100 protein-coding genes (2 of these 100 only partly in view) are annotated in these 115,090 nt (G+C 63.8%); 48 read left to right on the top strand and 52 right to left on the bottom strand.

Features of this window, described 5'->3' with window-relative positions:
* From ASF04_RS26160 to ASF04_RS26145, 4 genes are all read right to left on the bottom strand, one after another.
* Window positions 1-343 carry the 5' portion of a hypothetical protein gene (locus ASF04_RS26160; RefSeq protein WP_019920665.1) on the bottom strand. 98 nt of this gene lie to the left of the window's left edge, so 343 of the gene's 441 nt are visible here — the first part of the coding sequence; its start codon is at window positions 341-343; the stop codon falls past the left edge of the window.
* A gap of 173 nt (window positions 344-516) precedes the next feature.
* Window positions 517-987, bottom strand: coding sequence for a response regulator (locus ASF04_RS26155; protein ID WP_019920666.1), 471 nt, complete (start codon window positions 985-987; stop codon window positions 517-519).
* Window positions 984-2,861 (bottom strand): ATP-binding protein, encoded by a 1,878-nt coding sequence (locus ASF04_RS26150; RefSeq protein WP_056148498.1) that lies wholly within the window; start codon window positions 2,859-2,861, stop codon window positions 984-986. The genes ASF04_RS26155 and ASF04_RS26150 overlap by 4 nt, the downstream gene beginning before the upstream one ends.
* The gene (locus ASF04_RS26145; RefSeq protein WP_056148495.1) at window positions 2,858-3,622 is read right to left on the bottom strand and encodes a LuxR C-terminal-related transcriptional regulator; all 765 of its coding nucleotides are present in this window, start codon (window positions 3,620-3,622) and stop codon (window positions 2,858-2,860) included. The genes ASF04_RS26150 and ASF04_RS26145 overlap by 4 nt, the downstream gene beginning before the upstream one ends.
* A 158-nt stretch (window positions 3,623-3,780) precedes the next feature.
* Here ASF04_RS26145 and ASF04_RS26140 point away from each other — a divergent pair, with 158 nt between their 5' ends.
* From ASF04_RS26140 to ASF04_RS26115, 6 genes are all read left to right on the top strand, one after another.
* On the top strand, window positions 3,781-4,278 hold the full coding sequence (locus ASF04_RS26140; protein ID WP_056148493.1) for an SgcJ/EcaC family oxidoreductase: 498 nt from the start codon (window positions 3,781-3,783) through the stop codon (window positions 4,276-4,278).
* Window positions 4,279-4,526: 248 nt separating this feature from the next.
* Window positions 4,527-5,363, top strand: coding sequence for a hypothetical protein (locus tag ASF04_RS26135; protein WP_019920670.1), 837 nt, complete (start codon window positions 4,527-4,529; stop codon window positions 5,361-5,363).
* 34 nt (window positions 5,364-5,397) lie between these two features.
* The gene (locus ASF04_RS26130; RefSeq protein WP_056148490.1) at window positions 5,398-7,611 is read left to right on the top strand and encodes an acylase; all 2,214 of its coding nucleotides are present in this window, start codon (window positions 5,398-5,400) and stop codon (window positions 7,609-7,611) included.
* Between the two features lie 325 nt (window positions 7,612-7,936).
* Window positions 7,937-9,628 carry a methyl-accepting chemotaxis protein gene (locus tag ASF04_RS26125; RefSeq protein WP_056148486.1) on the top strand — a complete coding sequence of 564 codons (1,692 nt, stop codon included), beginning with the start codon at window positions 7,937-7,939 and terminating at the stop codon, window positions 9,626-9,628.
* 95 nt (window positions 9,629-9,723) lie between these two features.
* Window positions 9,724-10,083: a hypothetical protein gene (locus ASF04_RS27725; RefSeq protein WP_156368779.1), complete on the top strand. Its 360-nt coding sequence runs from the start codon at window positions 9,724-9,726 to the stop codon at window positions 10,081-10,083.
* 15 nt (window positions 10,084-10,098) lie between these two features.
* Window positions 10,099-10,389 carry a hypothetical protein gene (locus ASF04_RS26115; RefSeq protein WP_056148480.1) on the top strand — a complete coding sequence of 97 codons (291 nt, stop codon included), beginning with the start codon at window positions 10,099-10,101 and terminating at the stop codon, window positions 10,387-10,389.
* 19 nt (window positions 10,390-10,408) lie between these two features.
* Here the strand turns inward: ASF04_RS26115 and ASF04_RS26110 are convergent, their stop codons facing one another.
* Genes ASF04_RS26110 through ASF04_RS26100 form a run of 3 tightly spaced genes read right to left on the bottom strand, consistent with a single transcriptional unit; the run spans window position 10,409 to window position 13,393 of the window.
* Window positions 10,409-10,813: an HNH endonuclease gene (locus ASF04_RS26110; protein ID WP_056148478.1), complete on the bottom strand. Its 405-nt coding sequence runs from the start codon at window positions 10,811-10,813 to the stop codon at window positions 10,409-10,411.
* Between the two features lie 40 nt (window positions 10,814-10,853).
* On the bottom strand, window positions 10,854-12,029 hold the full coding sequence (locus tag ASF04_RS26105; RefSeq protein WP_056148477.1) for a PLP-dependent aspartate aminotransferase family protein: 1,176 nt from the start codon (window positions 12,027-12,029) through the stop codon (window positions 10,854-10,856).
* Window positions 12,026-13,393, bottom strand: coding sequence for a pyridoxal-phosphate dependent enzyme (locus ASF04_RS26100; RefSeq protein ID WP_056148475.1), 1,368 nt, complete (start codon window positions 13,391-13,393; stop codon window positions 12,026-12,028). The genes ASF04_RS26105 and ASF04_RS26100 overlap by 4 nt, the downstream gene beginning before the upstream one ends.
* 131 nt (window positions 13,394-13,524) lie before the next feature.
* Between ASF04_RS26100 and ASF04_RS26095 the strand changes: the two genes are divergently transcribed.
* Complete coding sequence (locus tag ASF04_RS26095; protein ID WP_019920678.1) at window positions 13,525-14,085, top strand: thymidine kinase; 561 nt, start codon at window positions 13,525-13,527, stop codon at window positions 14,083-14,085.
* Window positions 14,086-14,092: 7 nt separating this feature from the next.
* Here the strand turns inward: ASF04_RS26095 and ASF04_RS26090 are convergent, their stop codons facing one another.
* Both ASF04_RS26090 and ASF04_RS26085 read right to left on the bottom strand, forming a co-directional pair.
* A complete protein-coding gene (locus ASF04_RS26090; protein ID WP_056148473.1) occupies window positions 14,093-14,857 on the bottom strand; it encodes a LytTR family DNA-binding domain-containing protein in 765 nt (254 codons plus the stop codon).
* Window positions 14,854-15,918 (bottom strand): sensor histidine kinase, encoded by a 1,065-nt coding sequence (locus tag ASF04_RS26085; RefSeq protein WP_056148472.1) that lies wholly within the window; start codon window positions 15,916-15,918, stop codon window positions 14,854-14,856. Before ASF04_RS26085 ends, ASF04_RS26090 begins: the two co-directional genes overlap by 4 nt.
* A 152-nt stretch (window positions 15,919-16,070) precedes the next feature.
* On the opposite strand from ASF04_RS26085, the gene ASF04_RS26080 reads away from it, so the two are divergent.
* Both ASF04_RS26080 and ASF04_RS26075 read left to right on the top strand, forming a co-directional pair.
* The gene (locus ASF04_RS26080; RefSeq protein ID WP_056148469.1) at window positions 16,071-16,886 is read left to right on the top strand and encodes a DUF2306 domain-containing protein; all 816 of its coding nucleotides are present in this window, start codon (window positions 16,071-16,073) and stop codon (window positions 16,884-16,886) included.
* 277 nt (window positions 16,887-17,163) lie between these two features.
* On the top strand, window positions 17,164-17,997 hold the full coding sequence (locus ASF04_RS26075; protein ID WP_200931151.1) for an alpha/beta fold hydrolase: 834 nt from the start codon (window positions 17,164-17,166) through the stop codon (window positions 17,995-17,997).
* Here the strand turns inward: ASF04_RS26075 and ASF04_RS26070 are convergent, their stop codons facing one another.
* A complete protein-coding gene (locus tag ASF04_RS26070) occupies window positions 17,998-20,490 on the bottom strand; it encodes a glycosyl hydrolase 115 family protein (protein WP_056148463.1) in 2,493 nt (830 codons plus the stop codon).
* Between the two features lie 192 nt (window positions 20,491-20,682).
* Between ASF04_RS26070 and ASF04_RS26065 the strand changes: the two genes are divergently transcribed.
* The 4 genes from ASF04_RS26065 (at window position 20,683) to ASF04_RS26050 (ending at window position 24,833) form a co-directional block, all read left to right on the top strand.
* The gene (locus tag ASF04_RS26065) at window positions 20,683-22,803 is read left to right on the top strand and encodes a TonB-dependent siderophore receptor (protein ID WP_056148460.1); all 2,121 of its coding nucleotides are present in this window, start codon (window positions 20,683-20,685) and stop codon (window positions 22,801-22,803) included.
* Window positions 22,804-22,812: 9 nt separating this feature from the next.
* Window positions 22,813-23,958, top strand: a complete 1,146-nt coding sequence (locus ASF04_RS26060) for a DUF1624 domain-containing protein (RefSeq protein ID WP_056148457.1) — start codon at window positions 22,813-22,815, stop codon at window positions 23,956-23,958.
* 123 nt (window positions 23,959-24,081) lie between these two features.
* Window positions 24,082-24,426: a type II toxin-antitoxin system RelE/ParE family toxin gene (locus tag ASF04_RS26055; protein ID WP_056148454.1), complete on the top strand. Its 345-nt coding sequence runs from the start codon at window positions 24,082-24,084 to the stop codon at window positions 24,424-24,426.
* A gap of 50 nt (window positions 24,427-24,476) precedes the next feature.
* Window positions 24,477-24,833, top strand: coding sequence for an addiction module antidote protein (locus ASF04_RS26050; protein WP_056148451.1), 357 nt, complete (start codon window positions 24,477-24,479; stop codon window positions 24,831-24,833).
* 71 nt (window positions 24,834-24,904) lie between these two features.
* On the opposite strand, the gene ASF04_RS26045 is transcribed toward ASF04_RS26050, so the two are convergent.
* From ASF04_RS26045 to ASF04_RS26025, 5 genes are all read right to left on the bottom strand, one after another.
* Entirely contained in the window at window positions 24,905-26,242 is a 1,338-nt protein-coding gene (locus tag ASF04_RS26045; RefSeq protein WP_056148448.1) for an MFS transporter, read from the bottom strand.
* Window positions 26,243-26,506: 264 nt separating this feature from the next.
* Complete coding sequence (locus ASF04_RS26040; RefSeq protein ID WP_056148444.1) at window positions 26,507-26,959, bottom strand: copper chaperone PCu(A)C; 453 nt, start codon at window positions 26,957-26,959, stop codon at window positions 26,507-26,509.
* Window positions 26,956-27,570: an SCO family protein gene (locus ASF04_RS26035; protein ID WP_056148442.1), complete on the bottom strand. Its 615-nt coding sequence runs from the start codon at window positions 27,568-27,570 to the stop codon at window positions 26,956-26,958. The genes ASF04_RS26040 and ASF04_RS26035 overlap by 4 nt, the downstream gene beginning before the upstream one ends.
* A 57-nt stretch (window positions 27,571-27,627) precedes the next feature.
* On the bottom strand, window positions 27,628-28,008 hold the full coding sequence (locus ASF04_RS26030; RefSeq protein ID WP_056148439.1) for a DUF2946 family protein: 381 nt from the start codon (window positions 28,006-28,008) through the stop codon (window positions 27,628-27,630).
* A gap of 69 nt (window positions 28,009-28,077) precedes the next feature.
* Window positions 28,078-30,105, bottom strand: a complete 2,028-nt coding sequence (locus ASF04_RS26025) for a methyl-accepting chemotaxis protein (protein ID WP_056148437.1) — start codon at window positions 30,103-30,105, stop codon at window positions 28,078-28,080.
* A gap of 430 nt (window positions 30,106-30,535) precedes the next feature.
* Here ASF04_RS26025 and ASF04_RS26020 point away from each other — a divergent pair, with 430 nt between their 5' ends.
* The gene (locus tag ASF04_RS26020; RefSeq protein ID WP_056148434.1) at window positions 30,536-32,797 is read left to right on the top strand and encodes a carboxy terminal-processing peptidase; all 2,262 of its coding nucleotides are present in this window, start codon (window positions 30,536-30,538) and stop codon (window positions 32,795-32,797) included.
* A 160-nt stretch (window positions 32,798-32,957) separates the two neighbouring features.
* On the opposite strand, the gene ASF04_RS27970 is transcribed toward ASF04_RS26020, so the two are convergent.
* Both ASF04_RS27970 and ASF04_RS26010 read right to left on the bottom strand, forming a co-directional pair.
* Window positions 32,958-33,581 carry a PEP-CTERM sorting domain-containing protein gene (locus ASF04_RS27970; RefSeq protein ID WP_056148431.1) on the bottom strand — a complete coding sequence of 208 codons (624 nt, stop codon included), beginning with the start codon at window positions 33,579-33,581 and terminating at the stop codon, window positions 32,958-32,960.
* A 122-nt stretch (window positions 33,582-33,703) separates the two neighbouring features.
* Window positions 33,704-34,897: an MFS transporter gene (locus ASF04_RS26010; protein ID WP_056148428.1), complete on the bottom strand. Its 1,194-nt coding sequence runs from the start codon at window positions 34,895-34,897 to the stop codon at window positions 33,704-33,706.
* An 85-nt stretch (window positions 34,898-34,982) separates the two neighbouring features.
* On the opposite strand from ASF04_RS26010, the gene ASF04_RS26005 reads away from it, so the two are divergent.
* Genes ASF04_RS26005 through ASF04_RS25995 form a run of 3 tightly spaced genes read left to right on the top strand, consistent with a single transcriptional unit; the run spans window position 34,983 to window position 37,786 of the window.
* Entirely contained in the window at window positions 34,983-35,438 is a 456-nt protein-coding gene (locus ASF04_RS26005; protein ID WP_056148426.1) for a helix-turn-helix domain-containing protein, read from the top strand.
* A gap of 14 nt (window positions 35,439-35,452) precedes the next feature.
* Complete coding sequence (locus ASF04_RS26000; RefSeq protein WP_056148423.1) at window positions 35,453-36,643, top strand: acyl-CoA dehydrogenase family protein; 1,191 nt, start codon at window positions 35,453-35,455, stop codon at window positions 36,641-36,643.
* Window positions 36,644-36,652: 9 nt separating this feature from the next.
* Complete coding sequence (locus ASF04_RS25995) at window positions 36,653-37,786, top strand: acyl-CoA dehydrogenase family protein (RefSeq protein ID WP_056148420.1); 1,134 nt, start codon at window positions 36,653-36,655, stop codon at window positions 37,784-37,786.
* Window positions 37,787-37,788: 2 nt separating this feature from the next.
* Here the strand turns inward: ASF04_RS25995 and ASF04_RS25990 are convergent, their stop codons facing one another.
* The 14 genes from ASF04_RS25990 to ASF04_RS27710 form a co-directional block, all read right to left on the bottom strand.
* The gene (locus tag ASF04_RS25990; protein WP_056148417.1) at window positions 37,789-38,706 is read right to left on the bottom strand and encodes a diguanylate cyclase domain-containing protein; all 918 of its coding nucleotides are present in this window, start codon (window positions 38,704-38,706) and stop codon (window positions 37,789-37,791) included.
* Window positions 38,703-43,277, bottom strand: a complete 4,575-nt coding sequence (locus ASF04_RS25985; RefSeq protein ID WP_056148414.1) for a PAS domain-containing protein — start codon at window positions 43,275-43,277, stop codon at window positions 38,703-38,705. Before ASF04_RS25985 ends, ASF04_RS25990 begins: the two co-directional genes overlap by 4 nt.
* 33 nt (window positions 43,278-43,310) lie before the next feature.
* Window positions 43,311-43,892, bottom strand: coding sequence for a prepilin-type N-terminal cleavage/methylation domain-containing protein (locus tag ASF04_RS25980; RefSeq protein WP_019920699.1), 582 nt, complete (start codon window positions 43,890-43,892; stop codon window positions 43,311-43,313).
* 53 nt (window positions 43,893-43,945) lie between these two features.
* Window positions 43,946-44,674 carry a hypothetical protein gene (locus ASF04_RS25975; RefSeq protein WP_056148412.1) on the bottom strand — a complete coding sequence of 243 codons (729 nt, stop codon included), beginning with the start codon at window positions 44,672-44,674 and terminating at the stop codon, window positions 43,946-43,948.
* A complete protein-coding gene (locus ASF04_RS25970) occupies window positions 44,674-45,465 on the bottom strand; it encodes an ABC transporter permease (RefSeq protein WP_229205211.1) in 792 nt (263 codons plus the stop codon). Before ASF04_RS25970 ends, ASF04_RS25975 begins: the two co-directional genes overlap by 1 nt.
* Entirely contained in the window at window positions 45,462-46,172 is a 711-nt protein-coding gene (locus ASF04_RS25965) for a type II secretion system protein (RefSeq protein WP_056148409.1), read from the bottom strand. The genes ASF04_RS25970 and ASF04_RS25965 overlap by 4 nt, the downstream gene beginning before the upstream one ends.
* Before the next feature lie 10 nt (window positions 46,173-46,182).
* Window positions 46,183-46,914, bottom strand: a complete 732-nt coding sequence (locus ASF04_RS25960; RefSeq protein ID WP_056148406.1) for a hypothetical protein — start codon at window positions 46,912-46,914, stop codon at window positions 46,183-46,185.
* 71 nt (window positions 46,915-46,985) lie between these two features.
* Window positions 46,986-47,684, bottom strand: coding sequence for a hypothetical protein (locus ASF04_RS27715; RefSeq protein ID WP_156368778.1), 699 nt, complete (start codon window positions 47,682-47,684; stop codon window positions 46,986-46,988).
* A 110-nt stretch (window positions 47,685-47,794) separates the two neighbouring features.
* Window positions 47,795-48,550, bottom strand: a complete 756-nt coding sequence (locus ASF04_RS25950; RefSeq protein WP_229205210.1) for a hypothetical protein — start codon at window positions 48,548-48,550, stop codon at window positions 47,795-47,797.
* Window positions 48,547-50,142: a hypothetical protein gene (locus ASF04_RS25945; RefSeq protein ID WP_056148398.1), complete on the bottom strand. Its 1,596-nt coding sequence runs from the start codon at window positions 50,140-50,142 to the stop codon at window positions 48,547-48,549. Before ASF04_RS25945 ends, ASF04_RS25950 begins: the two co-directional genes overlap by 4 nt.
* A 7-nt stretch (window positions 50,143-50,149) precedes the next feature.
* A complete protein-coding gene (locus ASF04_RS25940; protein WP_056148395.1) occupies window positions 50,150-51,352 on the bottom strand; it encodes a type II secretion system F family protein in 1,203 nt (400 codons plus the stop codon).
* Window positions 51,352-53,064, bottom strand: coding sequence for a GspE/PulE family protein (locus ASF04_RS25935; protein WP_056148392.1), 1,713 nt, complete (start codon window positions 53,062-53,064; stop codon window positions 51,352-51,354). Before ASF04_RS25935 ends, ASF04_RS25940 begins: the two co-directional genes overlap by 1 nt.
* A 7-nt stretch (window positions 53,065-53,071) precedes the next feature.
* The gene (locus tag ASF04_RS25930; protein ID WP_229205209.1) at window positions 53,072-54,940 is read right to left on the bottom strand and encodes a lipopolysaccharide assembly protein LapB; all 1,869 of its coding nucleotides are present in this window, start codon (window positions 54,938-54,940) and stop codon (window positions 53,072-53,074) included.
* Entirely contained in the window at window positions 54,937-55,101 is a 165-nt protein-coding gene (locus tag ASF04_RS27710) for a hypothetical protein (RefSeq protein WP_156368777.1), read from the bottom strand. Before ASF04_RS27710 ends, ASF04_RS25930 begins: the two co-directional genes overlap by 4 nt.
* Here ASF04_RS27710 and ASF04_RS27705 point away from each other — a divergent pair.
* Window positions 55,100-55,258, top strand: coding sequence for a hypothetical protein (locus tag ASF04_RS27705; protein WP_156368776.1), 159 nt, complete (start codon window positions 55,100-55,102; stop codon window positions 55,256-55,258). The genes ASF04_RS27710 and ASF04_RS27705 overlap by 2 nt on opposite strands.
* 5 nt (window positions 55,259-55,263) lie before the next feature.
* Here the strand turns inward: ASF04_RS27705 and ASF04_RS25920 are convergent, their stop codons facing one another.
* From ASF04_RS25920 to ASF04_RS25910, 3 genes are all read right to left on the bottom strand, one after another.
* Complete coding sequence (locus ASF04_RS25920; RefSeq protein ID WP_056148384.1) at window positions 55,264-57,114, bottom strand: type II secretion system protein GspD; 1,851 nt, start codon at window positions 57,112-57,114, stop codon at window positions 55,264-55,266.
* 64 nt (window positions 57,115-57,178) lie between these two features.
* Window positions 57,179-58,126, bottom strand: a complete 948-nt coding sequence (locus tag ASF04_RS25915; RefSeq protein WP_229205208.1) for an ExeA family protein — start codon at window positions 58,124-58,126, stop codon at window positions 57,179-57,181.
* Complete coding sequence (locus ASF04_RS25910) at window positions 58,126-58,842, bottom strand: ABC transporter ATP-binding protein (RefSeq protein ID WP_056148381.1); 717 nt, start codon at window positions 58,840-58,842, stop codon at window positions 58,126-58,128. The genes ASF04_RS25915 and ASF04_RS25910 overlap by 1 nt, the downstream gene beginning before the upstream one ends.
* A gap of 176 nt (window positions 58,843-59,018) precedes the next feature.
* Between ASF04_RS25910 and ASF04_RS25905 the strand changes: the two genes are divergently transcribed.
* The 16 genes from ASF04_RS25905 (at window position 59,019) to ASF04_RS25830 (ending at window position 75,801) form a co-directional block, all read left to right on the top strand.
* The gene (locus tag ASF04_RS25905; RefSeq protein WP_056148378.1) at window positions 59,019-60,722 is read left to right on the top strand and encodes a GspE/PulE family protein; all 1,704 of its coding nucleotides are present in this window, start codon (window positions 59,019-59,021) and stop codon (window positions 60,720-60,722) included.
* A gap of 1 nt (window position 60,723) precedes the next feature.
* Entirely contained in the window at window positions 60,724-61,953 is a 1,230-nt protein-coding gene (locus ASF04_RS25900) for a type II secretion system F family protein (protein WP_056148376.1), read from the top strand.
* Window positions 61,954-61,963: 10 nt separating this feature from the next.
* Window positions 61,964-62,485: a prepilin-type N-terminal cleavage/methylation domain-containing protein gene (locus tag ASF04_RS25895; RefSeq protein ID WP_056148373.1), complete on the top strand. Its 522-nt coding sequence runs from the start codon at window positions 61,964-61,966 to the stop codon at window positions 62,483-62,485.
* A gap of 51 nt (window positions 62,486-62,536) precedes the next feature.
* Window positions 62,537-63,076 (top strand): type II secretion system protein, encoded by a 540-nt coding sequence (locus ASF04_RS28610; RefSeq protein WP_056148369.1) that lies wholly within the window; start codon window positions 62,537-62,539, stop codon window positions 63,074-63,076.
* Window positions 63,077-63,121: 45 nt separating this feature from the next.
* Window positions 63,122-63,721, top strand: coding sequence for a Tfp pilus assembly protein FimT/FimU (locus ASF04_RS25885; RefSeq protein ID WP_056148368.1), 600 nt, complete (start codon window positions 63,122-63,124; stop codon window positions 63,719-63,721).
* A complete protein-coding gene (locus ASF04_RS25880) occupies window positions 63,711-64,352 on the top strand; it encodes a type II secretion system protein (RefSeq protein WP_056148365.1) in 642 nt (213 codons plus the stop codon). Before ASF04_RS25885 ends, ASF04_RS25880 begins: the two co-directional genes overlap by 11 nt.
* The gene (locus ASF04_RS25875) at window positions 64,352-65,332 is read left to right on the top strand and encodes a type II secretion system protein J (protein WP_056148362.1); all 981 of its coding nucleotides are present in this window, start codon (window positions 64,352-64,354) and stop codon (window positions 65,330-65,332) included. Before ASF04_RS25880 ends, ASF04_RS25875 begins: the two co-directional genes overlap by 1 nt.
* Window positions 65,329-65,811, top strand: coding sequence for a hypothetical protein (locus tag ASF04_RS25870; RefSeq protein WP_056148360.1), 483 nt, complete (start codon window positions 65,329-65,331; stop codon window positions 65,809-65,811). Before ASF04_RS25875 ends, ASF04_RS25870 begins: the two co-directional genes overlap by 4 nt.
* 139 nt (window positions 65,812-65,950) lie before the next feature.
* Complete coding sequence (locus ASF04_RS25865; protein ID WP_056148357.1) at window positions 65,951-66,895, top strand: hypothetical protein; 945 nt, start codon at window positions 65,951-65,953, stop codon at window positions 66,893-66,895.
* The gene (locus ASF04_RS25860; protein ID WP_056148354.1) at window positions 66,892-67,575 is read left to right on the top strand and encodes a hypothetical protein; all 684 of its coding nucleotides are present in this window, start codon (window positions 66,892-66,894) and stop codon (window positions 67,573-67,575) included. Before ASF04_RS25865 ends, ASF04_RS25860 begins: the two co-directional genes overlap by 4 nt.
* Window positions 67,572-68,456: a type II secretion system protein M gene (locus ASF04_RS25855; RefSeq protein ID WP_056148351.1), complete on the top strand. Its 885-nt coding sequence runs from the start codon at window positions 67,572-67,574 to the stop codon at window positions 68,454-68,456. The genes ASF04_RS25860 and ASF04_RS25855 overlap by 4 nt, the downstream gene beginning before the upstream one ends.
* A 158-nt stretch (window positions 68,457-68,614) precedes the next feature.
* Window positions 68,615-68,983 (top strand): hypothetical protein, encoded by a 369-nt coding sequence (locus ASF04_RS25850; protein WP_200931148.1) that lies wholly within the window; start codon window positions 68,615-68,617, stop codon window positions 68,981-68,983.
* Window positions 68,984-68,990: 7 nt separating this feature from the next.
* Window positions 68,991-70,775, top strand: coding sequence for a pilus (MSHA type) biogenesis protein MshL (gene mshL, locus ASF04_RS25845; RefSeq protein ID WP_056148345.1), 1,785 nt, complete (start codon window positions 68,991-68,993; stop codon window positions 70,773-70,775).
* Window positions 70,776-70,777: 2 nt separating this feature from the next.
* Window positions 70,778-71,671 (top strand): ExeA family protein, encoded by an 894-nt coding sequence (locus ASF04_RS25840; protein ID WP_056148342.1) that lies wholly within the window; start codon window positions 70,778-70,780, stop codon window positions 71,669-71,671.
* Window positions 71,668-72,927 (top strand): M48 family metallopeptidase, encoded by a 1,260-nt coding sequence (locus ASF04_RS25835; protein ID WP_056148340.1) that lies wholly within the window; start codon window positions 71,668-71,670, stop codon window positions 72,925-72,927. The genes ASF04_RS25840 and ASF04_RS25835 overlap by 4 nt, the downstream gene beginning before the upstream one ends.
* A 156-nt stretch (window positions 72,928-73,083) precedes the next feature.
* On the top strand, window positions 73,084-75,801 hold the full coding sequence (locus ASF04_RS25830; RefSeq protein WP_156368775.1) for a PEP-CTERM sorting domain-containing protein: 2,718 nt from the start codon (window positions 73,084-73,086) through the stop codon (window positions 75,799-75,801).
* A 2-nt stretch (window positions 75,802-75,803) separates the two neighbouring features.
* Here the strand turns inward: ASF04_RS25830 and ASF04_RS25825 are convergent, their stop codons facing one another.
* From ASF04_RS25825 to ASF04_RS25810, 4 genes are read right to left on the bottom strand one after another with little or no spacing between them, the layout of a single operon-like run.
* Window positions 75,804-76,739, bottom strand: a complete 936-nt coding sequence (locus ASF04_RS25825) for an AraC family transcriptional regulator (protein ID WP_056148334.1) — start codon at window positions 76,737-76,739, stop codon at window positions 75,804-75,806.
* A gap of 42 nt (window positions 76,740-76,781) precedes the next feature.
* Window positions 76,782-77,723: an HD-GYP domain-containing protein gene (locus ASF04_RS25820; protein ID WP_056148332.1), complete on the bottom strand. Its 942-nt coding sequence runs from the start codon at window positions 77,721-77,723 to the stop codon at window positions 76,782-76,784.
* Between the two features lie 9 nt (window positions 77,724-77,732).
* Complete coding sequence (locus ASF04_RS25815; RefSeq protein WP_200931147.1) at window positions 77,733-78,917, bottom strand: pyridoxal phosphate-dependent aminotransferase; 1,185 nt, start codon at window positions 78,915-78,917, stop codon at window positions 77,733-77,735.
* A gap of 54 nt (window positions 78,918-78,971) precedes the next feature.
* Window positions 78,972-79,403 (bottom strand): putative toxin-antitoxin system toxin component, PIN family, encoded by a 432-nt coding sequence (locus ASF04_RS25810; protein ID WP_056148329.1) that lies wholly within the window; start codon window positions 79,401-79,403, stop codon window positions 78,972-78,974.
* Between the two features lie 32 nt (window positions 79,404-79,435).
* On the opposite strand from ASF04_RS25810, the gene yaaA reads away from it, so the two are divergent.
* On the top strand, window positions 79,436-80,206 hold the full coding sequence (gene yaaA, locus ASF04_RS25805; RefSeq protein ID WP_056148327.1) for a peroxide stress protein YaaA: 771 nt from the start codon (window positions 79,436-79,438) through the stop codon (window positions 80,204-80,206).
* Window positions 80,207-80,256: 50 nt separating this feature from the next.
* On the opposite strand, the gene ASF04_RS25800 is transcribed toward yaaA, so the two are convergent.
* Window positions 80,257-81,063: an outer membrane protein assembly factor BamD gene (locus ASF04_RS25800; protein WP_026637084.1), complete on the bottom strand. Its 807-nt coding sequence runs from the start codon at window positions 81,061-81,063 to the stop codon at window positions 80,257-80,259.
* Window positions 81,064-81,129: 66 nt separating this feature from the next.
* On the opposite strand from ASF04_RS25800, the gene ASF04_RS25795 reads away from it, so the two are divergent.
* Window positions 81,130-82,182: an RluA family pseudouridine synthase gene (locus ASF04_RS25795; RefSeq protein ID WP_056148323.1), complete on the top strand. Its 1,053-nt coding sequence runs from the start codon at window positions 81,130-81,132 to the stop codon at window positions 82,180-82,182.
* A 2-nt stretch (window positions 82,183-82,184) separates the two neighbouring features.
* Window positions 82,185-82,973: a peptidoglycan editing factor PgeF gene (gene pgeF, locus ASF04_RS25790; protein ID WP_056148322.1), complete on the top strand. Its 789-nt coding sequence runs from the start codon at window positions 82,185-82,187 to the stop codon at window positions 82,971-82,973.
* A gap of 3 nt (window positions 82,974-82,976) precedes the next feature.
* Here the strand turns inward: pgeF and ASF04_RS25785 are convergent, their stop codons facing one another.
* Window positions 82,977-83,186: a hypothetical protein gene (locus ASF04_RS25785; RefSeq protein WP_019920738.1), complete on the bottom strand. Its 210-nt coding sequence runs from the start codon at window positions 83,184-83,186 to the stop codon at window positions 82,977-82,979.
* A 49-nt stretch (window positions 83,187-83,235) separates the two neighbouring features.
* On the opposite strand from ASF04_RS25785, the gene phaC reads away from it, so the two are divergent.
* Window positions 83,236-84,951, top strand: a complete 1,716-nt coding sequence (gene phaC, locus ASF04_RS25780) for a class I poly(R)-hydroxyalkanoic acid synthase (RefSeq protein ID WP_056148318.1) — start codon at window positions 83,236-83,238, stop codon at window positions 84,949-84,951.
* A gap of 197 nt (window positions 84,952-85,148) precedes the next feature.
* Complete coding sequence (gene phaR / locus ASF04_RS25775; RefSeq protein WP_019920740.1) at window positions 85,149-85,712, top strand: polyhydroxyalkanoate synthesis repressor PhaR; 564 nt, start codon at window positions 85,149-85,151, stop codon at window positions 85,710-85,712.
* An 82-nt stretch (window positions 85,713-85,794) separates the two neighbouring features.
* On the opposite strand, the gene motA is transcribed toward phaR, so the two are convergent.
* Window positions 85,795-86,652: a flagellar motor stator protein MotA gene (motA, locus tag ASF04_RS25770; RefSeq protein WP_056148316.1), complete on the bottom strand. Its 858-nt coding sequence runs from the start codon at window positions 86,650-86,652 to the stop codon at window positions 85,795-85,797.
* A 176-nt stretch (window positions 86,653-86,828) separates the two neighbouring features.
* Between motA and rimO the strand changes: the two genes are divergently transcribed.
* The 5 genes from rimO (at window position 86,829) to ASF04_RS25745 (ending at window position 93,257) form a co-directional block, all read left to right on the top strand.
* Window positions 86,829-88,232: a 30S ribosomal protein S12 methylthiotransferase RimO gene (gene rimO / locus ASF04_RS25765; RefSeq protein ID WP_152882135.1), complete on the top strand. Its 1,404-nt coding sequence runs from the start codon at window positions 86,829-86,831 to the stop codon at window positions 88,230-88,232.
* Between the two features lie 80 nt (window positions 88,233-88,312).
* Complete coding sequence (locus tag ASF04_RS25760) at window positions 88,313-89,482, top strand: cystathionine beta-lyase (protein WP_056148312.1); 1,170 nt, start codon at window positions 88,313-88,315, stop codon at window positions 89,480-89,482.
* Window positions 89,479-90,537: a histidinol-phosphate transaminase gene (gene hisC / locus ASF04_RS25755; RefSeq protein WP_056148309.1), complete on the top strand. Its 1,059-nt coding sequence runs from the start codon at window positions 89,479-89,481 to the stop codon at window positions 90,535-90,537. The genes ASF04_RS25760 and hisC overlap by 4 nt, the downstream gene beginning before the upstream one ends.
* A 51-nt stretch (window positions 90,538-90,588) precedes the next feature.
* Entirely contained in the window at window positions 90,589-91,818 is a 1,230-nt protein-coding gene (locus ASF04_RS25750) for a putative DNA modification/repair radical SAM protein (protein ID WP_056148655.1), read from the top strand.
* On the top strand, window positions 91,815-93,257 hold the full coding sequence (locus ASF04_RS25745) for a UdgX family uracil-DNA binding protein (RefSeq protein WP_056148306.1): 1,443 nt from the start codon (window positions 91,815-91,817) through the stop codon (window positions 93,255-93,257). Before ASF04_RS25750 ends, ASF04_RS25745 begins: the two co-directional genes overlap by 4 nt.
* Here the strand turns inward: ASF04_RS25745 and ASF04_RS25740 are convergent.
* The 6 genes from ASF04_RS25740 to ASF04_RS25715 all read right to left on the bottom strand — a co-directional run bounded on the left by ASF04_RS25740 (window position 93,254) and on the right by ASF04_RS25715 (window position 102,114).
* Window positions 93,254-93,616 (bottom strand): hypothetical protein, encoded by a 363-nt coding sequence (locus tag ASF04_RS25740; RefSeq protein WP_056148303.1) that lies wholly within the window; start codon window positions 93,614-93,616, stop codon window positions 93,254-93,256. The genes ASF04_RS25745 and ASF04_RS25740 overlap by 4 nt on opposite strands.
* Window positions 93,617-93,671: 55 nt before the next feature.
* The gene (locus tag ASF04_RS25735) at window positions 93,672-94,562 is read right to left on the bottom strand and encodes an alpha/beta fold hydrolase (RefSeq protein ID WP_056148301.1); all 891 of its coding nucleotides are present in this window, start codon (window positions 94,560-94,562) and stop codon (window positions 93,672-93,674) included.
* Entirely contained in the window at window positions 94,563-95,405 is an 843-nt protein-coding gene (serB, locus tag ASF04_RS25730; protein WP_056148298.1) for a phosphoserine phosphatase SerB, read from the bottom strand.
* A 102-nt stretch (window positions 95,406-95,507) separates the two neighbouring features.
* On the bottom strand, window positions 95,508-98,954 hold the full coding sequence (gene mfd / locus ASF04_RS25725) for a transcription-repair coupling factor (RefSeq protein WP_056148294.1): 3,447 nt from the start codon (window positions 98,952-98,954) through the stop codon (window positions 95,508-95,510).
* A gap of 83 nt (window positions 98,955-99,037) precedes the next feature.
* Entirely contained in the window at window positions 99,038-99,991 is a 954-nt protein-coding gene (locus ASF04_RS25720; RefSeq protein WP_056148291.1) for a 5'-nucleotidase, read from the bottom strand.
* A gap of 242 nt (window positions 99,992-100,233) precedes the next feature.
* A complete protein-coding gene (locus tag ASF04_RS25715) occupies window positions 100,234-102,114 on the bottom strand; it encodes a diguanylate cyclase (protein ID WP_229205207.1) in 1,881 nt (626 codons plus the stop codon).
* A 79-nt stretch (window positions 102,115-102,193) separates the two neighbouring features.
* Here ASF04_RS25715 and ASF04_RS25710 point away from each other — a divergent pair, with 79 nt between their 5' ends.
* Window positions 102,194-102,874, top strand: coding sequence for a TetR/AcrR family transcriptional regulator (locus ASF04_RS25710; protein ID WP_229205206.1), 681 nt, complete (start codon window positions 102,194-102,196; stop codon window positions 102,872-102,874).
* A gap of 178 nt (window positions 102,875-103,052) precedes the next feature.
* Window positions 103,053-104,669 (top strand): methyl-accepting chemotaxis protein, encoded by a 1,617-nt coding sequence (locus ASF04_RS25705; protein ID WP_056148288.1) that lies wholly within the window; start codon window positions 103,053-103,055, stop codon window positions 104,667-104,669.
* Here ASF04_RS25705 and ASF04_RS25700 read toward each other — a convergent pair.
* The gene (locus tag ASF04_RS25700; RefSeq protein ID WP_056148285.1) at window positions 104,663-107,026 is read right to left on the bottom strand and encodes a penicillin-binding protein 1A; all 2,364 of its coding nucleotides are present in this window, start codon (window positions 107,024-107,026) and stop codon (window positions 104,663-104,665) included. The two genes, ASF04_RS25705 and ASF04_RS25700, sit on opposite strands and share 7 nt — an antisense overlap.
* A 270-nt stretch (window positions 107,027-107,296) precedes the next feature.
* Between ASF04_RS25700 and glpD the strand changes: the two genes are divergently transcribed.
* Window positions 107,297-108,832, top strand: a complete 1,536-nt coding sequence (gene glpD, locus ASF04_RS25695) for a glycerol-3-phosphate dehydrogenase (RefSeq protein ID WP_056148283.1) — start codon at window positions 107,297-107,299, stop codon at window positions 108,830-108,832.
* 46 nt (window positions 108,833-108,878) lie between these two features.
* On the opposite strand, the gene ASF04_RS25690 is transcribed toward glpD, so the two are convergent.
* Window positions 108,879-110,378, bottom strand: a complete 1,500-nt coding sequence (locus ASF04_RS25690; RefSeq protein WP_056148279.1) for a peptide MFS transporter — start codon at window positions 110,376-110,378, stop codon at window positions 108,879-108,881.
* Between the two features lie 222 nt (window positions 110,379-110,600).
* Between ASF04_RS25690 and ppnN the strand changes: the two genes are divergently transcribed.
* On the top strand, window positions 110,601-111,971 hold the full coding sequence (gene ppnN, locus ASF04_RS25685) for a nucleotide 5'-monophosphate nucleosidase PpnN (protein WP_056148276.1): 1,371 nt from the start codon (window positions 110,601-110,603) through the stop codon (window positions 111,969-111,971).
* A gap of 103 nt (window positions 111,972-112,074) precedes the next feature.
* Here the strand turns inward: ppnN and ASF04_RS25680 are convergent, their stop codons facing one another.
* The 3 genes from ASF04_RS25680 to lysS all read right to left on the bottom strand — a co-directional run.
* Entirely contained in the window at window positions 112,075-113,943 is a 1,869-nt protein-coding gene (locus ASF04_RS25680) for a glycoside hydrolase family 15 protein (RefSeq protein WP_229205205.1), read from the bottom strand.
* A complete protein-coding gene (locus ASF04_RS25675; protein WP_056148274.1) occupies window positions 113,943-114,740 on the bottom strand; it encodes an SDR family oxidoreductase in 798 nt (265 codons plus the stop codon). Before ASF04_RS25675 ends, ASF04_RS25680 begins: the two co-directional genes overlap by 1 nt.
* A gap of 182 nt (window positions 114,741-114,922) precedes the next feature.
* Window positions 114,923-115,090 carry the final stretch of a lysine--tRNA ligase gene (lysS, locus tag ASF04_RS25670; RefSeq protein ID WP_056148265.1) on the bottom strand. It continues 1,362 nt past the right edge of the window, so the window shows 168 of its 1,530 coding nt (coding positions 1,363-1,530); its start codon lies beyond the right edge, outside the window; its stop codon occupies window positions 114,923-114,925.

The following is a 115,090-nucleotide window of genomic DNA, read 5'->3' as shown; positions in this document are numbered from 1 at the left end:
CCATCAGGTTGCCGTCGCAATACACGCGGGCGTTCCAGTCGGCGCCGTGGCCCACGCTGTACGTGCCCAGGTAGCTGATGGCGCGGCCGTCGCGCTTGCGGGTAAAGGAGCCCTTGATCGGCCACTGGTCGAGCCAGTACGACGCCATTTCGGCCGCGTAGCGGTTGGCGCCGTCCACGGTGCCGAATTCCGCCAGTGGATACGATTGTTCATAGACCACGTCGCCGGCGGAGGACGCGCCGCGATAGATGCGGAAACAGGCGTAATAGCCGTTGTCCGCCGTGCGTTTGGGCGTGCAGACGATGTAGTGGCCTGCGTATGAGTAACTATGTGATTGCGCCATATAACCTCGCTAAGTGAACTGTTTGGCGCATCGCACCAAACCACCCGTAAGCTGCCTGGGCGATGTTTATAGAGCAAGAATAGCACAGGATTTCCTAGCAAGCCGGTTCAAACGTGCGCAATGGCAAAAATAATATTGCGACGCAGCATGATGCAGCTCTGCCAGGGATGCGCTCAGGGCAGGCGGCCCCGGTAGCTTTGCGGCGCCAGTTCCTGCTGTGGCGCCAGCGCTTGCAGGCGCTTGTACAGGACCCGGGTTTCCAGCAAATTCCACACGCGCAACATCGCCTCCAGCGTATCGAACGGCTTGGTAAGAAAGTCCTTGGCGCCCAGTGACAGGGCGCGGCGCTTGGCTTCGGCAGTGGCGTCGGCGGTGATCACCAGCACCGGGCGGAAATCGTAGGGATCGCCGCGGCGCTTGAGGCGTTCGAGCACGGCATAGCCATCGAGGTCCGGCATCATCAGGTCGAGCACGATCAGGTCGGGATCGAAGGCGGTGTACAGGTCGAGCGCGGTGCGGGCGTCGGTGGTGCCGACCACGTGGGTCAGGCCTTCGGCGATGAACATGTCTTCCAGCAGCCGCAAATTGGCGGGCTGGTCGTCGATGATCAGGATGCGTGAAGCGAGTACTTGATTTTCCATCATGTAGATTTTCCGTGAGAATCGAGCAGGGCGAAGAACGCCGGGATATCGAGTGGTTTGGCCAGGTGTGCAAAGTGTGCAATGTCATGATTGGCGTCGCTGCCCAATAGCACCACGGTGCCTGGCAGGGCCAGCCACTTGGCGTCGGCCAGGTTGGCTGCCAGCAGCACCAGGTCGGGCTGTTCGGCCTGCGCCACGGCCAGGCCTGCTGCGGCGTCGGCCACGGTGGTCACGCGCCAGTGCGGCCGGCGCTGGGCCAGCGTGGCCACCAAGGTGCGCGTGGCGGGGTCCGCTTCCACGCACAGCAGGTGGTGGGTGCTGGCGCTGGTGGCCGGTACGGCGGCAGCGGGCGCTGGCTGGTCTGCCGGTTCCTGTTGGTCGGCCTCGTCGGTGGCCCCGGCGTTGGTCGCCAGCGGCAAGGTCAGGGTGAAGCGGCTGCCGGGCCCCGGTCTGTCGTGCAGGATGACGTCGCCACCCATGGCCTGCATCAGCGCTTTCGAGACCGCCAGGCCCAGGCCGGCGCCCTCGGTCTTGCCGCGTTCGGCGCCGAGGCGGTCGAACGGTGCAAACAGGCGCGTGCGCAGTGACGGCGTGATGCCGGGGCCATTGTCGTCGATGTGGATGGCGGCCAGCTCGTCGCCGGGCGCCAGGTGCAGCGCCACGATGCCGTCGCGCGGGCCGTACTTGATGGCGTTCGACAGCAGGTTGAGCAGCGCCTGCAGCAGCCGCTGGCGGTCGGCCAGCACGGCCACCTCGATGCCGGCGTGGTCGTGGCGCAGCAGCACGCCGCGCTGGCGCGCCAGCGGCGCCATCAGCATCATCGCCTCGTCGAGCAGCGGCGCCAGCGCCACCGGCACGCATGCCAGGGTGAGCTTGCCGGCCTCGATGCGGCCGATGTCGAGCACCTCGTTGATCAAGGACAGCAGGTGCTGGCCGGCCTGGCGGATGTGTTCCGCATGTTCGCGTTCGCGCGGTTCGCGCAGGCCCGCTTCCAGCAGTTGCGCATAGCCGAGGATGGCGTTGAGCGGGGTGCGCAGCTCGTGGCTGGTGCGCGCCAAAAACTCGGTCTTGGCGCGGCTGGCCGCTTGCGCGGCCGAGGCGCGGCCGGCCAGCAGCACGCTGGCCTGGTGCAGGCGGTCGGCCAGCTGGCCCAGCTCGTCGGTGGTGGACGGCGTGGGCTTGAGCGGCAGATCGTTCGACAGGCGCTCGGCGTTTTCGGCGGCCAGGCGCACGCGCCGCACCAGCCCCAGGGTAAACGTGAGCGTTGCCATCGCGCCGGCCATGCCGGCGCCGATCACGATCATGGCCATCCACAGGTTGCGGTTCGATGCCTGTTGCAAGGTCAATGTGCGCTGCTCGACCAGCGCGGCCTCGCGCAGGTTCATCACGCCGATTTCGGTGCGTAACTGGTCGAGGATCTGCTTGCTGCTGAGCAGGTGTTCCTGCAACTCCGCCGTGCTGGCGTTGCGCTGCCCGCGCATCAGGTTCAGGCTGGCGAGCTTCTTGCGCAGCAGCGGCGTGATGCGCGCCAGGCTGGCCAGCTGTTCGGGATCGACGGCGCGCGCCTGCAGGCTGGCCAAGGTGGCCGGCAATTGTTCGGCAGCGATGTGGTATGGCACCAGGAAATCGTCGCGGCCGGTGAGCAGGTAGCCGCGCACGCCGGTGGCGGCTTCGGCGATCTGGGTGTGCAGGCGCTGGATATCGGCCTGGGCCTGCATGGTGCGCAGCATGTCGGCGGTGGCGGCAGCGGTATTGCGCTCGAGCGTGTAGCTGGTGGCGGCCGAGCCCACCAGCAGGGCCAGCGAAGCGACAATGATCGCCCCGCCCTTGAAGCCAAGCGACCAGTGACGCGGGTTCAGCCTTGCGAGCGCGCTCATGATCCGAGCCCGAGGTCGGCTGCACGCACGGCAGCCTGGGTGCGGTCGTTCAGGTCCAGCTTGTGCAGGATGCGTTCCACGTGCACCTTGACGGTGCCGGCGGCAATGCCCAGGTGTTCGCCCATGGCGGCGTTGGTCCAGCCTTGCGGCAGCAGGGCGAGGATTTGCAATTCGCGCGGGGTCAGCGACTTGAGGATGGCGGCCGCCTCGGTGGCACCCACGCGCGGCGCCGCCCGGCTGTTGGCCAGCGCCGCGCCCAGCAGCGTCGCCACCGCTTGCAGCGTGAGCAAATCGTCGGGGTGGGGCGGCGGCGCGGCCGTGGCGCAGAGCAGGGCCAGCATGCCGCGATGCTTGCCGTCCAAGCAGAGCGGCACCAGCACTTCGAGGCCGGTGCGCTGCTCGCGGCCGATGCGCAGCCCGCTGGGGACGTCTTGCCGCACCAGCGGCGCCACCGGCCCCGGCTGCAAGACCGTGTGCAGGGCCATGGCATGCGCCACGCGCGCCCCCACCGGCGGCACATTGCCGTGGCTGGCCGCCACGTGCAGGGCATCGTCCTTGAGTACCAGCAGCAAGCCATCGTCGAGCGAGAGGAAGGCCAGGGTCTTGGCCAGCACCGTGGCGAGCGCGGCGGGGCGCACGCCATCCCGGGCCAGCGCGCCGGCGGCGTCGGTGAGCAGGCGCCAGCGTGCAGCGCTGCTTTCGCTCTGGCGATAACGGGTGCGGACGGTGTGGGCGCTATCGGCAGGGGAAGGAGAGCTCATTGCATACAACCAGTTTCATGTGTGGAATGGCGGATTATATGCCACCCGGCATATGCCGCAACCCCCGGCCGGCAGATTTTTCAACGGCTCCGGTCCGCGATACTGACTTCATTGGCAGTCACTTGCTGCCGATGATCCTCAACTACATGGAGCACATAATGAAAAGAGTCCTGATCGCCCTCGCCCTCGCCGCCTCGACCACCTTCGCAGTCGCCGACATCGCGCCGAAGTTCTACAGCGGCGTCGTCACCGCCCCGGTCAACGCCCAGGAAGCGGAAATTGCCGCCCTGTTCGACAAATGGAATGCGACCCTGGCCACCGGCAACCCGGCCAAGGTAGCGAGCCTGTACGCCAGCGACGCGGTGCTCGAGCCCACCGTGTCGAACGAGGTGCGCACCACCCCGGCCGCGATCGAGGACTATTTCGTCAAATTCCTCAAGATGAAGCCGGTCGGCACCATCAACATGCGCCAGATCCGCATGCTGGGCAACGATTCGGCACTGGATACCGGTGTGTACACGTTCCGGGTGACGGTCGATGGCAAGCCGCGTGATGTGCAGGCGCGTTACACCTATGTGTACAAGAAGGTCGGCGGCGAATGGAAAATCCTGAACCACCACTCCTCGGCGATGCCGGAAGTGATCGCGGCCAAGTAACAAAAACGGAAAAAGCCCCGCAGTAGCAGCAACTACCCGGGGCTTTTGGTCAATAGCTGGAGAAAGCATGTTTGACTGCTGACGATGATAAATAGCGATTCTTAAGCCAATCTTAGCTGCACTGCACCATTTGTAAATTTTCAATCTTGAAGCCACTTTTTGTTGCGCCGTCCGGATGGTGTAGCATGTCGGGTGGCGCAGCGGGTGGGCGCATTTTGCCTGCCGCCGCCGGTACTTCAAGGAAAACCATGCAAATCAAAATTAACGACGTGTTGCGGGCCTACATCGAGCCGCTGACCGAGGCCGAGTACATGGCGCTCGAGCGCAGCGTGCTGGCCGAAGGCTGCCGCGACGCGCTGGTCCTGTGGCAGGACACCCTGGTGGACGGCCATAACCGTTATCAAATCTGCCAGGAACACGGCATCCCGTTCAAGGCCGTGGAAAACACCAGCTTCCGCGACCTCGACGACGTCAAACTGTGGATGATCGACAATAACCTGGGGCGCCGCAGCATTTCCGACTACCAGCGCGGCGTGCTCGCCCTGCGCAAGAAGGAAATCGTCCGCGCCCGCGCGCTGGAACTGGCTGCTGAGGCCGCTGCAGAAGACGCGGCCATCGCACCACCGGACGGCGAAGCCAAGCCCAAGCCTGCCGCCATGCCGCTGACCTCGCGCGAAGACATTGCCCGCGCCGCGCGCCTGTCGAGCGCCACCATCAGCCAGATCGAAAAAATCCAGAAGACCGCCACGCCGGAACTGGTGGAAGCCGTGCGTTCGGGCACGATTTCCATCAATGCTGCCGCCACCGTGGCGTCGCTGCCGGAAGATGCGCAGATTGCCGCTGTTGCCGGCGGCAAGAAGGAACTGCAAAAGGCCGCCAAGGAAGTGCGCGAACTGCGCACGGCCGGCAAGCCACCGAAGGAAGCCAAGGGTGCGCGCGAGGACGGTGAGCGCGATTACAATCGCAATCCCACCGAAGCGGACGAGCTGCGCCGTGAAAACGCGGCGCTGCGCGAAAAGAACGCGGCGCTGCTCGAGGAAATTACCGCGTTGCAGCGGCGCATTTCCGAACTCGCATCGAGCTGATCCCTAGGTTGAACTGTTAATCCGGAGTTTGTCGATGCAACGATGGCGCGCCACGCTGGCCTTGCTTTGTTTTGTTCCCCTCAATGCAGCGCTGGCGGCCACGGCGGCGCCGGTTCCCTTGGCCGGCGCCGAACTGGCCCGCATGCAGGCCCAGGCCAAGCGCGTGACCATCGTGCGCGACAAGTGGGGCATCCCCCACGTGTATGGCAACAACGACGCCGACGCCGTCTTTGGCCTGCTGTACGCCCAGGCCGAGGACGATTTCCGCCGCGTCGAACGCAATTACATCAACGCCCTGGGCCGCCTGGCCGAAGTCGAAGGCGAGGCCGAGCTGTACCGCGACCTGCGGATGAAGCTGTTCATCAACCCGGACTTTCTCAAGGCCCAGTACCGGCAAAGTCCCGCCTGGCTCAAAAAGCTGATGGTGGCCTTTGCCGACGGCCTGAATTACTACCTGGCCACGCATCCCGAGGTCAAACCCGACCTGATCACCCGTTTCGAGCCGTGGATGGCGCTGGCCTTCAGCGAGGGCAGCATCGGCGGCGACATCGAAACCATCGATATCAAGCAACTCGAAGCCTTGTATGCGCATGGCGCCCACCCGTTGATGGCGCCGATTTTGATGGCGGAGCAGGGGAGCGACCTCGATCACGAGCCGGGCGGCTCCAACGGCTTTGCCATTGCGCCGGCGATCACCAAAAACGGTCACGCGCTGTTGATGATCAACCCGCACACGTCGTTCTACTTCCGCCCCGAAGTGCAGGTGCACAGCCGCCAGGGGCTCAATGCCTACGGCGCCGTGACCTGGGGCCAGTTCTTCGTGTACCAGGGTTTTAACGACCGGGTGGGCTGGATGCACACGTCGGGCGGCGGCGATGTCATCGACGAATACCTGGAAACCATCATCGACCGCGATGGACAATATTTCTACCAGTACGGCAACGAGCAGCGGCCATTGCGTGCGGTCGATATCGCCCTGCCTTACAAGACCGCCAGCGGCATGGCCAGCAAGACGGTCAAGGTGTACTACAGCCACCACGGGCCCATCGTGCGCGCCAAAGACGGCAAGTGGGTTGCGGTCAAGCTGATGAACGAGCCGCTGAAGGCGCTGACGCAATCGTTCCTGCGCACCAAGGCGCGCAACTACAAGGAATTCTATCAATCGATGGAATTGCGTACCAATTCCTCGAACAACACCGTGTATGCGGATGCGGATGGCAATATCGCCTATTTCCACGGCAATTTCATCCCGCGCCGCAACCCGAAAATCGACTTCAGGCACCCGGTCGATGGCAGCGATCCGGCCACCGAATGGCAGGGTTTGCACGCGGTGAAGGAAACCATCACGTTGTTCAACCCGAAAAACGGCTGGATCTATAACACCAACAACTGGCCCTACACGGCGGCCGGCCCGTACAGCCCCAAGGCCAGCGACTATCCGGCGTACATGTCGATGAATCCGGAAAATCCGCGCGGCATCCACGCCGTGCGAGTGATGGAAAACCGCAAGGACTTCACCATCGACAGCCTGATCGCGGCCGCCTACGACAACCAGTTGCCGGCGTTCGAGCCGCTGCTGCCCCAACTGTTCGCGGCGTACGATGCGTTGCCGGCCGGCGACCCGCTGATCGCGTCATTGGCGCCGCAAATCGCCGCGCTGCGCGGCTGGGATATGCGCTACACACTGGAGTCGGTCCCGACCTCGCTGGCGATTTACTGGGCGCAGGATCTGACAGCCGCTTTCGGTCCGGCCGCCAAGGCCCGGGACGTGCTGGTGCTCGATTACATCGAGGCCGCGCTGACGCCGCGCCAGCGCCTGGAGGGGCTGGTGCGGGCGTCGGACAAGCTGACGGCCGACTTCGGCACCTGGCAAACCGCGTGGGGCGAGATCAACCGCTTCCAGCGCCGCACCGGCGACCTGGTGCAGCCGTTCGACGACAGCAAGCCCAGCCTGCCGATTCCGTACGCGTCGGCCAACTGGGGCGCGCTGGCGGCCTACGGCATGACCTCTAGACAAACCACCAAGCGCATCTACGGCGAACGCGGCAACAGCTTTGTCGCCGTGGTGGAGTTCGGCCCGCGCCTGAAGGCGCGCAGCATCCTGGTGGGCGGCCAGAGCGGCGATCCCGCGTCGCCGCATTTTGCCGATCAGGCCGGGATGTTTGCCAGGGGAGAGTTCAAGGAAGTGCTGTTTTATCGCGAAGACGTGGAGCGCAACGCCGAGCGCCGGTATCACCCTGGCCAGTAATAATTGTTGGTCATATGCAACGTTGTTAAATATTTTTTTGCGATGAATTCCAATATTGATATCGTAATCAATATGTCTTCATGGAAATATAGCCTCATCACTGCTGACAGCCGCTAAAGCCTTATCCTGCTTGGGTGCGTGGTTTTTAGATAACTGTTCGAGCTTGCGTGGCGCCACCTCGGATTGTGTCACAGCCGAATTTTGCCTGTTTATCAGCATTAATATTCTATATAAGAAATATTAATTTCCGCTGATATAGTGATATCTATAGGAATGCTCAAGGGCAATTCCACTGGCTTTCACTCACTTTGGCAAGGCACACTCCATGAAAAATCTTAATATCGGCGTCCGCCTGGGCATCGGTTTCGGCATCGTATTGCTGCTCCTGGCGGTCACTACCGCGATCGCGGTCCTGCGCATGCAGGAAGGCACGGCGCTCACGGACCGGCTCATCAACACCAGTTACAAGAACCAGCGCCTGGTGGCGGAGTGGGCCAAGGTCATCGAAATCAATGCGGTCCGTTCTTCCGCCGCCTGGCAGGCCAGTGACGCGGAAGATCAAAAAAACTACGAGGCCGGCATTGCCGCCGCGTCCGCCCGCGCGGGCGAGGTACAGGAAGAGATCAACAAGAGCATCCGCAACCCCGGCGTACGGGCCCAGTTCGACCAGGTGCTGCTCGCGCGCACCGCTTATATCGAAGCGCGCAAGCTGGTCTTTCAACTCAAGACCGCCGGCGACCTGGCGCAGGGCAAGATTGCCTACGATACCGGCCTGGTTCCCAAGGCTGCCGCCTACCTGGCCGAAGTGAACAAGCTGCAAACGCTGCAAGTGGCTGCTGCCAACGGCATTGCCAGCAACGTGCTGGACCTGTCGGTCTCCACCCGCAACGTCATCATCGTGCTGGGCCTGCTTGCGCTGGCGCTGGGCGTGGGCTTTGCACTTTACATCACGCGCTCGATCACCGGTCCGATCAACCGCGCACTGCAAGTGGCCGAGACCGTGTCCGCCGGCGACCTCACCAGCGTGATCGTGGTCGATAGCCGCGACGAGACCGGCCGCCTGATGCAGGCGTTGAAGACGATGAACGACAACCTGGTCACCATCGTGGCCCAGGTGTGCAGCGGCACCGACACCATGGCTACTGCCTCGGCCGAAATCGCGGCCGGCAACCAGGACTTGTCGAGCCGCACCGAGCAGCAAGCCAGTTCGCTGGAAGAAACTGCCTCATCGATGGAAGAGCTGACCGCCACGGTGCGCCAGAATGCCGACAACGCGCGCGAAGCCAACCGCCTGGCGCAGGACGCTGCCGGCGTTGCCAACCGGGGCGGCGCGGTGGTGGCCGACGTGGTCGATACCATGGGTTCGATCAACGAATCGTCGCGCGAGATCGTCGATATCATCTCGGTCATCGACGGCATTGCGTTCCAGACCAATATCCTGGCGCTGAACGCGGCCGTGGAAGCGGCCCGCGCGGGCGAGCAGGGCCGTGGCTTCGCGGTCGTGGCGTCGGAAGTGCGCAACCTGGCCCAGCGCTCGGCGGCTGCGGCCAAGGAAATCAAGGTCTTGATCGACGACTCGGTGCACAAGGTGGAAGCCGGCTCGGCGCTGGTGGACCAGGCCGGTCACACCATGAACGAAATCGTCCAGGGCATCGGCCAGGTGACCAGCATCATGGCCGAGATCACCAGCGCCAGTGCCGAGCAGAGCGCCGGCATCGAGCAGGTCAACCAGGCCATCACCGAGATGGACCAGGTCACCCAGCAAAATGCCGCGCTGGTGGAAGAAGCCTCGGCCGCCGCCGAAGCGATGCAGGACCAGGCGGCCGGACTGTCGCAGGTGGTGAGCGTGTTCAAGCTTGACGGCATGGCTCAGGCCGCCCCGGCACGCACCACCGCCAAGCCGGCGGCAGCACCTGCGCGTTTGCCGGCAGCAGCCAAGCCTGCCGCATCAGCATCAGCACCGGTCCGCAAGCCGGCGCCAGCCAAGGAAGAAGCGAACGAGTGGGAAGAGTTTTAAACAACGCCATTTAACAGCGATTCGTTTGCGCTGACTACATATCGAACTGGCCACCGCTACTACCGTGACTCCTGAGAGTTCTTTCAGGAGGTCACGTGCCCAGATATCTTGATGCCATTGCGGACAGTCTTGTCAGCGCGTTCTTGCGCTGGCAGCAAGATGTAGACAATTGGTTTGAAGTCGATCTTGAACTGCCATACGGCGTCGTACAACTTGCTGCCGAACTTGTGCTTGATCCACAGTCCGGCACGCTGGCACTGTTCGACGTTGCGATCTACCCGCTGGACGACATGATTTACCCGGTAGGCTCCTCGACCGTTGCATTTCTGGAAGCGATGCGCGACTTGCGGTATTTGGCGCGACAATACGGCTACGCCCATGTGCAAATTATGGGGGAACGCGTATCCAATAGTTCGTCCGCACGCCCTGGCCACAAAATTTGTGTTAGGTTGTGATGATAAGGAGGCCATATGAACACTCCCACCTATGAATATTTGCTTGCGGATATCAAACGCATGGCGTTTGCCACGCCGGAAGAGGCGCAGCGCTACCTGTGCCAATCGCGTGCGTCTGTCATTTTGGCTATCAGGGTAACCCGCGCTGCCTTCGGGCTGTCGCTGGGACAAGCCAAGAAAGTCGTTGACCGGCATCCTGTGTGGCATCAGAAAGCCGTATTGGGCGGCCGTATGCAAAACGTCGCGATGAAGGTCGCATTGCGCTATGGCGAACAATGCGAGCAGAGAGATCTGCTGCAGCGCTAAGTTATCTTTGCTGCTCGTATCAGGTCTGGATCAGATTCTCCGACTCTTCTCTCGTCAATAGCGGCGGCTCCACCTCCGGCACGCCGGCCACCAGCTCCAGGTTGTCGATATTGTTGTTGCGTACGTTGCCGTCCTTGTGGCGCACGCTGGTGTAACGCTTGGGGTTGGGCAGGTACACTTCGGCCACCAGTTCGTGCACGTAGAACTCGCCGGTTCGGTTGCCGCCGCGCAGCTTGACGCGCAAGCCGTCCGGGTACAGGGTGGGGCGTACCGCGCTCACCTTGGGCCCGGCGCACATCAGCACCCGGCCGTCGCGCGAGATCTTGTACATGCCACTGCCGGGGATGGGCTTGGCGCTGGCCACGGTGATCGAGTACAGCACCCCGAGGGCCAGGACGCCGGCGATAATGAAGACGATTTCCATCTTGGTGGGTGTGGTTGTGGTGATGGGGCGATACTAGCAGCTATATCGCATCGAGCGAGCGCCGAATATCGGCCTTTAAATCCCCTATATCTTCGATTCCAACCGACAACCGTATCAGACCGTCGCCGATGCCGAGCTGCGCGCGCTGTTCGGGCGGGATGCTGGCGTGGGTCATCAGCGCCGGATGCTCGATCAGGCTCTCCACGCCGCCCAGGCTTTCGGCCAGCGCAAATACCTGGCAATGCTCGAGAAAACGCCGCGCACCGGCCAGGTCGGTGTCCAGGTCGATCGAGATGATGCCGCCGTAACCGTCCATTTGTCGCTGCGCCAGCGCGTGCTGCGGGTGCGAAGTCAGGCCCGGATAGAATACGCGCCGCACTTCGGGCTGCTGTTCGAGCCAGGTGGCCAGTTCCAGCGCGCTGCGGCAATGGCGCTCCATGCGGATTGCCAGCGTTTTGACCCCGCGCAGTATCAAAAAGCTGTCGAACGGTCCGGCGATCGCCCCGACCGAGTTTTGCAGGAAGCCGAGTTGCTCGCGCCAGCCTTGCTGGTGCGGCGCGCCGCCGACGATGGCGATGCCGCCGATTACGTCGGAGTGGCCGTTCAGGTACTTGGTGGCGGAGTGGACCACGATGTCGAAGCCGTGTTCGAGCGGGCGCTGCACCAGCGGGCTGGCGAAAGTGTTGTCGGCCACGGCAATGATGCCGCGCTCGCGGCAAATGGCCGCAATCGCTCCGAGGTCGACCAGCTTGAGCATCGGATTGGTCGGGGTTTCGACCCATACCATTCTGGTTTCCGGGCGCAGCGCGGCCAGCAGGTTGGCCGGGTCGGTGAGGTCCACGTAGGTAAAATCGTGGCCGCTGCTGCGCCGGCGCACCCGTTCGAACAGCCGGTACGTGCCGCCGTACATATCGTCGCCGGCAACGATGTGAGACCCGGCGTCGAGCAGTTCGAGCACGGTGGAAATCGCTGCCAGGCCCGAGGCAAACGCGTACGCCTGGGCGCCGCCTTCGAGGTCGGCCACGCAGCGTTCGAGCGCCCAGCGCGTGGGGTTGTGCGAGCGGCCGTAGTCGAGACCCTTGTGCACGCCCGGGCTTTCCTGGACGTACGTGGAGGTGGCGTAAATCGGCGGCATGATGGCGCCGGTGGAAGGGTCGGGCGCCTGGCCGGCGTGGATCACGCGGGTGGCCAGCGCCTGCTTGAGATGGTCGTTCAAGAGAGCTTCCTTCGCAGGTGGTTGAGCAGGTCGAAGCGCGTGATCAGGCCGTAAAAAATATCGCCATCGGCCACGACGGCGGTGAGGCCGCTGTCGAGCACGGCGCGTAGTGCGTGCAGGTCGGCCTGCGGGTGAAGGATGTCGAGCCGGCGCGTCATGGTGTCGCCCACGGTGCGGGCAAAGCGTTCGGGGTGCGTATCGACCGCCAGCAGCAGGTCCGATTCGTCGATGATGCCGGCCAGCTTGCCGCCGGCAATCACCGGCAACTGCGCCAGGTCGGCGGCGCGCATGCGGTTGAAGGCGATCAGCAGCGAGTCATCGGGGGTCACGCTGACGACCTGGCCGGCGTCGTAGCGGCGCCCGATCAGGTCGCGCAAGTCGCGCTCGGGCGCATGTTCGATCAGGCCCTGGTCCTGCATCCAGCCGTCGTTATAGACCTTGGACAGGTAGCGGGTGCCGGTGTCGCAGACGAAACTGACCACGCGTTTCGGCACCGTTTGCGCGCGGCAGTATTGCAGGGCTGCCGCGAGCAGGGTGCCGGTGGACGAGCCGCCAGCGATGCCTTCCTCGCGCAACAGGGTGCGCGCGGTGTCGAAACTTTGCTGGTCGGTGATCGTATAAGCCTGCCTGACGCCGCCGAAGTCGGCAATGGCCGGAATGAAATCCTCGCCGATGCCTTCCACGGCCCACGAGCCCGACGTCTCCCTGACGTGGCCGGTGGCGATGTACTCGGCCAGGATGGAGCCGGCCGGATCGGCCAGGATGAAGTCCACCTGCGGCGCCACGCGGCGGAAGTACCGGGTGAGACCGGTGAGCGTGCCCGAGGAACCCACGCCGACCACGATGGCGTCGATGTCATGGCCCATCTGCTCCCAGATTTCGGGGGCGGTGGTGGTTTCGTGGGCGAGCGGATTGACGGGATTGTTGAACTGGTCGGCAAACCACGCGCCCGGCAATTCGGTGGCGAGGCGAGCGGCGAAATCCTGGTAGTACTCGGGGTGGCCCTTGCCCACGTCCGAGCGCGTGGTGCGCACTTCGGCGCCCAGCGCTTTCAGGTGCAATACTTTTTCGGCGGACATTTTGTCGGGCACGACCAGCAGCACGCGGTAGCCTTTCAGGCGTCCGACCAGCGCCAGGCCGAGGCCGGTGTTGCCGGCCGTGGCTTCGATGATGGTGCCGCCCGGCTGCAGGCGGCCATCGGCCTCGGCCGCTTCGATCATGGCCATGCCGATGCGGTCCTTGATGGAGCCGCCGGGGTTTTGCGATTCGAGCTTGAGGAACAATTGGCAGGGGCCGGTGTCGAGACGGGTAATCTCGACCAGTGGCGTGTTGCCGATCAGGGAAAACAGTGCGGGTGCGGACATCCGGGTCTCCTTGGCGTAAGAGAACGGCAAGTATGCCCTTTTTTTGTATGGCACGGTTGATGGCGTCTATAATCGCGCTCATTCTTTTTTGCGCGCCCCCGCGCTGCAGATTCACCCTATTTTGGAACGTTATGGCTAGTCTTCACTTCAGGTATTCGGCGATGAACGCAGGCAAGAGTACCTACCTGCTGCAAGTCGCGCACAATTACAAGGAAAACGGCATGGAGGTACTGCTGCTGACCTCCGCGCTTGATGGCCGCGACGGCTTTGGCGTGATCGCCTCGCGCATCGGCCTCAAGAGTGAGGCCACCACCTACAGTGCCGACACCGACTTTGCCGCGCTGCTGCAGGATGTAAAAGTTGCGTGTGTGCTGATCGACGAGGCGCAATTCCTCACCGTCGCGCAGGTTCATCAATTGCACTGGTGGGTCCACACGACCAACACGCCGGTGATGTGCTTTGGCCTGCGGTCCGATTTTCAGGGCAATCCGTTCCCCGGCTCGGCAGCCTTGCTGGCGCTGGCCGACAGCCTCGAAGAAATCAAGACCATCTGCAAGTGCGGCAAGAAGGCGACCATGAATATCCGCACCGACGAGCACGGCGTACGGGTGCGCGAAGGCGATCAGGTTCTCATTGGCGGCAACAGCGCGTACCGCCAGGTGTGCGCGCGTTGCTTCTATACCGTGGCCTGATGGCCGGCTACATTTGCCGAAAATGGTGCAGGTAGTTGCGGCTGACCGGCAGCACGGCCGGATGCGCCTTCAGATGCAGTTCGGCAGTCTCGTTGACGCCGCGCACCACTTCACGCACGCTGCCCAGGTTGACGATGACCGAGCGATGCGTCTGCACGAAGCGGGCGGGATCGAGTTCCTCGCTCAGTTCGCGTATGCTCTTGCGAATCAGCGCTTCGCCGTCCGTCCAGGCCACCAGCGTGTATTTCTCGTCGGCGCGCAGGAACAGCACCTGGTCCACCGGGATTAGCCGCACGCTGTTGCCCACCGACGCCTTGATCCAATGCAGCCATGACGTGGCCGGGCTTGGCGCGCGCTGCGCGTAGCGCTCGGCCAACTGGTCGAGCACGATATCGAGCGCCACGCTGGCCTGCTTGCGCGCACGCAGCCGCGCCACGGTGTCGGCCAGCCGGGCTTGGTCCACCGGTTTGACCAGGTAATCGATGGCGCCTTGTTCGAATGCTTGCACTGCGTATTGTTCATAGGCGGTCACGAACACCAGGTGGGCGCGCCGGCCCAGCGCGCGCGCCGTCTCGATCCCGTTCAGGCCGGGCATGTGAATGTCGAGGAAGACGATGTCGGGGCGGTGCACGGCGGCGAGCTCCAGCGTTTCCGGGCCGTTGCGGGCATCGGGCGCCAGATGTAGCTCTGGCCATAGCCGCGCCAGCATGCCGCGCAGGCGTTCGCGCAGCAGCGGTTCGTCGTCCGCGATCAGGGCAGTGGTGCGGGTCATGGTGATCCTGGTTGAAAATGCAGTTCCACGCGCACGCCATGCGGCGCTTGTTCGTGGATGTCGAGCCGGGCGCTGGCGCCATACAATGCTTGCAGCCGCGCTTGCAGGTTGGAGAGGCCGGTGCCAGGCTGCGCCGTTTCCGCCATGCCCACGCCGGTATCGGCCACCCACAGCACGACCTTGCCGGTGGTGGTATCGGCCTCGCCGCCGACGTCGATGCGGCCGCCCGCCATGCCGGGATCGATGCCGTGGCGCACGGCGTTTTCCACCAGCGTGAGCAGCGCCATGGCGGGGAAGCGCAGCGGTTCGAGCGCCGGCAGGCTGGCGACCGTGAAGTGCAGCCGGTCCGGCATGCGCATATGCATCAGTTCCAGGTAGGTGCGCACCAGTTGCAGCTCGCTGCCCAGGGTGGCGTCGGCGGCGTTCAGGCGCGGCATGGCGGCGCGCAGGTAGGCGATCAGGTGGCGCAGCACGGGGCCGGCATTGGGCGAGCCGGCGTCCACCAGCGCTTCCACGTTGGCCAGCGTGTTGAACAGGAAGTGCGGTTCGATCTGCGCTTGCAACAGGCGCAGGCGTGCATCCGACAGTTCACGCTCCAGGGTGTTTTTTTCCAGCTCCACTTGCAAACGGTCGGCGCGCTCTCGGGCCAGCCGCTCGCCGCGCATGGCCAGCAGGGACACGGTCAGCCCGAAGAGCAGCGCCAGGCCCATCATCATGATGTGACCGGTGAGTATTTGGACGTCGTTGAAATACGTGAGCACGCCCCAGCCTTGCGTGAGCACCGCCGAACCAAGCGAGGCGAACGGCGCCATGACGATAATCGCCAGCAACCGCGCCGCGCGCAGCGACAGCCAGCGCGGCTGCAGCGCACCGGCCGCGCTATACGCCAGCAACAAGCTGGCACCGACAAAACCGATCCGTGCCAGCACTGCCAGGAACGCGGTGCCGGATGCCTTGTGCAGCAGCCACGACAGCGGCAGCACGATGGCGGCCACCACCAGCGCCTGGCGCCGGGTGGGCAGCAGGGCGGGAGCGGGGCGGGTAATCGCAGGGGCAGTCATCGACCCACAATAACCGCAATGGCGCCGCCATTCAAGCCCCCGTCGTTCAACCCTGATTTTCCGTCGTTCGTCGCACCGATGCCGGCATGGACTTGCAGGCCGTGGCTACGGCTGGCTATCGTGGACGCAACACAACAACGATGGAGCACGGCATGACCAGGATGCGAATCCCCCTGTTTGCACTCGACACCGCCGCCCGGCTGTGGTTCTTGGTCACGCTGGCCGGGCAACTGATCTTTGGCGCCTATATTGTGGCGCTGTATGGTGGCGCCATCGCGCGCGGCGACCCGGCGCGCTGGAATGCCGTGATGACGCACGGCCATGTCGTGGGGGCGACCGCAGACAATGCCGCCGTGGCCGTGCATCTGCTGCTGGCGGCGGTGATCATGCTGGGCGGTGCATTGCAACTGGTGCCCGGATTGCGCACAGCCTTGCCGCGCCTGCATCGGTACAATGGCAGGATGTATTTGCTCGGCGCCGTGCTGGCTGCCATTAGCGGCCTGTACATGATGTGGTGGCGCGGTGCTGTGGGCGACCTCATTCAGCACATCGGCACCAGCATCAATGCGCTGCTGGTACTGCTGTGTGCTTACCAGGCCTTGCGTCACGCACTGGCGCGGCGCATCGACGTGCACCGGCGCTGGGCGCTGAGGCTGTTCCTGTGCGTGAGCGGCGTCTGGTTTTTCCGGGTGGGGCTGATGTGCTGGATCGCCCTGAACGGCGGCCTCGCCGGGTTCGATCCGGCCACTTTTACCGGGCCGGCGCTGAGTGTGCTGGCGTACGCCCAGTACCTGGCGCCGCTGCTGGTGCTGGAAGCATACCTGCGTGCGCGCCGCAGTGCGCAGCCAGCTTGGCAGGTGGCGGCTGCGGCGTTGGTGATGTGTTCGACCGGTCTGATCGCCGTGGGCGTTGCGGTGGCGACTGTCGGGATGTGGTTGCCGCAGTTGGTTGGCGGCGCCAACAACTGAACTTAATGGCAGTGGTGGCCCTATCCAAAGACAGAATACAAGGTGGTATGCGATGGTGTCCAATGGTGGTATCAGCTCACGCACAGCGCGAGCAGTACCAACCACCCGAACGACAACCTGCCAGGAGCACCACGTGAAATCCGATCATACCCCAAGCGACACCGTTACCTCGCGCCGTACCGCCATCGTCGGCAGCCTCGGCGTTGCTGCCGCAGCAGTCGCGGCCACTTTGCCGGCGGCATCGTCGGCCGCCACGCCAGCAGGCCGCAGCGCTACCATGGACAGCGGCTTTGTCACCGTCAAGGACGGTGCCCAGATCTTCTATAAGGACTGGGGCCCGAGGGACGCACCAGTGGTGTGGTTCCACCACGGCTGGCCGTTGACGTCCGACGACTGGGATGCCCAGATGATGTTCTTCCTGCAGAACGGCTACCGCGTGATTGCCCACGACCGTCGCGGCCATGGCCGCTCCACCCAGACCGACAAGGGTAACGATATGGACACCTACAGCTCGGATACCGCCGAGCTGGTCGCTGCGCTGAAAGTCAAGAAGGCCATCCACGTGGGCCACTCCACTGGCGGCGGCGAAGTGGCGCGCTACACGCGCCAGCATGGCAAGGGCCTGGTTACCAAGGCTGTCCTGATCAGCGCGGTACCACCAATCATGGTCAAGTCCGCCACCAATCCGGACGGCGTGCCGCTGTCGGTGTTTGACGATATCCGCAAGGGCACTGCGTTCAACCGCTCGCAGTTCTACATGGACTTGACGATCCCGTTCTACGGCTTCAACCGTCCGGGCGCGAAAGTGTCGGAAGCGGTGCGTAACAACTGGTGGCGCCAGGGCATGATGGGCGGCGTCAAGGCCGCCTACGATTGCGTGTTCCAGTTTGCGCAAGTGGACTTTACCGACGACCTGCGCGCGATGGACATGCCGGTGCTGGTGTTGCACGGTGAAGACGACCAGATCGTGCCATTCGCCAATAGCGGCGCCAAGTCGGTCAAGCTGGTCAAGAATGGCAAGCTGATTTCGTACCCAGGCTTCCCGCACGGCATGCCCACCACGCACGCCGACGTGATCAACGCCGACCTGCTGAAGTTCTTCAAGTCGTAATTACCGTCCTGCTGTTGGCGGCGCGCCGTAGTAGTCGGGCGCGCCGTCGGCGCTGATGTCGATGCGGTCCAGGATGAAACCGGGATCGAGCGCCACCACCTGGATGCGGTGCGCGCCTTTGGCCAGCTGCGGCCGCTCCAGGGTGCGCACCGCCGTGTTACTCAGCACATTCTGTTTCCATTCATCGCTGCGGCCGAAGGTGCGGAAGTCCAGCACTTCCCATGGACCGTCGTCGATGCGCACGCCGATCCGCAGGCTGTTGGCCGATGTCAACGGATGCACGGGTACTGCCACCAGCTTGATCTTCGCGCTGGCCGTATTCTTTTGCTCGAAGCGGTAGTCGAGCGGGGCAAGCTTGGCCGCTTCCTCCACCGTCATCGAGGCCATGTCGAGCCGGCTGCGCAAGGCATCGCCGTTGCTGCCCAGTCCCGGGACCATTTCCCACGCTGCATTTTTGCCGCTTGACGCCGCCGCCAGCGAAATCACCGGCACCTTGCTGACGGGTAGAGCAATCGCCTTGGCCGGCGCCGGGTAGGTCGGAAATACCGGCGCGTGGAACACCGGCAGCCGGCGTGGCGCCAGGTCCATCATGTGTTGCCATTTGCCGCCGGCCAGCGCGTTATATCGGGCGGTGTCGGCCACCAGCGCCGTGTGCGCGGCCCTGGCTTGCTCCACCTGCTCCTGGGCGCCGGCCTGGCTTTGGCGCGCCATGGCTGCCGCCAGTTCCAGCTTGAGGATGCGGGCATTGAGGTTGGCGCTGGCGCGGATCGGGTATAGCACCAGTTCGAAGTAGGCGTCCTGGCGATCGGCCGGCAGGGCGGCGCCCAGCTGTTCCGCTTGTTTGGTCAGTGCTTCGTAGCGGGCCAGGCGGCGGCGCGCCTCGTCGCCACCGGTGCGCAGGTAGGCGTTGACGCCGTTCGGCGTGGTCGGCTCGGTCTGACCGAAACCCATGAACTCGGGCCGGCGTTCCCAGGCCAGGTCGTAGTACTCGCGCTTGAGCGCGGCCAATGCGTCGGCCTGCTGGCTGCCGAACTGCGCTGCGAACCAGGCGCGCTGGTGCTGGTCGGGCGATTGCGCAATCTGCGTGTGGTCGAAGGCGAGGTCGAGGAAATACTGGGTCAGGTATTCGAGCGGCTTGATGTCGCCCACGTTGACGATCCACATATTGCGGGCGCCGGTCTGCCAGGCGCGGTCGAGCTGTTCGCGCACCAGCGCCGGCCGGGTGGTGCCGAGCCACAGGTAGTCGTGCGGCCGGCCCCAGTACGACAGGTGGTAATAAATGCCGGCGCCGCCCTGGCGGGCGCGTTCCTGCGGCGTGTTCAGTTGGGCCAGGTAGCCGTAGTTGTCGTCGGGCCAGACGATGGTGGCGTCGCCCGGCACCTTGAGTCCGGCCTTGTACAGGTCCAGCACTTCCTTGTACAGCGTGAGCGCCTGCGGTATCTCGGCGACCGCTTTGCCGGTCGATTTGGCCAGCATCTGGCGTTGCAGGCCGACCACTTCGGCCACCGCGTCGCGCGCCTGCTCGGTGCTGCCAGCACCTTCCATCGGCGAATCGTGGATGCCGCGCACGCCGAGGCTGTAGATATTCTCGTAGTCTTTGACTTCATCGACGCGGCGCTGCCAGTAATCGAGCATCTTGTCGCGGTTGGTGAAGAAATTGAATTCGCCGTCTTCCTTCTTGCGCCACTCGCGTACGTTGTTGCGCATCATCGGCTCGGCATGCGAGGTACCGACCACGATCGCGTAGTCGCGCGCCATCTCCGGGTTGCCGGCAATCTGGTAGAACGGCTTTGTACTGTCGTGCATGGCTGGCCAGATGGTGTTGGCTTTCAGTCGCCACAGCAGCTCGTAGATGCGCGCATAGGTGGCCGGGCCGATGTCCTTGGCTGCTTTATCGTAGGTCTTGGCGGCCCACGGTTGCAAACCCCAGTCCTCGTCGTTGAGGAAAATGCCGCGATATTTCACGGACGGCGGTGCCGACAGCACGGCGCGGTCATCGACCGTGATGCTGGCCTGCTTGCGCGGCGCTACATCGGCCCACCACTCCCAGCTCGATACGCCCAGCTCGCGGGTCAGGTCCACCACGCCCCAGGTGGCCCCGCGCGCGTCCGATCCGGCAATCAGCAGGTAGGTGGTGGCGCCGGCTGGCACCACTGCGCGCCGGTAGCGTTCCCACTGGCCGCGCAGGTCGCTTAGTGCCAGTTTGGCGTCGGCCGCGATCTTTGCCACCTGCGGTGCGTCGTGCCGGCCGAGCACGATGCATACCCGGCCGCAGTCGGCCAGGCTGGTGCCGACCTTCGGCATCACGCCGCTGACCGCTTGCAGGTCGCGCGCCAGCAGGCGGGCGGCCAGGGCGGCGGTGGGCGTGTCTTCATGGACCACGGTGGCGACCTGTTTGCCGTCGTACAGCGTGAGGGCGCTGGCGGGGAGGGCGGCCATCAAGGCCAGCACAACGGGAATGATCCGCAGCGCGATAATGGTGGGAGTGCTCATCTGTTCCTGCTAGGTGGGTGACGCGACGAAAGAGATGGCAGATAGTACAAGAAGCCCAATTGCTGTACTAATGTTTTACCAAAGTGCTCAATTGAGTGATTAAATACATGCTTCTTGGCTCATATCCTTAATGCAATTTAGTTGCGTTGCATGTAGAATGCAAGTCTGTTGCGTTTAATTTGTGGAGCATTCATGTCTGTCGTTCGTCCTTCGCGTCTTGCCGTTTGCCTGGCTGCCGCCTATCCGTGGTTTGCAGTGGCTGGTCCGGCCGAGGATACCTCCAATGCCGCCGAAGTGACCGATGTGGTCAATGTGGTGGCCGCGCGCCAGCCGTATCGCAGCCTGTCTGCCACCGGCGCCACCAAGACCGAGACCGACCTGAAGGACTTGCCGCAGTCGGCGCGCGTGCTCACCGCCGACATGCTGGGCGACGCTGGCGTCACCCGCCTCGCGGACGCACTGGACATGGGCAGCAGCATCGCCCGCCAGAACAACTTCGGCGGCGTGTGGGACAGCTACTCGGTGCGCGGTTTTACCGGCGACCCCAACTACGGTTCCGACTTTCTGGTCAACGGCTTCAGTTCCAGCCGTGGTTACAACGGCCTGCGCGATATCGCCAACGTGAACAGTATCGAAATTCTCAAGGGCCCGGCTGCCGCACTGTACGGCCGCGGCGAGCCAGGCGGCATCATCAATATCGCCACCAAGAAGCCGCTGTTCCAGCCGTCTTACGCGCTCGAGCAATCGGTCGGCAGCCATGATACGTACCGCACGGCGGTGGACCTGACCGGCCCGCTGGGCGAGAACGTGGCCTACCGCCTGAACGGCTCGTACGAAAAAGGCCACAGCTTCCGCGACTTCGTCACTAGCGAGCGCCATTTGTTGTCGCCGTCGGTGATCTGGCGCATTTCCGACGCCACCACGCTGTCGTACGAACTCGAGCAAGTCGAGCAGAAAGGCAATTTCGACCGTGGCGTGGTGGCGGTGAAGGGCGTGCTGGGCCTGATCCCGAATTCGCGCTTCCTCGGCGACCCGGCCGACGGTCCCACCACCATCAAGTCCACCGGTCACCAGGTGTTCTTGCAGCACGACTTCCAGGAAGGCTGGTCGCTGCAAAGCGGACTGTCGTACCGCAGCAGCGAAATGAAAGGGTTTTCCAGCGACGCCACGGTGTTGCAGGCCGACGGCCGCACCCTGTGGCGCCAGCGCCGTTTCCGCGATTTCTCGGGCCAGGACTGGTCCGGCCGGGTGGAGCTGCTCGGCAAGCTCAGTACCGGTGCGATGCGCCACAACGTGCTGTTCGGTGTCGATGGCTACCGTTTCGTCGATGATCGCCTGCAACTGCGGCGCAACCCGAGCGCGGCCGCGCCGTACAGCATCGACATCTACAATCCGGTCTATGGCGGCGCGCAGCCAACCAACCTGGCGCGCTCGATCGATACCCGCGAGCAGCAATGGTCTACCGGCGTGTACGTGCAGGATCAGATCGATTTAAGCAAGCAATGGAAAGCGCTGCTGGGCGTGCGGCGCGACGCCTATCGCCAGCGCATCACCAACGCGCTGCTGGCCGGACGCGTCAACGAACAGCGGATCGAAGCGACCAGCCCGCGCGCCGGCCTGGTGTACCAGCCGACCAGGCAGGTGTCGCTGTACGTATCGGCGGCCAAGTCGTTCCGGCCCAACAGCGGCATCAGCATTGCCAACGAATCGTTCCCGGCCGAGAGCAGCCGCGCCTACGAGGCGGGCGTCAAGTTCGACACGCCTGACGGCAAACTGAGCAGCACGCTGGCCGTGTACTCGATCAGGAAGGAGAACGTATTGACCGTCAACCCGGTCGATAACAACTTCTCGCTGGCCGCTGGCGAAGTGGGCAGCAAGGGCGTGGAGCTCGACGTGGCGGGCGAGGTTGCGCGCAAGTTGCAGCTGTCGTTCTCGTACGCGTACACGGATGCGACGATCTTGCGCGACAACGTGCTGGCGGTGGGCGGCACGGTGGCCAATGTGCCGAAGCAGAGCGCCAACCTGCTGCTGGTGCGCGAATTCAATGTGCTGGGCAAGCGCGCGTCGCTCGGTGGCGGGCTCAATTACGTGGGCGAGCGCAATGGCGACGTGGCGATCAGCCGCAGCTTTGTTTTGCCGGCGTACACCACGGCCAAGCTGGTATCGTCGTTCGACGCCACGCGCCAGTTGCGCCTCTCGCTCGATATCGACAACCTGTTCGACAAAGTTTATTATCCGAGCGCCTATCAGCAAACCTGGGTGGCGCCGGGCGACGAGCGCCGCGTGACCTTGAAAGCGCACTATAAATTTTAACGGGTGGATATGAATGTAGTGAAGAATGCGCGCGTGGCGTCGATCGACGTCATGCGCGGGCTGGTCATGATGATCATGATGCTCGACCATGTACGTGAAACGTTTTTCCTGCGCTGGCAGGTGACCGATCCGATGGACGTGGCGCAGACCGAGCCGGCGCTGTTCTTCAGCCGTTTTGCCGCCCATTTTTGTGCGCCGATGTTCGTGTTTCTCACCGGCTTGTCGGCGTGGTTGTACGCCCATCCGTCGGCCGGACCGCGCCCGGCCACCGGCTTTTTACTCAAGCGCGGCTTGTTCCTGGTCGTGCTCGAAGTGCTGGTGGTGAGCGTGGCATGGACCGGCATCTTTCCGGCCCCCACGATTTACTTGCAGGTGATCTGGGTGATCGGCCTGGCGATGATCGCACTGGCCTTGCTGCACCGGTTGCCGCGCGCGGTGCTGGCCGTGATCGGACTGGTCATCGTGGGTGGTCACAACCTGCTCACACCGGTGACGTTCGCGCCCGGCGACTGGGGCTATATTCCATGGACCATCCTGCATGACCGCGGTTTCCTGGTGGCGGAGGGCGCCTTGAAAATCAAGGTCAGCTATCCGCTGCTGCCGTGGATCGGCGTGATCGTGCTCGGCTACGTGGCCGGGCCCTGGTATGCGCGCACGGTGGATTCTGCGCGCCGCCGCAGCCTGCTGGTAACTGCGGGCGTGACCGCACTGGCCGGGCTGCTGGTGCTGCGCGGCTTGAATATCTACGGCGAAACGCTGGACTGGACGACGGGCGAGACCGCGCTGCGCACCGTGATGTCGTTCCTCAACGTGACCAAGTACCCGCCGTCGCTGGCGTTCCTGCTGCTGACCCTGGGTGTCGGCCTGGTGGTGCTGGGCTGGCTGGAGCAGCGCGATAACCTGTTCCTGCGCGTGTGCGCCTCGTTCGGCGGCGCGCCGATGTTCTATTACCTGCTGCACCTGTTCCTGCTGCTGGGCTTGCAGAAGCTGGCCGTGGCCATGTTCGGCGCCAATTATGGCAGCCGCTACGAGTTTGATCACCTGTGGCAGGTGTGGCTGTTGTCGGCGGCGCTGATCCCGTTGCTGTACTGGCCGTGCAAGGCGTTCGCCGCGTTCAAGCGGCGCACCAGCATGGGGTGGGTGCGGTATTTGTAATGACGTTAGGCATCGACCACGATTCGATACAGCCGAGTAATTGAACTTCACTCAACGTTGGTATAACGTTAATCACACAACTTGATCGTCGCGCGGTTTGACATTTGAGAACAGGTGATTACAATGAGTGGAGACATTCACAAAAAGACGGCGAAACAAACGGCGGCTTATCGCTGCTGGTTCAACGCCATGCTCGACCGCGTTGCCAAATCTATCGTCGCCAGCCGGGTGGAGCGCCTGCAGATGGGCCTTTACGGCGACGTGAAGTCGTGTGGCGAGGGCGTTTCTGAAATACGCATCGACTTCGGGCCCGGGTACCGCGTGTACTACACCGAGGCCCTGGACAACACCATCCTCTTGCTGTTGATGGGAGGAGACAAGTCCACGCAAAAAAGAGACATCAAGGATGCGAAGAAGATGTTGGCAGACATGAAGCGGCTGCTTGCCGAGAATAAGCGCAAAACATGATGGCAACGTCAGCCTGCGCTACTGATCCAGACGAAGCAAAGGAAATAGCCATGACCAACGATGACAGCAAATACCTGCTCGACAGCCTCGATGGTATCGAGGGACTGACCGACTTCAATGTCGTTGACTACCTTACCAGTCCTGAGGCCATCGCGGCCTACATCAATGATGTGATCTCATCCGGAAATTCGGACCTGATGAAGGAGGCCATCAAAAATGTCCTGCAAGCGAAAGGCGTGGCGAAAATCGCCGAGCAATCGGGGCTCACGCGCGAGGGGGTATATAAAGCGCTGCGGCCGTCAAGCAAACCGCAGTGGGATACGATCCGCAGCTTGCTGACCGGCCTGGGGCTCGAAGTGCGCGTGGTTGCGATCGGCGAGAGCAAAGGACCGGCACTGGCCGCCTGAGGTATGAATATCGCATGAAAAATGGCCGCCAGAGCGATCTGGCGGCCATTTTTATAGTGCGAGCAGCTCGATCAGGCGCGGGTTACCGGCGTCTTGAATTCGAAGCGCTTGATGTCGCCTACCATGAACACGTAGCACAGGATGGCCACCGCAGCGTTGGCGCCGACGAATACCAGGGCGCCGGCGAACGAACCGGTTGCTTCCAGGATGTAGCCGATCACGATCGGAGTGGTGATGCCAGCGGTGTTGCCGAAGCTGTTGAACAGTGCGCCGCTCAGGCCGCCTGCTTCTTTCGGCGACGTATCCGCCACCACCGCCCAGCCCAGCGCACCGATGCCTTTGCCGAAGAAGGCCAGCGCCATCACGGTAATGACCAGCCAGTCCGCATCCACGTAGTTACAGATAACCATGGTCATGGCCAGCAGCATGCCGCTCACGATCGGTATCTTGCGCGCCTTCGACTGCGAATAGCCACGCTTGATCAGGCGGTCGGAAATCACGCCGCCCAGCACGCCGCCGAGGAAGCCTGCCAGCGCTGGCAGTGCGGCCACGAAGCCCACTTTCAGGATCGTCATATGACGTTCTTTCACCAGGTAGATCGGGAACCAGGTCAGGAAGAAATAGGTCAGCGTATTGATGCTGTACTGGGCGATGTACACACCCAGCAGCATGCGGCTGCCCAGCAACTGACGGATTGCCGACCAGGTATCGATCTTGGCGCTGGGTGCGTTCTTGTCCTTGGTCTCGAGGTCGATCAGCGCGCCGCCGGCGGAGATGTACTCGAGTTCGGCCTTGTTGATGTTCGGATGGTCTTTCGGACCATACACCAGCTTGAGCCAGAAGAACGACATCACCACGCCCAGGCCGCCCATCACGTAGAACACGCTTTCCCAGCCGTGGGCGTGGACCAGCCAACCCATCAACGGGCCGAACAGGACGGTAGCGAAGTACTGCGCCGAGTTGAAGATCGCTGCCGCCGTGCCGCGTTCGGCGGTCGGGAACCACGAGGAGGCCAGGCGGCTGTTGCCGGGGAAGGAAGGGGCTTCCGCTGCGCCAATTGCCAGTCGCAGGCAGAACAGGGTGGTGAGGGCGGCGGCGCCGGTCAGGAAGCCGACAGTGCCCATCAGCATGGTGAACACGGACCACAGAAAAATACTGAAGAAATACACGATCTTGGTGCCGAAGCGGTCGAGCATCCAGCCGCCCGGCAGTTGCGCCACCACGTAAGACCACGAGAAGGCCGAGAACACATAGCCCATTTGTACCGGCGTCAAGCCGAGGACGCGCGTCAGTTCAGGTCCGGCGATACCGATGGTGGAGCGATCGGCGTAATTAATGGTGGTAACCGCGAACAGGATGGCCAGAATCAGCCAGCGTACCCGCGTTGCTTTTTGTTGCTGCGTTGCCATGCGTGGATCTCCTTCTTATCAATATGCGCCGATCATAACGCACATATCAGACATCATACAACTGGATATATGAAATATTCATACCCGTCATACAAACCCGACGCGAGGCTGACTTAATTCTTACAAATCAACAAGTTAAACGTTTTCCTATTTGCTTTAAGTTGTACGATGACGTATGAGAGTGAAAGGGGGCGAAGGGAAGGGGCGGTGGCAATGCGGCGGGAAACGGGCCGGCTACCGGGGGCGGTAGCCGGCCCGCAGGCATCAGTGGCCGGCGTGAGCGGGGGCGTTGAGCGGTTTGACGACAGCCTCGACCTTGATGCTGCTGCGCACCTTGGCCGCATCCTCGATTTCCAGCACCAGCGGCACCTTGTCGCCGTCCTTGAGCTGCTGCTTGAGCTGGAACAGCATCAGGTGGTAGCCGCCTGGCGTCAGCGCCACAGGTTTGCCGGCCGGCAGCTCCAGCACCGGGATCTGGCGCATGCGCATCACGTCGTCCACCATCTTCATTTCGTGCACTTCGACCGTGCCGGCGACCGGCGAGCTGACGGCTACCAGGCGGCTGTTCTTGGCGGCGGTCAGCGTCATGAAGGCGCCCGTGACTTTTTGCGCGGCCACGGTGCCGCGTACCCACGGTTGATCGACGGTCACTTGCGACCAGGCGGGTGCGGCAGCCAGCAGGGTGGCCCCCAACATTACGGAAACGATGGTTTTCATTGGAACAGTCCTTGTAAGAAGCCCGGTTTTCTCGGGTTGATCAATTGGCGCAGGTCGTCGGCGCATTGCTGAGCGGTCTGGTCGTGCTTGAGGCCCAGGCGTATCTTGCCGTTGGCGTCAAACACATACGTGATGGCCGTGTGGTCCATGGTGTACGACCCACCGCTAGGCACTTTTCGATACATGATCTTGAAGTCTTTTGCGGTCCTGGCAGTTTGCTCGTCGGTGCCGCGCACGGCAATAAAGGTTGGATCGAACGCCGCCATGTATTCGCGCAGCAGCGGCCCGGTGTCGCGCTCGGGGTCGATGGTGGCGAACACGATCTGCAGCTTGTTGCCGTCGGCGCCCAGCAGGCGCTTGATTTCCACCGCGCGCGACAGCGCCGTCGGGCACACGTCCGGGCACTGGGTGAAACCGAAGAACAGCAGCACGAACTTGCCGCGAAAATCGCGCAGCGTGGCCGGTTTGCCGTCCGGGTAAGACAGCAAATAATCGGGGCCGATGGCGGCGCCGGTAAGGTCGATCGCGGTAAAGCCGCGTGCCTGCGCCGCCAATGGCAGGGCGGCCAGCGGCAGCGCAGCTACGGTCGAGAGAAAGGAACGTCGTCGCATAAAACTCCTGGTAATGTCTGGATGACGCCGGTGCGGGCACCGGCGCAAGGGCAGGGTTCAGGCGAACGAGGGCGGGGCGCGGGGACGGGCATCGGGCCAGGCGCAGCAGGGCGCTGGCGCCGTATAACCTGGCGCGGAGAAAACTGCTGAGGCGGCAATGGGTGCGCGCAAGGCCACGGGCGCGGGCGGCGGCGCGCCAGCCAGGCTGGCGCACAGCGCGCAGTGTTTCAGTTGGTGCCCAGCGATGGGAACCTGTTGCTGGCCGTTGCGGGCAGGGGTGCTGTACACATTGCCGCTGGCGCTGCATACCTCGCCGGCAATCGCGTCGATACCCGGCGCCACCATTGCCTGGCCCAACGCGGGCCACAGCAAATTGAGCATGAGCGCCAGGCAAACGATCAGGCTGATGTTGCGACGCTGGGAAAGAAACTGGGGCATGGCGCGATTATAAAGTAAAAAAAGCCGCCACCGCTGGTGCGGGGGCGGCCTGTATCGGGGCAGTACCGGTTACTTCAGCGCCAGTCGCGACGGCGTAGCTGCTGGCGCCCTGGCGGCGCCGGCATTGCTGCCGAGGTTGAAGATGCGCACCACTTCCACCAGGTCGTGGGCCTGGTCCTGCAGCGCAGCGGCGGCAGCGGCGGCCTGTTCCACCAGCGCGGCGTTTTGCTGGGTTACTTCGTCCATCTGGTGGATGGCGTCGTGCACCTGGCCGATGCCGGCGCGCTGCTCGTCGCTGGCGCTGCTGATCTCGGCCATGATGTCGGTTACGCGGCGCACGCTTTCTACTACTTCCTGGATGGTGCTGCCGGCTTCGGCCACCTGGCGGCTACCGACGTCCACCTTGCTGACCGAGTCGTCGATCAATTCCTTGATTTCCTTGGCGGCCGTGGCCGAGCGTTGCGCCAGGTTGCGCACTTCGGTGGCGACCACGGCGAAACCGCGCCCCTGTTCTCCGGCGCGGGCCGCTTCCACTGCGGCGTTCAGCGCCAGTATGTTGGTCTGGAACGCGATGCCATCGATGACGGAAATGATGTCGACAATCTTGCGCGACGATGCGTTGATCGAGCCCATGGTATCGACCACCTGCGCCACCACCGCGCCACCCTTGGCGGCGATGCCGGAGGCGGCCATCGCCATCTGGTTGGCTTGCGCCGCATTGTCGGCATTCTGGCGCACGGCGCCGCTCAGTTCTTCCATCGAGGCAGCGGTTTCTTCCAGGCTCGACGCCTGTTCTTCGGTACGGCTCGACAGGTCGAGGTTGCCGTTGGCGATCTCGGTGGCGGCGGTGGTGATCTGCTCGGCGCCGGCGCGCACCTGGCCCACCACGCTCGACAGGTTGCTGCTGATGCCGTTCAGGGCGCGCACCACCAGGCCGATCTCATCCTTGTTATGGATTTCCAGGTGAACGTCGAGGTCGCCCTTGGCGATGCGGTCGGCAGCCTGCTCGGCGCGGGCCAGCGGCCGCGATACCACGGTGCGCACCAGCAGGAACAGCACCACGGCAAAGATCACCAGCGCGGCCAGACCGATCAGCGCGTAGCGATTGCGCAATGTTGCCGCTTCGCGCGTGATTTCGTCGGTATAAGTGCCGCCGACGATCAGCCAGTTCCAGTCCTTGAAGGTGTGGAACTCGACCATTTTCTCGCGTGGCGCTTCGCCGTCGGAAGCGGCCCAGTTATAGGTCATGCCCCCCGATTTGGCTTCCAGCATCTCGCGGATGATGGCATGGCCGTCGGTGCTCTTGATGTCGATCAGATTGTCGCCTTCACGCTTCGGGTGGACCAGCGCCGTGCCCTGTTTTTCGCCCTTGGCGGCATTGATCACGTAGATGTAGCCGGTGTCGCCGATCTTGATCGCCTTGATCTTTTGCTTGAGCATGTCCATGTTCTTGGAGATGTCGAGGCCGATGAACAGCACGCCGATCACATTGCCGGCGCCATCCTTGATCGGATCGTACTGGGTGATGAACTGCTTGCCGAACAGGGTAGCTAAGCCGATATAGCTCTGGCCGTTGCGCAGCAGCGGATAGCTGGGGTGGGCGTGGTCAAGCTGGGTACCGACAGCGCGTTCGCCGTTTTCCTTTTTCAGCGACGTGGTCACGCGCACGAATTCGGCGCCGTTGGCGGCAAAAATGGTGGCAATGACGCCGGTCTCGTTGGTGAACTTGTCCGGGCCGGTGAAGTCGAGATTGAGCGCCTTGCCGCCGTGGATCAGCGACGGCGTCGGTTTGCCGGCGATCTCGACCGTGTTGGCCGTGTCCAGGCTGAACTTGCCGTCATCGAACTCGGATGCGAACAGGCGCGCAAAGCTCGATGCCTCGTTGGTCATGGCGTTGTTGAACACCTCCACCGTGTTGCTGATGCCGTGCAGGGAGTTGGCCACGTTGGACTTGGCGCGCTCGGTTAGCATGGTGGACGTGCTGTGGTTGATCAGGACCAGTATCACGGCCATGATCACGGTCATCAGCGCGAATGTAAACACGGTGATCTTGGTGCCGACGCCCCAGTCGCGGGGATTCATCAGGGATTTGCTCATTGGATTCTAATATTTCGGTAACGAGTCGTTCGAAAACGGCGTATGCCCCCGAAGTGCGGGAGCGCTGCTTGAGGCCAGGGAAAACATGCGCCTCACGCAGTGAGGCGGGCAGCCACCGCCGGGGTCGGGGGCGGTGCCATCATTGGATGATGAAACTGCTATCAAGCGAAATTTTAGCAGGATTTTTCTGCTAGGCAATCATTTTTTTGATATATATCAAGGAATTTCTTTTCTAAAACAATGACTTAAATAATCTATTGATGAATTTAATTACGGGTTACTACGTATTGTGATAGATGGTGTTCAGCCGTGCTTAAGCTTCGTCGCGGAAACTCGCCATTCACAGAACGGCGTCCCGACTGCTATCCTGTAGAATGAAATTCAGTGCAGCGCCTGCAATAACCTCAATAAAACACTCCGGAGTTAGCCGATGAAGAAAAAAATGCTGTTGGTGGCCATGATCGCGGCCCTGTCCTTCCAGGCCGGCGCTGCCGTGCCGGACAAAGTGGCAGATGCGCCGCTCAAGCCCCAGATTGGACAGACCCAGGCCGCAGTGCTGGCCTCGCGCGTGCTGACCAAGCTGCATTACAAGGCTGCGCCGCTGGACGATGCCATGTCGGAAAAAATCTTCGACCGCTATTTCAAATCGCTGGACTCGGAAAAACTGTTCTTCACCCAGGCTGACCTGAACCAGTACGCCATCGTGCGCACGCGCCTGGACGACGCCATCAACGGCGAAAACCTCAGCGTGCCGTTTGCCATCTTCAACCTTTATCAGACCCGCCTGCGCGACCGCATCGCCTATGCGCGCGACCTGGTCAAGACCGGCAAGTTTGAATTTGCATCGGACGAGACTTACCAGTTCGACCGCGAGAAGGCCGAGTGGGTCAAGAACGACGCTGAAATGAAAGACCTGTGGCGCAAGCGAGTCAAGAATGAATGGCTGCGCCTCAAGCTGGCCGGCAAGGACGACAAAAGCATCCGCGAAACGCTGGACAAACGCTACGAGAACTACCTGAGCCCGTCGCGCCAGCCGACCAGCGAAGACGCATTCCAGATCTTCATGAACGCTTACGCCATGTCGATCGAGCCGCACACCAACTACCTGGGCCCGCGCGCTGCCGACAACTTCGATATCGCCATGCGCCTGTCGCTCGAGGGTATTGGCTGCGTGCTGCAAAGCCGCGATGATTACGTGGTTGTGCGCGAAGTCGTGCCGGGTAGCCCGGCCGGCCTGTCGGGCAAGATCAAGGTCGGCGACCGCATCGTGGCCGTGGCCAAGGACGAGAAAACCCCGCTGACCGAAGTGCTCGGCTGGCGCCTGGACGACGTGGTCGCGCTGATCCGCGGTCCCAAGGACTCCACCGTCAAGCTCGAAATCATCCCGGCCGACGCCGGCCCCGATGGCAAGCATGCATTCGTCTCGCTGGTGCGCCAGAAGATCAGCATGGAAGAGCAATCGGCCAAGAAAACCATTTACGAAGTCAAGGATGGCAATACCAAGCGCCGCGTGGGCGTGATCTCGCTGCCGACTTTCTACCAGGATTTCGAAGCACGCCGCAAGGGCGACAAAGACTTCAAGAGCGCCACCCGCGACGTCGAACGCCTGCTGGTCGAGCTCAAAAAGGATAAAGTCGATAACCTGCTGATCGACCTGCGCAACAACGGCGGCGGTTCGCTCAACGAAGCGGTAGAACTGACCGGACTGTTCATCGACAAGGGCCCGGTCGTGATGCAGCGCAGCGCCGACAAAAAGGTGGAAATCGAAAGCGATACCCGCGCCGGCATGACCTGGGATGGCCCGATGGGCGTGCTGATCAACCGTGGTTCGGCATCGGCCTCGGAGATTTTCGCTGCTGCCATCCAGGACTACGGCCGTGGCGTCATCATCGGCGAACCGAGTTTCGGCAAGGGCACGGTGCAAACCCTGTTCAGCCTGGACCGTTTTGCCCAGGATGACAAGGTGCGGTACGGCGAAGTCAAGTTCACCATCGCGCAGTTTTTCCGCATTAACGGCGGCACCACCCAGTTGCGCGGCGTAACGCCGGACCTGAAGCTGCCGACCATGACCGATGCAGATTCCTTCGGCGAATCGAGCTACGACAATGCCTTGCCGTGGACCCAGATCACCCCCGCGCCGTTCATCCCGGCCGGTGACCTGAAAGAAATCATCCCGGTGCTCGATAAAAAGCACACCGCGCGCATTGCCAAGGACAAGGACTTCCAGTACCTGGCCGAAGACATTGCCCTGGTGAACAAGCAGCGCAAGGAAAACTCGATTTCGCTCAACGAAACCGTGCGCCGCAAGGAACGCGAGCAACAGGAAGCCCGTGCCAAGCTGCGCGAGGCGCGCCTGCTGGCAGCTCCGGGCGCCGACGATCCGATCCTGCTGCCCGATCCGAAGGACGCGCTGAACAAGGCAATTTCGGCCAAGCCGGCCAGTGGCAAAACCGCGCCTGTCCCCAAAGTGGCAGGCGTAAAAGGTGCGTTGCGCAGCGACGACGGCCTGCAGGGTGCCGAGCGCTCACTGGCAGCCGAGCTGGAAGCGGAGAAACAGGCCAAGGCAGCCAAGGACGTGTTGCTCAACGAAGCCGTGCACATCCTGGCCGATGAAGTAGCCTTGCTCAAGACTGATACCCGCATGGCAGCGCGGGTTCTGCCTTACGCCCAGCCCGCCACGGCCGGCAAATAATGCTGTTTTTGCGATGTTGGAGATAGTTATGCTGAATGTGAATTTCCAACATTACCAATATAAATTGGATTTATATGCTGCAGAGCGGCATTATCATTCCTGTCTCCTCTATTCTCCTCCAAGAAAATAGATTCAGCCCGCTCCCTGAGCGGGCTTTTTTTTATCCGCGATTCTTGCTGCGTGCACGTACCGCTACCAGCGCCAGGCCGGCCAGCAGCATGGCGTACGTCGCCGGCTCCGGCACAGCCGAGACGCCTTCGCGCGCGATGATCGAGCGCACGGTCAGGAAATCGGCATAATCGGCAGTACGGTCGGTGACCAGTGCAAACGGCCGCACGCTGCTCGGTGTGGTCAATTCCCTGGCAAAGAATGCTAAGCCGCCCGAAATGCCGTCGGCGTCGCCGTAGGTCGTATCGCCACGTGGATCGGTGCCCACCACCACGCGTTGGCCGATCAGGTCGCGGGTAAAGTCCATAGGCGCCATCGCGTAGAACAGGATCGAGGAAAAGTCCTGCTTGCCGAACACACCATTGCCGGCGGAGGCGCCGCTGACGGTCAGCTTCAGGCCGGTGACCCGGCTGATATCGATAGGGTGGGGAACGGCGGGCGCGGTGTCGATCAGCAGCGAGTCGAGCGTCAACTCGGCAAACGCCGTATCGACGCCGCTGGCGTTGGCCCATTTAATATCGAATGTCACCATGCCGGCCTGCGCCAGCGGCGCCACGGTCAAGGCGCACAGCGCGGCAGCCGCGACGGCCATCTTTTTCAACGAATTCATCATCATCAGTCCTGCTATCGGTAGGGGGATTCTTGTATGGAAGTCATGCAACCGATGCAATATAACTGTGACTATGTGAAGGCGCAACCTTTAACACGCAAACGTGATTGGCGCGCGACAGATATTGCTCAATCGCGAGAATTCGCCCATACCCAGAACGCCAGCGCCGCCAGGCTTACTCCGGCGCCGAGTGCGCAAACGCCGTGCCAGCCGGCGGTGTCGAATGCCGCTGTTGCCGCCCAGGCGCCTGTGCCACTGCCCACCGCGTAGAACAGCATGTAGCAGCCCACCAGCCTGCTGTGCGCTTCGTTGCCGGACCGGAAAATCAGGCTCTGGTTGGTGACGTGTAGCGCTTGCACGCCAAGATCGAGCATTAATATGCCAAGTACCAGCATGAAAGCGGTGGTGGCTGCGCCGGCGCCGGGGGCAAAAGCCGCGCTCAGGGGTAGCCATGACAGCAATAGCAGTACCAGCGCGACAGCGCTGGTGCGCCGGCTGTGACCATGGTCGGCCCAGCGGCCGGCGCGGGTGGCCGCCAGCGTGCCGGCCAGTCCGACCAGGCCGAAGGCGCCGACGGCGGTGTGCGAATAGTGATAAGGGGCGGCACTGAGCGGCAACACCAGCGCGCTCCACAAGATGTTGAAGGCGGCAAACATCAGCAGCGCGATCACGCCGCGTACCCGCAACACGCGGTCGTCGCGCAGTAGCATGAACATCGAGGCAAGCAGGCGCGGATAGGACAGTGCTGCTTGCTGAACAGGCAACACCGGCAGCAGTCGCCACAGCAGCATGGCCATCACCAGCATCGCCAGCGCCGAGCCGCCGTACACCGCGCGCCAGCCGGCCAGGTCGGCCACCGCGCCGGCCACCACGCGCGCCAGTAGCAAGCCCGACACTACGCCACCTTGCGCCGCGCCCACCACGGCGCCGCGCTGCGACGGATCGGCTGCGGCCGCCGCATAGGCGATCAATCCCTGCGTCATGGCGGTACCCAGCAAACCGACCATCAGCATGGCCGCCATCAACCACGCGAAGTTTCCGGCGCTGGCCACCGCCAGCAGCGCCACCACCAGGGCCAGCATTTGCCATAGCATCAGGCGCCGGCGCGGCAGCAGGTCGCCCAGCGGTACCAGCAACAGCAAGGCCAGCACGCTGCCGGCCTGGGTGGCGGTCACCACACCGCCGATGGCGGCACGCGCGATGCCGAAGTCATCGGTCAGCGCGCCGAACAGCGGCTGGGCGTAATAGACATTGGCGACACTGAAGCCGCTGGCGCAGGCAAACAAAGTCACCACTGGACGGGGCAGGGAAGGGCTGTGCATGAATACCTCAAACTGGTTGCAAATTAAAACCAGTTGAAGTGTAAGCATTTCGGTTTTAAAATGCAACCAATCATCTGGAGACATTATGGCCAAGCGAAAGTCGATGCAAGACGATGCCTGCCCGGTGGCGCGGTCGCTGGACCTGGTCGGCGACCGCTGGTCGTTGCTGCTGGTGCGCGATGCGTTCGACGGCATCCGCCGTTTCAGCGATTTCCAGCGCAACCTCGGCGTGGCGCGCAACATCCTGTCGGACCGGCTGGCAGCGCTGGTGGAGGCGGGCGTAATGGCGGTGCAACCGGCCTCCGACGGCACGTCGTACCTGGAATACGTGCTCACGGCAAAGGGCGAAAGCTTGTTCCCTGTGGTGGTGGCGCTGCGCCAATGGGGCGAGCAGCAACTGTTTGCACCAGGTGAGCCGCACTCGCAACTGCTGACGGCGGATACGCGGCAGCCGCTGGCGCCCATGTGGCCGAGCAACGCAGCGGGGCAAGTGGTACAGTCACACGATACATTCGTGAACAAACTGCCACACAATAAATAGACGATGGAGACAGCATGGATTTGAGCTATACGGCAGCGGACCTGGCGTTCCGCGACAAGGTGCGCGCTTTTCTAGCCGCCAACCTGCCGCCCGACTTGCAAAAGAAGGTGCGCAACCACCTTCGCCTCACCCGAACCGATTACGTGCGCTGGCACCAGATCGCCGCACGCCAGGGCTGGTCGGCGCCGGGCTGGCCGGTGGAGTACGGGGGGCCCGGCTGGACGCCCACCCAGCGCCATATCTGGGAAGAAGAATGCGGGCGCGCCGGCACGCCGCAAATCCTGCCGTTTGGCGTCAACATGGTGGCGCCCGTGATCATGGCGTTCGGCAGCGCCGCGCAAAAAGCACATTATCTGCCGCGCATCCTCAATTGCGAGGACTGGTGGTGCCAGGGCTATTCCGAACCCGGTTCCGGGTCCGACCTGGCTTCGCTCAAGACGCGCGCGGTGCGCGTCAACGACGTGTACATCGTCAACGGCCAGAAAACCTGGACCACGCTGGCCCAGCACGCCGACATGATGTTCTGCCTGGTGCGCACCGATCCCGACGTGCGCAAGCAGGAGGGCATCTCGTTCCTGTTGATCGACATGACCTCGCCCGGCATCACGGTGCGGCCCATCATCACGCTCGACGAGGAACATGAAGTCAACGAAGTATTTTTTGAGAATGTGCGGGTGCCGGCGGTCAACCTGGTGGGCCAGGAAAACAAGGGCTGGACTTACGCCAAGTACCTGCTGGGCCACGAACGCACCGGGATTGCCGGCGTGGGCCGGTCCAAGCGCGAGCTGGCGTTCCTGAAAAAACTGGCGGTGGAACACACCCGGCACGGCAAGCCGCTGTTGCAGGACCCGCTATTTGCCAGCAAGGTAGCCAACGTGGAAATCGAGCTGATGGCGCTGGAAACCACGGTATTGCGCGTGATTACCAGGGAAGCGCACTCGCCAGGACCGGAAGCATCGCTGCTCAAGATACGCGGCACAGAAATCCAGCAGTGGCTGACGGAATTGATGATCGAAGTGCTGGGCCCGAATGCGCTGCCGTTCGACCTCGCCTACCTGGACGGCGACAGCGAACACGCGGTGACCGGCGACGACGCCGGCGCGCCGCTGGGCGCCAATTACCTGAATATGCGCAAGACATCGATTTACGGCGGCAGCAACGAAATTCAGAAAAACATCATCGCCCAGATGATCCTGGGACTGTGAGGGGACGGCATGGACTTTAATTTTACCGAGGAACAGCAGCAATACGGCGACGCCCTGCGGCGCTGGATCGACAAGCACTACACGTTCGAGACGCGCCAGCGCATCGTTCATTCCACCGCCGGCGTGTCCAACGCGGCGTGGCAAGCATTGGCCGAGCTTGGCATGACCGCGCTGCCGGTACCGTCAAGCCAGGGCGGCTTCGACGGCGACGCCATCGACATGCTGGTGGTGATGCAGGAACTGGGGCGCGGCCTGGTGGTCGAGCCGTATTTCGCCACCGCCTGGGGCGCGTACTTCCTCCAATTGGCTGGCAACCAGTACCACCTGTTGCAGGACGTGGCCGAAGGCCGCGCCAAACTGGCGTGCGCGCTCGGTGAAAAGCACTCGCGGTACGACCTGGCCGACATCAAGACCCTGGCTGCTGTCAACGGCGAGGGCTACCGCATCGACGGCACCAAGACCGTGGTGATCCACGGCGCCCAGGCCGATGCGCTGATCGTCTCGGCCCGCAGCGCCGGCGGCCAGCGCGACGTCAACGGCATCAGCCTGTTCGTGGTGCCCACCGACACCCCGGGCCTGACCATGCGCGACTACCGCACGCTCGACGGCCAGCGCGCGGCCACGGTGCAGTTCAGCCACGTGGCGGTGCCGGCGTCGGCGCTGCTGGGACGGCTCGGCGCCGGCTGCGACATGCTCGACGAAGCGGCCGACTTCGGCGTCAGTTTGCTGTGCAGCGAAGCGCTGGGCGTGATGGATGCGCTGTTTTCCAGCACCCTGGACTACATCAAGACACGCAAGCAGTTCGGGGTGCCCATCGGCAGCTTCCAGGCCTTGCAGCATCGCATGGCCGACATGTACATCCACCTCGAGCAGGCGCGGTCGATGGCGATGCTGGCAGCGGTACGCATGTCGTGCGGCGACCCCGGCGAACGGCGCCGCATCGTGTCGGCAGCCAAGGTGCGGGTGGGGCAGGCGGCCCGGTTTATCGGCCAGGAAGCGGTGCAACTGCACGGCGGCATGGGCGTCACCGACGAGTTGCCGGCCTCGCACCACTTCAAACGCCTGGCCACGATCGAACGCACCTTGGGCGACATCGACCACCATCTCGAGCGCTTCGCCGCCCAGAAAGCCTTCCAGCCGTAGCGTCAGTCGCGGTGGTAGCGGTTGCGGCCGCCCTGCTTGGCCTGGTAGAGGTTGGCGTCGGCGCTGCGGATCAGGGCGTTGGCGTCCTGGCGTTCCAGCGGCGGCATGGCCGTGGCCAGGCCCATGCTGACGGTGACGATGGGGGAGGTGTGCGATGCTTCGTGGGGCACCGCCAGCTTGCGCACTTCGTGCAGGATGCGCTGGGCGACTGCTTCGGCGCCTTCCGGCCCCTCCTGAGGCAACAACAGGATGAATTCTTCGCCGCCGTAGCGGGCCAGCAAGTCTTGCGGGCGGGCGGCGCAGCGTTTCATGGCGGCGCTCATTTCTTGCAGGCACTGGTCGCCGGCCTGGTGGCCGTAGCGGTCGTTGTACAGTTTGAAATGGTCGATGTCGATCATGATCAGCGACAGCGGCAGGTTGGCGCGCGCGCAGCGGCGCCATTCCGATTCCAGGCGGTCGTTGAAATGGCGGCGGTTGGCCACGCCCGTCAGGCCGTCGGTCAGGCTCAGTTCGCGCATGGCGTCGGCCTGGCGCTTGATGGTCAGCTGGCTGCGCACCCGCGCCCGCACTACAGCAACGTTGAAGGGCTTGCTGATGAAATCGACCGCGCCCGCTTCCAGGGCCCGGGTTTCGTCCTCGGGCTGGCTCAGGGCGGTGACGAAAATCACCGGGATATCCTGCAGGCGCGGCGAGGCTTCGAGCGCGGCGCACACGGCGTAACCATCCATGCCGGGCATGACGGCGTCGAGCAGGATCAGGTCCGGTTGCTGCGCCAGTGCGACTTCGATGGCTTTTTCGCCGGACAAGGCGAACAGCACCTCGTGCTCGTCGCGCAGCGCTTGGTGCAGGATCTGGACGTTTTCCATGGCGTCGTCCACCACGAGTATCCGTCCATTCCTGGCCAGGTCGGTCCAGCTCATGCACTATCCTTTCGCTGCTTCATCTGTTGTGTCACCTCGTCCACCAATCGGGCCGCCTTCTCGAAGTCCAGGCTTTCGACGGCCTCTGCCAGCTGCTCGGCATGTTGCATCGCTGCCAGCGCCGGTCGCAGCGTCCTGAAATGCTCCAAAGCCTTCAGGTTGTTATTCTGAAGCAAACTTTGCAACTCCGCCAGCGCTAGCGCCAATTCTGACCGGTTAATGTTGCTACTTGGAATAATTTGTTCCTGTATATCCAGCAGGCGGGCGCCGCTCACCACGGTCTCCAGCGCCAGGGCCAGCTGGTCCAGCGCGGCATGCAGGGCGGTATCGGTGTGACGCTGGTGCAGCGCGGTTTCGACCACGGCGCTCAATCGCGCCACCTCGTTGGCGCCAAGGTTGGCGGCTACGCCGCGCAACCGGTGCAGCGCCTGCAGGGCGGTCAGGCGTTCGCCGCTGCCGATCGCGGCGCGCACTTCGAGCGCGGTGTCGCCATGGGTACGCTCGAAACGCTTGAGCAGCGCCGCCAGCGCATCGTAGTTGCCGCCCATGCGCGCCAGCGCAGTGTCGAGGTCGATACCGGGCAGGTGGGCGGGCAGGGCATACACGGGCGCCGACAGCGGCGCCGCCGACAAGCCTTCGCGCGCGCCCGGCGCCCCCTCGGGCACCACGCCGGGCGCCAGGTCGCGCAGGATGGCGATCAGGATTTCCACGTCCACCGGCTTGGCGACATGGGCGTCCATGCCGGCCTCGGCAGCGCGCTGGCGGTCTTCTTCCATGACGTTGGCGGTCATGGCCACCACCGGCAAGGTCAGGCCGGCGGCGCGGATCGCTTCGGTGGCGTCGTAGCCGTTCAGTACCGGCATCTGCAGGTCCATCAGCACCACGTCGTAGCGCCCGGCGTCGTCCAGCAACTGGTTCACCGCCAGCTGGCCGTTGCTGACCATGGTCACCACGGCGCCTGCGTGTTGCAGGATATATAGCGCGACTTCCTGATTGATCTCGTTGTCTTCCACCAGCAGGATGCGCATGCCGGCCAGCTGGCCGTGCAACGGCGACGGCGGCACGGAGGCGGTGGCGCCGTCGCCGTGGTCGCCGGCCAGCAGGCCGCGCACCCGCTCCAGCAAGCGGTACGGGCTGACCGGCTTGGACAGCACGCCGGCCACGCCGCTGCCGTCGGCATCCTGCAGCGCCACGGCGGCCTCGTGTTCGGACACCATCAGCAGAACCGGCGGCAGAATGGCCCCTGGGCGCAGGTCGCGCGCCAGCGCTGCCGGCAGGTCGCCGTCCAGGCCCGCCAGGTCGCGGTCGAGCAGCAGCAATTCGTATGGATGGCCATCGTCGCGGCCGCTGGCCAGCAGGATGCGGGCCTGGTCGGCATCGGCGGCGCTGTCGGCCTGCCAGCCCAGCCAGGCGCAGGCATTTTCCAGCGCACGGCGCACGGTGGGGTTGTCGTCGGCGATCAACACGGCGAGACCCTCGGCGGCGGGCGGCACCTCGGGCGGGCGCGGCGGCGCCTTGCATTCGAGCGGGCACGAGAACAGGAACTCGGCGCCCTGGCCCGGTTCGCTGCGCACCTGCACCGCGCCACCCATCATGTCGGCCAGCTGGCGGCAAATCGCCAGGCCCAGTCCCACGCCGCCGAACTTGCGGCTGGTGCTGCTGTCGGCCTGCGAGAACGTGTCGAAGATGTGACCCTGCTGTTCTGCCGGGATGCCGATGCCGGTATCGCGCACGGAAAATTCGACCAGGATGGCGCGGTTGGCCGGACAGCCACCTTCCGTGCCGTCGTCGGCGCTGGCACCGGCGCGCACCGACAATACGACCTCGCCGGTGGCGGTGAACTTGATGGCGTTACTCAGCAGGTTGAGCAATACCTGCTGCAAACGCATCGGGTCGCCGGCCAGTTCATTGGGCAGGTGCGGGTCGATATCGTAGGCCAGTTCGATGCCTTTGTCGGCAGCGCTGCCGCTGATCAGGACGCTGATGCTGTCGAGGATGTGCCGCAGCTGGAACGGCGCGTGTTCGAGCTGCAACTGGCCGGCCTCCACGCGCGACAATTCCAGCACATCGTTCACCAGGCCCAGCAGCGACTGCGTGGCGACCTGGATCTTGTCCAGGTAGCCGCGTTCGCGCTGTGCCAGCTGCGCTTCCTGCAGCAGCCGCGCCAGGCCGATGATGGCGTTCATCGGCGTGCGGATTTCGTGGCTCATATTGGCCAGGAACTCGCTTTTCGCGCGGCTGGCGCCCTCGGCGCGGTCGCGCGCCAGCACCAGTTCATCGTTGACTTCCTGCAGGTGCAGCTCGGCTTCTTTCAGTTCCGTCACGTCGGAGACCAGCACGAAGAAGCCGCGTACCTCGCCGAATTCGCCCACGTCGGGAATGTAGTTGACCCAGGTGTAACCCACCTTGCCGGAAGGCCAGCGCAGTTCGCCGGCAAAGCCCTGCGGCTCGCCGTCGAGCGCGCCTTTGACGTAAGGAGCGTTGCTGGCGTAGGCCGCTTCCTTGAGGACGTCGGGCATGAAGGCGCCCAGCATCTGCGCTTCATCCATGCCGTGCCAGTCGAGAAAGTAGCGGTTGGCAAAGCGGCAGCGCAGGCCGGCGTCCCAGTAGGCCACCATGCCGGGCAGGCTGTCGGTGAGGGTGCGCAGGAAGTGTTCGCTCTTGCCCAGTTGCTCGACGGTGGCGCGCAAGGTTTCCTTGACCTGCTTGCGCTCGGTGATGTCCATTGCCAGGCCCAGGACGTGGGTGGGGACGCCGTGCTCGTCGCGCAGCGCCACCTTGCGCGTGGTGAGGTAGCGCGTCACGCCGCTGGCGTTGACGATCGGCTCTTCGGCGATTTCGGTGATTTCGTTGGCGTTGGAAGCGAGCACCGCGCGGTCGGCCTGGTTGTACAGCTCGGCCAGTTCGGGCGGATAGAAATCGAAGTCGGTCTTGCCCACGAACTCATCGCTGCTGATGCGCCCGGACAGCACGGCGCCATAGCGGTTGACCATTTCATAGCGCAGGTCGGACGCGCGCTTGAGGAAGATCATCGCTGGCATGTTTTCCACCACCGAGCCGAGCAACTGGCGCGAACGCTGCAATTCGGCGGCAATGCGCCGCTGGTCCGTCACGTCGAGCAACAAGCCGGTGATGGCCGTCACCAGGCCGCCCGGTCCGAACTGCGGGTAGTAGCTGGCCACCCAGTGCCGCACTTGCCGGTCTGCGTCGGCGCCGGCAGCGGCAAGGCCGGTGCGCTCGATGCCGACCAGCGGCCGACCCGTGTCGAGCACGGTACGGTAGTCGGCCAGCATGGCGCGGCGCAGGTCCGGATCATGGATCATGTCGCCGATATGGCGGCCGATGTGCACCACGACCGGCTCACCGGTCAGGCGCGCCAGGAAATCGTTGACGCGGATCACCCGCAACTCGTTATCGACATAGCTGAGACCTACCGGCGCGGTGGCGTACAGGGTTTCCAGCTGGCTGCGCGAGCGTTCCAGTTGCTCGGTGCGGTCGTTGACCAGCTTTTCCAGGCCATGGCGGTGTGCTTTCAAATCGATTTCCAGCGCATTGAACGCTTGCGCCACGGCGTCGGCCTCGCGGAAGGCCATCGGTTCGAGCGTAAACGGCCGGCCGCTGGCCAGCGCCTCGGCCGGCCCCACCAGCGCCCGGACCGACCGCGCGATCCGTCCGCCCACCAGCCACGCCAGCGAGAAACCGGCCAGCAGCACCAGGCCCATGGTCAGCGAGATATTGGTGACCGCGTGCAGCAGTTCTTCCAGCGCCTTGGCCTGCGGCGTGGAAATGACCACGGCGGCGCCGCTGACCGGCGAACGGCTGTAGCCCTGGTAAATCGCCTTGCCCTCGGTGTCGGTGGTGGCAAACAGGGCATCGGGCGCCCGTTGCAGCCGCGCGCGCAGGGCGGGATCGGCCACTTGCCCCAGCAACTGGCGCGGCCCGCCGGCCTGCGCCACCAGCCGCCCCTCGCCGTCGTACAGGGCCATGATCTGGTGCGGCTTGATGCGTTCGTCGCGCAGGATTTTCTCTAACTGGTCGGGCTTGAGCAAAGCCGTCAACCCATACACCACCTGGTTGTCCACGAACACCGGCACATCGACCGCCAGCAGCGCACTGCCGGCCACGTACACCACCGACAATTGCGACCGCGCCGTGTGGAACAGCGGCGCCAACCGGCTGGCATTGTTGATCGAATTGAAGGTCTCGGGCAGCGGCGCGCCCACGTGCATGGTCACCTGGCCGGCGCTGTCGCTGAGCAAAAATTGCGATGCCGGGAAGTGCGGTCCCAGCAGGCCGCCCGCTTGCAGGCGCAGCGTTGCCATGTCGTCAATGCGGATGCTGGGCGATATCGCCAGCGCTCGCGCCGCGCCCTCGCTTTGCACCAGGTCGCGGTCGATGGCGGCAGCCACCATGCGCGCGGCCTTGCGCGTGTCTTCCATCAGGGTGTTGCGCTCGCGGCTGTAGAACTGCTGCACTACCGCGCCAAAGCCGATCGTCGTCGGCAGTGCACAGGCCAGGACCAGCAGGGCGATCTGCGCGCGGATCGACGGCAGGCGGGTTTTGTCTGGCACTGGCGAAACTCCTGGACGGTGGGCTGGCCTGCGCTAGAAGAACACGGCGGTGCGCTGGATTACGCTGCCGTTGTTGGTGTAGGGAGCGGTGGCGCGCACCGAGCCGGTGTCGAACTTGCCGTCGTCGAGCTTGCTGTCGATCTGCTCGGCAAAGCCATCGGGCAGGTTGTCGAGGCGCACGCCGTTGCCGCCGCGCCCGCCCACGGCGTCGTTGTAGATATACACGGCGCCGCCCTGGGCGCTGGTCATGAAGTCGGTGGTGCCGTTGAACGACCCGGTGATGAAGCCGGCCAGCGCCAGGTGCTGCGGCGCCAGCAGGTATTCGGCGATCTGGCCGTCGCCATTGCCGTTGCCGGTGGCGCCGGGCGCGTGGGTAGTGCCTTGCACGTCGTCGCCGGGCAGGGCGCGGAACTTGTCCTGGTAGGCGTTGACGGCCGAGGTAAGCGAGGTCGATTGCTGGATGATGTTCTTGACGCGGGCGCTGTCGATCAGGCTCTGCCCCTTGAGCACGCCGCCGAGCAGTAGCCCGATGATCACCAGCACGATGGCGATTTCCACCAGGGTAAAGCCGGCTTGCCGCGCAGGCTGGCGTAAGGAGTGACGGAATGCGCGCATGGGAAATCCTTTCTTTAAAACAGCTTTAAATCTATCGACATATTACCGCAGCGCTAGCGCCCGGTGGGGTGGTTCTGTTGCTGCTGTTGAAGCTGTTGCAGACGGTCGGCCAGGAACTTCAGTTCGCGCGGATCGGTGACCTGGCCGCTGTCGAGCAGGCCGCCGACCAGGGTGCGGGCGGCGTCGAGCTCGTTCATGTCTTCGAGGATGAAGATTTCCAGTTGCCGCGCCCAGTCCGGCACGTTGGTACCGGTGGCGTGCAGGCGGATGTCGCGCGCGTAGGCGCGTGCCAGCGGCAGGTCGTGCAGGCGGTGCCTGGCCACCAGCGCCGCATGGGCCAGCCACGGCCAGCGCCGGTCGGGATCTTCGGCAAAGCGGGCGTGGACGAAGTCGAGCATCAGCCGCGTGCGCGCCGGGTCGCCGACGGCGCCGTACACCTGGCTGGCGGCCAGCAGCGGCGACTGGCCGCGCGGGTCGAGCTCGAGCACGCGTTGCAGCCAGCCGATCACGGTGGGGTAGTCGAGTTCGCGCCACGACACGCTGACGCCGGCCTGTTCGTCAGCACCCTGCACGTACAGCATGGTCAGCCGCGCCAGCGCCACCGGCTCGCCCAGCGCCGCCAGTTGTAACGCAGCACTCGACGGCGCCGGCGGCAGCGCGCGCGCGCGTGTCGTTTCGAGCGGGCGGCTGGCTTGCCAGGCGATGTTCAGCAGCAGGGCCAGCACCAGCAGCAGCCACACGCTGCGCGGTACCGCCGATAATGGCTTTTGCTGGGCCGCCATCAAATTTGCTTGCGGTAAAAATCAAACAGGCCGGCGCCGGCCATCAGCGCCATGTACAGTGCGGTCTGGACCAGGATCGCCAGCAGGTCGGCGCCGTTGCCGCAGTGGTACACCAGCCAGTCGCTGCGGGTGAACCGGTCCAGGTGCGGCAGCAGCAGGCCCAGCAGGTCGATGCCGCCCCCCAGCACGTGCTGGCCCAGCGTATCGGCGGTGGCGCCCGCCTGTTTCATCAGTTGCAGGGCGCCGATCGCGCGCGCCATCAGGTAAAACGCCGTTGCTGCCGCCAGCGCCGGCAGTACTTGCTGCAAGGTCAGCACGCACAGCAGGCTGAAGGCTGCCACGATCCAGCACTCGCACAGCAGCGAAAACGCCCAGAGCGCGGCCTGGTCCGGCGGCGCCAGGGCCAGCGCCAGGCCACCGAACAGCAGCGCCGGCAGCACGGCCAGGATGGCGAAACCGGCCAGCTTGCCGGTCAGGTACACGGCGCGCGGCATGGGCAAGGCAAGCAACAGTTCCAGCCCCTTGTCGCTCGCTTCGCGCACCATGCTGGTGATCACAAAAGTAGCCACCAGGAACACGCTGGCCACCCGCAGCACGGCGCCCAGCAATGCCGCCTGCAACTGGTGGCTTTCGGTCAGCGCCAGTTCCTGCAAAAAACCGGCCAGTCCCACCGCGCCCAACGCAGCGGCAATCAGCAGCCACAGCAGGCGGTTGCGCAGCGCTTCGAGCAGCGTGTAGCGGGCGATGGTGACAGCCATGGACAGGTGCATGCGCATCATGGCCACGGTCATGGCAGTTTCTGCGCCGCGACCATGCGGTTGATCAGGACATTGGGCGACATCCACAACACAAGGTCGTCGTACTCGCCGCCGGGCGCGCGCGGGTCGGTGCTGGCCGGGCGGGTGACGAACGCCACGCCTTCGCCGCCGAGGTTGGTTTTCTCGTCGATATTGCCCTGGCCGGCGTCGAGCAGTTGCGTGTTCTGGTCGCTGGTGGCGCCGTAGCCGTTGCGGCCGAACGACAGGATCACGGCAGGGATGTCGTTGGCGTCGGACGCCGGGATGATCTGGCCGTCCATGCCGCGCGTGGCCACCGTGATGTCGCGCGGCGAGTTCAGCGTGAAAAAACTGACGCTGTTGGCAAACGATGGCGTGACCGAGTAGGCCAGCACCCGGCCCCAGCCGTCAAGCTTTTGCACGCCCAGCGTGGCCCACGGCAGATAGCCGTAGCGCTTGTTGCAGATGCTGCCGGCGCGGTCTTCGCGGCCGTCGATGGCGGAAATGGCGGGGCAGGGCAGGTAGTTGTTGCGCAGCGCAAAGCCGAACAGCGCCTCGCGCGCGTCTTCCATCGCGCGCTGGGTGTCGGTCACGCGCCGCTGTTCCAGTTGCGACGACAGCGGCGCCACCAGCCCGCCGATCATCAGGCCGACCACCAGCAGCACGATGGCGATTTCGACGATGGTGAAGCCGGCTTGACGGGAACGGTGGCGTAATGGCATGGGCAAAGAGTTATTGAGGTGATTTGGTGACGGGCGCGGTAGCGCGCAGGCGCTGGCGGATCAACCGCAGCGGCACCCAGCCGAGTTCGTTGCTGAAACTGCCGCCGAGGCTGCGCACATCGTCGGTGGCGGCGCGCGCCATGAAATCGCGCACGGCTTCGGCGTTGGCCTGCTCGTCGAGGTTGTCGGTGACCGCGCTGGCCTGTTCGATGCCGGCCAGGCTGGTGCCCAGGTGGCGCCCGCTGGACAGGATGACGGCGGGCGCGCAGCGGTCGTCCACCACGCAGTTGGCCGAACCCACGCGGTAAAAAATGCCGCCGTCGTCGCTGCGGTCCAGCAGGGTCTTGGTGGCCTCGGCCGCCTGGTCGAGGTTGCCGTTGGTGAATTCCGGCGAGACGCTGTAGCGCAGCAGCTTGTTCCAGCCGTCGCCGGGCGTGATGCCCAGCGTGGTCCACGGCAGCCAGCCGGTGCAGGCGGCGTCGTCGCGGCATGGCTGGCTACTTTCGCGTCCGTCCAGCGCAGACTGAGCCGGACGCGGCAGCCGGCGGTGGACGATGGCATAGCCGATCAACGCCTCGCGCGCATCGGCCAGCGCGGCGCGGGTGACGGCCTGGCGGCGCAGGTCGCCCTTGGGCTGACTGAACATGCTGATCAGGAACGACGACGCACCGAGGCCCAGGACCAGTAGTAGCAGCAATAGTGCAGCGCCGCGCTGGCGCTTCAGCGGTGGATGCTGGGCCAAAGACCGATGTGCCTTCCAGGGCCGAGGTCGCACCGATGGCCGATGAGATCCCGGCGCTGGCTGGCGGGTGCTCATTGGCTGACGTCTTTCACGCGGCCGTCGGCCAGGTCGTAGCGCTGGCCCGGTTGCAGCACGATGCGCTTGCCCGACGGTAGCGTGACCGTGACCGCCTTGCTGTCGCGGTTGGTGAACTTGTTGGCGGCGCCACGCTGTGGCTGGTTGTTGAGCCAGACCGTGCTGCGACCGTTGCTGCTGCGCAGGACGCCGTTCATGGTCAGCTGTTCGGATGGCGGTGGCGTGTCGGCTGCGGCTGCGGCTGCGGAGCTGGCGCCGGGCATCGGCATTTGCTGCATCTGCTGCATTGGCGGCGGTTGCTGTTGTTGCTGCGCCATCGCTGCTGCCTGGTTTTGCGCCGGCGCCAGTTCCCGCGCTGCGCGAGCCATGGCGATCATCTCGGCCTGCATGCCGGGCGGCATATTGGGCGGTAAATCAGGCACGACGTCGGGCGCCAGGCCGGGAAGTCTTCCCTGTGCCATTCCGGTTGATGATGGTATTTGCATCCCCGGCGGCATTCCCGGCGCTGATTGCACAGGCGGCATCCCGGGCATCAAGCCCTGCTGCATGGATGGCGCCATTTCGCCTGTCGAGCCGGCGCCACCACGCGGATACGCGGCACCCGATCCGGCCGACTTGCTGCGGCTGGCGTCGATAGTCTGGCGTTCCTGCGGCGTATTGAACAGCCGGCCCAGTCCCGGTTGAGCCTGCGCCATCGGCAGAGCCAGCAGCGGTAGTAACCAGAAAACTCGTTTCATCGCCCGCAGTGGGTGCGTCAAGCAGTTGCGTCGCAAGGCCAGCAGCGACGGTAATACGACAATGGGCCTCATGGCTGCCGTCCAGTGGCCAGCGCCGGCGGCTGCGTGGCAAGGGGGGCGGGCGCCATGGTGATCCAGTTCAGCGTGCAATCGACGCCGAGGTTGCCGCCCAGGGCGGCCTGGCCGGGCTGGCCCGGTTCGCCCAGCTGGCCAAGTTGACTGACCTGGCCGCCAGCAGCTGTCGCCAGCCGCTTGAGCGAGCAATCCTGCGCCGCGAAAAAGCCGCGCGCGTGCAGGCCGGCGAGAAAATCGAACAAGTCCATTTCGTGCAGCAGTTCCATGTGCAGGCGCATGCGGCTGCCGCGCAACTGGTAGTCGCCGAGGTCGAGCGCCGCTTCCAGCCGCACCGGTTGCTGTGGCTCGATCTGGTAACTGAGCGGCGGCAGTTGCAGTTCTTCCTGCACCTGGCGGATCGCATCGACCCATTCCAGGCGGCGCTCGTCGCCGATCAGCCCGCGCTGGCGCAGTTCCACGTAGCGTTGCTGGAAGTTGCGGATGTCGCGCTTTTCGTTATCGACGTGGGCGTAGCGCGAGTGGGCGGTGTCGCGCAGGCGCTGGGTGCGTTGCAGGTCGTCGTCGGCTTCGTGGCGCTGGGCGGCGGTGACCGCCACCAGCGTGGCGCCGATGACAACCGCCGCCAGCGCGGCCAGCGCGGCGGTGCGGATCTGGGCGAAGCCGGCGATCCAGTATGGCAGCGCGATGGTGTTCGCGGCCTTTTTGGCACTGGCGGCCGGATTGGCTGGGTTGACAGGGTTGGCGTTCATGGCTTCCACACCAGGTTCAGGGTGAATTTGGCGCGGGCGCTCGAACCGGACGCCGTCGCGGCACCGGCCTTGCCGTCGAGGCGCACGGTGGGACGGGTGTCGAGTGGCGGCTTGTCCACCTGCACCAGCAGGCGTTGGTTGGTTGCCAGTTGCCGGGCGAACTGGTTCATGGTGTTGACGGCATTGCGGTAATCATCCTCGGGCGACAAAATCTCAGCTTCGACCTGCAGCGATTGCGGCGGCCGCGCCGGAATGCCGGCCAGCAGCGACGACATCGGCGTGACCGTTGCCGCGCCGGTGCTGCCGTTGACCAGCACCGGCGCGCCGGTCGAGGGCTGGCCCGGCAAGTCCACTTTCCAGCCCAGTTGCAGCAGGCGGATCTGCGGCGATTGTTCCAGCGCGGCGCTCACCATGGACACCATCTGCCACGGCGAAGGTCCCTGCAGCACCAGCATGCGTTCGACATTGACGGCCGCGCGCATATTGGCGGTCGATGTCACGCGTGGCGGCATGGCGGCCATCACCTCGTTGTAGCGGCGGTCGAACTGCTGCGCTTCGTGCGCCAGCTGCGCGCGGTCGGCGCGGGCATCCCAGGTCTGCCACAGGTTGATGCCGACCGCGCACGCGGCCACCACGGCCACGGTGCCGGCAGCGAAGTACAGGTTGCGGCGCGCGCGCCACAGCTGGTAGTAGCGGCGCAACGGCCCCAGCGTGTAGTGGCTGGCCGGCTGGGTTTTTGCCAGCAGGGCCAGCAGCATGGAATCGGCCAGGGCGGTGCTGTTGTCCTGCGCCTTGGCCGCTTCGATCTTGAGTCCGAGGCGGTCGGCCACCTGCGCCAGCGGCAGGAAGCGGAACGCGGTCTCCGGGCCTTCCTCGCACTGCATTTCCAGTGCCGGCAATTGCTCGCCTTGCGCGATTACCACGGTTTCCAGCACGCTGCCGCGCGCGAACAGCCGCACGCTGGTCAAAAATTGCTGGGTCTTGGCGGTCTCGGTGCCGACATTGACGGCGTCGCCGTCGCGGTCGATGGCCGGCGTCAGGCGCGAAAATTTCAATTGGCCGCGCTGGAAATAGCTCTGGCGCCAGCCTGCCGACTGTTGCGTGACCAGCAGCAGGTGCTCGCCCTGCAACCCCAGCTTTTTCACCAGGTGCTCGCTCAGCAGCGTGGTCGAATACAGGCCGGCCAGCGGAATGCGTTCCTGTTCCAGCGCCTCCACCCACGGCAACACGATGGACGGATTGGTCAGCGCGGACAGCAGCACGATGTCGTCGCGGCGGCCGCCGGGCTCGCGGCCCTGCACCTCGTGGTGGCGGAACGGCGTTTCGCGGTATTGCTGCAACAGGCGCCGCTGCATCAGCTTGGCGCCGGCGCGGCCGCCCACGTGCGGCAGCTGCAGGCGCTGGAAGTCTTCTTCGATCAGGTCGGCCAGCACCACCACCGGCAGGTCGCGCTGGTCGTCGAGATAATCGAGCAGGGCGTCGATGCCGCTGGTGTCGTTGGTGAAGCTGGCGCCGCCCAGCAGGCGGCCGCGCTGCCAGCGCCACGCAGTCAGGGAGTCGTTGCTCAGATAGAGTACATGTCGGTTCAGCACGGAAGCCTCAGGTCTGGATCTTGCTGATCGTGTCGTATATCGGGCCCATGACGGACAACATGATCCAGCCCACCATCAGGCCCAGGATCACGGTCATGGCCGGCTCTATCATCGATTGTACTTTCTCGATCATTTCCTTGACTTCGCGGTTGTAGAAGTACGCGACGTTGCGCAGCGCGCCGTCGAGCGCACCCGTGGTTTCGCCCACCTTGAGCATGCGGATCACCAGCGGCGGAAAAATGCCGGTGTTCTGGAACGCCGCCGTGATGCCCTGGCCTTCGGAAATCAGTTGCCCGGCGCGGCGCAGGCCGGCGGCCACCACGCGGTTGCCGACGATGCCTTCGGACAGGCGCAGGCATTCGAGTATCGATATGCCGGAGGCGTACATCATGGCAAAAAACGTGGCAAAGCGCGCCAGCATGATCTTGTGCAGTACCGGGCCGATCAGCCACACGCGCAATTTAAAACCGTCGGCAACAAAACGCGCATGTTCGCTCTGGCCGAGCCAGGCGCGCAGGCCCACGTACGCCACGATCGGCAACGCCACGATGATGTACCAGTAATTGATGAAGATGCCGGACACCCAGATCAGCGCCTTGGTGTGCAGCGGCAGCGTGTTGCCCATGTTTTTGACAAAACTGGTCAGCTGCGGCACCAGGTATATCATCAGGAAAAATGTCACGCCGGTGACGAACAGGCCCACGGCCGCCGGGTACATCACGATTTTTTTCGTTTGCGACGCCAGCTCGTCCTGCCACTTCAGGCTTTCCGACAAATTCTTGAACACCTCGGTCAGCTTGCCGCTTTGCTCGCCGGCCATCACCAGGCTGGTAAACGTGTGGTCGAACACTTCCGGGTAAGCGGCCATGGCCGCCGACAGTTGCAGGCCGCCCTCGATATTTTCGATCAGGCCCGTGATCATCTCGCGAAAGCGCGGGTGGTCGATGCTCTCGCGCAGGTCGTTCAAGCCTTCGAGGATCGGTACGCCGGCGCCGGTCAGCTGCTCCATGTGGAAGCAGAAGTTGATCAGGTCGCGCCGCGTGATCACGCGCTTGAGTGCCACCACGCGCGCGCGCGAAACGCGGCAGTCGATCAGATCCAGCCCCATGCGGTGCAGGCGCAGTTCCAGGTCCGGCTCGTTGGACGCATCCATATTGCCGGGCTGGATCTGGCCGGCGGTATTCATGGCGCGGTAAAAATACTGGGGCATCAGCGCAGCCTCCCCAGGCGCTCGGTGAGATCGACCACGCGGCCCACTTCCTCCAGCGTGGTCACGCCCTCCAGCACGCGGCGCACGCCGTCGTCGATCAGGCTGTGGAAGCCGCCGGCCGCTGCCGCCGTTTTCAGCTCGCGCGACGACACGCGCCGCGCCACCAGCTCATCGAGCGCCGGCGTCATTTTCAACAATTCGATGATGGCAATCCGCCCCTTGTAGCCCTGGTGCGCGCAGCGGTCGCAACCGACCGCGCGGTACAGGGTTTGCGGCGGCGCGTCCTCCGCCAGCCCCAGCAGCTGGCGCTCGATATCGTCGGCCAGGTGCGCTTCGCGGCAATGCGGACACAGCTTGCGCACCAGGCGCTGGGCGATGATGCCGATGATGTTGCCGGACATGATGTCGGGCAGCACGCCGATATCGAGCAGGCGCGGAATCGCGCCGATGGCCGAATTGGTGTGCAGCGTGGAATACACCTGGTGGCCGGTCATGGCGGCGGCAAACGCCATCTCCGCGGTTTCCTGGTCGCGGATTTCGCCCACCAGAATGATGTCCGGGTCCTGTCGCATCATCGAGCGGATGCCCTCGGCAAAGCCCATCTTGGCCGATTCGTTGACCGACGTCTGCCGGATCATGTTCATCGGGTACTCGACCGGGTCTTCCAGCGTCATGATATTGACGCTCTCGGTGTTGATGTGATTGAGGATCGAATACAGCGTGGTGGTCTTGCCGGAGCCGGTGGGACCGGTCACCAGGATCACGCCATCGGGCCGGGCGATCATCAGCTTTAATAAACTAAGCTCCGCTTCGCCGAGGCCGAGGCCGTCGAGCGGCACGATGCCTTTCTGGCGGTCGAGCACGCGCAGCACGAAGTTCTCGCCATGCGTGGTCGGTTGCGCGGACGCACGGAAGTCGATCTGCCGGCCCGAAAACTTGATCGAGATGCGGCCGTCCTGCGGCGCGCGCGTCTCGGCGATGTTCATGTTCGACAGCACCTTCAAGCGCACGGCCATGGCCGGCCAGTACGATTTGTGCAGGCTGCGGATCTGGCGCAAGATGCCGTCGATGCGGTAGCGGATGCGCAGGAACGACTGCTCCGGTTCGAAGTGCAGGTCCGAGGCGCTGTTTTGCACGGCATCGGCCAGGATCGCGTCGATCAGGCGCACCATCGGCTGGCTGTATTCGTCGGACGCGCTGCCCATGCTGGCGTAATTGACTTCGCCGGTTTCGATCTCGTGCAGGATGCCGTCGATCGACAGTTCGAAGCCGTAGTACTGGTCGATCGCGCGCGAAATGTCCGATTCGTTGACCAGCAGCGGCGTGATCGTGATGCCCTTGACCAGCATGGCGCTGATCTGGTCGAGCGCGACGATGTTGCTGGTGTCGGACATGGCCAGGATCAGGTTGTCCGTTTGCCGCTCATAGACGATCGGAAACACGCGGTAGCGCTTGGCCACTTCCTTCGGGATCAGTTTCAGGGCGATGGCATCCACCACCAGGCTGGTGAGATCGGCGCTCTGCTGGTTCAGGTTTTCCGACAGCGCCATGCGCACGGTCGCTTCGGTGACGAAGCCGAGCGTGATCAAGAGTTTGCCGAGCGGCTCGTTGCTGCGCTTTTGCTCGATCAGCGCGATGCGCAGCTGGTCTTCGCTGATCACGCCTTTCTGGATCAGCAGCTTGCCGAGCGGGAGTTTTGCTTGTTCTGCCATGGAACTCCTAGTGCGCTCCATTCAACTCGTGCATGCGCTGGCGCAGCGCGGTGCGATCAAAACCGGCCGGTTTGTCCTGCCCCAGCGCCAGTGCGCGCTGGTAATAGGTCAGCGCCAGCTTGCCCTGGTTCAGGCGGTCGAGGCCGATGGCCAGGTTGTAGGCGTAATCGGCATTGTCGGGCGCTGCCGTGTAGGCGCGGAAATAGGTTTGCTGCGCCTCGGGCCAGCGGCCTTGTTGCGCGTACAGGTTGCCGAGCGCGAACAGCACCGGGCCGGCATCGGGATTGCTGGCGAGGATGGCTTTCAGGCGCCGCTCGTTCTGACCGGCGTCGCCGCCGCTCAATCCCACCAGTCCGGCCACGGCCGTGGCGTCGTTGGGATCGAGTTCGAGCAGGCGCAGGTAGTAGCTCGATGCCTGCGCGCCCTGGTTCTGGCGCGCGGCCACGGTGGCCATGCCCAACAAGGCGTCGCGGCTGTTCGGGTCCTGGCGCAGGGCAGTCTCGTACTGCTGCTGGGCTGTGGCCAGGTCGCCGGTGCGCAGCAGCTCGTAGGCATTTTCCAGCGCCGGGGCAATCCGCGCCGGTTGCACGGTGCGCGCCACGCGGATGTCGGTGTTGTCGGGCGCGGCCACGGGTGGCAGCTTCTCTTGGCGCGGCATGTTCGCTTGGGCCTGGATCGCCTGCTGGGTGGCGGCCAGTTCCTGCTCGGTGCGTTCGAGGCGGCGCTCGAGGTCGTCGCGCGCAGCGCGGCTCATGCCGCCCATGGGCGAGGGCGCCAGCATGCCGGCAACCGAAGGATCGCCGCCGCCCGACGCATCGACGCCATCGCCAAGCGCTGCCGGATCGGTGGCGCCGGCGGGGCCGACGATTTGTACCGCGTTGGTGGCGCCGGTGGCGCCCGGTGGGGGCATTGCCACCGGCGGCAGGCGCGAACCGGCGCCCGGCGCCATCACGGCTTGCCAGTAGTAATAGCCGAAGCCGAGGATGATCAGCGCCAGGACCGAGAGCAGGCCGATCAGGCGCAGCCGTTCGGGGTCCATGCCCGGCGGTTCGGCATTGCCGGCGGCTGCCGCGCGGGCGCGGATGCGTGGGGTGTCGCCGTTGCCGTTGCTGCCGCCGTTGCCGTTTCCGCTGCCTGTGCGCGGCGCAGCGCGTGGCTTGGCTCGTGCCGCTGCGCTGGCGGCAGTGGCTGCGGCGGTTGCCGATGTAGCGGAGTGGACTGGCTCGCCGGTGATCGGGTCGAAGGTGGCCGATGGCGCGTTGCGCGCGGAGCCAGCAGTTGCCGAGCCTGGCACGGCTGACGATCCGAAGGCGGAACCAGGACCTTTACCGGACGGGGTAGCAAAGTCGGCTGCGTAACCGGAACCAGGGCCGGCGGTAGAGTTGGACGGGGCGGTAAAGTCGGACGCATAGCCGGAAGCAGGGCCGGCGACTGAACCGAACGAGGTGTCTGCGGCCAATAGACCTGCGCCATCTAATCCTGCAGCGTCAGGGCCAAATGAAACGGGGCCACCGCCTGCGTTGCCGGCGGACAGTGGCGCGCGAGTGCCGTTCACATCAGCACCGGCAGTGCCAGACGAGAACGAAGCGTGGGTATCACCTGAACCCGTGCCTGTGGTGTCAGCTGAAAATGGTGCGTGGTTGCCGCTTGCGCCGGCCGCTGCCGATGCCCCGCGCGCGCGCGGTGCAGCCGGATCGGGCGCAAAGTCGAACGACAGTCCGGATTGCTGTTGCGGTGCGTTTGGCGGCACCGGGTCCGGCATCGGGCGAGCGGTGGAACTGGCTGCGGCAGCCAGGGTCGGTGAGGACGGCTCCAGGCTGAACGATGGCTCGAAGTCCAGGCTCAGCTCACGCCTGGCCGGTGCCGCCCCAGTCATTGCGGCAGTTGCGGTTGTTGGGGCGGCGGCCGCAGTACCGGCACCGCCAGCAACAACACGGGTGGCCCCAGCACCGCCGGCACCGGAACCGGCGCCAGCACCAGCATAGCCAGCACCAGCACCAGCACCAGCAGCATGGCCAGCACCAGCACCAGAAGCATGGCCAGCACCGGCACGAGCACCGCCACCATCAGGCGCGGGCGCAGGTTCCGGCGTCAACGCCAGGATATCGTCGAACTCGCGCGACGGCCGGTCCACCTCGGTGTCGCCGGCGGCATTCTGTTTGGCGCGCTCGGCTTTCTTGAGCGCTTGCATTAACAAGCTCATGATCCGTTGGCCTTGGCGGTAGGGACAGGGTAGGTGGACGGTACCGGGTACGGTTCGGTGTCGGGCTCGCCCGGCAGCAGGTCGCGGTAATTCTTGTAGTCGCCGTTGACGCTGGCATCCTTGATCACGATCGGCCGCATGAAGATCACCAGCTCGGTCTTGGTGCTGGTTTCATTGCGGTACGAGAACAGGTCGCCGATCACGGGCACGCTTGAGAGCAGCGGGATGCCATCCTTGAGATTGTCCACGCTGTCCTGCATCAGGCCGCCCATCACGGCGATCTGGCCGCTCGGCACCTTCATCAGCGATTCCAGTTCGCGCGCCTGGATCACCGGCACCCGGCTGACCACCTTGGCGTCGGCCAGCGCCGGGTTGGGATCGTTGACGTAGCCGACGATGCGGGTAATGGTGGGGCGGACGTTGATGGTGACTTCGTCGTTGTCGGCAATTTGCGGCGTCACGCTCATGACGAAACCTACCGGCACGGTTTCGAGCTTCGATTCGTACACCGGCTGCGAAATCGGATTGCCGTTGGTGCCCAGCACGGCCGGCGTCACCTTGATCGAGAAGAACACATTGTTATCGACCACCTTGAGCAGCGCGGTCTGGTTGTTCATCACGCTGATTTTCGGGCTCGACAGCACTTTTACCTTGCCGAAAGATTCGAGTAACTGGATCGCCGCTGTCAGGTTGCCCAGCTTGCCCGTCGCCGAGTAGCTGAGCAGGAAGGCGCCGGGACTGGTGCCGGGATTGACGCCGCTCGGCAAACCGGTCTGGCCCACCGACTGCTGGGTGAACCGCACGTTGCCGCCCGAGAGCGTGGACCAGTTGATGCCCTGCTGGTAGTTATTGCTCAGTTTTACTTCGAGCACGGTGGCTTCGATCAGCACCTGCCGCTTGGCTGCGCCGAGCACGATCTCGAGAAACTCGCGGATTTTCTCGTGCTGGCGATTGGTGGCGCGCACGGCGATCAGGCCGCCCTCGGCATTGACCACGACCGAGTTGGTGGTGGCGTTGCGATTGCCGCCGAAGGCGCCGCCATCGAATGGCGACGGCGTACTTTGCTGGTTCTGCTGGCTATTGCTGCCCTGGGCGCCTTGCTGCTGGTTGGCCTGGCTGGGCGCGGGCGCCGCCAGCGGATCGACCAGCTTGTCGTTGATGGTGGTCGGGCGCAGCATGTCGCGGATATTTTTTTCCAGGCTGTACCAGAAATTGTTGTCCGAGCGGTTGTTGACCACGGTGGTCGAGTTATTGCTCGGATTGTTCGTCGAACTGCTGCCGCCAAACGAACCGCCGCCCGTGCCGCCACCCTGGCCGGTACCGGTAGTCGCGCCCACCGGGTTGGACGCGCTGCCGCCACCGCCGGTGGTGGAAATCTGGGTAGCGATATTCACGCTGCTGTTAGTGCTGCGCGCGATGTTGACGTAGTCCACCTTGTAGTTGCGCCACTCTGGCGTGTCCGGCAATACGGTCAAGGTGGTGCCATTGATCTCGTAGCGCATGTCCACCTGGCGCTGTATGCGCGACAGCAGCTGCGGCAGGGTCTGGTCGAGCGCGTTCAGGGTGACGCTGCCTTCCACGCCAGGATGAACATCGACGTTGAGGCCGGCGTCGCGTGCCAGCGCGAACAGCAGCGACTGCACCGGCACCTTGTGCACGGTCACGCTATAGGTTTCCACCTTGGCCGTCGGCTTCGGGGGCGGCAGCATGGCGCTTTGGCGCACCGGTTCGGGAATCGCCCCGGCGGCGCGCGGCGCTTCCGAAATATGGGTGGACGAGGGCGGCAACGCGCGCGTGGCGCATCCCAACAAGAGCATCGGTACAAGCGAACAGGCTAGTTTTTTCATTGAGTCTTTCCGGCCCGGTGACACTGCAGGATATTGTAAATTTGCAATTTTAACGACCATGATCTTACAATTCAGAAGCCGTCGCAAGGACGCTCCAACAGATTGCAACAAATAGCAGGCACAGCAAACACGCCATTACAACACTGCGTGGTTGCAAGCCTGCAAACCGTGCCCGGCGCGCAGACCGGTACGACCGGAACGGCGACTCGGCAATCGCCAGCCGGGCATGGCGCGCTTCCACCGTCGCCGCATCGTCGGCAAACGCCGCCAGCAGCGCCTTGTCCGCCAAAATATTGATGCGCCGGACGATGCCTTCCGAGGCGTCGCCGATCAGCCGCACTGCATCGCTGCTGAACACGGGAGCGCCGTCATGGCCGGCCGCTGTCAGCCGGAACGCCAGGAACTCCGCCACCAGCGACTGCGCCAGGGCCGGCACCTCGAAGCTATGGGTGATGCGTTCCTTCAGTTGCCGCATCGACGGCAAGTCCAGGTGGCGGTTCAGCTCGGGCTGGCCGAACAGCACGATTTGCAGCAGCTTGCTGCTGGCCGTCTCCAGGTTGGTCAGCAGGCGGATCGCTTCCAGCGTATCCAGCGGCATGGCCTGCGCCTCTTCCACCAGAAGCACCACGTTGCGGCCCTGGCCATGCAGGCCGATCAGGTGCGTCTGCACGGCGCGCTGGATTTCATCGACCCGGTAGCCGCGCGTGGCCAGGCCCAGCTCGGCCGCAATCGCATATTGCACTTCCACCGCGCTCACATTCGGGTTGACCAGGTAGATCACCTCGATATGGTCGGGCAGGCGGCTTTCCAGCATGCGGCACAGCATGGTCTTGCCGGTGCCGACTTCGCCGGTCACCTTGACGATGCCTTCGCCGTGGCATACCGCGTACAGCAGCGCCTCGAGGATGTCGCCGCGCATATTGCCCGAGTAAAAAAACGCCGGGTTGGGCGTGATGCCGAACGGCGTTTCGCGCAGCCCGAAGTGTTCCTGATACATTGCCGTGGTCGCCATCATGCGATGCTGGCCAGAAAGGCCTGCTCCAGGGTGGCGGCGTGGTAGTGCGCGCGGCACTCGGCCGGGGTGCCGGTAAACCGGATCGCGCCATCGTGCAGGATGGCCATGCGGTCGCACAGTTCATCGACGTCGGCCAGCGCGTGCGACGTGAAAAACACCGTGCTGCCGCGCTGCTGTAACGCGCGCAATTGCTGTTTCAACAGCGCGCGCGCTTTCGGATCGAGTCCGCTCATCGGCTCGTCCAGCACGTACAGGCGTTTATTGGACAGCAGGCAGGCGGCCAGGCCCAGCTTCTGGGTCATGCCTTTCGAATAATGGCGCACGGTTTTCTTCAGCGCGGCCGGGTCGAGGTCGAGTGCGGCCAGCATGGCGGCCACTGCCGTTGCATCGACCTTCAACCCCTGCAAGGTCAGCAGGTACTTGATGAAGTCGGCGCCGGTCAGGTAGTAAGGTGGCGTCAGGCGCTCGGGCAGGAAGCCCAGCGGCGCGCGGCTGGCCGGACGGTCGTGCGGCTGGCCGAAAATGGCGATCTCGCCACCGTCGAGCGCGCAGAAATCGAGCAGGCACTTGATCAGGCTGGTCTTGCCGGCGCCATTCACGCCCACCAGGCCGAAACATTCGCCCGCGTGCACCGCCAGATCGACTCCTTGCAGCACGCCGGCCTGGCCATAGCGTTTGACAACTTGCTGGAAGCACAGGGCGGTTTCAGTCATCGATGCGGGAGGAGAATAGCCGGTGGGAAACAAGGTAACACTGTAGCGTATCCGTGCGCGGAATGCGACATCGTTTCGTCTTTCTTCATCGCAAATGTCACATTCTCGTCTAGAATGTCTGGCAAGTTGTCTTAGGGTATTTTTTGATGCCCGCCCGAATCTAACAAGGAGCAGGTATGGCAAGGCCCGAAAAAGTCAGACTGGGGGAAATCCTGGTGCAGCAAAAGTTGCTGTCGGAAGAGCAACTGGGCCTGGCGCTGACCGAGCAAAAGCGCAGTGGCCGCAAGCTGGGCCGGGTGTTCATCGAGAACGGCTACGTGACCGAGGAACAGATCTCCAATGCGCTGGCGCGCCAGCTCAGCATTCCTTACCTGAACCTGAAATTCTTCAACGTCAATCCCGAGATCGTGCGCCGCTTGCCCGAGACCCAGGCGCGCCGCTTCCGCGCGCTGGTGCTCGAAGACCGCCAGGGAACGCTGCTGGTCGGCATCTCCGATCCGACCGACCTGTTCGCCTACGACGAGATCGCCCGCATCGTCAAGCAACCGATCGAGCTGGCAGTGGTCAACGAGACCGAGGTGCTGGGCGTAATCGACCGCATCTACCGCCGCACCGAGGACATCTCCGACCTGGCGCGCGAGCTCGAACAGGATCTGGGCGATGTCTCGGTGGACTTCGGCGCGCTGGCCGCCAACCCCAACCTGGAAGAAGCACCGATCGTCAAGCTGCTGCAGTCGGTGTTCGACGATGCCGCCCAGGTGCGCGCCTCCGACATCCACATCGAGCCGCAAGAGGGGCGGCTGCAAATCCGCTTCCGTATCGACGGCGTGCTGCACCTGCAAACCGAAACCGATATCAAGATCGCGCCGTCGCTGGCGTTGCGCCTGAAGCTGATGTCGGAGCTCGATATTTCGGAAAAGCGCCTGCCGCAGGACGGCCGCTTTGCCGTGCGCGTGCGCAACCAGCGCATCGACGTGCGTATTTCGACCATGCCCACCCAGTACGGCGAATCGGTGGTGATGCGTTTGCTGAACCAGGGCGGCACCCAGTTGCGGCTCGATGCCATCGGCATGCCGCGCGCGCTGGTGGAAAAATTCCGCGCCATCGTCCAGCGCCCCAACGGCCTGGTGCTGGTGACCGGACCCACCGGTAGCGGCAAGACCACCACCCTGTATTGCGCGCTGGCCGAACTGAACTCGGTCGAGAAAAAGCTGATCACGGTGGAAGACCCGGTCGAATACCGGCTTTCCGGCATCAACCAGGTGCAGGTCAACGAAAAGATCGAGCTCGACTTTGCCCGCGTGCTGCGCTCGGCGCTGCGGCAGGATCCCGACATTGTGCTGGTGGGCGAGATGCGCGACCAGGAAACCGCGCAAATCGGCCTGCGCGCCGCCATGACCGGCCACCTGGTGCTGTCCACCTTGCACACCAACGACGCCGTCAGCACGCCGCTGCGCCTGATGGACATGGGCGTGCCGCGCTACATGGTGGGCAGCTCGCTGCAGGCGGTGCTGGCCCAGCGCCTGGTGCGCACCATTTGCGAAAGCTGCACCACCCCGTACGAACCGACGCCGTCCGAGCGCGAATGGCTGAGCCTGGAACTGAATGACAAGGTGGACATGGCGCGCTACTTCCACGGCAAGGGCTGTTCGCACTGCAACGGCATGGGATATCGCGGCCGTACCGGCGTCTATGAATTGCTGGAAATGACGCGCGCCGTGGTCGATGCCGCCAACGATCCGAATCCGTCGCACTTCCTGAAAGTGGCGAAGCAGCAAATGGCTGGCGAAACCCTACGCCGCCACGCCGTGCAACTGGTGGTGCAGGGCCGCACCACCATCGCAGAAGCGATGCGCATCAGCAACCAGATCGAGGAATGACGTGCCGTATTTCGCCTACAAGGCCCGCAACGCGCGCGGCGAACTGATGCAAGGTGTGCTGGAAGCGGCCGACAGTGGCGCCGTGGCCGACCAGCTGTTCAACACCGGCCTGACGCCGATCGAGATCACCGTCACCCAGAAGCGCGTGACCGACGGCGGCGAGGGCTGGTGGGCCAAGCTGCTGGAAAAGAAGGTGACGTCGATGGACGTGCAACTGTTCAGCCGCCAGCTTTATACGCTGCTCAAGTCCGGCGTACCGATCATGCGCGGCCTGGCCGGTTTGCAGGAGTCGGCGGTCAGCAAATCGTTCGGCAAAGTGATCAAGGATTTGCGCGAGTCGCTCGATTCCGGCCGCGAGCTGTCGGCCGCCATGCGCCGCCACCCGGATGTGTTTACGCCGTTTTACCTGTCGATGGTGCGGGTGGGCGAGATGACCGGCCGCCTGGAAGAAGTGTTCCTGCGCCTGTTCGACCACCTGGAATTCGACCGCGACATGCGCGACCGCGTGAAAACCGCGCTGCGCTATCCGAGTTTCGTGGTGCTTGCGATGATCGCTGCCATGGTGGTGGTCAATATGTTCGTCATTCCCGCTTTCGCGGGCGTGTTTGCCAGCATGCACGCCGAGTTGCCGTTGATGACGCGCATCCTGATCGGCTTCTCCAACTTCACCGTGCGCTACTGGACGCTGCTGGCGGCGCTTGCGGCGGTCAGCATCTTCGGTTTCCGCAGCTGGGTGCGCACTCCCGGCGGGCGCTATCGCTGGGACAAGTTCAAGCTGACCATCCCGGTCGCCGGCAAGATCATCCTCAAGGCCACGCTGGCGCGCTTTGCCCGTAGCTTCGCGCTGTCCTCGCGCAGCGGCGTGCCCATCGTCCAGGCGCTGACCGTGGTGTCGCAGACAGTCGAGAACACCTACCTGTCGGCGCGCGTGGAGCAGATGCGCGACGGCGTGGAGCGCGGCGACAGCATCCTGCGCACGGCTGCTGCTGCCGCCGTATTTACGCCGGTGGTGCTGCAAATGATCGCGGTGGGCGAGGAGAGCGGCGCCATCGATGACCTGATGGACGAGGTGGCGCAAATGTACGAGCGCGAAGTCGATTACGAGCTCAAGACCCTGTCGGCGCAGATCGAGCCGATCATGATCGTGTTCCTCGGCATCATGGTGCTGATCCTCGCGCTTGGTATTTTCCTGCCGATCTGGGACCTGGGCAAGGCGGCGCTGCCGCACTAGGCGCGCCACCATGAACCCGATGACAATATTTGTGACGCCAAAACAACGCGGTTACACGCTGCTGGAATTCGCGGTAGTGGTCGTCGTCGTGGGCGTGCTGGCGGCGGTGCTGCTCGACCGCATGGCGTATTACCAGGTGCAGGCCGAGCGTGTTTCTTTGCAAACAACTGTTGCCAACTTGAGATCCACGGTGCAAATTCGAGTAGAGCAAGCTAAGTTGCCGGGCGGTAGTTTAGATTTAACGATGTTGGCCGAAGAAAATCCATTCGATTGGTTAAAAAGCAAGCCTGTCAATTATGCAGGGGAATACTATTCGCCCTCGGAAGAGCAGATTGGCGCCGGTAACTGGTGTTTCGACCGCAGCGACAAAAGCGTCGTGTATTTGTTAAATAATTCAGAAACTTTTTCCGGTCCAAAGACTATGCGCTTGAAATTCAAGGTAAAATTATTGCACTTGCTCAACACCTCTGGCGCTGTGGGAACTGGCGCCGGCCCGGTGGTCGGTATCGACATCGAGCAAGTGAAAGCCTGACGCGAGAGCGCGTCGCCTTTCCTCATTCAATGTCCGATTTGGAGAAGTTCAATGAACAAGCAAGCGATGTCTGTCACCCGCGCCCGTGGCGCCCAGTCGGGTTTTACCCTGATTGAACTGATCGTGGTGATCGTGATCCTCGGTATTCTGGCTGCGGTGGCATTGCCACGTTTCACCAACCTGAGCGGCGATGCCCGGGCCGCGTCGCTGAGTGCCGTTCGTGGCGCGATCGCGTCCACTGCTGCTACCGCGCATGGCGCCTGGTTGCTCAATCCTGCCGTTGCACCGTCCTTTGAGGGCCAAGACGTCGCCATGGTCAACGGATACCCTCAGGCTAACCAGGCGTTCCTGACCGCAGCCGGCTTTGCTGCCGATAACACTGACTACACAATCATCGGCGGCACTGGCGCGGTAGTTGCCGCTACAACCACGAACCCTGGCGCCAGCGCGACGGAATTCGCGATTGTGCCGCGCGGAATTGCCGGCACTGCTACTGCTCTGACTTGCTTCGTACGCTATACCCAGTCGATTGCAGCAAATACGCCACCGGTCATTACGACAGCGCCAACCGCAGCCAACTGCCGCGGATAGCAAGTTCGCTGTTGAGGGCAGTTAATGGTTCGCCACCGGCTCTGCTTGCGCGCTAGCCGCGCCGGCTTCACCATGGTCGAGCTGATCATGGTGATGGTCCTGATCGGTATCCTGGGCGCGGTGGCCGGCAGCCGGTTCTTCGACCGCGAGGTCTTCGAAGCCAGGGCATATGCGGACCAGGCCAAAGCCCTGATCCGCTACGCCCAGAAGCTCGCCATCGCACAAAACCGCCCTGTTTTCGTGCGTTCCACGCCCAACGGTTTCGCGGTCTGCTTCGATCTCGCCGTCAACGCGACTTCAGGCGCGCGCACGGTCTGCAATACGGCCGGCGCCCTGGCCCAGGCGCCGGGTGGCGCCAACAATGGCACCACCGCCACGCGCGCTTTCTGCATCGCTCCCGACAATCTTTACATTGCCAACTGGGCCTGCCTCGGCCGTCCGCCATCGGTGGCCATTGCCAGCACGGCTGCGCGCAATGAAATGGCTGACACCGGATTTTTCTTTTTCGATTCGGCCGGACGGCCGTTCAACCGCAACGACACCGTCGGCGGCACTTCCAGCTTTGCCAGGCTGACGCTCAACGTCGACAGCGGCAACCAGCGCGCCACGCTCAATATCGAGGCGGAAACCGGTTATGTTTTCTAGGCGGGTTTCCAGGCGTGCACGCGGCGTCACCATCATCGAACTGATCGTCTTCATGATGATCATGGGTGTGGCGGCGGCCGGCATCATCGGCGTGATCAACCTCAGCAATAGTCAGAGTGCCGAACCGTTGCGCCGCAAGCAGGCGCTGATGATTGCCGAAGCCCTGATGGAAGAAGTGCAACTGGCGCGCTTCAGCTTTTGCACCCCCGCCGATCCGAACGCCGACACCGTTGCCAACCAGGCCGCCTGCGCCTTCCCGGTGCAAATCGGCGCGCGCGCGGCCGGCGCCACGCGCCCGTACGGCAATGTCGCGGAATATGCAACGGTGGCCGGCACACCTGAGTCCACCTTTGTCAATGCCGATGGTGTGGACATCGATATCAGCGGCCGCCCGCTCGGCGTGGACAGCAGCGGCAACACCATGGGCAGGTCCTCGCTGGCGCCCATCCGCTCCACCGTCACGCTCAACTTTGTCGGTGCACTGGGACCTGCCGGTGCGACCATCGCGTCCAGCGCCGCCGCACTGAACGCGCTGCAGATCACCATCGTCACCACCTACGGTAGCGGCGCCAACGACTTCGTGCGCCTCGACGGCTACCGCACGCGCTACGCGCCCAACCTGGTGCCGTGATGACGCCCAACCTCATGCCCAACATGGTTTTCAAACGCCCCCAGCGCGGTTTCACGCTGGTGGAAATGATCGTGGCGATCGTGCTCACCACCATCATCGCCGGCACCCTGGTACTGTTCATCCGGCGCCCGGTTACCAGTTACCTCGACAGCGCCGGCCGCGCCGAGATGACCGACGTGGCCGACCTGGCTCTGCGCCGCATGGCGCGCGAAATCCGCGCATCCCTGCCCAACAGCGCCCGCCTGACGCCGCCCAGCGATCAGAACGGCGGCGTACTGACCCTGGAATTCATCCCCACCTTCGGCGGCGGCCGCTACCTGTCGGTGGAAGACAGCACGGTCAACGGCACGCCGCTCAGCTTTACCAACCTCACCGCCAATACCTTCAGCGTGGTGGGCAGCGTGCCGCCGATCCAGTTGCCGCCAGCGCGCCAGGATTACCTGGCAATTTACAACCTGGGCGCGGGCTTCCAGGATGCCGATGCTTATGCCGGGACCAACCTGGCGCGCATCATCGGTCGGCCGACAGTGACGGCAGGCGCGCAGACGATCCAGAACATCAGCTTCAGCAGCCTGGTGGCGGCCGATCTGCCCGCCGGCAGCACGGTGTCCACGGTGGCCAATCCGTTTGCGGTGCCGGCCAACGCGGCCACGCCGCGCCTGGCCAATATGTCGCCGGACCAGCGCTTCCAGGTGGTGGGCAAGCCGGTGATTTTCCGCTGCGCCGGCAACGCCAGCGGCACCGGCACTCTGACGCGGTCGGTCGCGGCCACGTTCAGCACGACGCCGTCGGCGCCGGACGCTGCTGCCGGCGTGCTGCTGGCCAACAATGTCGTGGCGTGCGATGTCACCATCGCCAGCAACGCCCATCGGCAATCGGCGCTGGTAGGGCTGACGCTCACGCTGGGCCGGATCAAACCGGAAGGCGGCCTGGAAACGGTGACCTTGATCCATCAAATCCACGTGGACAATACGCCATGACCGTGCACGCCATGAAACGACTGGCCCACCGGCCCATGCTGCGCAAGGCATCCGGCGTGGCAATTGTCACCGCGATCTTCCTGCTGGTGGTGCTGGCCGGCCTGGCCGTCGCGGTGGTGTCGCTGACCGGTGCGCAGCAAGTTACGCGCACCCAGGACGAGCTGGGTGCACGCGCCTACCAGGCAGCGCGGGCAGGCATGGAGTGGGCGCTGTTCAGGCAGCTTCAAGACCGCAGCTTCAACTGCGCGCAAATCAGCACCTTCGCGCTGCCGGCCAATACCACGCTGTCGGGCTTTACCGTCACCGTGCGCTGTGAAGGCCCCTCTGCCGGCTTCGGCGCGGCAGGTGGCGGTACCGACCCCACTGCCGGCCGCATCACCATTACCTCTACTGCATGTAACGGCGTGTCCGGCGCCGTTTGCCCCGCGCCGACGAACAGTCCCGACTATATCCAGCGCGTGGTGAGGGCGCAATTGTAGGCACTCGGAATCGCGGCGCAGCGTGAAAGAAACAAGCTGCACGGAAAAATGTGTATTTTTACGGCATGAATGTCAAATATTGTAAAGATCTGCCGTAAGTTGAATATAATCAATGACATAACCACAGAGAAGCACGCGCATGGGATTTTTCACAAGAACTAAAAAGAAGGAAGGCTGGATTACCGTCTCCTTTTTGCGCGACGGACTGTGCGCTGCCCGCATCCAGCGCGTGCGCGACGGCAAGGCCGTGGTGGAACTGTCCGCTTTCCATCCTGCCGCCGACAGCCGCGCGCCGGCCTCGCTCGAACGCGCCGCGAAAGACCTCAAGCTGGCCAACTACCAGCTCGGCACCATGCTTGGCGGCGGCGAATACCAGCTGCTGACGGTGGAGGCGCCCAACGTGCCGCAGGACGAACTGAAAACCGCCGTGCGCTGGCGCCTGAAGGACATGCTCGACTTTCACGTCGATGACGCCACCATCGACGTGCTCGATATCCCGGTCGATCCCAACGGCATGTCGCGCGGCCATTCGATGTTCGCGGTGGCCGCCCGCAACGCGGTGATCCAGGTGCGCCAGGCGCTGTTTGCCGAAGCCCAGCTGGCGCTGACGGTAATCGACATCCCCGACCTGGCGCAGCGCAATATCTCGGCGCTGCTGGAAGTCGATGGCCGTGGCCTGGCCATGCTCTCGTTCGACGGCGACGGCGGCTTGCTGACGATTACGTTCAAGGGCGAGCTGTACCTGTCGCGCCGGATCGACGTCACCATCGCCCAGCTGCTGGAACCCGATACCGACAAGCAGCAAATCTGCTTCGACAAGATCACCCTGGAACTGCAGCGCTCGCTCGACCACTTCGACCGCCAGTTCAATTATGTGAACGTGAAAAAGCTGCTGCTCGCACCCACTGGCGCGCCCGGCCTGCACGAATACCTGGCGGCCAACCTGTACACGCCGGTCGAGGCCATGGGCCTGGAGGACGTGTTCGACCTGAGCCAGGTGCCAGCCTTGCGCGAAGTGGAACAGCAGCAGCGCTTCTTCCTGACCCTGGGCGCGGCCCTGCGGCACGAGGAGGTGGTGCTGTGAGCCAGCAGATCAACCTGTTCAACCCGATTTTCCTCAAGCAGAAGAAGATTTTTACGGCAGTGCCGATGGCCGAGGCGCTGGGCGCCATCGTGCTCGGCACGCTGCTGATGACCTGGTACGCCAGCCATAATGTCGCGCAGCTGGAGCAGCGCGCAGCCAGCGGCAAGACCTTGCTGGCCGAGCGCGAGCGGCGCCTGCAGGACGCCAACCGGCAGTTCGCGCCGCGCCAGAAAAGTGCTGCGCTGGCCACCGGCGTGGCCCGGGCCCAGACCGAACTGGCGGCGCTGCGCCGGGTGGAAGATTTCATCAAGCAGGGCACGCTGGGCAACAGCGCCGGCTATGCCGCTTACTTCCGCGCCTTCGCGCGCCAGAACGTCACCGGCTTGTGGCTGACCGGCGTTACCATCACCGGCGCCGGCACCGGGATCGGCTTGCAGGGCCGCGCCATGCAACCGACCCTGATCCCGCAATACATCGGCCGCCTGAAAACGGAGCCGGTGATGCAGGGTAAAACCTTTGCCAGCCTCGACATCGGCCGGCCCGACGTGACAGCCACGCCCGTGATATCGCCAACTTCCAGCGCTGCAGGGCAACCGATGACTGCGCGACCGGCAACCGGCATCACGGCGGCGCCGTACGTGCAGTTCAGCCTGCAATCGACGGGAGTGCAGGCCAAATGAAACAATTGAAAAATACCTGGAACAAGCTCAGTGCCAAGCTCGACGCGATGACCTTGCGCGAGCGGGCGCTGGTGTTCGTTGCCGCGACCGGCCTGATCCTGTTTCTGCTCTACACCATGGCGGTGGAACCGCTGCTGGTCAGGCAGACCACGCTGCTGGCGCAAATCCAGCAGCAGCAAAACCAGGTCAGCGGCATCGATACGGAAATTGCCGCCCGCGCCCAGGGCTTCGTGGTCGATCCCGATGCCGAGGCGCGCGCGCAGTTGCAGCAGGCCCGCGCCGAGATCGACAGCATCGGCGCCAAGCTGGTGGCAGTGCAAAAAGGCCTGGTGGCGCCAGAGAAAATCGCGCCGCTGCTCGAACACCTGCTGCAAGGCGGCAAGTTGAAACTGGTGTCGCTGCGGACCTTGCCGGTCACCGGCATGAACGAAGCAGCCGGGCTGGCCGCGCCTGCCGCGCCTGCCGAATTCCAGGCGCAGGACCCGGCGGCCGCGCTGGAACCGGCCCTGCAACAGTCGGCCTTGCAAAAGACGCCGCCTCCTGCCACGCCAGCAGGTGCGTTGACTGCTGCGCCAACAACCGCGCCAACAACCGCGCCGACCAGCGCACCGCCAGCCGCGCCCCTGCCAGTAGCGCAACCGGGTCCCGGCAGTGTTGCCGGCGCCGAGGTCAAGGCGCCGGAACTGCTGTACCGGCACGGCGTGGAAATCGTGGTGCAGGGCAGTTACCTGGAGATGATCAACTACATGCAGGCGCTGGAAGCGTTGCCGGTGCAACTGTTCTGGGGCGGCGCGCGGCTCGATGCCCAGCAGTATCCCGAGGCGCGCCTGACCCTCACGCTCTACACCTTGAGCCTGGATGAGAAATGGATGAAACTATGAGCGGGGCCGCCGTTCGCCTGGCTGCTGGTCCAGGGCAGGCGCAGGCCTGGTTGCCGGCGTTGGGTCCGATGCTCGTACCCGCCCGGGTAGCAGCGGTGGTGCCGGCGCTGATGTCCGCGCGTGTGCCCGCACGTATGTCCTCGCTTGTGCACGCGCTTGTGCCCGTATTCTTGCTGGCCCTGGCCTGCGCCGCGTCGGGGCCGGCCCGGGCGCAACTGGCCGACCCCACCCGGCCACCGCCCGAGGCACAACTGGTCGCCGGCGCGCAGGCGGCGCCAGTGCGCAGCGGCCCGCAATTGCAGTCTGTGCTGAATGGCAACCATGGCCGCCAGGTGGCAGTGATCGACGGCCAGGCGTTGCGCGTGGGCGACAAGATCAATGGCGCAACCCTGGTCCAGGTAGGCAAGGACCAGGTCGTGCTGCAACACGGACGCGTACGCCAGGTCCTGAAACTGTATCCCGATGCCAGCGCCGCCAACGGCACGGTCCGGCGTCAACGCGCCTCCAATACCGCACCAGAGAATTGAACCGATTATGCAAAAGCACCTGTCCATCGTCGTCCTGACTACGCTGATTTTGAGCGGCTGCCAAACGGCGCCCAAGCGCGACACCTACAACCAGATCGGCGCCGAGGTCGATAGCGCACTCAACGCCAAGCCGCCGGCCGCCAGCCAGGCCGATGCCGTGGCCAGCGCCTTGTTGCCGCCGGTGGCGCAATTGACCGAGCAGTTGCCCAAGGCGCGCGCGGTGCTGGAAGAGCGCTTCAATGTCTCGTTCAACAATGTGCCGGTCCAGCAGTTCTACAATTCCATCGTGGCCGGCACCCGCTACAACATGCTGATCAACCCCGAGGTGACCGGCAATATCACGGCCAATCTCAAGGACGTGACCCTGTTCGAAGCGCTGGAGGCGATCCGCGAACTGTACGGCTACGACTACAAGATCGACGGCACCCGCATCTACATCCGTCCGCTCACCATGCAGACCAAGATGTTCAAGGTCAACTACCTCACCGCTACCCGCAAGGGCGTGTCGAGCTTGCGCGTGTCGTCGACGTCGGTGGCCAATGCCGGCACCAGCAGCAGTGGCAACAACAATAGCGGCAATGGCAACAACGACAATTCCGGCAATAACGGTAACAACAACGGCAATAACGGCGACAACAGTGGCGGCAGCCGCTCGCAATCGCAGCGCGATGCGGCCAGCGTGCAGACCACGTCGGCCAGCGACTTCTGGGTGGAACTGAAAACCGCGCTCGACGCCATCGTCGATAGCGGCACCGACGGCCGCAGCGTCACCATCAGCCCGCAATCGGGCGTGATCGTGATCCGCGCCATGCCCGATGCGTTGCGCAACGTCGATGAATACCTGCGCGCCACCCAGATATCGGTGGACCGCCAGGTGATCCTGGAAGCGAAGATCCTCGAAGTGGAATTGAACAGCAACTTCCAGAGCGGCATCAACTGGTCCGCGTTCGGCAAGCTTAGCTCCAACAGCCGCATTTCTGCCGGTCTGGTGCAGCCGGGCACCGCGTTGGCACCGCTGGGCGCCAACAATGCGGGAGTGACGGTCAATAACGGCAGTATCATCGCCAACCCCGGTGCGGCGCTCGGTGCCGCCGGCGACGCCATGGGCTCGCTGTTCGGCCTGGCCTTCCAGACCAGCAATTTTGCCGCGCTGATTTCCTTCCTCGAAGGGCAGGGCACCGTGCACGTGCTGTCGAGCCCGCGCATCGCCACCCTCAACAATCAAAAGGCGCTGCTCAAGATCGGTACCGACGAATTCTTCGTCACCGGCGTCAGCACCACCACCAACAACAACGCCAACGGCACCGGCGTGACCACGCCAAGCGTCACGCTGCAACCGTTCTTCTCCGGCGTGGTGCTGGACGTGACGCCGCAGATCGACGACCAGGGCAACATCATCCTGCACGTGCACCCGTCGGTGAGCCAGGTATCTACCGTCAACAAGGCGGTCAACCTTGGCGTGGCGCTGGGCAGCCTGTCGCTGCCGCTGGCGTCGTCTTCCACGTCGGAGATGGACAGCATCGTGCGCGGCCAGAATGGCCAGGTGGTGGCGATTGGCGGCCTGATGCGCCAGTCGACGACTTCGGACCGCTCCGGCGTGCCGGGCATCGGCGGCTTGCCGGTGGTAGGGGCGCTGTTCCGTTCGACCGGTGAAGTGGTGCAGAAGCGCGAGCTGGTGGTGCTGATCAAGCCGACCGTGATCGAATCGACGTCGGACTGGAACCAGGATCTGCTCGACAGCAGCCGCCGCATCAAGGATCTCGATCCGCACCGTCGCGGGGGACGTCCGTAGCCATGTACGCCAAACACTTCGGTTTGCGTGAAGCGCCGTTCAACATCACGCCGGACACCAGCTATTTCTTCACTTGCCCGCATGCGCAGGAGGCGTTGAATACCTTGCTGGTGGCGGCCAGGAGCGGCGAAGGCTTCATCAAGATCACCGGCGAAGTGGGCACCGGCAAGACCCTGCTGTGCCGCAAATTCATTGCCACTATCGGCCCCGGCTTTGTCACCGCGTACATTCCCAATCCTTTGCTGGAGCCGCGCACCCTGATGCTGGCGCTGGCTGACGAGCTGGAAATCGCGCTTGAGCGCGACGTCGATCAGCACCAGCTATTGAAATCGATCACGGCGCGCCTGATCGAGCTGGCCCAGCAGGACCAGCAGGTGCTGCTGTTGCTCGACGAAGCGCAGGCGATTCCGGTCGAAAGCCTGGAGGCGCTGCGCCTGCTGTCGAACCTGGAAACGGAAAAGCGCAAGCTGCTGCAAATCATCCTGTTCGGCCAGCCCGAACTCAATGTGCGCCTGCAGGACAATGCGATCCGCCAACTGGCCCAGCGCATCACTTTCCACTATCACCTGGGACCGCTCAAGCGCGACGATATCGAATATTATCTGGCGCACCGCCTGCGGGTGGCCGGCTACGACGGCAGCCGCCTGTTTACGCGCGGTGCGGTGGCGCGGCTGTACGGCGCCAGCGGCGGCATCCCGCGGCTGGTGAACATCATTGCCAACAAGGCGCTGATGGCGTGTTTTGGCGAGGGGCAGCAACAGGTGAGCCGTCGTCATGTCAGCCTGGCGGCGCGTGACACGGTGCAACCGCGCTCGAAATCCCGGCTGGCGTGGATTACGGCAGGCACAGCAATTCTGGTGGCCGCTTGCGGCCTCACTTGGACACTGAGCAAATGAGTCTGATCAATAAAATGTTGCAGGACCTCGATGCACGCGGTGGCGCACGCGAGAAAGATTTGCAGCAACGCGAACTGAAAGCGGTGCCGCTGCCCGAACGCGAGCGCCGGCCGCTGGTCTACGCCGGCGCCGGCGTGGCGGTCGTGGTGGCGGCAATCGCCGGCTGGTATGGCTGGAAATTCGCCCACCGGCCCGCGCCGGGACCGGTGCCGGTGATGGCAGCGCCGCCAGCGCTTGCGTCAATACCAACTCCGGCTTCAGGGCCTGCCGCAGTGCCGGCCGGGACATCGCCTGATGGATCGGCTGTGACGCCGGCCGCGTCATCGCCCGCAACGGTGGCTGCGGCGACGCCTGCAACGGCGGCTGGCAACTCGACTGCTACGCCGGCGGCAACGTCAACTGGCACCGCCGCTGCAACCTCGAGTGGTACAGCGGCCGGCACGTCGAATCCTGTGGCGGCTGGCGCGCCGTCAACGGCAGCGCCGGCGATACCGGCCAGTGCTGCCGCAGCCGCAGCGCCGCCTTCCGCGCAGGCGGGCAGTGCCGCCCCCGCACGTGCCGCCGCTGCGCCTTCCGCCACCGCTGCGGCCACCCGGCGGACAGCGGCGGCCGACGCCGGCACGCCACGCCAGCCGCGCCAGGGTGTCGCCCATGTCGACGGATCGGTCACCACCAAGCCGGAACTCACGCCCAAGCAATTGTCCGAAAACACTTACCGCCGTGGGCTGGCATCGTTGCAGGACGGCCGTGTGAACGCTGCCATGGCCGACCTGGACCGCGCGCTGGAAATCGATCCGCGCAACGACGCGGCGCGCCAGACCTATGTGTCGCTGCTGCTGGAAAATCGCCGGCCCGACGACGCCATCCGCCAGTTGCGGCTGGCGCTGGGCATCGATCCGCGCCAGCCGGGCCTGGCCATGGTGCTGGCCCGGCTGCAACTAGAACGGGGCGGTCCGGCGCTGGAAACCCTGATGACCACCTTGCCATATGCCGCCGCCAACGCCGACTACCAGGGTTTCCTGGCTGGCGTGCTGCAACGCGCCCAGCGCCACGCCGAAGCGGCCCAGTACTACCAGGCGGCGCTGAAGCTGGCGCCGCTCAACGGCGTGTGGTGGATGGGCCTGGGCATCTCGCTGCAGGCCGACCAGCACAAGGCCGAGGCGCGCGAAGCGTTTACCCGCGCGCGCACCGGCAACGGCATCACGCCGGAGCTGCTGGCCTTTATCGACCGCCGCCTCGATCAGTTGTCACATTAAGCCCGGGAGTGCGGATGGTGGTGTAGTGTTTTTTGCAACGATGAGAGTGCCAGTCAATTAATATGAGAGTTGGGTGATAGTCGAAGACGTGCCTTAATATTAAGATCATGGTGATTATTTTAATAAAAATCACATAACATCTGATTAAGGCTCGGCATGAAACAATTCTCTTCAAAGCAAGCTCTGGCAGTCGGACTGACGCCGTTGTTGTTGTCGCTGGCAGTCGCCAATGCATACGCGGCTGACGTGGTGCGCACCGGTAACGCCGGCCAGCATGGCGCCGACGCGACCGCGCCGCTCGTCGCTGGCGCCGCCGGTAAGGCCGGCCAGTCGCTGACCATCAACCCCGGCAATGCCGGCACCTTGTATAACCGCCTGACCGTCATTGGCGGCCGCGGTGGCAATGGCGGCGCGGGCGGCCCGCCGCTGCAGGAAGGCGACGCCGACGCCGGTACCGGCGGTAGCGGCGGTCACGGCGGCGCCGCCAGCGCCACCACGCTCGACCTGACCGGCTACGCCGGCGCGAGCGCGCTCGGCGGCGACGGCGGCCATGCCGGCGCCACGCCCGGCTTTTTCAACTTCACGCCTGCCGATCCAGCTTACGGTAACGGCGGCAACGGCGGTGCGGCGAGCAGCAAGGCCACTACCACTGCCGTCGGCAACGCCACCGCGCTGGCGGTGGCCGTGGGCGGCACCGGCGGCGACGCCAACGGCGGCGCGGTCGGTATTGCCGGTGTCGGCGGCGCAGCTACTGCTGCCGCCAGCGCCACTTCGCTCACCGGCAACGTTTCGGCCACGGCCGAAGCCACGGGCGGTGCGGGCGGCAACGGCGCCGCCATCGCCTGGCGCGGCGCCCGCGGCGGCAACGCCACGCTGACCAATGCCGCGCGCGGCACCACTGCTGGCGGCACTGTCACATTGACCCAGCGCGCCACGGGCGGCAAGGGCGGCAATAATTCGGAAATCACGATTCCGCCGTTCCAGGACCTGGCGACCGATGTCCGTGGCGGCAACGCGGTTTCCACGCTGGTGTTGCAGGACCGCACGGCAAGCGCGCTGACACTCAATATTTCCAGCCTCGGCGGTGACAGCGGCAACCCGGCTTTTGGAACAGCATACGACGGCGGGGCCGCAGCCAGCGCCCTGACGCTTACCGCTGGCCGCAGCGGCGCCGGAATTGACGCGCTGGTGACCGCCGCCGGCGGCGCGAGCGGGTTCCAGTATAACAACAGCGGCACAGGTGGTGCCGCTACCGCCAGCGCCGACTTGCGCGGCAACGGCGCGGTCAACGGCCGCGTGCTGGCCACTGGCGGCAATGGTGGGTACGGCGGCAACGCCACCGCCTCGCTGCGTGGCAGCGGCGCCGGCACCGTACGCGGCACGGTCGAGGCCAACGGTGGTGCGGGCCAGGATAACCGGTCCGTGCTCGACAAAAACAACTACGGCGCGGCGACGGCCAACCTGGCGTTGTCGGGCGACGGCGCCCAGGGCGGCAGCTTCAGCAACGGCAGCTATGCCACCAGCAACACCACGGTGTCGGGCACCGGCATGCAGGCGGTCGATGTGCAGTCGCAGGCGGTGTCCAACGGCGCCAGCCCCCTCAATCTCGGCGCGGCAATCGCCAATACGGTCGTCAACACGGTGCGCGCCGGCGTTGCTGCCGGCACTGCCGCCGTGCGCGCCGTCTCGGTTGCCCTCGGTGGCGAACGGATCGAAACCGCCACGGCGACGACCGACGTGCGCGCTGCAGGCGACATCGTCGCCAGCAGCAGGGCGGTAGGTGGTTACACCAGCAACGGCGCCACCGACTCGCTGGCCGGCACATCCTTGAGCAAGGCCAGGGCGGTGAGCAGCGGCGTGCACAACGTCAGCGTCACGTCCACCGCGCTCAGCAACATGGGCGACGCCAGTGGCGCGCGCGCGTTCCGGGGCGACGCCACTGCCAATGCCTACGGCCGTTCCGGCAGCGGCATTGTCGAGAGCGTCGCTGTGGCGCGCGGCGGCATTTCCAGCTACACCGTTGCCGAAAGCAGCAGCCATGCCAATGCTGCCGCCATCGCGGTCAGCACCCGCGCCGGCGGCGTCAGCCTGGCGCGTGCCGAAGGCGAGGCGCTGACGCTGAACGTCAAGGCCACGGCGCAAGGCATCGCGGCAAGCGGCGGCGCAGTCACTTATGCGGCCGGCGCCAGCAGCGCGCGCGGCAACCTGGCGCAGACTTCGGCCTCGAGCCAGTTCCGCGCCAGCGCTTTCGCGTTGCCGCAGCTGGCAGCCGTTTCTACCATGTCCGCCCACGTCGGCGCCGGTCCGGTCGATGCTGGTGCGCTGGGCCTGGGCGCCAATGTCGCTGCCGCCATTCCGACCGTGCTGGGCACTGGCGTGCACGCGGCCGGTATCGAAGCGCTTATCGACGACAATCCGACCGTGCTGACCACGTCGGGCGAGTTCAGCTTTGCCACCGACAGCGCGCAGCGCCTGCTGCTGGGCTTTGTATCGTCCACCTCCGCTGGCGCCGGTTTCGATGCGCTCGATCTCACCATCAGCAACAACGGCGTGACCTTGCTGTCGCAAAGCTTCGCCACGCTCGCTGCCGCCAACCTGTTCTTCAACGACCACGTGCTGGACCTGGGCCTGTTCGGTGCCGGCAACCAGCACCTGGTGATCAACTCGTCGATGACGTATGCCCAGCAGGGTGCGTATGCGTTCAACTATGTGCTCGGTGGCGGATCGTCGTTCAACACTTCGGCGCTCGGTGTGGCTATGCTCGACAATGTGTCGGCAGTGCCGGAACCATCGGCCTGGCTGATGATGAGCCTGGGCATGGGCGGCATGTTGCTGGTGGCACGCCGCCGGCGTAAAGCGGCGTCGGCTGCCTGAAGTTAGCGGCGCCGGGTGGCGGTGTTGTCGGCAGCCACCGGCGTGCCGGCGCGCCAGGCGCTCGGCGTCATGCCGAAGTGATTGCGGTAGGCGCGTGAAAAATGCGCGGGATGGCTGAAGCCGAACTGGTAGGCGATCTGGCTGATCGGCTGGCCGCTGCATTCCGGGTCGCGCAAGGCCAGGTGGCACAGTTTCAACCGCGTGTCCCACAGCCAGGTGCTGAAGCTTTGCGCCTCGCCTGCAAACAGGCGGTGGATGTGCGCAGCTGAAATGCCGAGCGCTTCGACCAGCTCGTTGATCGACAAGGTGCTGTCGCCAATTCGCTTGAGCGCGTACTGGCGGATGCGGCCCAGGTGATACTGGCTTAAGCTCGGGCGGCGCTGCTGCTCGGCCACCACCACGCCCAGCGCGCAGGCGGCCAGGGTTTGCCGCAAAGCTTCCGCCGCGTGCAAGGCTGCGGCCCGGGGCAGGGCGGCGTAGTCGGTGGCGACGTGGCAATCGGCCATCGCCGTCAACAGCGCCACCTGCGGCTGGCGGCAATTCTGCACCACGCCCAGCAGGGTATCGACTAGCGGACACAGGCTGCGCATCGGCGCTGCCGGTATGCGCGCCACAGTCACTTCGAACGGTTCCTCGAAATCGAGCCGGTACGGTTGTCCCGCTTCGTGCACCAGCATGTCGCCGGGGACCAGCCGCAATGTGCTGCCGTGCTGCACCAGCGTGGCGGTGCCGCGCCGCTGCCAGATCACCAATAAATACGGTTCATTGCTACCAGTGCGCAAGGGACTGTCGCGCTGCACGCTGTGGCGCGCGCCGGCCGCTTGTGTCACCGTGACCGTGTCCAGTACCTGGCTGTGGTAGGTGCCGGGAAAGTCTGTGACGGTGTTCATATCGAACCACGGGGCGGGATGGGCGGCGGTAACGGCTGTGGTCGGCATGGTGGTTCGGTGGTTGAAAGATGTCAGCGCGGCCGCAGCCGGCTACAGGCCGGCTTGCGCGCCCCACACCTGCTTCATGCTGAAGCGGGTGTCGGCATCGTCTTCGGTGATCGCTGCGGCGATGGCTGTGGCCGGTAGCGGTCTGGCTTCGGCGGCAACTGCCACGCCGGCCGCATTGCGCAGGCAGATTACTTGTGCCGCACCGTTGCTGCCTCGGCGGGTGACCACGCCGATTTCGCCGCCGTGCAGGCGCACCAGGCAGCCGGGCGGGTAGTCGCCCAGTTCGTCATGGAATAGTACCAGCAGATCCGGATCGACCGGGCTGGCGCGGTCTTCGCGCAGGTTGCGGATGGCGGCGTCGGGCAGGATCGAGCGCCGGTAATTGCGGGCCGAGACTTGCGCGCAATACCGGTCGGCCAGGCTCAGCAGTTTGGCGTTGAGCGTGACTTCGGGGCTGGCGATGCCGGCCGGATAACCGCTGCCGTCGTCGTTTTCGTGGTGCAGCAGTACGCATGAAATCCAGTCGTCGTCCTGCACGCCTGCGCATTGCAGCAGGTTGGCCGAATCCTCGGGGTGGCGCCGCACGACGGCCAGCTCTTCGCTCGATAGCGGCGTGTGCTTGTTCTGGAACGTGTCCTGGTGGCGCAGCATGCCCACGTTCATGGTCAGCGCGGCGGCGGTGAGGGTCAGCGTTTCGGCGTCGGTTTTACCAAGCCGGCGCGCCATGACCACGACGATGACGGCCGTCTCGATACAGTGGCGCACCGCGTAGCTGCCGGCGATCTGGTTGAGCAGGATGGCGGCCAGGGCAATGTCGGCGTGTTGCTCCACGGCGTGGACCACGTCGGCGGCAATCTGCCGCAGCGCGCCCTCGGCATCGGGTTCGTTGCGCAGGTTTTCCAGCAGGTGTTCCAGCCGGCGGTTGCAGGCATTGAGCAGATGCAGCACGGAGGCCGATGGCATACCAGGATCAAGGCTGGCCATGGTCGGCTCCTAGATGGTGGCAAGGCGCGCCAGGGCCAGCGCCAGCGTGGCGTCCTGCTTGGCAAAGCAGAATCGGACGATGCCCGACTCGATGCCGTGCTGGTAGAACGCCGAAACGGGAATTGCCGCCACCTTGATTTCGGTGGTGAGCCACTCGGCAAATTCGGCCTCGGTCTGCGACGAAATTTTATCGTAGCGCACGCACTGGAAATACGTGCCGTCGGCTGGCAGCAATTCGAAGCGGGTGCCGGCCAGGCCGTCGCGGAACAGGTCACGCTTGCGCTGGTAAAACGCCGGCAGCTGCAAGTACGGCTGCGGATCGGCCATGTAGCTGGCGATGCCATGTTGCATCGGCGTATTCACGCTGAACACATTGTATTGGTGCACCTTGCGGAACTCGGCCGTGAGCGCGGGCGGCGCGGCCACGTAGCCGATCTTCCAGCCGGTGACGTGGTACGTTTTGCCAAACGACGACACCACGAACGCGCGCGCCGCCAGTTCCGGGTGGCGGCACACGGATTCGTGGCGCTGGCCGTCGAACACCATGTGTTCGTACACCTCGTCGGACAGGATCAATATATTGGTGCCGCGCACGATGTCTGCCAGCGCATGCATGTCCGAGCCGCGCAAGATGCTGCCGGTGGGATTGTGCGGGGTGTTGATGACGATCAGCCGGGTGCGGCTGGTGACGGCGGCTGCCACCTTGGCCCACGGCACCGTGTAGCCGCTGGCGCGCATGTCCATCTGCACGCATACGGCGGTGCCGCCCGCGAGGGTAATCGCCGGCACATAGCTGTCGTACACGGGTTCGATCACGATCACTTCGTCGCCCGGGTGCACGCAGCACAGAATGGCGGTCGTCAGCCCCTGGGTGGCGCCGGCGGTAATCGTGATGTCGTTGACGTCGTACTGCTGGCCGTACAAATGGGCGATCTTGGCGGCAATCGCCGCGCGCAAGGCCGGCACGCCGCTCATGAAAGGGTACTGGTTGAAGTCGGCCTGCATCGCGTCCGTGACGGCATCGAGCAGGCTGCGTTCGCATGGAAAATCGGGGAAGCCCTGGCCCAGGTTGACGGCGTCCGCTTGCGCGGCCAGCATCGACATGCGGGTAAACACGGTGGTGCCGACGGCCGGCAGGCGGCTGGCAAGGACGGGGGAGTCTATGGTGCTGCTGCTGGGTTGGCTGCTAGTCATGTCGGCGATGTGGTGGGCGGATCGCCTATTCTAGCGCAGGTCAGCGCGTGTGCGTCACCCTTCGAGCGACCACTTCTCGGGCAGCACCACCTTGAACATGCCGGCCTTTACCAGGCGCTTGCCCAGCTTGAGCAGCGCCTTGTCCTTCGTGATCAAGACGCTGGCCTGGGCGTCGCGCGCCACTTCGAGGAATTTCTGGTCGTCGCGGTCGGTGCACACGGGCAGGCGCACGCCCGATTCCGCCGGCGCTACCACCTTGATCAGTGCGTCGAAGCGGGCGGCGGCCAGCGGCCGGCTGTCGTCGTCGAGCGGCAGATGCTTGTAGTGCAGCACGATATTGTATTCGTCGCGGCAGTCGGAGCGGGTCACCGCTTCGACCTTGCCGGTCTCGAGCGCATCAAGCAGCACAGCCCAGCGCGGATCCCTGAAGACGAACAGGTCGAGGCAGACGTTGGTGTCGATGACGATGCGGGGAACGGGTATCATGTCGGAAGTTCAGTAAATAGGTTAATCAGAATATGTTGATAGTGCTGTCGCCCGCCAAAAGTCTCGACCTCGAAACCCCTCCCACGACCAGGTTAGTTTCCCAACCTGCGTTTCTCGACCAGTCGGCCCTGCTGATCGACCGCCTGCGCGAATTTTCGCCGGACCAGATCGGCGAGTTGATGGACCTGTCCGACAAGCTGTCGTCACTCAACGTGGGCCGTTACGCCTCGTGGACCAAGGAGACCACCGAAGGCCGCCAGGCCATCATGGCCTTCAACGGCGACGTCTATGCCGGCTTCGACGCCTACAGCTTGAGCGCCAAACAGATCGATTACGCCCAGGCCCACGTGCGTATCCTGTCCGGGCTGTACGGCATGCTGCGTCCTCTCGACCTGATCCACCCGCACCGGCTGGAAATGGGCACGCGCCTGACCACGGCGCGCGGCAAGAACCTGTACGACTTCTGGGGCGAGACCCAGACCCGCGCCCTGAACGCGCTGGCAGCCGAGCAGGGCGCGAAAGCGCTGGTCAACCTGGCATCCGAAGAATATTTCAAGTCGGTCAAACCGAAGCAGCTCGATGTCCCGGTGATCACGCCGCAGTTCGAGGACTACAAAGGCGGCAAGTACAAGATCATCTCGTTCTACGCCAAGCGCGCGCGCGGTTTGATGGCGCGTTACGCCACCGTCAAGGGACTGAGCGACCCGCAAAAGCTGAAAAAATTCGACGTGGACGGGTACGCGTTCGATGCGCAGGATTCAAGCGAGACGACGTGGATTTTCCGGCGCAAAGTTGCCGAGTAAAACCAGGTAAAGAAAGAAAAACCGGGATGTTGATCCCGGTTTTTTTTTAATTACTTGCTGCTCCAGAACTTCCACCAGTGACGCTCGGCCTTCTTGCCTTCGTCGAGGAACTTGCTGTTCGGGTAGTTCAGGCGGAAGACGCGTTCGGTGTCGTTGCGCAGTTCGGTCATGCCCAGCTTGTCGTAGCTGCGGATCATGATGAACAGCGCTTCCTCGATCGATGGCGAATCGCGGTAGTCGTCCATGATGCCCATGGCGCGGTTGGCCGCTGCCAGGTAGGCGCCGCGGCGGTAGTAGTAGCGCGCCACGTGCACTTCATACGACGCCATGGCGTTGACCAGGTAGCGCATGCGCTGGCGGGCATCGGGCGTGTACTTGCTGTTGGGGAACTTGTCCACCAGCTGTTTGAACGCTGCATACGCCTCGCGCGTGGCCTTCGGATCGCGCTCGGTAACATCCTGCTCGTACACAAAGTTCAACAGGCCAACCTGGTCGTTGAAGTTGACCAGGCCGCGCAGGTAGTACATATAATCGACGTTGTTGTGATTGGGATGCAGCTTGATGAAGCGCTCGACCGCTGCCAGTGCCTGCGCCTGGTCCTGCGATTTGTAGTAGGCATAGGCGATTTGCATCTGCGCCTGCTGGGCGTACGTACCGAATGGATAGCTCGATTCGAGGCGCTCGTACAGCTGAATTGCGCGCTCGTAGTGCGCTCCTTCGAGTTCTTCGGTCGCCTCCGAGTATAATTTCGAAGCGGTCCAGCCCTTTGTTTCGTCCGTCTTGTCCGAGAACACTCCGCACGCCGACAAACTAAGCATCACTAACGTTGCTGCGACTACCGATAATTTTTTTTGCATGTTGTTTTGCAAGAAGCTGTTTAACCAAAGTTTTACAATAGGCTGATTATAGCCGATGGGAATGCTGTGATATTAACTCCAAAGCCGAATTCGACCGAATCCTCCACCGAACTCGCCCTCGATCCCTCCGACCTCGACACCACGATCGTTCTCGACGCCGACGGCGACGAGGATGACAGCCTGGCGCCGATCGAACTGGAACTCACGCCTGACGCGTGCGGCCAGCGCCTCGACAAGGTCATCTCGGGCCTGGTGCCGCAATTTTCGCGCGGCCGCCTGCAGATGTGGATTACCGACGGCTTCGTCAGCGTTGATGGCAAACCGGCAAAAAGCACCAAGGATACGGTCTACGGCGACGAGAAGATCGTCATTCTGCCCCAACCAGCGCCGGAAGACGAGGCTTTTAAACCGGAACAGGTAGAACTTAACATCGTTTTTGAAGACGACCACCTGATCGTCATTAACAAGCCGGCCGGCCTGGTGGTCCATCCGGGTGCCGGCAACTGGAGCGGCACGCTGCTCAACGGCCTGCTGTTCCACTGCCCGCAGCTGGCCGGTGTACCGCGCGCCGGCATCGTCCACCGGCTCGACAAGGACACCAGCGGCCTGATGGTCGTCGGCAAAACTTTGGCTTCGCAGACCGACCTGGTGCGCCAGCTGGCCGCGCGCACTGTCAAGCGCGAATATTTCGCGCTGGTGTGGGGCACGCCGCGCATCAGCGGCACCATCGACGCCTCCATGGGCCGCCATCCGAAAGACCGCATCAAGATGGCGGTGTCCACCAGCATGGGCGCCAAGCCGGCCATTACCCACTATGAACTGCTGGCCAGCGGCGACCTCGATCGTCGTCCGGTCAGCCTGATGCAGTGTCGCCTGGAAACTGGCCGCACCCACCAGATCCGCGTGCACATGATGTCGATCGGTTTCCCGCTGGTGGGCGACACCACCTATGGCAAGCAGCACCTGTCCAACGTTTTCCCGCGCCAGGCCCTGCAAGCGCGCCGCCTGGGGCTGGTGCATCCGGCCACCGGCGAGCAATGCGAATGGGTCGTGCCGCTGGCTGAAGATTTCGCCGGCCTGATCGCCCAGGCCGGTATTGCCGAACCGGAACAGCACTAACAATGAACAGTAATCCACAGTGGCTGGTGCCGCATTGGCCGGGTCTGCCCGCCAATGTGGGCATGTTGTCCACCACGCGGCGCGGCGGCGTGAGCCCCGCGCCGTATGACGACGGCATGGGGCAGGGCGGCCTCAACCTGGGCACCCACGTGGGCGACCAGCCGCACAATGTCGCCCGCAACCGCCAGATTCTGCGCGACATGCTGCCCGACGACCCGGCGTGGCTGGCGCAGGTGCACGGCACCGTGGTGGCCGACCTGGGCAAGGTCGGGCCGCAGCAAGTGCCCGAGGCGGACGCCAGCATGACCACCATCGCCGGCAAGGTGTGCGTGGTGATGACTGCCGACTGCTTGCCGGTGCTGTTTTGCGATGTGCGCGGCACCGTGGTGGCTGCCGCCCACGCCGGCTGGCGCGGCCTGGCTGCCGGCATGCTGGAAAATACCATCGAAGCCATGCGCGCCGCCGGTGCCGGCGACCTGATGGCCTGGATGGGGCCGGCCATCGGCGCCTACCAGTTCGAAGTGGGCGGCGATGTGCGCCAGGCGTTTTTGCAGGGCGCGCTGGACGATTCGAGCGTGCGCCACGTGACGGCGGCGTTTACGCCGATCGAGCACAAGCCGGGCAAGTTCCTGGCCGACATCTACGCGCTGGCCCGGCACCGCATGCTGCGCGCTGGCGTGGCGCAAGTGCATGGCGGTGAGTACTGCACGGTGGCCAATTCCGGGCGCTTCTATTCGTTCCGTCGCGACGGCGTCACCGGACGCCAGGCAAGTTTGATCTGGCTCAAATAAGTGTCAGGTGGCGCTGGACTTTTTAGCGTCTCGCGCCGCCTGTTCCGCTGCTTTGCGGCGTGCTTTTCTCTTCCCCGTTCCCGCGATGTAAATCAAGGTCCCCAGCGGCAGCACGCAATAGAACAAAAACGTTACAATTCCCGCGACGATGGTCGGCTCGGTAAGCGCCATCAGTCCCACGACGTAAATCCACGCAATAGCAACAATCAGCATGTAGCAACCCAGGTTAAGAGATATTCAATATTTTTTTAGGGAATCACACATGAATTTGCCCGATCCGCAAGCCATTGCCAACGCCTGGATGTCCCAGGTGGGCGACCCCAGCCAATGGCAATCCTGGTTCAGCAAGGCGCCCACCACCGAGGCGAACCCGATGGCCAACATGTTGCAGGATATCGGCGTTGCGCTCAAACCGGAAGCAATGGAGCAGCTGAAAAACGATTATCTGCGTGACTTCACCGCGTTGTGGCAGGATTTTTTGGCTGGCAAGGCGCCAGCCGTCAGCGACCGCCGCTTCAGCTCGGCGGCCTGGCAGGGCAACCCGATGTCGGCCTTCAATGCCGCATCTTACCTGCTCAATGCCAAATTCCTCACTGCCATGGTGGAAGCAGTGGACACCGCGCCCCAGCAAAAGCAGAAAATCCGCTTTGCCGTGCAGCAGGTGATTGATGCCATGTCGCCCGCTAACTTCCTGGCGACCAACCCGGAAGCGCAGCAAAAACTGATTGAAACCAAGGGCGAGAGCCTGACGCGGGGCCTGGTCAATATGCTGGGCGACATCAACAAGGGCCATATCTCGCTGTCGGACGAATCGGCCTTCGAAGTCGGCCGCAACCTGGCCATCACCCCGGGCACCGTGATTTACGAAAATCCGCTGTTCCAGCTGATCCAGTACACGCCGACCACGCCTACCGTGAGCCAGCGTCCGCTGTTGATGGTGCCGCCGTGCATCAACAAGTTCTACATCCTCGACCTGCAGCCGGAAAATTCGCTGGTGCGCTACGCGGTGGAGCAGGGCAACACCGTGTTCCTGATCTCGTGGAGCAACCCGGACAAGTCGCTGGCCGGCACCACCTGGGACGACTACGTGGAGCAGGGCGTGATCGAAGCGATCCGCATCGTCCAGGACGTCAGCGGCCAGGACAAGCTGAACATGTTCGGCTTCTGCGTGGGCGGCACCATCGTTTCCACCGCGCTGGCGGTACTGGCGGCGCGCGGCCAGCATCCGGCGGCGAGCCTGACCTTGCTGACCACCTTCCTCGACTTCAGCGACACCGGCGTGCTCGACGTCTTCGTCGATGAAACCCAGGTGTCGCTGCGCGAACAGCAATTGCGCGACGGCGGCCTGATGCCGGGCCGCGACCTGGCCTCGACCTTCTCGAGCCTGCGTCCTAACGACCTGGTGTGGAACTATGTGCAGTCGAACTACCTCAAGGGCAATGAGCCGTCGGCGTTCGACCTGCTGTTCTGGAACTCGGACAGCACCAATCTGCCGGGCCCGATGTTCTGCTGGTACTTGCGCAACACGTACCTGGAAAACAGCCTGAAGGTGCCGGGCAAGCTCACCGTGGCCGGCGAAAAGATCGACCTGGGCCTGATCGACGCCCCGGCCTTCATCTACGGCTCGCGCGAAGACCACATCGTGCCGTGGATGTCGGCGTACGGTTCGCTCGACATCCTCAACCAGGGCAAGCCGGGCGCCAACCGCTTCGTGCTGGGCGCGTCGGGCCATATCGCCGGCGTGATCAATTCGGTGGCCAAGAACAAGCGCAGCTACTGGATCAACGACGGTGCTGCAGCCGATGCCCAGGCCTGGTTCGATGGCGCACAGGAGGTGCCGGGCAGCTGGTGGCCGCAGTGGGCCGAATTCCTGGCCCAGCACGGAGGGAAGAAGGTCAAGCCCAAGGCCAAGCCCGGTAACGCCCGCTACACCGCGATCGAGGCGGCGCCGGGTCGTTATGTCAAAGCCAAGGGCTGACCACGGGGGACTGCCACACTACCGGACTCGACTATTAGTTGCGTTGCAATAAATGCCAGCACTATTGCGAGTTTCTGCAATTTTTCTACTTTCCCCTCTATAATAGGATCGAGTAGGCACGTGAAAAGCGGACCGAAGTTCGCTTTTTGTTTCGAATTGTTGGAGACGCGCTGCGGCGCAATAAAAACGGACTTGTGATGAGTAGTGCGAAAAAAAATGCTGACCGCCTGATCAAAAAATACCCGAATCGTCGTCTGTACGATACCCAGACCAGTTCCTACATCACGCTGTCCGACGTCAAGCAGCTGGTGCTCGATAACGAAGTATTCACCGTGGTCGATGCCAAGACCAACGAAGATCTGAGCCGCAGCATTCTTCTGCAAATCATTCTGGAAGAAGAGGCCAGCGGCGCGCCGATGTTCTCGAGCGACGTGCTGTCGCAGATCATCCGCTTCTACGGCCACGCCATGCAGGGCATGATGGGCTCGTACCTGGAAAAGAACGTCCAGGCCTTCACCGACATCCAGCGCAAATTCACCGGCACCACCCCCGGCGCCATCGATGGCAAAGCGTTTAGCCCGGAAATGTGGACCCAGTTCATGAACGTCCAGGGCCCGATGATGCAAGGCATGATGAACAACTACATCGACCAGAGCAAGAGCCTGTTCGTGCAGATGCAGGAGCAGATGCAGAACCAGAGCAAGACACTGTTCGGCACCTTCCCGTTCGGTCCGGTGGTACCGCCAACCGACAAGAAGTAATCCTGCGCATTGGTGAAACTGAACGGCACAGTGGCGTTGGTTACTGTGCCGTTTTTGTTGGAGGTTGGTAGGGATTTCCGACTCAGCGCTTCCCTGGCCGCAAAATCGACTCCAGCTCCGCAAACGACGGCCGCTGCTTGGCTGAAATCACCTTGCGCCCGAACTCCACCGCCAGCGACGGCGCGTAGCCGTTCAGGCTGGCGATGATGGTGACTTTTATGCACTGGAGCACGCCGGTCGATTCCTGCAGCTTGCGCTCGAGCAGGCTGGCGATCGGGCCGAACACGCCGTAGGCCAGCAGGATGCCGAGGAAGGTGCCCACGAGGGCGGCTGCGATCAGGTTGCCCAGTTCGGCCGGGGGCAGGCCGACCGAGGCCATGGTGTGGACCACGCCCATCACGGCGGCAACAATGCCGAAGGCGGGCAGCGCTTCAGCCACCTTGTGGATGGCGTTGATCGCCAGCTCGCCGTCCTGGTGATGGACGTCGATTTCGTTGTCCATCAGGTTTTCGATCTGGTAAATGTCGATATTGCCGTTGATGATCAGGCGCAGGTAGTCGGTGATGAATTCCACCAGGTGGGGATCGGCCATCACCAGCGGGAATTTCAGGAAGATCGGGCTGCTCTGCGGGTTGTCGATTTCGTTCTCGATGGCCATCAGGCCTTCGCGGCGGGCCTTGGTCAGCAGCTCGAACATCAGGCTCATCAGGTCCACGTAGAGGGCGCGGGTCTGGCGCGCGGTCTGGAACAGGGTGGGCACGGCGTCGTACACGGCCTGGCGCGACTTGCCATCGTTGGCGATCACGAAAGCGCCCAGTGCGCCGCCGGCAATCATCAGGAATTCGTAGGGCTGGAACAGGGGCGCCAGGTGGCCGCCCTCGAGCGCAAAGCCGCCAAATATCGCGCCCAGGGCGATTACGATGCCAACAATAACTGCCATGGAAGGTCCAATCGTGAATTCCGACAAGGCATCACGATACCATCTTGCAGTACGGAAAGATATACAGATGAGCATGGATCCAACATCGATTCGGCATGCGCGGTGGTGAGGTCTTCTCCGCAGCAAGGGCGATCGGGTATAATGCCCGATTGCCCGGCATCTTCATGACACCCAACATGCAATCGCAACCACTTTCCCGTATCACCAAGCCTGCAGCAGCCACCACCATTACCGGTGCGGCGCCCAAAGTCGGCTTTGTCTCGCTCGGCTGCCCCAAGGCGCTGGTCGATTCCGAACAAATCCTGACCCAGCTGCGCGCCGAGGGCTACGAGACTGCCAAGTCCTATGACGGCGCCGACCTGGTGATCGTCAACACCTGCGGCTTCATCGACGCGGCCGTGCAAGAGTCGCTCGACGCCATCGGCGAAGCGCTGGCCGAAAACGGTAAGGTCATTGTGACCGGCTGCCTCGGTGCGAAAAAAGACGCCGCCGGCGACGATATCATCATGAAGGTGCACCCGAAGGTGCTGGCCGTGACCGGCCCGCACGCGCTGGCCGAAGTAATGGACTCGGTCCACTTCCACCTGCCCAAGCCGCACGAGCCGTTCATCGACCTGCTGCCGCCGCAGGGCATCAAGCTCACGCCAAAACACTACGCTTACCTGAAAATCTCCGAGGGTTGCAACCACCGCTGCTCGTTCTGCATCATCCCGTCGATGCGCGGCGACCTGGTGTCGCGCCCGATCGGCGAGCTGCTGCTGGAAGCGGAAAACCTGTTCAAGTCGGGTGTCAAGGAACTGCTGGTGATTTCGCAGGACACCTCGGCCTACGGCGTCGACGTCAAGTTCCGCACCGGCTTCTGGAACGGCCGCCCGATCAAGACCCACATGACGCAGCTGATGGAAGCGCTGGGCGAGCTGGCCAAGTCGCATGGCGCCTGGGTACGCATGCACTACGTGTACCCGTACCCGCACGTGGACCAGGTCATTCCAATGATGGGCGAGCACGTGCTGCCTTACCTCGACATCCCGATGCAGCACGCGCATCCCGACGTGTTGAAGCGCATGAAGCGTCCGGCCAGCGGCGAGAAAAACCTCGACCGCATCCTGGCCTGGCGCAAGATGAACCCGGACCTGACCATCCGCTCGACCTTCATCGCCGGCTTCCCGGGCGAGACCGAAGAAGAGTTCCAGTACCTGCTCGACTTCCTCAAGGAAGCGCAGATCGACCGTCTCGGCTGCTTCGCCTATTCGCCGGTCGAAGGCGCTACCGCCAACGAACTGGCCAACCCGGTGCCGGAAGAAGTGCGCGAAGAACGCCGTGGCCGCGTGATGCTGCTGCAGGAAGAAATTTCGAAGAACCGCCTGAAGGCCAAGGTCGGCAAGACCGTGCGCGTGCTGATCGATGAAGTCAACCGCACCGGCGGCGTTGGCCGTTCGGCAGCCGATGCGCCTGAAATCGACGGCGTGGTGTACGTGAAGCCACCGTACGAGCCGCACAAGAAGCTGGTCGTGGGCCAGTTCGTCGACGTGCGCATCACGACTTCCGATGCGCATGACCTGTGGGGCGAGGCGCAATAAGCTGCTGCGGGGCGGCTATAATACGGGCGGAGCATCGATCATCTCGATGCTCCGCCTTTTTTTATTCGCTTGTTCCTTCGATGACCACCAAAAAATCCCCGCAGACCGCCCTGATCCACTCCGACTACCGTCCTCCCGCAGGCTTCAGCGCGTTCCCCACCGCGATCCACCACGCCTCCACGGTGCTGTTCGAAAACGTGGCTGCGCTGCGCTCGGGCGAGTGGAAGGACAAGAACGCCTATACCTACGGCCTGCACGGCACGCCCACCACGTTTACGCTCGAAGCCCGGCTGGCCGAAATCGAGGGCGGCACCCAGTGCCTGCTGGCGCCCAGCGGCCTGGCGGCGATTGCCATGGTCGATTTTGCGCTGCTCAAGACTGGCGACGACGTGCTGTTGCCCGATAACGTCTATAACCCCAACCGTGAACTGGGGCGCTGGCTGCATGCCGATTTCGGCATCACCGCGCGCTACTACGACCCGTTGGTCGGCGCCGGCATCGCCGAGCTGATACTGCCCAATACAAAACTGATCTGGGCCGAGGCGCCCGGTTCGGTGTCGATGGAAGTGCCCGACCTGCCGGCCATCTGCGCCGCCGCCCACGCGCGCGGCGTGCTGGTCGCGCTGGACAACACCTGGGCGGCCGGCCTGGCCTTCAACGGTTTCGAGCACGGCGCCGACATCGTCATGCAGGCGCTGACCAAGTACCAGTCGGGCGGCTCGGACGTATTGATGGGCGCCGTCATCACGCGCGACCGCGCCATCCACGACCGTCTGAGCCTGGCCCACATGCGCCTGGGCCTCGGCGTGGGTGCGGACGACGCCTACCTGGTGCTGCGCGGCCTGCCCACCATGCGCCTGCGTTTCGAGGCCCACGACAAGTCCGCGCGCAAGGTGGCGGCCTGGCTCAAAACCCGTCCCGAGATCACCCGCGTGCTGCATCCCGCGCTGCCCGACTGTCCTGGCCACGATACCTGGCAGCGCGACTTTACCGGCGCCGGCGGCCTGTTCTCGGTGATGTTCGACGCGCGCTACACGGAAGAGCAGACCGACCGCTTTGTCGATGCCTTGCAGCTGTTCGGCATCGGTTACAGCTGGGGCGGCGCCAACAGCCTGGCAGTCCCGTACCGCATCGCGCACATGCGCAAGAACTGGCAAGAACAGGGCATCCTGGTGCGCTTTAACATCGGCCTGGAAGACGCCGATGACCTGATCGCCGATATTGAACAAGCATTGGAGTTGATGAAATGAGTCGTTTCTGGAGCAAAGTAGTTCATGGCCTCACGCCATACACACCTGGCGAGCAGGTACGCATGCCGGGCCTGATCAAGTTGAACACCAACGAAAACCCGTACGGTCCGTCGCCGAAAGCCGTCGCCGCCATGCAGGCCGCCGTGGACGACGACCTGCGCCGCTATCCCGATCCGGCCAACCTGGCGTTCAAGGATGCGGTGGCGCGGCGCCTGGGCGTGCGGCGCGAGCAGGTTTTTGTCGGCAACAGTTCCGACGAAGTGCTGGCCCACACCTTCCACGCGCTGCTCAAGCACGAACTGCCGCTGCTGTGCCCCGACATCAGCTACAGTTTTTACGCCACGTATTGCAGCCTGTATGGCATCACGGCCGTGCAGGTGCCGCTCAATGACCGCTTCGAGATCGACGTCGAACATTACAACGCACCGTGCGGCGCCATCATCATTGCCAACCCCAATGCACCGACCGGCATCGCGCTGTCGCTGGCGCAGATCGAGGCGCTGTTGCTGGCGCACGCGGACCAGGTAGTGGTGGTCGATGAAGCCTACGTGGACTTCGGCGGCGAGAGCGCCAGCGCGCTGGTGGACCGCTACGACAACCTGCTGGTGATCCAGACGCTCTCGAAATCGCATTCGCTGGCCGGCCTGCGGGTGGGCTTTGCGGTCGGCCACCCGGACCTGATCGCGGGCCTCGAGCGCGTAAAAAACAGTTTTAACTGCTACCCGCTGGGACAGGTGGCGCAGGCCGGCGCGGTCGCTTCGCTGGACGACGTCGAGTACGCGCAGCAGACGGCGCGCGCGGTCATCGCCACGCGCGCGTGGCTGACGGCCGAGATGCTGGCGCTGGGCTTCGAGGTGCTGCCGTCGCGCGCCAATTTCATCTTCGTGCGCCATCCGCAGCACGACGCGGTGACGATTGCCGCCGGTCTGCGTGAGCGGGCGATTCTGGTCCGCCACTTCAAGCAGGCGCGCATCGACCAGTTCCTGCGTATCTCGATTGGTACGGATGCCGAGTGTGCGGCACTGGTCGATGCACTGAAGACGCTGCTAGCCTGACCCGTTCTGATATACTGTATGCATGCACAGTATATCGAGACGAGGTGGGACGTGGAACTGACGGACAAACTGGAAATCCTGGCCGATGCGGCCAAGTACGACGCCTCGTGCGCCAGCAGCGGGGCGCCCAAGCGCCATTCGGTGGGCAAGGATGGCTTTGGCGCCACCACCGGCATGGGCATTTGCCACAGCTACACGCCGGACGGGCGCTGCGTCTCGCTGCTCAAGATCCTGCTGACCAATTACTGCCTGTACGATTGCCAGTACTGCGTCAACCGCCGCACGTCCAACGTGCCGCGCGCACGGTTTACGGTGGCCGAAGTGGTCAAGCTCACCAAGGATTTCTACCTGCGGAACTACATCGACGGTCTGTTCCTCAGTTCCGGAATCATCCAGTCGGCCGACTACACGATGGAGCAGCTGGTGCAGATCGCCCGCGAGCTGCGCGAGGTGCACCAGTTCCGTGGCTACATCCATTTGAAAACCATCCCCGATGCCGATCCGGCGCTGATCGCCGCCGCCGGCCGCTACGCGGACCGCCTGAGCGTCAACATCGAGCTGCCCACTCAGGACAGCGTGCAGAAACTGGCGCCGGAAAAAAGCGTGCATACCATCAAGCTGGCCATGGGCTCGATCCGCCGCAAGCTTGACGAAAAGGCCGAGGAACCGAAGTCGCCGCGCTTTGCGCCGGCCGGCCAGAGCACGCAAATGATCGTGGGGGCGGACGCCAGCGACGACCAGCAAATCCTGAAAACCGCCGAAACCCTGTACGGCAGCTACAAGCTCAAACGCGTGTACTACTCGGCTTTCAGTCCCATCCCGCAAAGCCCGAAAAGTGTGCCGCTGGCGCCCCCGCCCATGATGCGCGAGCACCGCCTGTACCAGGCCGATTTTTTATTGCGCAGCTACGGCTTCCAGGTCGATGAACTGCTGCCCAAGACGGGCAACCTGGCGCTGGACATCGACCCCAAGCTGGCCTGGGCGCTGGAAAACCGCGAACACTTCCCGATGGACTTGAATCGCGCCGAGCCGCACATGATCGCGCGCATTCCCGGCATCGGCCTGCGCAACGCCCAGCGCATTGTCGATCTGCGCCGCTTGCGCCAGGTGCGCTACGCCGACCTTACGCGCTTGAAGTGCAGCATGAAGAAAATCGCGCCGTTCATCATCACGGCCGATTACATTCCGGTCAACGACGCCGGCCCGTCCGAGCATCTGCGCCGGGCGATGGCCGTGCCGGCCCAGCAGATGAACCTGTGGCCTGAGCTGCAAGCGGCATGACGCGCCGGGTCGTCCAGACGTTTGCCGAATGGCGCACGGCCGCCCGCGACCTGGTGGCGCGCAGCATCGCGCCCGAGTACGTGGAGTGGGCCAGCGAACCGGAAGACGGCGACCTGTTCTCCGGCTTCGGCTCCCAGGCCGGCGCGGCGGCGCTCAAGGCTGCGCCGCCGCCGGGCACCGAGTTGCGCCTGCCGCGCCAGCTGATGGACATGATCGAGGACGCCGCCTGTTTCAATGCGCTCGACCGCTGGTCGTTTTTATACAAGGTGATCTGGCGCTGGCATTTGGGCGAGCGCGACGTGGTGTCGCCGGCCGATGCCGACGGCGCCCGCCTGTACGCGATGGTCAAAGCCGTGCACCGCGAGCAGCACGACATGCATGCCTACGTGCGCTTCCGCGAGCGCAAGGAGGAAGATGGCGCGCCGCGCTTCGTGGCCTGGTTCGAGCCCACCCACGACGTCCTGCCGCAGGTGGCGCGCCACTTCGCCCGCCGCATGGGACCGATCACCTGGATGATCGCCACGCCGAATCAGGCCATCCTGTGGGACGGCGAGCAACTGATCGAAGCGCCATCGCTGCTGCGCACCGCGGCCGATATCGAGGACGCCGGCGAGGCGCTGTGGCTCACCTATTACCGCAGCATCTTCAACCCGGCGCGCGTGAATGCCGACCTGCTGCGCAGCCATATCCCGTCGCGGTTCTGGAAGAATTTACCGGAAGGCGCGATCGTGCCGGCCATGGTCACCGCCGCCAACAACGGCGAGCGCCGCACCGGCCAGACCGGCACCGTGGGCCAGCGCGGCGGCGCTACCAGCATTCCGATTGCCCCGGAACGCGCGCAGCCGCAGCGCGAGGTACCCACGTCGCTCGACCAGTGCCGCCGCTGCCCACTATGGGAAAACGCCACCCAGGCCGTGGCTGGCGTGGGACCGGCGCAGGCGCGCATCATGCTCGTCGGCGAACAGCCGGGCGACCAGGAGGATTTGCAGGGGTTGCCGTTCGTGGGACCGGCCGGCGCGGTGCTGCAACAGGCAATGCAGGAGGCCGGGGTGGATCGCGACAGCATTTATCTGACCAACGCCGTCAAGCATTTCAAGTGGGAGCCGCGCGGTAAACGGCGCCTGCACAAGACGCCGGCGCAGCGCGAGGTAGCCGCGTGCCACCTGTGGCTGGAAGAGGAACTGAAGCGGGTGCAGCCGCAAGTGGTGGTGGCGCTGGGCAGCACCGCGCTGAAATCGCTGTTGCAGGATGGTTCGGCCACCATGACGTCGATGATGAACGATGGCCACCCGGCGCCGGTGCAGCACGACGGGCGCTGGGTGGTCACCGTCTATCACCCGTCGTACGTGCTGCGCGCGCCCGATGAAACAGCGCGGCGCCAGGCCTACGGCGTGATCGTCGAAGGCCTGCGCCAGGCGCTGCAGCTGGTCGGGCGTTAAACGGCCGCCGCTTCGTTGTTACTGAGGCGCATGAAGCCGGCGATCAGGCGGTAGGCTTTCCACAGCCAGGCGCCGAGCCAGATCAGGTACGCCAGGGGAATGCCGATAATGGTGATGAACGCCAGCGCACCGACGGCCACCCACACCACGTACCACCAGAACGAGCGGATCATCCACGTGTGGTGGCTGTGCACGAAGGTGCCGGTGGTGCCGGGGCGCTGCGCATAGTTGATCACCAGCGGAATCACCGAGAACAGGCCCAGTGAAAAGATAAAGCTCACGGCATGCACGATGTACAGCCACCAGGCGGTTGTCTTGGCCGAGCTGTCACGACCATCGAGTATCAGATCCTGCGACATGGCGATTCCTTTAAAGTGACAATGGTGTCAAAAGTATAGCGGAATCGCCCGGTGTTTACCGAGTTTCATTGTGCGGTGGCGTACCAACCGCACGTTGCAAGAACATGTCTATATCAGCGAACAACTCGGCCTGGATGGCGGCGCGGTCGAAGCCGGGCGGATCCTGCGACGGATGGAACTCCGGCTTGGTCATCTCGGGCGGGAATTTGCTCATGAAAGAGAAGTGGGCCGCGCCCGCAAACACCTTGTGGACCACCTGGTCGCGATCGGCCACGCCATCGAGTACGTTGAGTGCGTGTTCGACCGGCGTGTTGACGTCCCGGTCGCCCGTGATCATCAGGATCGGCACATCAACGGCGCGCAGCGCTTCGGCACGGAACCAGGCAGTGGCTGGCGCCAGCAGTACCAGTGCGCGCACCCGGTCGTCGGGCGTTACCGGTACCGGCTGCGGTGGATTGGTCTTGCGTTCGTATGGCCCGGTCCACGGCTTGCCGCCGGCTACCGCCAGCGCCGTATAGCCGCCGATCGAGTGGCCGATGACAGCGACGCGGTCCGCAATCAAATGGTCTTTCAGCTGATCGTACGCGGCGGTGATGACCAGCGTGATGTGGCGCGGCCGGTTGGCCAAGTTGGCGGCGGTGTTGGCACGGTTGTTGTTATGGCGCGTGTTGCCGGTATGGGCGGGCAGGGCGACAATGTAACCTGACTGCACCAGGTATTTCGCCAGCTCGCGGTACGCCCACGGCGTGCCGGCATTGCCGTGCGAGACCACCACCAGCGGATACGGCCCGCCCTCCGGCGCAGCATTGAGCGCCACATCGAGCGAATACGGACCGAATTGTTCGGGAACTTCCACGCCGTCGGCCGGATACAGCAGCGCCAGGGGGATCATCGCCTGCTGCACGGTGTCTGCCACCTCGAGCAGGCGGCAGCCGCAAACCGCCATTTATGCCAGCAGCGGCAGGATGCCGTCGAGCCCCACGAAGTTGAGCGCCACGCTGGCCTGCTCGCGCACCACCGGCTTGGCGCGGAACGCCACCGACATGCCGGCAATGCTCATCATTTTCAGGTCGTTGGCACCGTCGCCCATGACGATCGCCTCCGATGGTGAAATGCCCAGCTCCGCGCATACGCGTTCCACGGTCTGCTGCTTGGCTTCGGCATCGACGATGGCGCCCACCACCTTGCCGGTCAGTTTGCCGTCGACGATTTCCAGCTCGTTGGCGTGGGTATAGTCAAGATTGAGGCGTTGTTTCAGGCGGCTGGTGAAATAAGTGAAGCCTCCGGAAACCAGCAGGGTTTTCAGGCCGGCCTGCTGCACCGCTTGCAGCATGGCTTCCGCACCCGGCGAGAGTTTCAGGCGCTCGTCGTACACGCGGTCCAGCGCGGAAGCGTCGAGGCCTTCGAGCAGCGCCACCCGGCGCGTGAGGCTGGCGGCGAAATCGAGTTCGCCGCGCATGGCCGCCTCGGTAATCTCCGACACCTGCGCCTTCAACCCCTGCATGTCGGCGATTTCATCGATGCACTCGATGGTGATCAGGGTGGAATCCATGTCCATCGCCACCAGTTTGAAATCGGTCATTTTTTGCACGCCGATGGTATAGGTGGCGTCCAGCTGGGCGGCGTTGGCTGCCACCTCGATGGTCTGGCGCAGCGCCGGCGAGAACGCGATGCCTTCGCAGCGCACGGCGCGGTCGCTCAGCCACGTGAGCGCCTGCGGCGCCGTCAGTGCGGCGATGCGTTCGAGTCGCGCGCGGCAGTCGTCGCGCCCTTGTAATACCAGGTTCATGGATTTTGTGGCTGATGTCATAGTTCGTACGAGTTGTAGGCTTCGGTGTTCGAGTAACGCGTGTTTAAGGTACGACCTTAGGCGCGTGCGGTCAACTCTTGATTAGTTGCCAGTGAGTTGTTTAATTGCACCTTTGATCTGCGCCACCCGCGCAGCCAGGTCCGGCATGGCGGCCGTGATCTTCAGTTTGTCTTGGCCAGCGAGCTTGATCTGGCGGTTTTTTTGTATCAGTTCGATGATGCGCATCGGGTCGATCGGTGGCTTGGCCATGAATTGCAGGCTGGCCGCTTCGCCGTGGGCGTCGATCTTGATGATGCCCACAGTCTTGGCGGCGATGCGCAGACGGTGGGTTTCGATCAGCGCCTTGACCGGGTCGGGCAGCTTGCCGAAACGGTCGATCAGCTCTTCCTGCAAATCGTCGATCTTGTCCTGGACCGTGCAGTTGGCCATGCGCTTGTAGATCGACAGCCGTTCGTGCACGTCGCCGCAGAAGTCGGACGGCAGCAGTGCCGGCGTGTGCAGGTTGATTTCGGTGGTGGTGGACAGCGGGGCGGCCAGGTCCGGCTCCTTGCCGGCCTTGAGCGAGCGTACCGCTTCGTTCAGCATGTCGGTGTACAGCTGGAAGCCGATTTCGGTCATCTCGCCCGACTGGTTGTCGCCGAGGACTTCGCCGGCGCCGCGAATTTCGAGGTCGTGCATGGCCAGGTAGAAGCCGCTGCCCAGTTCTTCCATCTGCTGGATGGCGTCCAGGCGGCGCTGCGCCTGCTTGGACAGGCCCTGCACGTCGGTGACCAGCAAATACGCGTAGGCCTGGTGGTGCGAACGGCCCACGCGGCCGCGCAGCTGGTGCAGCTGCGCCAGGCCGAACTTGTCGGCGCGGTGCATGATGATGGTGTTCGCGGTGGGCACGTCGATACCGGTTTCGATAATCGTGGTGCACAGCAGGATGTTGTAGCGCTGCGCCACGAAGTCGCGCATCACCTTTTCCAGGTCGCGCTCGTGCATCTGGCCGTGGGCCACCGCGATGCGCGCCTCGGGCAGCAGTTCGGTCAGCATCGCCAGGCGGTTCTGGATGGTTTCCACCTCGTTGTGCAGGAAGTACACCTGGCCGCCGCGTTTCAGTTCGCGCAGGCATGCCTCGCGGATGATCGACTCGCCCTCGCTGCGCACGAACGTCTTGATGGCCAGGCGCTTTTGCGGCGCGGTGGCGATGATGGAAAACTCGCGCAGGCCTTCAAGCGCCATGCCCAGCGTGCGCGGGATCGGCGTGGCTGTAAGCGTGAGCACATCGACTTCGGCGCGCAGCGACTTGAGCGCCTCCTTCTGGCGCACGCCGAAGCGGTGTTCCTCGTCGATGATGACCAGGCCCAGGCGCGTGAACTTCACATCGTCCGACAGCAGTTTATGGGTACCGATCACGATATCGAGCGTGCCGTCGGCCATGCCTTTGATGGCCTGATTGATTTCTTTACCGGTGCGGAAGCGCGACATCTCGGCAATGCGCACCGGCCAGTCGGCAAAGCGGTCGGCAAAGGTTTGCGCATGCTGTTCGGCCAGCAGCGTGGTCGGGGCGAGAATCGCCACCTGCTTGCCACCCATGACCGCGATGAACGCGGCGCGCAGCGCGACTTCGGTCTTGCCGAAGCCGACGTCGCCGCACACCAGGCGGTCCATCGGTTTACCGGAAGTCATGTCGCGGATGACGTTGTTGATCGCTTCCTGCTGGTCGGGCGTTTCGTCGAAGCCGAAGCTCTCGGCAAAGCGCTCGTAGTCGTGCGCCGAGTATTCGAAGGCATGGCCCTGGCGCAGCGCGCGGCGGGCGTACAGGTTGAGCAGCTCGGCGGCGGTGTCGCGGATCTGTTCGGCCGCGCGGCGCTTGGCCTTTTCCCACTGGCCGGAACCGAGCGTATGCAGCGGTGCGTCTTCCGGTGCGGCGCCCGAGTAGCGCGAGATCACGTGCAGCTGCGAGACCGGCACATACAGCTTGGTGTCCTTGGCGTATTCCAGGTGCAGGAACTCGGTCTCTCCTTCGCCCAGGTCCATGCTGGTGAGGCCCATATAGCGGCCGATGCCGTGGTTGACGTGCACCACGGGGTCGCCGATCTTCAGCTCGGAGAGGTCGCGCACCATCGATTCGACCTGCGTGACCGCTTCCTGCTTCTTCTTGCCTACCCGGCGGCCCGAACCCGCATACAGCTCGGTCTCGGTGATGAACACCAGCCGTTCGGCCGGCGTAGCCAGTTCGAAGCCCGTGTGGAGCGGCGCCACGCCCAGCGCCAGTTTGGCGTCGGACGTCGCAAAACCCTCGAAGCCTTCCACCGGCGTGAGGGCCAGGTCGTATTCGCTGAAGTACTGCTGCAGCGTTTCGCGGCGGCCGTTGGTCTCGGCGCAGATCATCACCCGCGTGCCCGCCTGCAGCAAATAGCTGCGCAGGTTGGTGAGCGGGTCTTCCAGGTGGCGGTTGACGGCGATGTTCGGGATGGGTGCCGACAGCTCCGATGCGCCCTGGTCCTGGTCTTTCGAAATGACCATGCGGCCATACGGCTTGGCCAGCGTGAAGAACTGCTCGTCCGACAGGAACAGCATGTCGGGCGGCAGGATCGGGCGTTCGCGGTCGGCCTTCAGGAAGCGATGGCGCGAGGTGGTATCGGCCCAGAAGCGCTTGATGGCGGCGTCGATGTCGCCAACCAGTGCCAGCGCGGCGCCGTCGGGCAGGTAGTCGAACAGCGTGGCGGTCTGCTCGAAGAACAGCGGCAGGTAGTACTCGATACCGGCCGACGCGATGCCGCTGCTGATGTCTCTATAGACTACCGAACGCGAAGGATCGCCCTCGAAGTATTCGCGCCAGCGGCTGCGGAACGTGGTGCGCGCCGCTTCGTCCATCGGGAACTCGCGGCCCGGCAGCAGGCGCACTTCACCGACCGGGTACAGCGAACGCTGGGTGTCGGCGTCAAAAGTGCGGATGGTTTCCACCGTGTCGCCGAACAGGTCGAGCCGGTAGGGCAGGGCGGAGCCCATCGGGAACAGGTCGATCAGACCGCCGCGCACCGAGTATTCGCCGGGCGACATCACTTGCGTGACGTGGGTATAGCCGGCCAGCGTCAGTTGCGACTTCAAACGTGCTTCGTCGAGCGACTCGCCCTTTTTGAAGAAGAACGTGTAGGCGGCCAGGAACGACGGCGGCGCCATGCGCACCAGCGCGGTCGTGGCCGGCACGAGCATCACGTCGCACTGGCCGCTGGAGATTTCGTGCAGCGTGGCCAGGCGCTCGGACACCAGGTCCTGGTGCGGCGAGAAGGCGTCGTAGGGCAGCGTTTCCCAGTCTGGCAGCAGGTGGCAGCGCACTTCCTCGCCCGCGAACCACGGAATTTCGTCGCGCAGCCGCTGGGCGTCTGCCGCGCTGGACGTGATCACGGCCAGCATGCGGCCTTGCGCCTTGAGGGCCAGCGCCGCTTGCGCGAGCGCGTACGCATCCGAGGAGCCGTGCAGGGTGGGCAGGGCAAAGCGGTTGCCCGGTTTTGGAATGGAGTTGGCGAGGACTAGGGACACAATGAGGTGGACGCTGGTGAGCTGTGGTGCATGGTCAAAAGGTGAACAACATTATAGACGATGCACCGCAGCCCGGCAGTCGCCTACCCCGGCTTGGGTGCGGACCCGGCCACCAGGTTGGCAATGCCGAACGGGATATGCACCATCGGTATATTCCCGGCCGGCGACTTCAGGTGGCTCAACTGGTCGTCGAAGAACAGGTGGGGCTTGAAGATGGACAGGATGCGCGCCTTTTCCATCCCGCCCAGGAAGAACGTTTCGTCGGCCGACACCCCCCAGCTCTTGAGCGTGGTGACTACGCGCTCGTGCGCCGGTGCGCTGCGCGCGGTGACGATGGCGATGCGCAGGATGCGCTGGTAGCCGGGATCGTTTGCTAACGCCTGGTCTTCCAGCCGCTGCATGGCGGAGAGCTTCTGGAACAGGTCCGCCAGCGGGCCAGGCTGGTGCGGCACCGCCACCCGTTCGCGCTCGTGGGCGTGGAATTCGGCGACGTCGTTATTGCGCTTGAAGACAGTCTCCGATTCGTCGTCGGCGATCACGCCGTCGAAGTCGAAGGCCACCCGCAGTTCGCCATCGGCGTCGTCGTCCTCGGTCAGGCCGGGCAGCACCAGGCCGGCCGGGTAATGGGCGTCGAGCGCCATGCGCACGTCCTGCTCGTTGGCAGTGAGGAACAGCGAGGTATTGAAGGCGGGCAGGTAGGTGTACGGTGACTTGCCGGTGACAAAGCAGGCGCGCGAGATGTCGAGCCCATAGTGGGCGATCGAATTCATCACCCGCAACCCGGTCTCCGGCGAATTGCGCGACAACAACACCACCTCGACCGGCGACGCTTGCGGATGATGGGCGTTGATCGACAGGAAGCGGCGGATGAACGGAAACGCCACGCCCTTGCCGAGCACCACGTCGAGGTGACGTTCCTGGTATTGGCGATACGCTTCGGCGCCGCCTTCCAGGTACACCTGGTGCGATTCGGTGAGGTCGAACAGCGCGCTCGATGCGATGCCGACGACCAGCTTGTGTTCTATCGGATAGGCCATGGATAGGTGTTCGGGTTATCAATCACGCCACTTTAACCGAATTTTCGTGCCTGCCGCGCCACACCTGCGCGTCTTGATGCACATTTCAATTGACGTAGCCTGCGTGACAACGGATATTGGCTGGGCAGAACAAAAAGGTAAGCCACTTCTGGTACCGCAGTAATGTCAAGCAGCCCGTGTGGCTGCTTTTTTTTGGCTGCCGGCGCGCCTGTCTCCAAGAGGCTGAGTGGAATCTCATACCCTCATGCGTCCTCGCTCCTGCGCGCATAGCCGAGCGCCAGCTCCGCCCGATTGCGCCCCAGCTCCTTGGCCTGGTACAGCGCCATATCCGCCGCATGCACCAGTTGTGCGGGCGCCGCGCCGCCGACCGGGTGGCCGCACGCCACGCCCACGCTCACGGTCACAATGCCGCCAGGCGCTGCAGCATGCACAATGCCCAACGCAGCCACCGCATCGCAGACTGCCTGCGCCACAGCCAGTGCGTTGTCGGGATGGGCATCGGGCACGACGAAGATGAATTCCTCGCCGCCATAGCGCGCCACCTGGTCGCCGCCGCGCCGGAATTGGTCGGCGATCGCCGCCGCTATTCGGCGTAGGCAGTCGTCGCCTTGCTGGTGGCCGTAGTGGTCGTTGTACTGCTTGAAGTGGTCGATATCGAGCATGCCGATTGCCAGCATGCTGCGCTGGCGTGCCGCGCGCGTCCATTCGACGGCCAGGATCTGGTCGAAGCGGCGGCGGTTGGGGATGCCGGTGAGGACGTCGGTCATCGACATCAAGGCAAGGCTGTCGTTGGCTTGCTGCAGTTCGGCCGTGCGCTGGGCCACGCGTGCTTCCAGGCGTTGCTCCGTTAGCTTCAGGCCGGCGATCAGGTCATTCTGGGCGGTCAGCGCCGCCGCCTGTGCCCATTCCTTCTCGCGCCGCATGGCGTGCATGCGGTCGGCCAGCGCGAACGCCAGCAGCAGCATCTCGCAGGCGGAACCGATCTGGGCGCCGAAGTTGGTGATCAGGTTATGCGGCAAGAACGCCAGCGCTGCGAGCGCGCTGCCCATATTGGCGACGAAGAATACGCAAAACGCGGCGCAGAAATAGTAGGCGCTGCGCTGGCGGCGCCACACACACACCAGCGCGATCAGCAGGGTGAGGGGCGAGGTGATGCTCCAGATCGCGGTCATGGCGCCAGCCACCTGCTGGTAGAAGAACACCAGCAGCACCGGCGAGACCAGGAACCATGCCAGCATCGCCAGCAGCACTTTGTCGAGCCAGGGTACCAGCGTGCGTGTGCCGATCATCTCGCGCATGAAAATGGTGACCGTGGCGTGCGATAGCGAGAACAGGATCGCGGTCGACAGGTTGGGCCAGCGCCCTCCCATCCCTGGCCACAGCCATTCGTGGGCCAGACCGTTCTGGCTGGCGAGCGACATGGCGGTGATGGCGACGAAGGCGATGTACATCAGGTAGAGCCGGTCGCGCAGCATGGCGAACAGCACCAGGTTGAACAGGAACATGGCGACGACCGTGCCGAAGAACAGGCCCTGCGCCAGGTAGTCGCGCTGTTGATGGGCGGCGAACGCCACCGGGTCCCACAGGCGCACCGGTATCAGCTTGGCGCCTTCGGAGGCCACGCGCAGATAATAGGTTTGCTGCGATCTGGCGGGCAGATCGAGCGCGTAGATGTAATAGCGGTTGGGATAGGCGCGCGAGGCGTATGGCAGCGCGCTGCCGGTGTGGTGCGCGCGATAGCTGCCATCTTCAACCGGTTCGTAGAAGGCGATCTCGCTCAGACGGGCGTTGCTGATCTCGAGCAGGCGGCGTACCGGCACGGCGCCGGGATTGCGCAGTTCCACCTTGAGCCAGTAGGCCGAGCGCGTGTAGCCGAAGCTGATGGCCTGGTCGGCCTGTCCCGTGTGGCGGTAGGTTTGCGTGCGTGCCTGAGCGAAGTCGAGCTGGCTGCCCGGGTCTTCGAACACGGTAAAATGTTCGGTGAGCGACACCGAACCCTGTTCGAGTTCGAGCACATCGACCGGCGTGCCGCTGGCACGGGCGGGCGCCAGCAGCACCAGCGACAGCCAGAGCGCGGCAAACAGATGCAACAGCACATAGTGCGGGAGGCGAAGGATGTACAAGGCAGGCATTCCTGGTCAACGATCTCCATGTTACCGCATACGCTATAATATTTTCCATAAAATCAATATAGAGACCACTGTGCAGCCAGACTTCACCTTCGCCCAGTTCAAGACCATGACGCCGCTCGACGCCGGCAATATCTGGGCCTACCTGCTGGACCACTACGCCGACCGCATCACCGTCAAGCGCCGCAAGCCGGCATTGGAAAACCTCGAGCGCATCTTCAATGCCACTTTCAAGCTGGCCAACGACGTCGGCTTTCGCGCCATGAACCTGCGCGACCTGTGCCAGGAAACCGGCTTGTCGATGGGGGGCTTGTACGGCTATATCAGCACCAAGGACCAACTGGCGGAAATGATCGGCGGCGTGGTGCGCCATGCCACCCGCGAGGTGCCGCTGCTGTTTGACACCATCGCCGATCCGCTCGACCGCCTGGAGGCGCTGATACGTTCGTCGATCTACATCTCCGAGATTTTGCAGCCGTGGTTTTATTTCGTGTACATGGATTCGCGCGTGCTGGCCCCCGAGCTGCGCCACGCGGCCAAGAATTCGGAGTTGTACGTGCAGTCGCTGTTCGCCGACGTCATCGTGCGCCTGCCGTCACGCCCGCCGGGCAGCGCCGATTTGCTGGCGTCGCACCTGATGGCGACGTTCCAGGACTGGTACGTGAAGCGCTGGAAATACCGGGCAGCCGACGTGACGCCCGACCAGTTTGCCGGCAGCGCGGTGCGGATGATGCGGGGCTACCTGGCGGCATAAAAAGTTGTCATCGAGATATGATTGGCGTCCAGATAAGCTGTGCATGGCGCGCCACACTGACTGCGAAAGCCATTGACGGCGCTACTTGGCCCGATGGATATTGCGATAGGGAATTTCTCTCCAATAGTCACTCACATGGTTGAGCTGACTATCACTATTCGCATAATCGGGAAGTACGATGTTCAGGAATTTACGCATTAAATGGAAGCTGGCCGCGCTGGTGGCTATCATGCTGGTCGCTTTATTGGTGGTGGGCACGGCGGGCTATCGGGGCATCGCCACCGTGGGCGATTCGGTCGATGAAATCGGCGTGGTGCGCCTGCCGTCGATCCAGGGATTGCTCGGCATCAGCGAAGGCCAGACCGCCGTGGCGTCCGCCACCCTGTACGCCGCCATCTACGAGAACAACTACCAGGCCCACGACAAGTTCGCCGAAGTGCAGGCGTTGCGCCAGCGCGCGTGGGCCAATATCGACCGTGGCTGGAAGCTGTACGAACCGCTGCCGCAAACGCCGGAAGAATCCGTGCTGTGGAAGCAATTCAGCGCCGAATGGACCGCCTGGAAAGCCGCCGACGACCGGATCGGCACCGTGGTTGGCAGCCTGGCCGCCAATCGCGACGACGCCGCGCAGAAAGAGCTGTTCGCCAGCTTCTACCAGCAATACAACGCCTCACGCCCGCTGTTTCAAAAGGCGGAAGCGACGCTGCTCAAGATCGTGCACCTCAATGAGGGCATAGCCGGCGCCAGTGTGGAACAGGGACGGGCAGCGGTGATCAAGGCCGAATGGGCGATGGTGATTGCCGCCCTGGTCGCGGCGCTGGTGGCGATCGGCTGCGCGGCCTATATCACGCAGACCATCACGCGGCCGATCGACGAGGCGGTGCGCGTGGCGCAAACCGTGGCCTCCGGCGATCTGACCAGCCGCATCGACGTTACCACTACCGAGGAAACCGGCCAGCTGCTGCAGGCCTTGAAGGACATGAACGCGAGCCTGATCCAGATCGTCGGCCAGGTGCGCGGCGGTACCGACACCATTGCCACGGCCTCGGCGCAAATTGCCACTGGCAACCTGGACCTTTCCTCCCGCACCGAGGAACAAGCCAGCTCGCTGGAGGAAACCGCATCGTCGATGGAGGAGTTGACCTCCACCGTCCGTCAGAATGCCGACAACGCGCGCCAGGCCAATGTGCTGGCGGCATCGGCGTCCAGCGTGGCCGTGCGCGGCGGCGGCGTCGTGGCGCGCGTGGTGGAAACCATGGATGCGATCAACGCGTCGTCGGCGCGGGTGGTGGACATCATTTCAGTCATTGACGGCATCGCGTTCCAGACCAATATCCTGGCGCTGAACGCGGCAGTGGAAGCGGCGCGCGCCGGTGAACAGGGGCGCGGTTTTGCGGTGGTTGCGGGCGAAGTACGCACGCTGGCGCATCGCTCGGCCGCTGCCGCCAAGGAAATCAAGACTCTGATCGGCGATTCGGTGGAGAAAGTGGGCGAGGGCGCCAAGCTGGTGGCCGAAGCGGGACAGACCATGAGCGACATCGTGGAGAGCGTGCAGCGCGTCACCGACATCATGGGCGAAATCACCATGGCCACCCAGGAGCAAAGCACGGGCATCGACCAGATCAACATGGCGGTGAGCCAGATGGATACCGTCACCCAGCAAAACGCGGCGCTGGTGGAAGAGGCGGCGGCGGCGGCCGCCTCGCTGGAAAACCAGGCAGCGCGCCTGGCCCAGGTGGTGAGCGTGTTCCGGCTCGAGGCGGTAGCACCGGCGCGGGCCAGGCTCGCTTACTGATTGATCGGCGGTGGCGGTGGCGGCGGCGGTGACGCCGCGCCGGCGCCGGTAGGCACCGGCATGATATTTTCAGCGCCCGGCGGTGCGTTATCGAGGTCCAGCGACACCCGCGCCGCATCGCCGGTGAACTCGTCGTACAGCCACTCGCTGCCCACCTGCGTCAGGCCCACCGGCACTTGCCGGTCGCGGGCCGGGCGGTCTTTCATTGCCACCTTCATGTAGTCGAGCCAGATCGGCAGCGCCACGGTGGCGCCGAATTCCTTGTTGCCCAGCGACTTCGAGTCGTCGTAACCCATCCACGAGACAGCCACGATGCCGCCGCCGTAGCCGGCAAACCAGCCATCGACCGCGTCGGACGACGTGCCGGTCTTGCCGGCCATGTCGTGGCGGCCCAGGCGCGCCACGGCGCCGCCGGTGCCGGTGCGGGTGACTTCGCGCAGCATGCTGTCGGTAACGTACGCGTTGCGCGGATCGAGTACGCGCGCCTCGTCGGGCAGGGTGGTGCGCGGCTTGGTTTCAGAGATGATCTTGCCGTCGCCATCGACGATTTTCGCGATCAGGTACGGCTCCACCGAGTAGCCGCCGTTGGCAAATACCGAGTAGGCACCGGCCAGTTGCGCCGGCGTGACCGAGCCGGTGCCCAGCGCCATGGTCAGGTTTTTCGGATGCTTGGCCAGGTCGAAGCCGAACTTGCCCAGGTAATCATGCGCGTACGGCACCGTGAGCGCACGCAGGATGCGTACCGTCACCACGTTCTTCGATTCGGCCAGCGCGTAGCGCATGGTGATGGGGCCCTCGTACTTGTTGTCGTCGTTGCGCGGGCTCCAGGGCTGGTTGCCGGTTTCGGCTGCCGTCAGCTCAAGCGGCTCGTCGTTAAGCAGCGTGGCCGGCGAAAAGCCTTTTTCCAGCGCTGCCGAATACACGAACGGCTTGATCGAGGAACCGGGCTGGCGCCACGCCTGCGTCACGTGATTGAACTTTTGCAGGTTGTAGTCAAAGCCGCCCACCATGGCGTGGTAGCCGCCGTTGACCGCGTCCATCGACACAAACGCTGCAGCCACCTGCGGCACTTGGGCAATCGCCCAGCCCTTTTTGCCGTTGTCCATGATGCGGATGACGGCGCCGGGACGCACTTGCAGCGATTCCCTGGCCTTGTCGGTCAGCGCATTGGCGGCCAGGCGCAGGCCGTCGCCGGTGATGGTGATCTCGTCGCCGGCTTCGTTCTGTACCGTGACCGACTTGGTGCTGGCGGCCAGCACCACCGCCGCAATCAGGCGGTCGCTGGTCGGCCGGCGTTGCAGTGCTTCCTCGATGGCGTCGTCGCGTTCCTCGGCGTCGGTGGGCAGGGTGATAAACGCCTCGGGGCCGCGATAGCCGTGGCGCTGGTCATAGTTGATGACGTTGCGGCGCATCGACTCGTAGGCGGCGTTCTGGTCGTCCTTGAGGATGGTGGTGTACACGCTGATGCCGCGCGTATAAGACTCTTCCTTGAACTGCGCATACACGGCCTGGCGCGCCAGTTCGGCCACGTATTCGGCGTGGACGTCGAATTGCTGGCCCTTGGCGCTGATGTGGATCGGCTGCTTCAGCGCCGCGTCGTACTGGTCGGCAGTGATGTAATCGAGGTCGCGCATCGACTTGAGCACCAGGTGCTGGCGCTGCTTGGCGCGCTTGAGATTGGTGATCGGGTTGTGGCGCGCCGGGTTTTGCGGCAGGCCGGCCAGCATCGCCATTTCGGCGATGTTCAATTCCTTGAGCGACTTGCCGAAATAGGTTTGCGCCGCGCTGCCGAAGCCGAACGAGCGCTGGCCCAGGTAGATCTGGTTCATGTACAGCTCGAGGATCTCGTCCTTGGACAGGGCGTTCTCGATTTTCAGCGACAGCATCACTTCATTGAGCTTGCGGCCGATGACTTTTTCGCGCGTGAGGAAGAAATTGCGCGCCACCTGCATGGTGATGGTGGAGCCGCCCTGGCGGAACGAGCCGCCCAGGTTGGCCTTGACGGCCCCCAGCGCGCGCAGCCAGTCGATGCCACTGTGCTCATAAAAGCGCTTGTCCTCGATCGACAGCACCGCTTTTTTCATCATGTCCGGAATATCCTTGATGGCGATGAAGTCGCGGTGTTCTTCGCCGAATTCGCCGATCAGGGCATTGTCGGCGGTATAAACGCGCAGCGGGATCTTGGGCTTGTAGTCGGAAATTTTTTCCAGCGTGGGCAAATTGGGGGCGATGGCCAGGAACATATAGGCAGCCAGCCCGGCAGCGCCGACCACGCCGGTCACGCCGGCCACGATAGCGGCGCGGATGGCATTGCGGCGATTGAGCCACCGGGGCAGTTTGTTGGTTGTAGCAGTCAAAGCGTGGTTCTCGCTATCAATACGGTGCGCAGATTATAGACCAACGATATTTGCGCCAGCTTAAAGCGCCTAACGAAACGTCGCTGGCTGCGTGGCGGTACCAAAGGTCTCGCCGCAAGCCCTGCTTGCCGTAGTGGCAATGAACGTGGCTTTCATGTCGAATTTTAGGAGGGCGGTACGGTTGCCCTCTATCATCAAAGTGAAATTTGTCGTACCGTAGGGGGGGGTGGTAAATCTTGCTATATTACAAGTGACAATTTCGGGGAACTCATGGCGGAACCGCAGCACACGCTCGATTGCGATGTCCTGATCGTGGGAGGCGGCATCAATGGCGCGGGGATCGCGCGCGATGCGGCCGGACGCGGGCTGTCGGTCGTCCTGTGCGAAAAGGACGACCTGGCGGCGCACACGTCGTCGGCCTCGACCAAGCTGATCCACGGCGGCCTGCGCTATCTCGAATACTACGAATTCAACCTGGTGCGCAAGGCGCTGATCGAGCGCGAAGTACTGCTGCGCGCCGCGCCGCACATCATGTGGCCGCTGCGCTTCGTCATGCCGCACTCGAAAGGCCAGCGCCCGGCGCTGCTGATCCGCGCCGGCCTGTGGCTGTACGACACCCTGGCACGGCGCGAGCTGCTGCCGCGTTCCGCCGCCATCAACCTGCGCTGCCACTCGGCCGGCAAGCCGCTCAAGCCCGAGTTCCGCTGCGGCTTTGCGTACTCCGACGGCTGGGTGGACGACGCCCGCCTGGTGGTGCTCAACGCCATGGACGCCTGCGAGAAGGGCGCCACCATCCTTACCCAGGCGCGCGTGGACACGCTCACCCGCAAGGGCGCCGGCTGGGAAGCGATCATCGACAAGCCCACCTGCGGCGGTATCCGCGTCAACGCCCGCTACGTGGTCAACGCTGCCGGGCCGTGGACGGCGCAGATGCTGCACGTGGCCACGCCCAAGGAGGGCGCCGGCCACCTGCGCCTGGTCAAGGGCAGCCATATCGTGGTCAAGCGCATGTTCGACCACGACAACGCCTACATCTTCCAGAACCGCGACGGCCGCATCGTGTTCGCGATTCCGTATGAACGCGACTTCACGCTGATCGGCACCACCGACATCGACTACCAGGGCAACGCGGACAACGTCGCCATCGACGCCAGCGAGATCGCTTACCTGTGCCAGCTGGCCAGCGAATACTTCGTCAACCCGGTCACGCCAGCCGACGTGGTCTGGACCTATTCCGGCGTGCGTCCGCTGCTCGACGACGGCGCCGACGCCAAGGCCGTTACCCGCGACTACCGGCTCGAAGTGGACAGCGACGGGCCGCCGATCCTGAGCATCTTCGGCGGCAAGATCACCACCTACCGCAAGCTGGCGGAAGATGCCGTAGAGCTGATCGCCAAGGCGCTCGACAACCGCCACGGCAACTGGACCGCCAACGCCTGCCTGCCCGGCGGCGACTTGTTCGGCGCCGAGCCGCAGAACAAGTCGGTGCTCGGCTTCGACGAGTGGGTGCGCAAGGTGCAGAATCATTACGCCTGGCTGCCGCCGCTGCTGGTGGTGCGCTACACGCGCGCCTACGGCACCCGCATCCACACGCTGCTGCGCGAACGCGCGACCATCGCCGACATGGGCGAGGAAATCGCTCCGGGCCTGTACGAGGTGGAAGTGGAGTATCTGCGCAAGTACGAATGGGCGCGCACCGCGCACGACATCCTGTGGCGCCGCTCCAAGCTGGGATTGCACGTGCCGCCCGAGGCGGCAGCCGCATTGCAGGACTGGCTCACCGCCCATCCGATGCAGTTCAGATAAAAAAACGGCGCCACCAGGGCGCCGTTTTCGTCAGAGCGTGCAGTGTTTACTTCACGCCGTGCATCAGCTTCTGGATCAGCGGCGCGACCAAAAACAGCAGCACGCCACCGGCCATCAGCGAGTAGAAGCCCACGGTGTAACCCGACAGTGCCGACGTGATCGACATGCCTTCGGAGCCGCTCACGTGCGAGGCGAAGATACCCGACAGGTTGTTGCCGATACCGGTGGACAGGAACCAGCCGCCCATGCCCAGGCCCACCAGGCGGGTAGGCGCCAGCTTGGTCACCATCGACAGGCCGATCGGCGACAGGCACAGTTCACCGATCGATTGCAGCACGTAGACCATGAACAGGGTCCAGAACGGAATCTTGTTGTCGATATTGACCAGCATCGACAGCGCATACATCAGCAGGCCGAAAGCCAGGCCGTTGAACAGCAGGCCCAGGCCGAATTTGCGCGGAATCGACGGATTGGCGCGACCGAGCTTGACCCAGATGAACGCGATCAGCGGTGCGAACGTGATGATGGCCAGCGAGTTCACGGTCTGGAACCAGGCGACCGGGAAGGTCCAGTTGAACATGTCGCGGTCGACGATCTTATCGGCCAGGAAGGTGAACGAGCTGCCTGCCTGCTCGAAGAACATCCAGAACATGATGTTGAAGAAGAAGATGATCAGCATCGCCAGCGCCTTGTCGCGCGCGACCTTGCCGTTCTTGAAGCCTTCCACAAGCACCATCACCGACAGGATGATGAACAAGATGGTCAGCACGATCTGCAGGTTGGCGGCGCCGGCGGCCAGCAGGAAGTACACGACCGGGATCACGCACAGCGAACCGACAATCACGTACAGCAAACGTTTCGGATCGGCGTGCTGGGCGTCAGGAGCGCCAATGCCCAGCAGGCGGGCGCGGCCAATGAAGAACCACACCAGCGAGATCAGCATGCCCACGCCGGCCGACATGAACACCACCTTGTAGGCAGGCATGCCGTCGGTGCCGAACACCTTGGCGGCGAGCCACTCGGTGAGCACCGGCGCGACCATGGCGCCGGCGTTAATACCCATGTAGAAGATGGTGAAGCCCGAGTCACGGCGCGGATCGGCGGTGGTATAGAGCTTGCCGACCATGGTCGAGATGTTCGGCTTGAACATGCCGTTACCGACGATGATGGTGGCCAGGCCGAACTTGAACACTTCCTCGTTCGGCACGGCGATCATGAACAGGCCTGCCGCCATGAAGGCGGCGCCGACGAGGATCGAGCGCTGGTAGCCGAGCACGCGGTCGGCCACGTAGCCGCCGAACAGCGCGGCAGCATAAACGAGCGCGAGATACGAACCATAGACCAGGTTGGCGGCGGATTCACCGGAAGGGTCGCCGTTGTAGAACTGGGCGACGACGTAAAGCACCAGGGCCCAGCGAATGCCGTAGAACGCGAAGCGTTCCCAGAATTCGGTCATGAACAACATCCACAGCGGGGCGGGATGGCCCATGATCTGCTTGAACTCGGGGATGGCTGCTTCCGATTTATTGATGGTGGCACCGCTCATGCGGGGTCTCCTCTTCGATGATCTGTTTAAAAAGGTCTCGGGCTCCCTCGTGAGGAGCCAAATCGGGCGCCATTTTAATCTACAAATGGTTTAGAAAGTACTTTTTGCGCGCTGCGCCGCACCAAACTCCGCACGCATCGCGCCGACTTGTCGTATATTGGCAGGGCAGGCAACCCTGCGAGACACCGAATCTGCGCACCTGAATATAAGGATTTACGCAACATGGAACATGACGTTATCGATACCCTGATTTCGCCGGAAGGCCAGCTCGAAGTGCTGTCCAAGGCCGAAGTAAACAAACTGCTCGATACCAGCCAGGGCGGCCTGTATAACGTATTTCGCAATTGCGCGCTGGCCGTGCTCAATTGCGGCAGCACCATCGACGACGGCAAGGAACTGCTCGAGCGCTTCGAGTCGTTCTCGATCAGCATCGTGCAGCGCGAGCGCGGCATCAAGCTCGATATCAAGGGCGCACCGGCTTCCGCTTTCGTGGACGGCAAAATGATCAAGGGCATCCACGAGCAGCTGTTCGCGGTACTGCGCGATATCGTCTTTGTCAGTAACGAGGTGACCAACTCCGACAAGTTCGACATGGCCCGTACCGAGGATGTCACGGATGCCGTATTCCACATCCTGCGCAACGCCGGCGTGTTGAAACCCATGCTCAACCCGAACCTGGTGGTGTGCTGGGGCGGCCACTCGATCAACCGCGCCGAGTACAACTACTCGAAGGAAGTCGGTTATCAAATGGGCCTGCGCGAACTCGATATCTGCACCGGCTGCGGTCCCGGCGCCATGAAGGGCCCGATGAAGGGCGCCACCATCGGCCATGCCAAGCAGCGCCTGACCAATGGCCGCTACCTGGGCATCACCGAGCCGGGCATCATCGCCGCCGAATCGCCGAACCCGATCGTCAACCAGCTGGTGATCATGCCCGACATCGAAAAGCGCCTCGAAGCATTCGTGCGCGCCGGCCATGGCATCGTGGTGTTCCCGGGCGGCGCCGGTACCGCCGAAGAGATCCTGTACATCCTCGGCATCCTGCTCCACCCGGACAACGCCGAGCTGCCATTCCCCTTGATTTTCACCGGCCCGGAAACCTCGCGCGAGTATTTTGTGCAGATCAATAACTTCATCCACGCCACGCTGGGCCCGGACGCGCAGGAACGCTACAAGATCATCATCGACGACCCGGAAGCCGTGGCGCGCGAAATGCAGGCCGGGATCAAGGCAGTGCGCGAGTACCGCAAGACCCGCAGCGACGCCTATTACTTCAACTGGGGCCTGAAGATCGACCGCGAATTCCAGAAGCCGTTCGCACCGACGCATGAAAACATGCGCAACCTCAGCCTGCACAAGGACCAGGAAGTGCACCTGCTGGCAGCAAATTTGCGCCGGGCGTTTTCGGGTGTGGTGGCCGGTAACGTCAAGAACGAAGGCATCCGCGCCATCGAGCAGCACGGCCACTTCGAAATCCACGGCGACAAGGCGATCATGGGCCCGATGGACGCGCTGCTCACGTCCTTCGTGGAGCAGAGCCGGATGAAATTGCCGGGCAAGGCCTATGAACCTTGCTATCGGGTGATCCAGTAATAATAGAGCGCCTGACAAAACCTTCAGAGCAAGGCGCACCGACGAAGACAGTACGCTAGTACGGCGAGGCGGTTCAACGCAGCTATGGAGGTTTTTCAGGCGCTCAGGCGGGCCAGTCGCGCGGTCCGCGTCCTTCCATCTCCCGATCAATATAGAAGGCCGCACTTACCAGCGCCAGGTGGGTGAACCCCTGCGGGAAGTTCCCCACCAGGCGCGCCCGCTCGTCGAATTCCTCCGCATACAGCTGCAAATGGTTGGCATACCGCAGCAGCTTTTCGAAGATGTGCCGCGCCTCGTCCATGCGGCCGGCGCGCGCCAGGCATTCCACGTACCAGAACGAACAGGCCGAGAACGCGCCTTCCTTGCCTGGCAGGCCGTCGTCGCGCTTGTAGCGGTAGACCATGCCGTCGTCGGTGAGGTGCTTGCCGATGGCGTCGAGCGTGGCCAGCCAGCGCGGATCGGTGGCGCCCACGAAGCGCACCAGCGGCATCAACAGCATCGACGCATCGAGGTCCTTGCGGCCGCGCTCCTCCACGAAGTGCCCCAGTTCTTCATCCCAGAAATTCTTCCAGATGTCGTCGTGGATGGCGTTGCGCACCTTGATCCAGCGGGTGAAAGGCGCCGCCAGCGAACGTTTGCTGGCCAGCCGGATCGCGCGGTCCATCGCCACCCAGCACATCAGGCGCGAATGCAGGTGGTGGCGCGCCGGCCCCCGGATCTCCCAGATGCCCGCATCCGGTTCCTGCCAGTGCCGCGCCACGTAGTCGATCACGCGGCACACGCCGAGCCAGCGGTCGTGCGAGATCGCCTCGCCGTACTTGTTACTGAGGTAGATCGAGTCCATCAACTCGCCGTAAATGTCGAGTTGAAGCTGGCCGACGGCATCGTTACCTATGCGCACCGGCACAGCGCCACCGTAGCCGGCCAGGTGGTCGAGCGACGTCTCGGCCGGCACCTTGCCACCATCGAGCGCATACATCACCTTCAACTGGCCGCCTTTGGACGAGTGCATGGCACGGTCGCCGAGCCAGCGGTAGAAATCCTTGGCTTCCGTGTGGTAGCCGAGGCGCATCAGCGCATAGATCGAGAACGACGAATCGCGGATCCACGCGGCGCGGTAGTCCCAGTTGCGCACGCCGCCGGCCGCTTCCGGCAGCGAAAACGTGCCGGCCGCCGCGATCGATCCGTGCCGGCGCGACGTCAGCAGTTTCAGAACCAGCGCCGACCGGCCGACTGCATCGCGCCAGCGGCCCTTGTAGGTCGAGCGCGCCGACCAGGCGCGCCAGCGATTGATGGTCGCCTCGATCAGCTGGCCGATTTCGTCAGCGTCGATTAGCGGTTCGTCCGGTTCGTCGAGCATCAGGGTCAGGCACTGGCCCGCCCTGAGCTTGATGCTGGCGTGGACTTCGCCGTCGCCCTTCGTAAAATCGGCGCCGGACAGGCGCAGTGGCGGGCAGTCCTTGGCCGTGAACAGGGCTGTGCCATCCTTGATTTTCACGGATGGCACAGCCCGCGCATAATCGTAGCGCGGCGCGCAGCGCACGTGGATGGTCACCGTGCCGCGTGTGACGACCATGCGGCGCACCAGCCGGGTGGGCGCTTCGTCCGTTTCCGACGTGTCGATCATCAGGTCGGTCAGTTCGGCCGAAGCGTCGCTGCCCATCCAGCGCGTGAGCAGCACATTGGTGTCGGGGATGTACATCTGCACCACGCGCGGCGCGTCGATATCGGTCGCCAGTTCGAATACGCCGCCGTTGTCCGCATCGAGGATGCCGGCAAAGATGCTGGGGCTGTCCAGGCTGGGCCAGCACAGGTAGTCGATGGCGCCGTCGCAAGCTACCAGGGCGATGGTGGCCAGGTTGCCGATCACGCCGTGATCGGCGATATCGCGTTCCTTGCGCCGATCGCTCACGGTATCGGGTTCTGGTGTGCCGGGCTTGAGCCGCGCTCTGTTCGGCTTGGCGGCAGCCATCAGCCGTTGTCCTCGAAGCCCGGGTAAAGCGCCATGCCGCCATCGACAAACAAGGTGCTGCCCACCACGTAGTCGGCCAGGTCGGAAGCTAAAAACAGCGCAGCGTTGGCGACGTCGTCGGGCTGGCCCACGCGGCCGTACGGAATCAGCTTGAGCAGGTCGTCGGTGCCGCCGTCGGCGGTCACTTCGGCGTTGATCGGGGTCTTGATGGCGCCGGGGGCAATGGCGTTGATGCGGATGCGCTCGGGCGCCATTTCCTGCGCCATGGTTTCCATCAACAGGTGGACGCCGCCCTTGGACGCCGCGTAGTTGACATGGCCGGCCCATGGTATGCGCTGGTGGACGGAACTCATGCAGATGATCTTGCCCAGTGCGCGCGAGGCCTTGCGCTGGCCCTGCCGGCGGAACGTGCGCACCGCTTCGCGCATGCACAGGAACTGGCCGGTCAGGTTGGTTTTCAGTACGCCTTCCCATTGCTTGAGCGTCATGTCGGCGCTCGGGGCATCGTCCTGGCGGCCCGAGTTGGCCACCACAATGTCGATGGTGCCGAAGCGCTCGACGGCGGCGGCGAACAGCGCCTGCACATCGTCTTCTTCGCCGACGTCGGCCTGGAAGGCAAACGCCTTGCCGCCTTCGGCGGTAATCGCTGCCACCACTTCGTCGGCCTGGTCCTGGTGCGAGTGGTAGTTGACGACCACGTTGGCGCCTGCCTTGGCAAAGGCCAGCGCGATGCCGCGCCCGAGGCCGGAGTTGGCGCCGGTGACGATGGCGGTTTGATCGTGTAGCGTAATGTGCATGTGCGTGCTCCTGGCTCAATGAACGGTGATCGTTTCATTGTAGGCAGCGCGCTGTCGGCGGGAAGGGCGCTTGCAGGGGCGAAGCAGCTCCAGCGCACACAACGCGGCAAAAATCCGGGCATAAAAAAACCGCTCCGGGGAGCGGTTTTGAGCAGCGTGCTACCGGCGGTTACTCTCCGCGCTTACTCTTCGCGGCGCAGGTGCGGGAACAGCAGCACGTCGCGGATGTTCGGCGAGTCGGTGATGATCATCATCAGGCGGTCGATGCCGATGCCGCAACCGCCGGCTGGCGGCATGCCGTATTCCAGTGCGCGGATGTAGTCGGCGTCGTAGTACATCGCCTCTTCGTC

The organism is Duganella sp. Leaf61 (genome assembly GCF_001421905.1).
Classification (GTDB): domain Bacteria; phylum Pseudomonadota; class Gammaproteobacteria; order Burkholderiales; family Burkholderiaceae_D; genus Rugamonas; species Rugamonas zoogloeoides.
This window is presented reverse-complemented; position numbering and strand designations above follow the sequence as displayed.

Coding starts and splice junctions, on each gene's coding strand:
- ASF04_RS26050 (WP_056148451.1), top strand. CDS start 24,477: ATGACCAACGATGACAGCAAATACCTGCTCGACAGCCTCGATGGTATC.
- ASF04_RS26090 (WP_056148473.1), bottom strand. CDS start 14,857: ATGACCCGCACCACTGCCCTGATCGCGGACGACGAACCGCTGCTGCGC.
- ASF04_RS25815 (WP_200931147.1), bottom strand. CDS start 78,917: ATGACTAGCAGCCAACCCAGCAGCAGCACCATAGACTCCCCCGTCCTT.
- ASF04_RS26040 (WP_056148444.1), bottom strand. CDS start 26,959: ATGAAAACCATCGTTTCCGTAATGTTGGGGGCCACCCTGCTGGCTGCC.
- ASF04_RS27710 (WP_156368777.1), bottom strand. CDS start 55,101: ATGCTTCTGGTGCTGGTGCTGGCCATGCTGCTGGTGCTGGTGCTGGTG.
- ASF04_RS26155 (WP_019920666.1), bottom strand. CDS start 987: ATGATGGAAAATCAAGTACTCGCTTCACGCATCCTGATCATCGACGAC.
- ASF04_RS25905 (WP_056148378.1), top strand. CDS start 59,019: ATGGCAAGGCCCGAAAAAGTCAGACTGGGGGAAATCCTGGTGCAGCAA.
- ASF04_RS25995 (WP_056148420.1), top strand. CDS start 36,653: ATGGACTTTAATTTTACCGAGGAACAGCAGCAATACGGCGACGCCCTG.
- ASF04_RS26005 (WP_056148426.1), top strand. CDS start 34,983: ATGGCCAAGCGAAAGTCGATGCAAGACGATGCCTGCCCGGTGGCGCGG.
- ASF04_RS26010 (WP_056148428.1), bottom strand. CDS start 34,897: ATGCACAGCCCTTCCCTGCCCCGTCCAGTGGTGACTTTGTTTGCCTGC.
- ASF04_RS26115 (WP_056148480.1), top strand. CDS start 10,099: ATGAACACTCCCACCTATGAATATTTGCTTGCGGATATCAAACGCATG.
- phaC (WP_056148318.1), top strand. CDS start 83,236: ATGAATTTGCCCGATCCGCAAGCCATTGCCAACGCCTGGATGTCCCAG.
- ASF04_RS25910 (WP_056148381.1), bottom strand. CDS start 58,842: ATGACTGAAACCGCCCTGTGCTTCCAGCAAGTTGTCAAACGCTATGGC.
- ASF04_RS25950 (WP_229205210.1), bottom strand. CDS start 48,550: ATGAACGCCAACCCTGTCAACCCAGCCAATCCGGCCGCCAGTGCCAAA.
- ASF04_RS26045 (WP_056148448.1), bottom strand. CDS start 26,242: ATGGCAACGCAGCAACAAAAAGCAACGCGGGTACGCTGGCTGATTCTG.
- ASF04_RS26125 (WP_056148486.1), top strand. CDS start 7,937: ATGAAAAATCTTAATATCGGCGTCCGCCTGGGCATCGGTTTCGGCATC.
- mshL (WP_056148345.1), top strand. CDS start 68,991: ATGCAAAAGCACCTGTCCATCGTCGTCCTGACTACGCTGATTTTGAGC.
- ASF04_RS25760 (WP_056148312.1), top strand. CDS start 88,313: ATGACCACCAAAAAATCCCCGCAGACCGCCCTGATCCACTCCGACTAC.
- motA (WP_056148316.1), bottom strand. CDS start 86,652: ATGGCAGTTATTGTTGGCATCGTAATCGCCCTGGGCGCGATATTTGGC.
- ASF04_RS25680 (WP_229205205.1), bottom strand. CDS start 113,943: ATGGCTGCCGCCAAGCCGAACAGAGCGCGGCTCAAGCCCGGCACACCA.
- ASF04_RS26035 (WP_056148442.1), bottom strand. CDS start 27,570: ATGCGACGACGTTCCTTTCTCTCGACCGTAGCTGCGCTGCCGCTGGCC.
- ASF04_RS25880 (WP_056148365.1), top strand. CDS start 63,711: ATGTTTTCTAGGCGGGTTTCCAGGCGTGCACGCGGCGTCACCATCATC.
- ASF04_RS25920 (WP_056148384.1), bottom strand. CDS start 57,114: ATGAAAAAACTAGCCTGTTCGCTTGTACCGATGCTCTTGTTGGGATGC.
- ASF04_RS26110 (WP_056148478.1), bottom strand. CDS start 10,813: ATGGAAATCGTCTTCATTATCGCCGGCGTCCTGGCCCTCGGGGTGCTG.
- ASF04_RS26030 (WP_056148439.1), bottom strand. CDS start 28,008: ATGCCCCAGTTTCTTTCCCAGCGTCGCAACATCAGCCTGATCGTTTGC.
- ASF04_RS25840 (WP_056148342.1), top strand. CDS start 70,778: ATGTACGCCAAACACTTCGGTTTGCGTGAAGCGCCGTTCAACATCACG.
- ASF04_RS25965 (WP_056148409.1), bottom strand. CDS start 46,172: ATGCCATTACGCCACCGTTCCCGTCAAGCCGGCTTCACCATCGTCGAA.
- ASF04_RS26100 (WP_056148475.1), bottom strand. CDS start 13,393: ATGTCCGCACCCGCACTGTTTTCCCTGATCGGCAACACGCCACTGGTC.
- ASF04_RS27705 (WP_156368776.1), top strand. CDS start 55,100: ATGGCCAGCACCGGCACGAGCACCGCCACCATCAGGCGCGGGCGCAGG.
- rimO (WP_152882135.1), top strand. CDS start 86,829: ATGCAATCGCAACCACTTTCCCGTATCACCAAGCCTGCAGCAGCCACC.
- ASF04_RS26070 (WP_056148463.1), bottom strand. CDS start 20,490: ATGAGCACTCCCACCATTATCGCGCTGCGGATCATTCCCGTTGTGCTG.
- ASF04_RS27970 (WP_056148431.1), bottom strand. CDS start 33,581: ATGATGATGAATTCGTTGAAAAAGATGGCCGTCGCGGCTGCCGCGCTG.
- ASF04_RS26025 (WP_056148437.1), bottom strand. CDS start 30,105: ATGAGCAAATCCCTGATGAATCCCCGCGACTGGGGCGTCGGCACCAAG.
- ASF04_RS25980 (WP_019920699.1), bottom strand. CDS start 43,892: ATGCGCGCATTCCGTCACTCCTTACGCCAGCCTGCGCGGCAAGCCGGC.
- ASF04_RS28610 (WP_056148369.1), top strand. CDS start 62,537: ATGAACAAGCAAGCGATGTCTGTCACCCGCGCCCGTGGCGCCCAGTCG.
- ASF04_RS25705 (WP_056148288.1), top strand. CDS start 103,053: ATGTTCAGGAATTTACGCATTAAATGGAAGCTGGCCGCGCTGGTGGCT.
- serB (WP_056148298.1), bottom strand. CDS start 95,405: ATGAACCTGGTATTACAAGGGCGCGACGACTGCCGCGCGCGACTCGAA.
- ASF04_RS26130 (WP_056148490.1), top strand. CDS start 5,398: ATGCAACGATGGCGCGCCACGCTGGCCTTGCTTTGTTTTGTTCCCCTC.
- ASF04_RS26145 (WP_056148495.1), bottom strand. CDS start 3,622: ATGAGCTCTCCTTCCCCTGCCGATAGCGCCCACACCGTCCGCACCCGT.
- ASF04_RS25865 (WP_056148357.1), top strand. CDS start 65,951: ATGGGATTTTTCACAAGAACTAAAAAGAAGGAAGGCTGGATTACCGTC.
- pgeF (WP_056148322.1), top strand. CDS start 82,185: ATGAACAGTAATCCACAGTGGCTGGTGCCGCATTGGCCGGGTCTGCCC.
- ASF04_RS25930 (WP_229205209.1), bottom strand. CDS start 54,940: ATGACTGGGGCGGCACCGGCCAGGCGTGAGCTGAGCCTGGACTTCGAG.
- ASF04_RS25800 (WP_026637084.1), bottom strand. CDS start 81,063: ATGCAAAAAAAATTATCGGTAGTCGCAGCAACGTTAGTGATGCTTAGT.
- ASF04_RS25935 (WP_056148392.1), bottom strand. CDS start 53,064: ATGGCAGAACAAGCAAAACTCCCGCTCGGCAAGCTGCTGATCCAGAAA.
- ASF04_RS26135 (WP_019920670.1), top strand. CDS start 4,527: ATGCAAATCAAAATTAACGACGTGTTGCGGGCCTACATCGAGCCGCTG.
- ASF04_RS26150 (WP_056148498.1), bottom strand. CDS start 2,861: ATGAGCGCGCTCGCAAGGCTGAACCCGCGTCACTGGTCGCTTGGCTTC.
- ASF04_RS25975 (WP_056148412.1), bottom strand. CDS start 44,674: ATGGCGGCCCAGCAAAAGCCATTATCGGCGGTACCGCGCAGCGTGTGG.
- ASF04_RS26055 (WP_056148454.1), top strand. CDS start 24,082: ATGAGTGGAGACATTCACAAAAAGACGGCGAAACAAACGGCGGCTTAT.
- ASF04_RS25735 (WP_056148301.1), bottom strand. CDS start 94,562: ATGGCGGTTTGCGGCTGCCGCCTGCTCGAGGTGGCAGACACCGTGCAG.
- ASF04_RS25940 (WP_056148395.1), bottom strand. CDS start 51,352: ATGCCCCAGTATTTTTACCGCGCCATGAATACCGCCGGCCAGATCCAG.
- ASF04_RS26075 (WP_200931151.1), top strand. CDS start 17,164: ATGGACAGCGGCTTTGTCACCGTCAAGGACGGTGCCCAGATCTTCTAT.
- ASF04_RS26020 (WP_056148434.1), top strand. CDS start 30,536: ATGAAGAAAAAAATGCTGTTGGTGGCCATGATCGCGGCCCTGTCCTTC.
- ASF04_RS25990 (WP_056148417.1), bottom strand. CDS start 38,706: ATGAGCTGGACCGACCTGGCCAGGAATGGACGGATACTCGTGGTGGAC.
- ASF04_RS25720 (WP_056148291.1), bottom strand. CDS start 99,991: ATGGCCTATCCGATAGAACACAAGCTGGTCGTCGGCATCGCATCGAGC.
- ASF04_RS26080 (WP_056148469.1), top strand. CDS start 16,071: ATGACCAGGATGCGAATCCCCCTGTTTGCACTCGACACCGCCGCCCGG.
- ASF04_RS25915 (WP_229205208.1), bottom strand. CDS start 58,126: ATGGCGACCACGGCAATGTATCAGGAACACTTCGGGCTGCGCGAAACG.
- ASF04_RS26060 (WP_056148457.1), top strand. CDS start 22,813: ATGAATGTAGTGAAGAATGCGCGCGTGGCGTCGATCGACGTCATGCGC.
- hisC (WP_056148309.1), top strand. CDS start 89,479: ATGAGTCGTTTCTGGAGCAAAGTAGTTCATGGCCTCACGCCATACACA.
- ASF04_RS25835 (WP_056148340.1), top strand. CDS start 71,668: ATGAGTCTGATCAATAAAATGTTGCAGGACCTCGATGCACGCGGTGGC.
- ASF04_RS25895 (WP_056148373.1), top strand. CDS start 61,964: ATGAACCCGATGACAATATTTGTGACGCCAAAACAACGCGGTTACACG.
- ASF04_RS25690 (WP_056148279.1), bottom strand. CDS start 110,378: ATGAGCGGTGCCACCATCAATAAATCGGAAGCAGCCATCCCCGAGTTC.
- ASF04_RS25875 (WP_056148362.1), top strand. CDS start 64,352: ATGACGCCCAACCTCATGCCCAACATGGTTTTCAAACGCCCCCAGCGC.
- ASF04_RS25675 (WP_056148274.1), bottom strand. CDS start 114,740: ATGCACATTACGCTACACGATCAAACCGCCATCGTCACCGGCGCCAAC.
- ASF04_RS25970 (WP_229205211.1), bottom strand. CDS start 45,465: ATGACCGTGGCCATGATGCGCATGCACCTGTCCATGGCTGTCACCATC.
- ASF04_RS25855 (WP_056148351.1), top strand. CDS start 67,572: ATGAAACAATTGAAAAATACCTGGAACAAGCTCAGTGCCAAGCTCGAC.
- ASF04_RS25740 (WP_056148303.1), bottom strand. CDS start 93,616: ATGTCGCAGGATCTGATACTCGATGGTCGTGACAGCTCGGCCAAGACA.
- ppnN (WP_056148276.1), top strand. CDS start 110,601: ATGGAACATGACGTTATCGATACCCTGATTTCGCCGGAAGGCCAGCTC.
- ASF04_RS25830 (WP_156368775.1), top strand. CDS start 73,084: ATGAAACAATTCTCTTCAAAGCAAGCTCTGGCAGTCGGACTGACGCCG.
- yaaA (WP_056148327.1), top strand. CDS start 79,436: ATGTTGATAGTGCTGTCGCCCGCCAAAAGTCTCGACCTCGAAACCCCT.
- ASF04_RS25785 (WP_019920738.1), bottom strand. CDS start 83,186: ATGCTGATTGTTGCTATTGCGTGGATTTACGTCGTGGGACTGATGGCG.
- ASF04_RS25745 (WP_056148306.1), top strand. CDS start 91,815: ATGACGCGCCGGGTCGTCCAGACGTTTGCCGAATGGCGCACGGCCGCC.
- ASF04_RS26085 (WP_056148472.1), bottom strand. CDS start 15,918: ATGACTGCCCCTGCGATTACCCGCCCCGCTCCCGCCCTGCTGCCCACC.
- ASF04_RS26065 (WP_056148460.1), top strand. CDS start 20,683: ATGTCTGTCGTTCGTCCTTCGCGTCTTGCCGTTTGCCTGGCTGCCGCC.
- ASF04_RS27715 (WP_156368778.1), bottom strand. CDS start 47,684: ATGGCGCAGGCTCAACCGGGACTGGGCCGGCTGTTCAATACGCCGCAG.
- ASF04_RS26000 (WP_056148423.1), top strand. CDS start 35,453: ATGGATTTGAGCTATACGGCAGCGGACCTGGCGTTCCGCGACAAGGTG.
- ASF04_RS25870 (WP_056148360.1), top strand. CDS start 65,329: ATGACCGTGCACGCCATGAAACGACTGGCCCACCGGCCCATGCTGCGC.
- ASF04_RS25825 (WP_056148334.1), bottom strand. CDS start 76,739: ATGCCGACCACAGCCGTTACCGCCGCCCATCCCGCCCCGTGGTTCGAT.
- ASF04_RS25820 (WP_056148332.1), bottom strand. CDS start 77,723: ATGGCCAGCCTTGATCCTGGTATGCCATCGGCCTCCGTGCTGCATCTG.
- ASF04_RS26095 (WP_019920678.1), top strand. CDS start 13,525: ATGGCTAGTCTTCACTTCAGGTATTCGGCGATGAACGCAGGCAAGAGT.
- glpD (WP_056148283.1), top strand. CDS start 107,297: ATGGCGGAACCGCAGCACACGCTCGATTGCGATGTCCTGATCGTGGGA.
- phaR (WP_019920740.1), top strand. CDS start 85,149: ATGAGTAGTGCGAAAAAAAATGCTGACCGCCTGATCAAAAAATACCCG.
- ASF04_RS26140 (WP_056148493.1), top strand. CDS start 3,781: ATGAAAAGAGTCCTGATCGCCCTCGCCCTCGCCGCCTCGACCACCTTC.
- ASF04_RS25810 (WP_056148329.1), bottom strand. CDS start 79,403: ATGATACCCGTTCCCCGCATCGTCATCGACACCAACGTCTGCCTCGAC.